The organism is Acinetobacter bouvetii, assembly GCF_902753875.1.
GTDB classification, from domain to species: Bacteria; Pseudomonadota; Gammaproteobacteria; order Pseudomonadales; family Moraxellaceae; genus Acinetobacter; species Acinetobacter bouvetii_A.
Genome location: NZ_CADDTS010000031.1, coordinates 1 through 111,753 on the forward strand (window position 1 = coordinate 1; position 111,753 = coordinate 111,753).

The following is a 111,753-nucleotide window of genomic DNA, read 5'->3' on the forward strand; positions in this document are numbered from 1 at the left end:
GAAGAATTGGAATTGAGCATGTATTTGGCAGTTTGAAAACCTTCAAAATTCTTGCTGAGCGATATCGCAATCGAGGCAAAAGACTAGCATTAAGATTCAATCTAATTGCTGGAATTTATAACTTGGAACTGAGTGAAAAATGACTTATGAAAGAAATCTAATAAAGCCAACCTACGTTAGCTCCACTTGAAAAGCTTTTTCATTAAAATGCACCTCTGGTATTGCTAGTAATATTTCTATTTTCAAATAAATTTTCATCAAACTTAAATCTAAAACGCACATATGCACCTTGAAGCGTAGTATCGCTATCTACAAGATCATCATCTTTATAGCCAGAGAAATTATATCCCCCTTAAACCCATAAATTCACAGCAACTAAATAACCTACTTCAGCACCCAATAGAATACGTTTCCCCGAACTCATATTAGACCACAATCCACCTGTATGAACACCCGCATCCCAACGTTCATTGATGTCATACATTGCCCGACCACTGAGCATATGTGTCATACCACTTGACTCCAAACCAGAGTGGACTGCCACCACTCTCCTAGACAAATTTCGTCTATTCTTTTTGCATAGGAGAGAACCTTATGAGTGGACAAAGATATACCCCAGAATTTAAAGATGAAGCTGTTAAATTGATTACTGAACGTGGATATTCTGTCACTGATGTAGCAGAGCGTTTAGGCGTATCACAACACAGCATTTATAAATGGCTAAAGGCGCTACAGCCTTTACGTAACAACTCTGATGAACATGAACTACTCGAAGCAAAGAAAGAAATCCTACGTCTTAAAAGTCAGCTTAAACAAACTGAAGAGGAACGGGATATTCTAAAAAAGGCCGCAAGGTACTTTGCAAGCCTGCCCGAGTGAAGTATCAGTTTATCCTGGAATACAGCCATCAATTTAAGATTAAAACGATGTGTCGGGTCCTTAAGATCGCTCGTGCTGGTTACTATGCCTGGTTGCATGAACCCGAATCAGGCAGGACTATTGAAGATAAGCGGTTATTACAGCTCATCCGTTCTTCTTATGAGGCCAGTTATGGCATCTATGGTTATCGTCGCATTATGCTGGATCTAAAAGAATTGGGTGAAAGCTGCGGGCCTAATCGTGTGCTGAAGATCATGAAGAACAATGGTATTGCCGCTGTTCGAGGATATAAGAAGCATAAAAGCTATGGTCGTGGTCGTCCTCAGATTGTGCCACCCAATCACTTAAATCGAGAGTTTGTTGTAAACACACCTGATACCTCGTGGGTGACTGATATTACCTACATCCGTACTTGGCAAGGCTGGTTATATCTGGCTGTAGTTTTTGATTTATATTCAAGGAAAGTCATCGGTTGGTCAATGAAACCTATGCTTGCCAAGGATATTGTTTTGGATGCACTTCTTATGGCGGTATGGCGACGCAGACCCAATGAGCCAGTGATCATACACTCACTTGCGCAGCAGTGCTGCTCAGGTTCACAATACAGCAGTGGAGACTGGCAGAAATTCTGTCAGAAGCATAACTTGGTTCCAAGTATGAGCCGGAGGGGCCTTGCGCAGTATACTGCTCATGGGATAATGCTGTTGCTGAATCCTTTTTTAGCAGCTTGAAGAAGGAAAGAATTAAAAAGCGAATCTATAAAACACGAGAAATGGCCCGTGCAGATGTGTTTGATTATATCGAGATGTTTTACAATCGAATCAGGCGTCATTCGCATCTCGACGGGATGAGTCCAGAAGCCTTTGAGGCAGCTTCAAAATGAGGCTGTCTCATGTCTAGGATACTGGGAGCAGTCCACCTCAGTGTTCACTGAACAATCAAATACTCCAACTGTAAGCAATCTATTTTCAATTAATGCACCGATCGCATTGCTACAATTTTTTAACTGCCAGTTAAATTCAGCTTCAGCTCGCGCTCCTTTAAGGCTATAACTATGCAATCTCCTACTTTCACTTTGAAAACCATTTTCATCAATATAAACCAGTGGTAATTGTTGTTCTAAACATTCAATCAAGTTCTGAAATTGCCGACGTTGATTTTGATCTGCTTTAGGATGCTTTAACGTCTTTTTTTACGCGATATTCCTGCGGCATGTAGCGCATTAAATACTGCATGTGTACTGACACCAAAACGCTCAGCCTGTTCACTAATATAATCATCAGGTATTGTTCAACATCCTTCAATATTTGCTCTTTGCTGATTTTAGCTGGACAACCGGGAATAGGCCTATTCTCGGTCGATTTTTTCCATAGCTGTATCGTACGTGTGCATACTCCAAAATGCTGAGCAGCTTTACGTACTGACAATTGATCTCTGGTCATAATTTCTATGACTTTGTCTTTAAAATCTTTTGAGTACCCCATGTCTTATAATGTATTAAATATTTAAGAATTTAGCTATATTTATCCTCTGCTTCTTTTAGATTTGGTGTAATGAGTACAGGTGCTGATTGATTAACAGGATTATTTGGATCTATGACTTACCACTTTTTAATGTAATCAATATATAAATCATTACTAACTTCTTTACCATTAATTTTTATTTTTTCTGAAGGGATTTCCGCAAAATAACTGCTATGTGAATAGCACCAGAAACAGTTCCCAGGCAATCTTTGATTACCACCTAATATACCAACAACTGATCCTACAGGATCTGATTCATGAACTGCTGAATATGCACTACTATAATATCCATCTGTTGAAATATAGCCGTTTGTTAATAATTGATTTGCATAATCCTGAACATTTGTAGCTGTCCCGTAAAATCTGGACTGACGAATAGGAATACCTAATATATTTTGATTGTTGTTCAAATCCTGTAATACAACACTTGAAGTTAAGCCACCTCGACTATGACTGTTTAATATAATTCCAATGGAGGATTAGATATTAGAGCTGTCCTCATTTCATTTAACGAAGCAAATTGCTCTGTATCTTGTTTAATAAATCAGCAACTCCTTCATTAAACATTCAATTTTAAGCATCTAAATAGTCATTTTTGAGCTATTTATCAAATGAGGACAGCCCCTAGGGTCTATGGACATTTTCCGCGCAAAAAAAAATACAGTAAGTGATTATTCCCAGTATCCTACACAGGAGAAGTCTTATTTGGGAGACTGCCTCAAATATTTCTGAGCTCATACTAGAAATCAAGTTACGCTTTTAACAAAATTTCTGCCAATCTCCACTGTCATATTACAGACCCTTATCCAATTGTAGGATCGCAGGCTTATTTGACCTCTGCCGCCACACTGCCATAAGTAGTGGTGACAAGCCAATTTACAATTTTACAAATTACTCTTGAGTCCTATCTATAGCGTCATTATTTAGTTCTGATGGTTAAATTCAATCCTGGTCACCAGACCACCAATGGCATCCGCTCGGCGTAACTCAATTTTTCCGCGGTATAAATCGACAATTTGCTTAACAATCGATAAGCCTAGACCACTGCCAATAACTGTACTGTTCTGATTCACTCGATAAAATCTTTGAAAAATCAGAGGTATTTGTGCTTCATCCAAACCGATTCCATTGTCCTCAATCTGCACAAAACTATAATTTTCAACACAGCCACAACTGATTTTAATGAAACACGGACGTTCCTGGCTACGATAGATAATGGCATTTTCTAAAAGATTACGGAGCATAATTTCCAATTGATCCATTTGTGCCATGACCAGGGCTGACTCCAGTTGTAGCTGTAAGTCAATCTTTGCCTGACGAAGCTGAAAATCCATCATCGCAAGGGTACTTTGAATCATATTAACCAGATCAACCGGGCCTTGAATTTGTTGACCATTGGGTTCTATCCGGGCCAAGGTCAGTAACTGCGTGATCATTCGTGAGGCCTTATCAATGCCAATGATAATGTCCTCTGCTGCTTCTCGTGCCTCCTCAGTAGAACGTGCACTCTGCAAAACTTGTGCATGCAGGCGGATCGCCGCCAAAGGTGTACGTAACTCATGGGCTGCATTTGAGGTAAAACGTTTTTCACGTTGCATGCTTTCTGCAACTTCACTCAATAATGTATTTAATGACTTCACCAAAGGTTCGATTTCTTTGGGCACGACAGGGTTGATGGGTTTTAAATGTTCAATCGACTGCTTTTCCAGATTTTGACTGATACTGAATACAGTGGACAAATTGCTACGTACGGTCTGCAAAATCAACCAGGACAATAATGGTAAAAAAAATGCTGAAACTACTATTAAAAATAGTAGCATATCTCTCTGGATATCCTGACGGATAGTCCAGACCTGTGCAATTTGTACTTGTATAGTGTGGGTGCTGTCCCAAACCGAATAACTGCGATAGGTTTGATTGTGAATCTTAATCCAGCCAAAGTTGGCTTGCTGAACAAACGGGTGTGTATCCACGCCAACCGAACGATAAATCAACTTGCCATTACGATGCCAAATCTGAAATATAATCTGATTATAATGCTCACCTTGAGCTTTCTCGATGACAGTATGGTCAGGGATTCGCCCTTCCAGTGAACTTGAAGTGGTCGAGAGTAAAGCATGGGCGGTTTCGACCAGTGATTTATCAAATATATTGTTCGCCGTGCGCTGCATTCCCCAGTAGATACAGCCTAGACTACCCACCCAGACAGTGGCGGTGATAACCAGTAAAATCAATGATAGACGCCGGGTCAGTGAATAACTGCGAATGAAATTGGCCATCAATAATTTTCATCCATAATATAGCCAAAACCCTGCACTGTACGGACAATGTTTTTCCCAAGTTTGCGCCGTAAATTATGAATATAGACCTGGATCACATTACTGCTTACATCCGCATCATAGGCATAAAATGAGTTTTCTATGCTCTCCCGTGAAATAATCCGGCCACGGTTAAGGATAAAGAGTTCCAGCAAGTGAAATTCTTTCTGAGTTAATTCAACTTCAGTTTGATCTCTCAGTACCTGTTTGGTCGCTTTATTAACTGCAATATTGCCAATCTGAATCAAATCACTCACTTCACCTGAAATACGGCGCAATACCGCTTGAATCCGTGCAATGACTTCATACAAATCATATGGCTTAACTACAAAATCATCTGCTCCTGCATCCAAACCTGAAATACGCTCCTGAATTTTATCCTGAGCAGTCAGAATAATAACGCCTACTTTATTCTTTTTACGGCGCAGTGACTTTAAAACTTCCAATCCATTCCGGTCTGGCAAACCTAAATCAAGCAAAATAAACTGATAATCATAACTCGCCAAAAAATGATAGGCTTGCTCTGCTGTGGTGGCTATATCGACCACAAAATTTGCATGGTCTAAGCCTCGTGCTGTCGCCTTAGCCAGTAAGGCATCGTCTTCAACTAACAATATTCTCACGTCTGAGCTACCTTCTCATTCTGCTACTTATAAGCCTATATTTATTTCTGTGAAAGCGGCAGGTACTCTGGCCCAAGAAAGACAGAACACCAACCGAATAATGATCATACAAGGCATTGATATATCAGCACTCTACTATTTCACTCTGCCTGATGATCCTCATGTAAAGGCCATAACTGATGCGAATTCAGCAATAGTAAACTCAAGCTTTCTGCATAATCAATTTTGGCTTGATCAATTCGACCGCGCGCATCAACCAGTTGCTGTGAATGAAGTAACAGTTCATTTAAACTCAATTCACCAAGCTTATATGCTTTTTGCATCAATCCATGTTGTTGCTGTAACTGTGCCAAATTCTGTTGAGCCTGCTCACTCCGTACAGTTGCCGACTCCATCTGCGTGAACCAGTATTGCGTTTCCTGACGCAAACGGTTTTCTACTCGTCCGATCTCAAAATTGGCCTTTTGAGCTTCAGCCATGGCCATGCCAGAAGCTATACGCACTTGCCGACTGGCGAGTGGAATTGAAACGCTCACACTCATCAAGTTTTCAACACCAGACTGTTCACGACTATAGCCCACTCCGACCGTAGGATTAGGTATCCGATTGAGTTGCTCTCTTTTGACTAATGCATCTTGCTGTGCTGCCTGCGTTTTGGCCAGCTCAAGCTCATGGTTGGCAGACAAAACCTGCTGTATCCATTCAGTCTGTGTATATTCGAGTGGGCGAACTTTGATGACATCACTGCTCCAGTGTTCTGGAATTTTTCCCTGATAATCACGTGACAATAACTGCTGTGCTTGATAGTAAGCTGTTTTAGCCTGCATATATTGCTCTTCGATTTGCCGCGATTCATTGCTGAGCAGCATCAGCTCCAGCCGTGGGGCATCTCCAGCACGGATACGCTGCTGGGTCATTTGCATATAGTGCTGTATTCCTGCCTGCTGTTCCTCTATGCGCGTCAATTGCAAAGCACTGCGTATATAGGCAAACCACTGATTCAGCAAAGTTTTGGCAACTTCATGTTTGGCATCTTCATATTTTAATTCTGCAATACTCATCCCTCGTTGCGCCAAATCCTGATCCAGCCGGTATTTGCCAGGCAAACGAATCTGCTTTTCAACACCAAAGCTCGGCTCATAACTATTGGACTTTGTTTGAGCATCCTGGGCGTCGGTGTTACGAAGCTGCATCCCCGCACGCACGGTCCAGGGATGGCCCAGTTTTAGCCCCTGTCCTGCAAAATTGGCATAGTCCTGATCCGAAACTGCCGATCGAACAGTTGGATGCTGTGACAAGCTCTGTTTGACCGCATCGAGTGGCGGCAAGACCTGATCCAAAGCGGGTTCCGCGGATACGACAGAAGTCATCATCACACAACAGCCCAAGCCCAGTAAACGTAAGGCTTTACCCAGCAAATGGGGTTGAGTCGCTATTTCTGGTTTCATTCGTTCACTTCTCCTTGACCAGCATAACCCGATGTTATGGTTGGTAATACCCAATAGAAACAGTCACTTGATTTAAATTTCTTTTGGATATGGGCCAAAACTAAAGGCACAGTTGCGAGGGGTAAAATCAACAGAATCAAATTACGCTCAGTTGCACCCCGAATTTTTTCTTGAATGTTTCGATAATGTTGGCGGCTGCCGAAACCTTGTGCCGGAATACAAGTACATCCTGTCACAATCTCGGGAATAAGCCATAAATGGCTCATTAATTCTTCCGCAATATCACTGGAGATGTTGATAGAGAGTTGGCACATTTCAGACATGAGTATCTCGCACTAAACCAAATTGTTTGAACAAGTTAGGAAGTAAAATCAGCGTCAGTAAGGTACAGGAAATTAACCCGCCAATCACCACGATCGCCAATGGACGCTGAATTTCAGCACCTGGCCCAGTGGTAAAGAGCAAGGGAATTAAACCCAAAGCCGCGATACTTGCAGTCATCATTACTGGACGTAAACGTCGCATCGCCCCCTCACGAACCACCTCTTCAATTGCAACGCCGCGTGAAATGAGCTGGTTAAAATAACCGATCATCACCAAACCATTCAGTACGGCAATCCCCATTAATGCAATAAACCCGACCGAAGCAGGCACCGATAAATATTCACCAGTGATGGCTAAGGCTACGACTCCCCCAATTAAAGCAAAGGGAATATTCACAAAAACCAGTACTGCCTGACGAACAGACCCTAAAGTTGTAAAGAGCAGGAAGAAAATCATGGTCAACGCTGCAGGGACAACCAGCATCAGACGCGCTGCTGCACGTTGTTGATTTTCAAACTGTCCACCCCATTTCAATGAATAGCCGGCCGGTAATTTAACTTTCTGGGCAACCTGCTGTTTTGCTTCCTCGACAAAACCAACCAGATCCCGGTCACGCACATTGGCACGGACAACGGACATTCTTGAAGCATTTTCCCGGTCAATTTTGACGACGCCTTCAGTCTTGACCATTTCTGCTAAAGAGGACAACGGTACAGCCGCTGAGTTTGCAACAGGTAAATTCATGTTCGCGAGGGCAAAACTGGATTGTCCCAGACGCGGATCACCTTTCATCATCAATGGAACCGGTCGCCCCTGTTCAATAATCGAACTAATCTGCTGCCCTTCAATGAGCATTTTGAGTTGTGCCTGTATGCTTTGGCTATCTAGCTGATTGCGGACAGCCATATCACGACGAATACGTAATTCCTGATATTGCACCCCGGAATTTTCCAAAGTCATGACGTCTTCGCTGCCTTTGATCCCTTGTAGAACGGTAGAGATTTGCTTAGACAGCTGATTCAGCTGGTCTAAATCGGTACCAAAAATTTTGACGGCCAAATCTCCACGTACACCCGATAACATTTCTGAAGTCCGCATTTCGATCGGCTGACTAAAGGTGAGATTGACCCCAGGAACATCGGCCAATACATGGCGAATTTTGGCTAAAATCTGCTCCTTACTTTGTCCCTGCCACTGATCTTGCGGTTTCAAAATGACAAAGCTATCGGTTTCATTTAAGCCCATAGGGTCAAGGCCCAGTTCATCCGAGCCGGTTCTTGCCACAATGCGAGCCACTTCTGGAACTTGTTTTAGAATTCTTCTTTGAATGTCTAGATCAAGTGCAATCGAATTTTGCAGGCTGATCGATGGCATTTTTTCCAGCTGCAATATGGTGTCACCTTCATCCATTGTTGGCATAAAAGACTTACCAATGAGTGGGAAAATGAGCGCAGCAACCACCAAAGCGCCTCCGGCCAAAGCATAAACACGTTTCGGATGGGCTAAACTTGCATTTAACACCTTGCTATATGCCTGTTCCAGCTTAGCAACAATATACGGCGTGTGATGTGCTTGAGATTTTAAAAAATAGGAACACAGCACCGGAATAATCGTTAATGAAAAAATCAGTGAGCTCGACAATGCAAAGACAATGGTCAGTGCCACTGGAGAGAAAAGCTTCCCTTCCAGACCTTGCAACGTCATTAACGGAATGAAGACCAGCATAATAATGATCATTCCTGCAGTCACAGGTACCGCCACCTCACAAACTGCACGATAAATGACGTTCAGCGGGGGTAAAAACGAACGGTGTTTGGACTCGTGTGCATCTGCCAGTTGCATTTCGATATTTTCAACCACCACAACCGCCGCATCGACCAGCAAACCAATGGCAATGGTTAAACCACCCAATGACATCAGGTTGGCACTTAATCCAAACTGATGCATCATTAAGAAAGTACTCAATGCAGATAAAGGTAAAATGGCGGCAACCACCAAAGCAGCTCTTAAATTGCCTAAAAACAGCAGCAATAAAATCAGGACCAGTACAATCGCCTCGACCAAGGTTTTACTCACTGTATGAATGGCACGATTCACCAGTTCACCACGGTCATAAAAAGGCTTGATCGTAACGCCCGGGGGTAAGTTTTTCTCAATGTCATGTAAATGTTCACGCACACTTTGCACAACCTGACGTGCATTGGCGCCTTTTAAGGTGAGGACAATCCCTTCAACAGCTTCACCCTGACCATTTTCGGTTACCGCTCCGTAACGGGTAAGTGCACCGGTATGGACATCGGCGACATCCTTCACTTGCACCAGCGTCCCTTGATGATTGGAAACAATAATCTCACCCAGCTCTTGTAAATTGGTGACACGACTATCGCTACGAATCAGTAATGATTCTCCATTTTCATTCAGACGACCCGCACCGTCACTTGCATTGTTTAATTCAATTGCTTGTTTTAACTGATCAAGAGATAGACCTCTCGATGCCAGAGCATCCAGGTTGGGTGTCACTTCAAAGGTACGTGCCAAACCACCCAGGACATTGACATCCGCTACCCCTTCAATTTTTCTGAGCTGTGGACGGACGACCCGATCGAGCAAGGTTCGTTTTTCCATATCACTCATAGGACCATGTAAAGTGAACATAAAAGATTCACCTAATGGCGTCGTCATAGGCGCAATCCCGCCTGATGCATTGCCAGGCAAAGCTGGCATGACTCCAGTCAAACGCTCATTGACCTGTTGTCGGGCCCAATAAGGATCTGTCCCTTCTGCAAAATCCAGGGTAATGATTGCAATGGCATATTTAGATTGTGAACGTAGTACAGTTTGATGAGGGATTCCCAACATTTCCTGTTCTATCGGTACCACAATACGGCTTTCCACCTCTTCTGGCGTCATGCCAGGAGATTTCATCACAATTTGAACCTGTGTGCTTGATACATCGGGAAAGGCATCAATCGGTAATTTGGTAAATGCCAAATAACCCGCAACACTGATTGCCATACCCAATAACAGCATTAGGATTCGTTGACTCAGTGAAAATGCAATAATACGTTTTAACATGTGCCTAACCTCAATTCACCGCAGTGCTACTGCTGGCAGGTGGTGCCTGCTCTGCACCGAAACCTGACCAAACGGCTTTTAGACGTTCGACACCCCTCACAGCAACTTGAATTCCAGGTTTTAATGCATTTCCAATCACATGACTTTGCTGCTGGTTCGCCCCCACCAATTCCACTGGCATTGCCACGAAACCATTTTGATTTTTGATAAAAATGAAGTGCTTGTTATCTTTTAAAGTTAAGGCAGCACTCGGTATTACCCATGCGGTTTTTGTTGTCGGGTTATGGCTTTGAATATTCGCTTTAACAAACTGTTGTACTTTTAAACAGTTATCCTTGGCCTGCATTTGGACTAGAACATTTTGAGATTGCGTATTGCCTGAAAGTGCTGGTGCAATTTGTTGTACCTGCCCGGTAATTTCACACCCCTCAACTTTGACCAAATCGCCAATCTGGATATATTTGCTATCCGCTAAAGGGGCTTGCAGCATTAATTGCAAAGGTAGATCACTATTCACCAACTGGCCCAGTACTGCACCGGTTTCTACATACTGACCTGCAGATACCTGTAAACTTTCTACACTGCCTCTGGCTGGACTTTTGACATACACTACGGGATTCAATCCCTGACTGCTACTTCCGCCCATAAACTGCAACATGCGTTGCTTGGCATTCAGATCAATATTCAGTCGTTGCACTACATTCTGGGCTTCCTGTACACGTTTTTCAGCAATAATCCCTTCTGCATATAAACTGCGTTCACGTGCCAAATTTTGGCTGGCCAATTGCAATTGCGCACGAATTTGGAAAATGTCATTTTGAATCTGAATTAAATTGGGACTGTGAATGGCCAGTACAGGACTGTGGAGACTAACTTCTGCTAAAGGTTGCACCATTACCTGTTGCACTATCCCCGCTACAGGACTGGTTAAAACCACTTTACTTTCAGGTGACCACTGCGCTTGCCCCTGCAAAGTCAGTGCAAGTTGTACATCACTTGTCGCTTGCCCTAAAGTTTGTAATTGAATACCTGCTTGTTGAATCTGTTTGGGCGAAATTAAAATCTGATTACCAGAGACATCAATTGTTTCTGTTTCATTGGCGAGTACATTTTGTGTCTTTGATTTTTCCACTTTATTTTTATTTAGTAGTAAACTACTGCCCCACCAAATTCCTAAAATCACCAAGACCAATGTGCAAATACTGATAAATAGTTTTTTATTTTGTAATACACTCACCTGCTGACTCACTGATCTACCCTCAAAAATATTTTCTCCCAGAGTAAAATCAAGTTCTTAAGATCTAATTAAATTTGGAAATTCAATTTTTTCGGGGCTTGGTAATCCTCCCATAAATAACCGAAGTTAAAAGTAGAGGTTAAGCAGCCATTAGAGGTGGCCCTCCTTTGTTTGCTTGGTGTGGTCTTTCATGGTTGTAATGCCACAGCCAACTTGTTGCATAATCTTGTACTTCTTCCAGTGTGTCAAATAGATGCTTGCTTAGCCAGCTATAACGTATAGTCCGATTATAACGTTCAATATACGCATTCTGCTGTGGCTTACCTGGTTGAATATATTCAATACGAATACCTTGTTCAGTTGCCCAGCGTACAAATTCATGACTGATAAACTCCGGGCCATTGTCACACCGAATAACTAACGGCTTTTCTCGCCACTCCAGCAACTGATTCAACGTACGAATAACCCTGATTGTCGGTAATGAGAATCCTGCTTCAATGGCTAAACCTTCTCGACGGTAATCATCAATTACATTCAATAATCGAAACTTGCGACCATCGGAAAGTTGATCATGCATAAAATTTAATGACCAAACCTGATTTTCTCGGATTGGATCTTTCAATGGTTCAGGCGCGTGCCGTTTTAGTCTTTTTCTCGGTTTAATACGCAGATTTAGTGCCAACTCACAGTAAATGCGGTAAACCCGCTTGTCATTCCAGCAGTGATTCTCAACATGTCGTAAATATGAGAAGCACAGACCAAATCCCCAATCGGAATTTTCCTCAGTGAGTTCAATGAGCTGTTCAGCAATTAATGCATTGTCATCGCTAAGTTTAACCTGATAACGGTAGCAGGTTTCACTAATGCCAAATGCAGAGCAAGCTAAACGGATACTAACCGCATGCAGGGCAACGGCTTGTTGAGCCATCTGACGTCTATCTTTGGCTGAACTGAGTTCCGCTCCACGACCCTGTCCATTAAACATGGTCATGAATTTAGACATGGCACGGCCATTCGGTTCCATCTTGTTGTCTGCTTTAGTGGCTGGGTTGGCTTGGGTTGCCACATTACGATAGAACTGAATAATACTCTCGTCCTGTTCTATTAGACTCAGGTTGGTGTTGTTAAATACCGCATCAAAATAAACCACAGCTTCGGTCTAGGTCACTTTATGTTGACTGAGCTGTTTCATTTCATACATGTGTTCATCCCATGCACGCAGAGATACGCCCAGCTGCTGTTTAATCTTTTGGGCATCAAAGTGGGTGTTGCGGGACTTTAACTACACCGGCACTACTGTCCTGTCCTTTTAGGGCAATCGCCAAGGTGTTATTACACACCACACGGATGGAGATGAATTGCGTAGTCGCAAGGGTTCCATCACAGCCCGCTGCCAGCAAGTTATAGCCATTGCTGACTTTTTTCTTTTAAAGCAGAAGCCTGTTCAATACGTGCTAAAGCCCAGAATTTCATGTATCCTTTAAGCACACTGGCTATCTCCAGTTGAAAGCAAGACTGCTTTGTTAAATCAGAATAAGAAGTTAAGTATTCCCATCGGTAGACTTCCTGATAGCTCCGGCTGAACATAAATAAAGGCGCATGGGTATCGGAGCGATATAAAACATATATTTTTCATAAGGCATAATAATGCTTTGCCAGCATTCATTCTGGGCATCATATAGCTGCATTGGAGGATTTGTTACACAATTCAATATTTTAAGAACCTCAATTTTTATTTATAGCACAAATAACGTCTATCAATCTGCATAGGTTTGACCCGCCAGCTTATTGCTATTCAACAAAAATTACTCACCTAATTCATTGAAGCCCTCTCTATAAAGTACTGATGCATGTTATTTTATCCAAACGCATCCAATGTCTTCCTAAAAAATTAAATTCAATATTTTTAGACAAGTAAAGATATATTTATTTCAAAGACTTAGTGTCGCTTAATTTCAACTACTGAAGCAATCAAATTTAATACCTTTTACATGAATTCATTATTTCCTGAATCATCTTGTAAGATGCTGATAAGAAATGTATTAATTATTAAGTCTGTACATAAAAATGGCTAAGTCTGTACAGAAGTTAAGGGGTTACTTAAGGAGTATTTATGCCAAGTTCTCAGCTACAAGAACAAATTCAGACGATCAATGTGCTAGAGCAATTTATTTTTGACAAAATCTGCTCGTCTCCATTTTTGGGTTTCCATAAATCTATCCTCATGGCATCTAATGAAGAAGATTTAAGGCAGGCAATATATACCTTGATTGACGAAGGTTATTTCCAAGAGTTGGAAGAAGATAAAATAAAAAGACTTTGTAACAAACCTGTTAAGGCATTTTTTCCAGATCAGGATGGGAATGATCAAGTTGCAAAGCTTGATTTCGAATATCGCCCCAAACATTATCACGAAGTACTTCAAGCTATTCGTCAATTTAGATTTTCAATAAAATCTAATGCTTTAGAAAATATTCAAAGTGAATTCAATAAAATTCGAACTACTTATTCATCACATGTAGATTGCATGAATCAGAAAATGCTACCATCTATTCTAAGAAATTTTTTAGAACAAGGGGTCTCTAAGTCCTTCAAAAAATATAATTTTCAGCGCATACGCAAACAACCCTTTTACAACTTTGTGGAAAGTTATATTCAGAATTATAGAGGCCGAAAATTTAGTAGTTTAAAGGAAGTATACAAAGACTTAGATTTGAAAGTGACTGCAATAATTTCTCAATCTATCCAAGATGAGATCAATCATTTAGAAGATTTATTAAAAATTATGGTAAACAAACATAAAGAATGCTCAATATTCAACCATCGCAAAGCCATTATACCTTTATCTGTTGCTGAACAAATATCGTTACTTAAGCAAGGCAAACCTATTTCATCTACGTCATTCTATTCATTGCAGGACCTTACTGATTTTCAAGAACAGTTCGAATCGTTCAATGACTGGAAAGAGAATATTGAAAATAAAATTAACACTTTAAAAAGTGAACTAGTAACTTTTAATAATCCAGATGCCCCTTTTGAAAGAAGCAAGGCTTACCTAAATGAAAGGCCCGACCTAAAAGAAAAACTCAAGGAAAAATGCATAGTTAATAAAAAATCCTAGCATATCTTTATCATTTCCCCCGTTGACGAACTTTTGATGATCTCTAATGTTTTATTTTTTTCCTTGATTAGTCCAAAGCTAATCTATAAGGAGTAAAAATGAACACATCAATCAATCCAATCCAAATGCTTAGACTTCGTGAGCTTATCAAACTGATTGGTTTATCTCGGTCATCCATTTATGACCGACTAAACCCACGCTCGAAACGTTACGACCCTGACTTCCCCAAGCCAGTGAAGTTAAACCGGGCTTCACGCTGGTTAGTCAGCGAGGTTGAAGAGTGGATTAGAAATAAAATGTCCTGCCGAGATCGAGCCGATTCGGTGAGCTAATTCTGTACAAACAGTTTCTCAAAAACATGCACGATTCACGCAACTTTTGAGTTTAGCTCTTCGGATTAGCTTAGGGTTTGAATTACGGTATTTATATCATTTATATAATACTATCCAATGACTTATCTATATCTTTATAGAGTATGTAATTGGCTTAATATTCATATAAATAAAAACTTGAATTTAACTACATAAATACAAGTACTAAATACCCTATTCCATAACCTCTTCTATCTAACCAAATTATATTCCCGCATGGAGACTGCCTTAGCACAGTGTCCAAGGGAGAGCTTTACTTAATCGTTGTGTTTTTAAGTCAATTCCATTTAATTCAAGGCTTAGACATGACTAAACCCAAATTATCCAATACAGCTGGACTGTTTACGATGCTCGATCATGAGCTCCTAGAGCAAGCGAAATTTGATCATCAACACACAGTACTGAATCATGGTGAAGAGCAGAGAGTTGCCATCCATCATCAAGACAATATTGTCACACCACTATTGCAGCAAATTGAGTTGGTGCAAGCTGTCATGGCATGTGAGTCCCCTATTGTTAAGATTGTACCTATAAAGCAGCACGGTTTAACTGATCGTTTTTTTCGTAAATTTGCAAAACCCATTGAACCTTTAATGAAAAGTTTCTTTGAACTGCTTCATGCATACACACCTCCAGAGATAGAGCCTGGTGTGGCCTGTCTTGCTTTTGATCATGCTCGATCTCAACTCACTCAAGATGAATTCGATGAACTGGCAACTCAGGGCGTTGGATCATCACATCATCTTGAAGTTATTCAGCCATTTGTTGATGCCTTACTACACCTTGTAGAATTGATTAAGTCGTATATGAATGATCCTAAAGTCAAAAAAAAAGTCCGTGACCAAAATAACCATTGTAAAAATATGAAAATGGTTTGCGTTGGATACATTCAACAATTGCTGGAAGTCTACTCTAGGTTATTGGTCGTTCGAATGGATTTATCCCTTATGCGAGATCAACAGACTTTACTGAAAAATGCTTATAGCCTGAAAGAAATTCGCTCCAAGCATGATTTGGCTTATATCAAAGCATGTACTCAAAAGCTGCTGAATAACAAACGGAATAATCCAGTCATGAAAATGCTTGTGGGTTATATCTTTCGCTTCGAATACACCGTCCGCTCTGGATTTCATGTGCACTGTTACTTTCTCTTCAATGGGGATAAGCAACTACAAGATATTACCCTCGCCCAAGGCATTGGCAAATTGTGGAACAAAGTTACACAGGGCCAAGGCACTAGCTATATCTGCAATATGAGAAAGGAATCTTATCGTCACTGTGCAATTGGCATGGTTCATTATGCAGATACTGAAAAACTGGGGTATCTGTATAAAACCTTTGATTACATCTGCAAAACTGAACAGCTGTTTGATTTTACCAATATGAAAGGCGCACGAGGCTTCCAACTCGGCGAAGTTCCAGAAAACACATCAAATGCTGGTCGTCCACGTAAATATGCTCAGCAACTCAATTTAAATTTTTAAATCATGCTTATGATATGGGAGACACTCATGCCAATCCATGCCCGTGATATTTTAACTGCCCAAGAACAATTTGATTCTCTGGAAATGCTGAATCATGTGACCAAAGCTGGAAATCGAGGCTTTACCAATTATCCACCGCATATACAGCCAGTTGCACTTTCAATGTATAACACCATGGCAAAAAAAATACGTTCAGCAAAGAACCTAAAAATTTTTACGCATCAACCCACTGGGATGCCAACTGGGTTTCCTGATTTATACCTAACCAAGTTAGGGCAATTGGTGATACCAGTTATACACGATTACACCTTTAATCCCTTTGTGAATGGACGCTTTAGGAATATGACGGTCAATCCATTGATTAAACTCATGGCTGAAACCTTGACTGCACACCAACTTTCCAGTGGTCAGTTTTTAAATCGTGAATACTATGAAAAAGCTGTAGATACCTGTTTTTCAGACTTTAAGGTTCGATGTGGTACGCGTAACAGCACCACCATATTTAACTCTTGGCGAGCCATGTATGTAAAATCTCAAGGTGATATCAATCGCTTTATCGATATAATGATTGATGAATCTCCAAGGTTCGAAGTTCACTCTATTGTTGTCCAATTGAAAACAGCTTCAGGGAAAATGCCTCAATTCGGCGATGAACAATTCAAAGGTCAAACGGAGAATGAAATGTTGGCTGATCTTGTAGAGCCAATCATAAAAGCGGTCTGGCTGAACAAAGATTCAAACGATGTGATTGGCATCCTGTCTAAAAATGAGATCGATATTATCGGTGATATAAGTAAAAGGCTGATTTTCTTTGTGAAAAAAGAATACACAGATATGGATAATTGGACTGATACAGAATTATTCCAAACTGTTCATCCATTTTTTGAAAATACGATTACTCACAGTATTTCTTATGGTGACGTGCCATCAATGAATGCTGGTGTAGCTCCAATGTTCCAAGGGCAGCATTTAAACTTTTACGATTTAAATCAGTCAGGCATTGCTCCAAGGTTAAATCGTTTAAAGGCACATCTTTACGGTACTGACTATTGGATGCGTGTAGATGGGGATAGGGCTACTGTGCGAATTGAACATCAATACGGTTGATATAAGCTAAATAAACCCAACGAGCTATATAGCTCGTTGGGTTTATGTTCACTAGCTATCCCATTAATATTATTTAATATAATTTATTACTAAGTTGTTTTAATGATGGATTGGACATAAAAATAAAAAAACATATTAAATATCAATCTAATAAATAAATCAGAAATTATTATGGTGCAAAATTGGTGTAATTGTAGAAAATTTAAATAGTGTTTTTATTTGTTGTTGATATGTCTTAAGTTATCCACATTCCAACAAGCTACTTAAGCTATATCAAATTACCCCTATATTGCCTGATTGTGGAAGAATAGCCAACCTAAAGCAACGCTCTCATCAAATGATATATCCCCTTAGCTAATGACCGCCTTTGAACTCAACATTGTTCATCTATGCTTTGCTTTTGAACGACAAACTATATTGCACAAAACCAAATAAATTTTTAGACTCAAGTACCCTCCCTATTTCAACAAAGAAAAAATGAAAGAAAAAATTTTAGCCTTTGTAAAAAAAATGAACGGTCATGTTTCATTTGTAGAGTTACAAAATCAGTTTCCTGAAATAAAGGGAAATGAACATTTCGGACAAGAAAGTTTTAACTTATTGTTCTGGCCGAATGTAACGATGGAATTTATTGAGTCAATCAATACCCTAATAAAAGAAAATAAACTGAAGTTTGCGCCTTGCGAACCATTACTCTATACAGGAGATGGCGTAATTTTTGACTTTCCTGTCGCAAAAGAGTTCAAGAAATATGCCACTCTACGTTGGTATCCAATGGTTTTTAGTGCTTTTTGAACCTATCTTAGGTCAGTTTAGGTACTGACCTTTGTACTTCATATAGAATAATTTTAAATAATAAAACATAAAATACATACATCATACGAAAAAAACATGATACATTTTGACAAAATCATTCGAGTCTTAAACTTATGGATATTAATGAGCTCCGTCCACACATTCAAAGCCGAATCGCTCATGAATTTGGTAATATTTTTTTAGACAACCTAGAGTTTTCTATAAAAAATAAACTATTAGAAAAAGATATTTTTATTCAAGAAATTTTTGACTCTCCAGAACTTGCGAAACAAGAAAGTCCAAAATATGAACCAGGTTTGATAATGGATGCTCTTAACTGTACAGCAATAGATGCTGGTCACAGAGCTTCGGTTGAAGATACAAAACCCAAAGGTCATCAATTTGTGCAGATGACAACCAACTCTTGTCATGTCGTTATATCTAGAAGAGATTCAAAAAATACTAGAAATGCTCATTTTTATATAGAACAAGCTCGGTCAAATATTGGTCTTGTAAAAGATCATCAAAGTGATCTTTTAATTAAAGCTCTTCTTAGTGAAGAAGCAGAGCTTGATGACTTACTATTTGTTTGTGTAACCACTTATTGGAATTCAGATTTTGAATTACTCGATCTAGATTTCATAATTCCACATCCAATTGAAAACAGACCTATTCTACATTTTAGTTTAGCAGAACTTAAAAAATCTGCCTTAGAACCAATGACTGAAGTCGCAGAAGAACCTATACTCGCGATCAAGAAGCGCCTTGAACAAGCTGATGATGATTCTCGCGCTTCAACTGAGTAAATATTGGAGGTACAGAGGATGTTGGGTATAGATAAGTTCGAGCCAGAAAGGTTGAAACTTGCCCGTCAAATGTACGATGACTTAAGTAAGACTGCTTTGGCTACAATGATTGATGTAGCACCATCTACTGTTACAAAGTGGGAAGATGGTACTCATAGCCCTCAGCCAGAGGTACTGAATAATCTAGCTGAGGCTTTAGGCATTCCTTTACATTGGTTTATTCGTAAAATTCCAAATTACGGTAACCCTTTATTTCTAAATCGTGCAAAAAAACGTGTGCTTAAAGCACCTTGTTTTAGATCTAATGCAATGCTAATGAATTTAGCAGAAGTACATGCTATCGCAGATGAATGGATCTCTTTTCCTAAAGTTGATTTGATTACAGCTCTATCTAGAGAAGAGGCTCTATCATTGGATGATGGAAAAATTCAGTTACTGGCGGAGCAATTACGTACTCATTGGGGATTAGGCTCTTCCCCTATCCCAAATTTAATGAAACGTATGGAACGTGCTGGTCTTGTAGTTGCTAGATTTGAGATTGGTTATGAAGAGATGGATGGTACATCCGCTTGGATTAATGATAAGCCTTATATTTTTATTGCTGCCGATAAACATAACTACTTTAGGAGTAGGTTTGATTTAGCACATGAGTTAGGCCATATCGTAATGCATAGATATCTCACTGAGGAAGATAAGAAAAATTGGTTCGATAAGCTTGAAAAACAAGCTCACTATTTCGCCAATTGTTTTTTATTTCCAACGAAAGCCTTCATTGCGGAAACGAGAAGTCGTATTTCATTAGAATCCCTGATGTTACTTAAAAAGCGTTGGGGGATTTCTTTAGCTGCAATGATATATAAAGCTAAGGATTTAAATATTATTTCTGAAGATCAGTATTCTAAGCTTTGGAGAAGTTACCGTTATCGTGGTTATACAAAGTCAGAACCTTACGATACTGAAACTACTCCTGAAGAGCCTAATCTACTTAAAAATACGATCAAGATGTTGCTTGAACAAGGAGGATTCGATAAAGCTAATATTATTGATAAATTCGGCCTAAAAAAACATTTAGAACTGTTAGCGGGATTACCCAAAGGCTTTCTAGATGATGATTTTGGTCAAATAATTAATATGAAGCCCACAACCATCAAATCGAATCAACTTGAAAGTTTAACGCAATCAAGCAAATCTGCGGAGATCATTAAATTCTCACGAAACTAAAAATACCCCCCTGTTAAATCAGGGGGGTATTTTATCCATAAAAGGTAGCGAGAATTTTTATATATTTCCCATATAAACAACTGATAAATTAGAAATTTGAAGTTCTTGATATATCATGGTAAATACTCCCTCCAACCCCTTTAAACTTTTCAACCAGCGCTGCTATTTTTTGAAAAATGCTCTGCTTTTTGGTTAAGTATTGTGGGTTTAATGGACTCATTTTAGGCAGAATAGCATTGAGCTCAGTGCCATTATCACTGGCAAATTCCCGTTTCAGCGAGGTCGCAATATAACGTCTCGCTGCATCTTCATTCAACTTCTCATCATCGATCAACTCTTTTACTTCACGCTGTTGCTCTACTTGAGCAAAAGTAAAAAAAGCATCTATCACACTGGCCTTATCACCAATCTGATCTAAATCAGTTTGATTAATAAAATCGACCAACAAACTTTCTTTGGCACGATTGCCAATGCTGGCACGAATCACGCGACGTACATCTTCAACTAGTGAGGCTTTATCCTTCACTTTTTTATTGTTCTCAAAAATTAGCTCTAGAATGTAATCTAAATTGATTTCTTGTGATTTGAGCAAGTCCACTTCAAAAACCACATCATTCCAATCAATGCTTGATTTTTCTTTATGTTCTGCCGACTTCTCCCGACGTATCCAGTCACGGATATCGTTATAAGTAGATCGGTAATCTTGAATTTTCCGCTCAGCAGGCATTTGAATGCTTTGTAGCGCAGTCAGGCTCTCATCACTTAAGTAATACTTATTCTTGAATGCTTCCACTGCCTCAGAGTCATTCATATCCACGGTTTGTAGTTCTTTTAAACTGGCATATTCATCATAGTTTTGCAGCACATTTTCGACACGCAAATATTCACCAAAGAGTTTCGCAAAAGCTTTCTTGTCTGATTCTTTGAAAATTGCATCGGGATTTGGAAAGCGCTGCTCTAATTCTGTTACCACATCTACAAAGCCCCGACGTGCTTCACCTGTAACAACATCTGTAAAGCCTTGCATGTATTCCGTGTAACTTTTTTCGAGCACCACGTTTTTAGTATTTGTATCACCAAACAAGGTAATCGCATCAATGGTTGCTTGCTCTAAATCACGGAAGGTAACGATATTGCCAAAGGTTTTAGTCGCATTATAAATACGGTTGGTACGTGAATAAGCCTGCATCAAACCGTGATAACGTAAGTTTTTATCAACAAACAATGTATTCAATGTTGGCGCATCAAAACCAGTTAAAAACATACCGACCACAATGAGCAAGTCTATTTCTTTAGCTTTGACTTGTTTGGCTAGGTCACGATAATAATTTTGAAAGCCCTTACTATCCACACTAAAGTTAGTTTTAAACAAACTGTTATAGTCAACAATTGCCGCATTTAAAAACTCTTTTGCGCTGCTGTTCATGGCTGAGACATCAAAACTTTCATCTTGAATATCACCTACAGCATCTTGTTCTTCATTGGCTGCAAAGGAAAATATCGTGGCAATTTTTAACGGTTTATCATTATTTTTCTGTAAGTCATTCAACGATTCATAATACAGCTTTGCTGCCTCTACACTGCTAACGGCAAACATCGCATTAAAACCTTTACTGCTTGCTTGCAGGCGGTGAGTTTTCTGGCGGAAATTATTCAGGATGTACTGGCTAATCTGACGAATACGATCAGGATGCAATAAGGCTTGTTTGTTTTCCGCTGCTGTGAGCTTTTTCTCATCCTGTTCAGTTTCAATCGTTTTAAATTGTGGACGTACATCGTTGTAATCCACTTTAAACTTCAGCACTTTTTCATCACGGATTGCATCAGTGATAACATAAGCATGTAGTTCACGACCAAACACGCTCGCCGTGGTTTCAGCACTCAGCGCATTTTGCGGAAAAATGGGCGTGCCTGTAAAACCAAACTGATAGTACTTTTTAAACTTCTTTTTCAGATTCTTCTGCGCTTCACCAAACTGGCTACGGTGACATTCATCAAAAATAAATACCACTTGCTTATTATAAATTGGCAAGTCAGCTTCACTTTTCATCAGATTGTTTAGCTTTTGGATAGTAGTGACAATAATTTTATTATCATCTTTATCCAGATTTGCTTTTAAACCTGCGGTACTGTCCGAACCATTGACGCTATCAGGCGAAAAACGTTGGTATTCTTTCATGGTCTGATAATCGAGATCTTTACGATCCACCACAAAAAAAACCTTCTCAATAAAATCTAGCTCAGTTGCCAAACGTGCGGCTTTGAAGCTTGTTAAAGTTTTACCTGAGCCTGTGGTATGCCAAATAAAACCGCCACTTTCCGTTTTGCTCCAGCTTTTCGCCTGATACGAACTTTTGAGTTTCCACAAAATGCGTTCAGTCGCAGCAATTTGGTAAGGGCGCATCACCAATAAAGTATCACTGACATCAAACACTGAGTAATGCAACAGCACATTCAGTAAAGTATTTTTTTGAAAGAAAGTCGCAGTAAAATCTTTTAAATCTTTAATCAAACTGTTATCTGCTTTCGCCCAGTTCATGGTGAAATCAAATGTGTTTTTATTACGTGCTGTAGTATTGGCAAAATAACGGCTATCCGTGCCATTGGAAATCACAAACAACTGTAGGTACTTATACAAGGAGTTTTCACTATTAAAGCTTTCCTTACTATAACGGTGTACCTGATTAAAGGCTTCACGAATGGCAATGCCCCGTTTTTTGAGTTCGATCTGTACCAATGGTAAGCCATTGACCAAAATGGTGACATCGTAACGGTTTGCATGACTGCCTTTTTGTTCAAACTGTTTAATCACCTGCACTTTATTACGAGCTATGTTCTTTTTATCTAGCAGATAGATGTTTTGAATACGTCCATCGTCAAAGACAAAATCATGAATATAATCATCATGAATTTTGCGGGTTTTATCTATAATACTGTCGCTTGGTCTATCCAAATAAGTTTCAACAAAACGCAACCATTCGCCATCTAAAAACTGTACGCCATTCAATACTTGCAGTTGCTCACGTACATTGACTAGCATTGCTTGAGCATTGTTTAAAGCAGGTAGATATTCATAACCTTGATTAACCAAGTCTTGAATCAGCTCTCGCTCTAAATCCCCTTCGCTTTGGTAGCTGTCCACCGCTTGCCATTCTTTGCAATATTTGTCTAAGACAATAAAATTATTGGTTTCAGCAATCGGTTTATAGTTGGTCATGGTTTTGATTCCACAAATTTTTTATCAAGTAAAATAGTTCAAAGTAATTGTTAGTTTTTAGATAAAGTTGCGTTTAAATTTTTCATGATTTTCAATATTGCTTTGAATATCATCGTGATTCCAGATTTGCAATTCCCAAGGAAAATAAAAATTACTTCTGTTTTTAAAGTAAATATGTAAACCTCGATAGCCTTCTTTGTCCTGCAAATACCAGTTTTTAAGGTTTAGTTCATCTTGCCAGTCATCTAGCAAATCCATCACGCTGTTGATTTCTTCAGTCGTCAAAATAATACGTGCACCAAAAATATCATTCAGCCAATTGTTTACAGGGTATTGGTCTTCACGAGCAGAATAGCGCTGGATTTTGTCATCAATACTTTCACGGGTTTTGACACGATAAAAATATTTGATGTCTATATCCGCGGTCATCAGATAATCATTGATGCTCTCATGCAAAGTTAAGCGATATTTATAAATATGCGAAACAGGCACATGTCGAATGGTTTTAGACAAGTTAATTTTCTCAATTTTTCCTTGTTCAAAATAATCCTTGGAAAAATGATGATGCAAGCGATTAATTTCACCGATGAGTTGTTTAACTTGACTAATTTTATCCATGTTTTACTCCGCAGATGTCAATGCACTTAGGCTGATGATTGAGGAAACTTAACAGTAAATCACGATAATACTCGTACTGCTTTTGACGCAGTTCAATTTCACGCGGTAAACCTTCGGTAAGAGAGTTAGCCAAAGCATCAAAATTATCAAGAATAGATACTATACGCTGTTGCTCGGCTAAAGATTTATTAGCATCGTCAGGATGTGGAATGGGTAATTTAACTTGTTTAAGGGCATTGGCATTAAATTGTGGCTGCCCTCCGCCTGAAACTAATTTATTAGCTTGATCCCAAAATAAGTCACTTTGTGCAAAATGCCAATAATATTTTGGATTAACGATTTTCTCATCAAAGCTTAATTTAATTAAAAATCCTGCATAAATTGCAGGATACTCCTCCTCAAAAATCATTGTTTTGCCGAAAGTTGCACCTGTTCTAGCCATGAGTAAATCATTTTTCTTTAGAAAATATTTTTCATTTTCGTCAGAAATATTCACATACTTTGGTTCTTCTTGTATCAGTTTACCATTTGCATTTATGTCTGTAATTCTCACGAAGCGGGCATCTCCAGAATCTTGAGCTTTCGCTGCATAGCCGTAGGTAAATTCACCAATATTTCCCAAAGTCTTCCATTCAACCTCTATCCGCCGTCCGATCTCGTCCGATCTCGTCCGATCTCGTCCGATCTCGTCCGATCTCGTCCGATCTCGTCCGATCTCGTCCGAAGACGATTGTGCTTCGCCCATATCAAATGTCAACAACTTATCTCTAAAATATTGATATTGTTGATTTCTTAGTTTAAGCTCCGCAGTCAGCTCCGCAGTCAGCTCCGCAGTCATAGCGGTAAATGCATCTAAAATTCGGACGATTTCGGTTTGAACTGATAAAGCAGGAATCGGAATTCGAAATTCTTTCACCTTGGTATCTGAAATTGCTGGATACGCTGAACCACTTTGGTTTTCTTCAACATAATTTTTAAAATTTTTAGAGGCAATATTATAGTAAATCCACTTTGGTAAAACTTCATCAATTTTTGCCCTCAAAACACAATAGCCAGTACTAGCTATTTGTCCAGAAAACTCAGCACCAATCAAGGTTAGGCGCTGTTGAGCTGGACGAGTCGTTGCAAAAATAACATCATTTTCTTCTACAAGTTTTTGTGCTCGGCTTGGTGCATTTTTTGCGGATATCTCGATAGTTTCAGTGATAGTAAGGGTTTCTCGATCCACTGATGTCAAATCAATATAGCGATAGGTATCATCTGTATCACGCCATCTAATATTATTTGTAGGTAAAGTGACTTTTCTCAAGGCTTTCCATTCAACTGTCTTTCCATCCAGCAACTTTTCTAAAAATTTTACGTTGCTCATGCCATGTCCTCACCTTCAATCTCCGCCACTATCGCATCAATCTCTTTACGAAGTTGGTCAATTTTAGCCACCGTCGTTTTTAGCTCAGCATTCAGTTGGACAATATCCACCTTTTCACGGGTGTCTTTAGCTTCAACATAACTACTGACAGACAAATTGTATTCATTTGCTTGAATCGCCTCAAAAGCCACAGACTTAGCAAAATGATCTACATTAGTTTTGCTGTCAAACACCTGCATGATTTTTTCAATATGCACTTCAGTCAGAACATTGGTATTCGTTTCTTTTTTAAAATAATCTTCACCACTAGCATCAATAAATTGAATGGCTGTATCAGTTTTATGTTTAGAAAGCACCAGAATATTTACAGCAATTGTCGTCCCATAAAACAAGTTTGGTGCAAGTGAAATCACTGTCTCAACATAGTTATTATCAACTAGATATTGGCGAATTTTCTGCTCAGCTCCACCACGATAAAAAATCCCTGGGAAGCAGACAATCGCAGCCCGTCCTTTACTTGAAAGATAACTCAGAGCATGTAACACAAATGCAAAGTCAGCTTTAGATTTCGGTGCAAGCACACCTGCGGGAGCAAAGCGTTCGTCATTAATTAAAGTGGGGTCATCCGAACCAATCCATTTCACCGAATACGGTGGATTAGACACAATCGCATCAAATGGCTTGTCATCGCCAAAGTGTGGTTCTCTTAAGGTGTCACCTAACTGGATATTAAACTTGTCGTAGTTAATGTTATGCAAAAACATATTCATACGTGCAAGGTTGTAGGTAGTATGATTCAGCTCTTGTCCAAAAAAACCGTCTTCGATAATGTGAGCGTCAAAGTGTTTTTTGGCTTGTAAAAGCAAAGAACCTGAACCGCAAGCAGGGTCATAAATTTTATTGACCGTTGTTTGTTTATGCATGGCTAACTGAGCAATTAATTTAGATACATGCTGTGGCGTAAAGAACTCACCACCTGATTTACCTGCATTGGCAGCATAGTTAGAAATTAGAAACTCATACGCATCACCAAACAGGTCAATATGACTGGTATTAAAGTCACCAAAATCCAGCCCAGCTACGCCCTTGAGCACAGCAGCCAAACAGATATTTTTATCTTTAACGGTATTGCCCAAACGGTTGCTGGTGGTGTCAAAGTCAGCAAATAACCCTTTTATATCCTGCTCCGACGGATAGCCATTGGCTGAACTTTCAATACTAGCGAAAATAGCAGCTAAATCGGTATTCAGACTTTCGTTCGTATTAGCACCTTTGGCAATATTGCTAAATAATTGGCTTGGGTAGATGAAATACCCCTTAGTTTTAATCGCATCATCTTTGATCTCTGCCGTAATGACTTGATCAGAAAGTTCAGCATATTGAATGCTGTCGTCACCGCCTTCTATATAACTGGAAAAGTTTTCACTAATAAAGCGATAAAACAGCGTACCCAATACATATTGTTTAAAGTCCCAACCGTCCACTGCGCCACGGACATCGTTGGCAATCTGCCAAATTTGGCGTTGCAGTGCTGCGCGCTGTTGGGTACTGGTCATGGAAACATCCTAAAAAATCGTTGTTAAGAAAGTCTAGCTCGTGGGTTTTAAAACTTTACAGCTCAGCTTAATCCCCTAATGCACCTTCCTAAATAAAACAACTTAAAAGAGTATGAGAGATTGTTCATATGTTAAAAAGCTGTAGATTCGAGCTGCATATGCGCTATTCAATCTCTTTCGTGTTGCGCATAAACAATGCAATAAAGTCTAAAATCGATAAGCAGAAGGAGTTTAGCAAAAAATCAAGTTTTTTAGCGAACTTCGGTGTTAAAAAGACATGATTTGTCGCACTGATGTATGGCTGGATTCTCTGCTATACTTATTTTAATTGTTAAATTGATGGAGTCTCAAAATGCTTAAGACCACCGAACAGAAAAAAAAATATATTCAAGAGACGCGTTTGCAAAACTACCAAGCCAGCCTCAAGCTTGAAGGGATTACCACATCAGGTAATCTAACCCAACTAAGCAAAGCGCAAATTTTGCAAAAATATAAAAAGTATTCACAACCAGAAAGCTAACTGAGTACGGCTATGGATAAGTATGGGGAACTAGAGGATAGCCTATATTGCTATTCAGGGACAAATATTCTAAAAAACAAGCTGAATATCCGTGATGAGCAGGTTTTAGAACAAGCGGAACTTGAACTATCAGGCTTATCGAGTAGCTTAATTGAATATGCGGAACCGCCTTACGATTTGCAATACTTACAATCTATCCATGCACAGCTTTTTGGTGACTTGTATGAATGGGCTGGACAACTTCGGAAAATTGATATCTCTAAAGGTGATACTCGCTTTTGTACATTTTCCCGTATTGAAATTGAAATAAATAAATTACTTAATCCACTTCAGCAACAGAATTATTTTCAAAGCCTAGAACTAGAAGAATTTATACCTAAACTTGCTGATTTGTATTGCGAACTCAATGTCATCCATCCGTTTCGTGAGGGTAATGGACGTACCCAACGTATCTTCTTTGAACACCTAATTGCCTACTGTGGCTATGGCATTGATTGGTCGAAAATCAACTCTAAAGAACAATGGGTACAAGCAAATATTGAAGGCTTTTATGGTAATTTGCAGCTATTAATTCAAATATTTGAATCATGTCTTACCCTACCAGACTAAAAAATAAGGGAGCCAAAGCTCCCTTCAATTAGTGACTAGCCAACTTGTTCAGAATCCATTAATTGACTTACCAAGCTGACTAGATAATTCAACTGTGCTCAATTCACAGCTCTAACACTCTTCTGCAACCCCTGCTGAATCTCCTGCACATAGCCCAATTGCGCTGAATGCTCTGTATCTACAGCACTGTCATTGTTTGGATAAAACTCCTCTAGCAATTCCATCCCCTCCTCTGCATGCACCTCAAATATGGCATTGGCAAAACCCTGCCGCGCAATCTGATCTAATGCAGCCTGATCAAACCCTGCCTGCTTACCTTGTTGGTCAATCTCCTTGGCTGTCTGTATCGCGGATTGCAAATCCACACCTTCCCGTAACGTTAAATCCACGTAATACACAGGCTGACGATAGCTTTGGGTGGTGCTTTTCCCACGCAAGGTGAGCTGCAATGGTAAACACGACAACAAACCACCTGAAGCTGCATGGTAGTAATTCAAACGTGCAGCCAAAGTGCGAATACTGTTAAAGCCTGTGGTTCTAAAAATAAAAGTCCCAAACTCATCGGCTTCGCCTAAATTGACATGTAGGCGTCCATAAGGCTTACAGTGCCCGCCTTGTCCAAGTGGGCATAAGTCTGGGGATGGACAAGGATGTTGCTCTACACCTTGTGATGTAATGCGTTGGCAGGTCTGACCATTCCCCACACAAATCGGGCGACCTGTCTGTCGGTCAAATAAACTATATTCAGCTCGAAGATTGAGTTCAGGATCATTGAAGATCATACGCACAGGAATGCTACGCAGTTTTTGATTCGGTGCCTGACTACGCAATTGCTCATCCAAGGGGTGTTTAATCCAACTGTCCTTACCCTGTATTTGACTGGTAATGGTGAACTGATCGTCTTTCTCTGGCAGACGCTTGCCATTCTTTTCTATTACACGGCCAATACTGATCCGTCCCAAGATGGGTGGTGTGATTGCTAAGCCTTTAATCATGTTGAAATTCCTCTGTCGTTGAGATGTTTAGGTGTGTTGCCCTGTGTCCTTAAAATAAAATCGGCATAAAAAATCCCATGCAGGGCTGCACGGGATTTAAGGTTTCTTCTTGCTGAGTGTTTGGCTCTAGGCTTTAAGCTAATCTTGATAAATGTTGAAACGACGACTGCCTGCTTTCTGCAATGGGTATTGTTGGATGATTTCAGGTTGGTGCTGAAGTAAGGACTTGGTATCTAGGCTAATACTGTCCTTGCTCTTCTTCCATGTCACTGAACCTTGCTGAAATACGGCACGTTCATGTTCCTGCATCAGTGCCTGAACACGGTGTTTGAGTAGATCAAACTGGCTTTGGTGTTGTTCAATCTGCTGTTTTTCCTCTATCAACTGATCAAACAGTTCATTGGCAAGTTCGACCTCCGTTAGATCAACACAGCTCAGTGGGGTATGTTCAGGATAGAGCTGTTGTAAAGCTTTGGCTGCCGATTCACTGGCATCCACTGCTGGTGGAACGTCATTTTCAACACATTCCCAAAATAATCGTTCTGCCTGAATGATCTGTTCAATCAAAGCTTCATTACGACTGACTTTGTAGATTTTGGTTTCCTGTCCACACAGCAACACACAAATATGTGCCGCTTGCTTGCCTGTCACCGCCAGTTGATGTTGTACCTGACACAACACGTATAACGGCACACCATCTCGCCACAGTTTGGCACCATATTCCCCCGCGGTTTTGCATTCTAGGATTTGCACGTCTTCATTGCCCACCACGGCATAATCCAAGTTTGCCAACATAAAGGCTTTATCAGGATCAGGATGCTGTAACACCGCATTGACTCGTCTCACTTTATTATTGGTGTGCATGCTGTAGTATTCTGCCACCAAGGGTTCTAACTGCTTGCCCCAATATAAAGGTGCATGTCCTGAGCTTTCATCATCAATGTTTTGCTGTACCCGTCCTGTTTTGATCATCCACAGTTCCAGCATCGACATATAAGGATTCAAGCCACAGGCGGCTGCGGCATCACTGCTACCAATCCCCTGTTTACGCACTTCAAGCCATGCCTGATAGTCCAATTGTTTGGTGTTGATCAGACGTTTGGCATTTAAGCTGCGTTTTGAACCTGATTGACTTTGTTTAAGCTTGTCATTGGCTACAGTTGGTAAATACTGAGATTGAGACGTTACTGTTGGGTTTATAATCTGATTCATGGGTTTATCCTTCTATCATTGATTTTAAAACAGCATAAAAAAAAGCCACATCCGAAGATGTGGCAAAGAGGGATCGTTGATTAGGAGGACACTTGATCGTACGGATCACATGCCCTGATGGTAAAGTTTCAAGATTAAATTCAGCTTAAGCCGCTAAGCGTAAAGCTTGTTCTAATCCACGTTGTTTCAATGCTGCCCCTGCACCAAACCAAGCAGAGTCAAGGCGGTGATCGGTACTCATCGCGCGACGTTCATGATCCACAAATTCTGTGATCGCACAAAGTAATCCATAGGCGGTGTCTTTGGCTGAAGATAAATCTGCCCCACGTCCCTGCCCATTAAACATATTCATGACTTTGGTCATGGCACGTCCATTCGGTTCAGTTTTATTGGGTTGTGGATTGGCTTGAGACGCGACATTACGGTAGTACTGAATAATGTTATCCTCCTGTTCCATCGCACTTAGGCTATTATTATTAAATACCGCATCAAAATAAGCTGCTGCTTCTTTCTGGGTGACTTTACGTTGGGTGAGTTGTTTCATTTCATAAATGTGGTCGTACCATGTTTTCACTGAAATACCAAGTTGATCTTTGACTTTGTCGGCATCGAATTTGGTACTGTGCGGTACTTTGACCACGCCTGTACTTGAGCTCTGTCCTTTTAAAGCAATCGCTAAAGTGTTGTTACACACCACACGGATGTTGGTGAATTGTGCGGTGGTGGCTAAAGTGCCATCACATGCGGTTGCTAGCAGAATATAGCCATTGCTGACATCTCCACCTTTCAATTCTGCAGTTTGTCCTGTACGTGCCAAAGCCCAGAACTTTTTCCCACCTTTTAGGACACCTGCGGTTTCCAGTTCAAAGCCTGATTGCTCAGTCAGATCACGGTAGAACTCCAGAATTTCCATCGGTTGGACTTCTTGATAACGCTGACTCACCACCGATAAAGGAGCATGGGTATCTGAACGGTACAGTACCCGTTGTTCTTCATACGGCATAATGATGCTTTGTCCACGATCATTTTTAGCCATGTAGCTGACATTGGATGATTCAATACGCCAATCCATACCTGCTTGCTTGGCCCAGACTTCAATCGGTTGGTTTGGGCTAAGTTGATTGCCTAGACCATGCCACGGGGTTTGTCCGACATACGCCATTTGTTCAATTTGATGTGCCATTTTGATTATTCCTTAAATAAAAGTGAAAGATGTAAAGATGCAGAAATGTGCTGTAAGGGTTTAAACAATCCATCTATTCAAAGATGTAACCGTGTAAAGTCAGAGATGCGATTACGGCACCCATGCAAACGTTTGTTGGCAATCCAAACAGAGATACTGCTCGGCATTGCTGTAATATTTTTCATAGCAGTACTGACTGACAATAACCAATACACCACCCACCACAACACCGATGGCTGCGCCTGTAAAAGGCGGGAATCCTGCCTTTTTGGCAAGCTGCATGCCGAACAGCGCCATCTGTGTCGGTGAAATACAGCGTTGCAGTTGTTCGAAATAGTTGGCGTTTGCATGACTTGAATCAGTCTGTCTGACATGGGTGGACTGACAATAGGGGCATTGAATTAAGGACATTGAATATTCCTTGTTAAATGAATTGGGTACGAAAAGCTGAATTGAGGGCATAAAAAAACCGTGCCCATTGAGGACACGGTTTGATTTAAATTTTACTTTGGCGAGGAGAGTCGCTATTGAAAGCTATAGCTTGCAGTGCCTTTATCTGTTTCGACATCAACCTGCACCACATTACTGTAGCTACAGTCTGTTAATTTCAGTCTTAAACGTTGCCCCATCTTAAAATGCTGCGGATATTCCAATGATCGACGATAGCCTTCATAACGGCATTGTCCATGATTGACAGAAACATGGCTGACATCGATAGGCTCTGCAATATTGGAACGGATGGTCAATACCGTAGCGGACTGATTTTGGGCATACCAGTTACTGGTATCAATTACATCGAGTTCGACCGTAAACGTGTTTGGATCAAGACCTGCATTACAGCCACTCAACATGATGCCTGTCGTTGTAGTCACTGCGAAGAGTAAGGGTTTTAAAAGTTGCTTCATCAAGTTCATCCTTAGCAGTAGTTATAGCTCACGCCATAATCGCCTGTATTTAAATCAATGCTGGCCAAATAGATTTCACAGTCTGTGCCGTTATCAAATTTATAAACGTAGTAGCGATTACCCGCTTGCTCCGACTCCAGTGCGCCATGTTCTTGCAAGCTAAAGTCTTGCACTGATTTGCCTGTATCTTTTGCGGCTTTGGCAAAGATATAGCGCTGATACTTGTCTATATTGTCCTGCTCAAATTCAGGCAGTTCATCATAAGGCAGCATCGACAGTAAGGTATCCACCGCCTTAAGGTTTTGATCAAACTCAAAACTCAGCAATTCAGGTTCATGATCTGATGGACTCAGACGCTTGCTTCCCGTGGTCAATTCTTTGACATCGATCCCATCCACTTCTGCCGCTGCAATCACAGTGGATACTGCTTCTGAACTGGCGCATTCTAAAGGTTGTGCAGAGCTGACCTCAGAAGTACTGGCTGGAACCGTTTTTTCAGTTGTGTGTTTAGGGCTAAAGAAGTAGAAGCCTGCGATGCTGATCAAGGTCAGGGCTAAGATTGCCGCCAAGCCCAATATGGTTTTTTGGGTCATTTGAATGTTCCCATCATTTAGTTGGGCACAGTGACTTGACCATTCTGCGCATTAAAGTGAACAAAACGTGGACAACCACCTTGAAAGTTCACCGTGAAATTACGCCAACCACGGTTGCCAGGATTGGTTTTATAAAGACATTGATAAACCCCACCGCCTGTATGACGTGCTTGAACAAGGTAGGATTCACTGGCTTGTGCAAACCAGCCTGCCTGCGCCAATGATGCGCCTGCAAGTAGTGATGAAATAAGGGCAGTTTTTAGGAAAGTTTTAAACATCATCATTTTCTCTTTTTTATAGGCATCACTGGTCTTGGGCTTAATCAGACGCAGTGTTCCCCATGTCATAAATGTTGGAATGAATATCTATGTTTTTTTGAAGTGTTATAGACGATAAAGCACACAAATCTACGCCCCTCAAAACAGCATGAGAGATTCATCTTCATATCGGTAATATGTACTTGAAAAAGTTTTATTCTTAGAAAGTGATCGACACAGCAATGCATGAAATACACAGCATCAGGTCACATTACCCCTGTGGTGTAGATCGAGCACACACATTAAAAAAGAGAAATATAAAAGACGGTCTTGATGTAAGCGCATGGCGTACTCCTTGTGTGAAAGAGTTCTACCAGAATCACTGTCAATTGATGGTGGCAGAACGAGAAAGGGTTGACAGACTGACACACAAGAATCAGCACGCACAAGGCGTCCCTCCCTCGCCCTACCGCAACGAAGGGGGACGAACGAGTTCGCCACCAAAAAATTACTTTTTTGATGTGCTTGTGTGTAAACGGTCTGTCAAAACCGACTGACGATGTAGGTCAGCAGGCTAAGGATAATCTGCACGTTATATAGCGTCAAGCAAGCTAAGCGAATGAATAGTGAAAATATTTAGAATTATGAAATGTTTGAATAAGAATATAGTTAGATTTAAATACAGCTTATTAAACTATATTCCTTAATCTTCCAAATACTACCAAAAGAAATCAATCCAATCCAAAATTTGATGAGGGGTAGGTTGAGGGGTAAAACTACAGACAAAAAATAAGCCCTTGTAAAAACAAGGGCTTATTTAGGTATTTGGCGGAAGCGGTGAGATTCGAACTCACGGAGGACTCGCACCCTCGTCGGTTTTCAAGACCGGTGCATTAAACCGCTCTGCCACGCTTCCAATGGCGGCTATGATATAAATAAAATCCTATCTTGGCAAATACTTTTCCATGTTTTTCACACCAATCGCTTAAAATAAAAACAAAACTTGTTAATTCGCTGAATTTTCAGGCTTTTCATAACGAATTTCATTCACATACCACAGTTTTTCACCCAATGGCGTCAAGACTTTTACTTCATCATCTACCTGCTTGCCCAGTAAAGCGCGGGCCATCGGCGAATCAATGGAAATATGCTGTGGATGATGATCATAAATTTCATCCACCCCCACGATACGCAAGGTTTTTTGTTCCCCGTCCTCGTTTTCAATATCTACCCATGCGCCAAAATACACTTTACCTTCCTGCTCTGGGGCAAAATCAATAATACGCAGCTCTTCTAAACGTTTACCCAGGTAACGGACACGGCGGTCAATCTTGCGTAACAATTGCTTGTTGTATTGGTAATCCGCGTTTTCCGATCGATCGCCGAGACTGGCTGCCCAATTCACTTTCTTGGTAATTTCTGGTCGTTCTTCGTGCCACAAATGTTGTAATTCCGCGACCAATTTATCGTGTCCGGCACGTGTAATTAAGTTAGATTTCATGATGTTTTTTGAAGTTATGCTTACATTTTGCTTACAAGAATGGGCTATTTTATCCGCTATTTACACACAACTAAAGTTTATAAAATTAATTCTTCAATAAAATTAGTCTTTTATGTTACATATCTTTAAAAGTTTTCGTACAAAATTTGACAAGCCTATTTTTCAGCCTTATTATGCGCGCATGTTTTTTAAATCGCTTATTTTTTAATCTATGTAGAAATTCTACATTATTCTCCTTTTAATCCTATGTCATTTTGAATGACGTCATGACTGCCCAACCCTTATTGAATTTATCAAACTTGTAAAAGTCTGAGGCTGTGCGCCTTTGCTTTTTAGGGCATAAATTACTTGTAGCGGAGACAACATGCACAGTAGTTCAACTTCTGGGGCGAGGCTTTGCCTTAAACCATTAACTTCTTCCTTCTCCTTAAAAATTCTTGCATTTACGACACTGTTATTTCCGTTTCACAGTCTCAATGCAAGTAAATCGTACCAATATGATTCTGTCGTCAATGGTAAACAACTGACCGTGGTTTCAGTTGAAAACCCGACTACAGTTTTTCAAGATGGTGAACATCTACATGGTTTTGGTTATGACCTGGCGCGTAACTATGCCAACAGCTTAAACGTCAAGCTGGTGTTTAAAACGGTACCGGATAATGCCACTGCATTAAAATGGGTTTCGCAAGGTAAAGCCAACTTTGCCATGACCACTGCCGATGTCCGTTCTATTGAACAAAAGCGTTTGACCTCTTTTTCAGCAACCTGTGGTGACATGGGCAGTCTGCAAAAGAATGGTTTAAATACCAACCTGAACTGGGTCTTTAAGCATGCAGATGATCCATTGACTCAAACGGCAAGCGGTTTCGTCTGTCAGGGCAAACAATCAGGTGCCATTCGTCAATTGGCATCGTTCTATAACCAGAATGTCGTGGAAGAACAATCTTGGGATAGCATACAGCGTGATTTGAATCAGCGTATGCCAATTTATAAAGCCAGTTTTCAAAATACTGCACAAAAGTATGATTTAGACTGGCATTTATTGGCAGCCATCGGTTATCAGGAATCTTATCTCAAACCGAATTCAGTTTCGCCAACAGGTGTACGTGGTTTGATGATGCTGACCAACAGTACTGCCAAAGCCATGGGTGTAAGTAACCGAACTGACCCAACGCAAAGTATTGAAGGTGGAGCGAAATATTACGACCAGATGCTAGACCGCTATCAGGACGTGCCATTCCCAGATCGTAACTGGTATGCGCTAGTGGCTTACAATATGGGACCTGGTGCAGTTGATCAGATTCAAAATCGTATTCGTGCTCAAGGTAAAAATCCGAATAACTGGGTAAACCTGTATAGCTATTTAGACCAAAACAAGGCGAGCAATGGTCGTTACCGTCAAGCGGTACAATATGTGACCCGTATTCGGGCTTATTTAGAACATATTAAGACTTCACAGTTAGTGAACATTTAATCTCTTCTAAATAAAAAAAAGCTTACCCTAGGGTAAGCTTTTTTTCATTTGAAAATATCTTAAGCTGTTTGCTCAAGCACTTTCTTAAATAAATCTTTTTGTTCCTGGCTTGGACGAGCTGTTTGTAAAGCCATCAACTGCGACATATCGCCTTGAACTTTAATTTTTCCTGTCATGAAAGCTTGCATAGCTGCAGCCATGTCAAACTCCAGGAATACTTTGCGCAGGGTTTCACCATCCATATTCAAGGTGGTTTTCGCATTTGAAGATAGACCTTTTTTGATTGCACCGCCATCTAAAGACAATTCTGTATTGCCTTGTGCATCTGACACCACCAGGTTGATGGCTAAATTTGCAAGTGCAGGTGGCAAGTTTAAATCACCCGCTTGTGCAGTTAATGTTTCTACAGTTGAAAACCAATCATCAGTTAAAAAGGCAGGCATGATCTTTCCTCAATTTATTTGTGCATTTGTGTCGCCTATCCAGACAACATCTTTGTGAAGCTATGATGCTTGAAGCCTGTTATAGCATGTAAATTTATTTTCTGCTTAACGTTTTTTGCACGATACGTTCAATTTTTATATTTTTAATACATTCATCAAATAAATCATATATATAAAATAGACACCAATCCTAAAATTGGTGCCTTTAGCTCACATTATTCAGCAGCAAAACCTAAGTTGACCATATTGATGCGTTTGTTTTGCCCCTCTTCTTCAGTTGAACAACTACCAGTAAAATCAATTTCACGTTGTTCATCCAAAGCTTCAAAGTCAAACAGTTCACGATCCGCCAGTTGTGAAGGCGAAACATTTTGCATGGCACCAAAAATACTGTGTAAACGCTTCGGATATTGAGCATCCCATTCACGCAACATGTTGTTAATCATCGCGCGCTGCAGGTTTTCTTGTGAACCACATAAATTACACGGAATAATTGGGAACTGACGCATTTCTGCATATTTGATGATGTCTTTTTCTTCCACATAGGCCAGTGGACGAATCAGGATGTTCTTTTTGTCAGATGACAACAATTTTGGCGGCATGGCTTTCAAGCTGCCCCCATGGAACAGGTTCAAGAAAAACGTTGCCATAATGTCATCACGATGATGACCTAAAGCCACTTTAGTCGCGCCAATTTCCTGAGCAAAACCGTAGAGTGAGCCACGACGTAAACGTGAACACACGGCGCAGTAGGTCTTGCCTTCAGGAGTTAATTTTTTGGTAATGCTGTAGGTGTCTTTTTCCAGAATATAATACGGAATGTTATTTTCTTCTAAATAACGCGGTAATACATCTTCCGGGAAACCGGGCTGTTTTTGGTCTAGATTTACCGCAACTACATCAAAATTAATCGGTGCAATTCGTTTAAACTGCAACAAAATATCTAGCAAGGTATAACTGTCTTTACCACCAGAAATACACACCATGACCTTGTCACCATCTTCGATCATTTTAAAATCACGAATGGCATGACCGACTTGACGGCGAAGCTTTTTCAACAAACGGTAATATGCCGAACTAGTTGGCAGTTCAGGTTTAAAATTAAATCCTTGTTCGGACTCAACTGGCGAGTACATAGACGAGATTTACCCATAAATAAAAATACCGGGCAATTTTATCCGATTCAGACTCAACAAGCATCAAAAGAATGTAATTTCTAAAAACCGCAGATTAATTGACTTTTCATACAAACAGTTGATTGAAATTTTGAACGTTAGAGTTCATTTTTTAGCCACAATGCTTACCATTTGTACTTTTCCACAGTTGTCCACAAAACCTGTGGATAACTTTGTGGATTTTAAAACACTTGACAAGGTGTCTGTCCTATTATTTAAGGCTTTTATTTAAATTGATCATTTTTTGATCAATTTTATTTTTATTTAAAATCAATGCCTTAATAGTGTCAAGTTATCCTGATTAAAAAAAAATTAAAATTTTTTTTGATTACTATCTCTACAATTGGCACTTGATTTTTACAAACTCTTAGAGAAATTATTGTAGCAATGCTTTCCATCTTGTTTTTTTTTGTTAAACTCCACTTGTACTGTATGGAGCAGATGTTTTCTATTTATAAAAATGAAAAATAACTTTGTAAAAATTGGATTTTATTTTCTGGGGTGTGTGGCAGTAAGTTCTGTTGCATCGACCAGTTATGCCGGCCAAACCATATACCAGCTAAAAGAATCCAATGGCACCACCTTATTAACCAATAAAAAGGGGCGCTATAACCATTTGAAAGTCGAAAAAAAGACTTACTATCCTGACAGCAATATCCATAGTTATAGTAACTGGGGCTCTTCCGAAGCCTCGGTACTTCCTAGTTATAGTCGCAATAAAAACGCTTTTGACCAGATTATTAAGCAGGCTGCCTCGCAGCATGGCATCTCAGAAGGTTTAATCAAGGCAGTCATGCACACTGAGTCTGGCTTTAATGTCAACGCCCGCTCGCCTGTCGGTGCTCAAGGCTTGATGCAGCTCATGCCTGCGACCGCACGACGTTTTAACGTGTCCAATGCTTTTGACCCTTATCAAAATATTATGGGTGGTGCAAAATATTTGTCCTGGCTCATGAAACGATTTAATGGCAATACTTCACTGGTTCTTGCCAGCTATAATGCTGGTGAAGGTAATGTGGCCAAATACGGCGGTGTTCCACCATTCAGGGAAACGCAGGATTATGTACGTCGAGTCAGCAGCCGTTTTAGTAACTTATACTCCAATGGCTTAGGCAGTATTTCCAGTTCAAGCAACCATAGTGTTGATGCTGGTAAAGTTGTTGCCCGGTCTGAACATTATGAATCAGCATCCACGCCTTCAACACCACGTTATAGTTCACAGCGTCAAATCATTATGGCTTCTGATGGCAGCTTCACGGATGCACCAGGCTCATATGCCACAGCACATGCCACTGCTTCTGCTAAAATTTCGATCGCGGATTAAAAGCTTTCTTTTTTAAGGAAAATTCCTGAAACAGAATTAGTCAATTTTTTCCTTGAATTTTTAAGACTTACGCCTCATATTTACAAAGATGATTTTTGATTTATAAATCAGATTATTTTTCTATTATAAGAGGATTTTCTCAATGATGCGGATTGGTTTGTTCTTGCTAACCAACCTCGCGGTACTGGTTGTAGCTGGCATTATCTTGTCGCTCTTCGGTGTCGGTAGTTACCATGGTGCGGGTGGCTTAAATCTAGGCAACCTACTGGTCATCTGTTTTGTTTTTGGTATGGTTGGCTCGCTCATTTCGCTATTTATGTCGAAATGGATGGCAAAAAAATCGACTGGGACAGAGTTAATTGACCCGAATGCTCCTCGCAATCAAGCAGAAGCATGGTTATTACAAGAAATTGCTCAATTATCACAACGCGCTGGTATTAATATGCCAGAAGTGGGCATCTTCCCTTCTTATCAATCTAACGCTTTTGCCACCGGCTGGAACAAAAACGACGCTTTAGTTGCTGTTTCAACAGGTTTGCTTGAACGTATGAATAAAGACGAACTTCGTGCGGTACTCGCGCATGAAATTGGTCACGTTGCCAATGGTGACATGGTTACTCTTGCTCTCGTTCAAGGTGTAGTCAATGCTTTCGTCATGTTCTTTGCCCGTGTCGTTGGTGACTTTATTGACCGTAATGTCTTTGGTCGTGAAGACGGCGAAGCACCGGGACTGGCTTATTTTGCCATTACCATCGTTCTGGATATCGTGTTTGGTATTCTGGCTTCTGCAATCGTGATGTGGTTCTCGCGTCACCGTGAATACCGTGCCGATGAAGCCGGTGCACGCCTCGCTGGTAAACAAGCCATGATTTCAGCATTACTGCGTTTACAGGCAGAATCAGAACTGCCAGATCAAATGCCTAAAGAGATGAAAGCGTTTGCAATTGCGGAAGGTAAAGAACAAGGTTTTAGCTTGGCTGCTTTGTTCCAGACCCACCCTACAATTGAACAACGTGTGGCTGCATTACAACAGTTAAATTGCCCATAATCTGTTTAGATAAACGGGATATAAAAAGCTTCCATCATGGAGGCTTTTTTTATGGGATGGAGATCCCATATAGGACTGTCATTATAATTAATATGATTTACGCCACTTATGAGCGCTATATACACAGCAATAGCGTTGATTTATCTTTTGTCCAGCTTTAAATACTCAATGTTTGCCACCATTGCCATAACCAACTGAATCCCAGCCACATCGCCATCAGCAACAATACTAAAAAGACTGCGCCCAACAGATCAGGTAAATGCAACCAGATCCAGGCCACAACCGGATTCCGCCAGAATGCTGAAGTCTGCTGTTTGCTTTCAAGACTCTCATGCAAAAATGGATGGATCACATGCGATTCACTACGAATCTGATATTCCTCGCGAATATGCTCATGCACAATGCTTAAGGCTTTACGACTTGGACGGATAAAAACATCAAACACGGTTCCCAGTACTGGAATAAAACCCACTACAGCATCCATCATGGCTAACTTCAAAACGGGTTTGAGTTTGCTTTGTGGTACGCCAATCTGCTTGGCTTTATATATCGCATAACAAGTCAGAACAAAACCTGCTACATCTCCGGCAACAGGAATAGTGCTTAAGGCGGCATCCGCCCCTACCCCTTGCTTGGTAAACGGAATACGCACCACCGAATCCATCATATTGGCGAATTTTGCTAAATCTCGCTCCAGACGAATGACTTCTTGTTGGCTGAGTTTTTTTTGTTGCTGTTCTGACATCGCCATATTCCAAGACAATAATCTGCTAAATATTTGAGATTACATCATATCTTTCCAGCAGGCTGTGTATAGATATGATTAATGAAATGACGTATGCGATGCCAGACGACTGTCTAAAGCTTCATTAAAACACATCTCCTCAGATCAGGATTGTGGCTTAGTTTTAAATATAGTCCGAATCAGCACATACATAAATGGAATAAAGATCAACACTAGGATGGTCGCAAAAATCACTCCGCCTAAAACACTAACTCCAATTTCCTGACGACTAGCTGCTCCCGCACCTGTAGCAAAAACCAGTGGAATGACTCCTGCACCAAAAGCCAAAGAGGTCATGAGAATAGGACGTAAGCGCAGACTTGCACCTTCCAGAGCTGCTTCAATCACACTACGTCCTTGTGTTTGCGCCAGTGAGGCAAACTCAACAATTAAAATGGCATTTTTACAGGATAAGCCAATGGTGGTTAGCAAGGCGATCTGGAAATAAATATCATTAGGAAAGCCAGCAAAATAACTGAACAAGATATTGCCACCGATGCCTAAAGGAATCGCGCCCATCACTGCAGTTGGGATTGACCAGCTTTCGTAAAGTGCCGCTAAGCACAGGAAAATAAAGCCAATCGAAACCAGATAGAGTAATAATGCTTGATGACTTGATTTTTGTTCCTCAAAAGACAAACCACTCCATGCCAGATCAATGCCAGATACTTGACCAATTAATTGATCCAGATCCTGCATCGCTTGACCAGAACTGGCATTCGCTGCTTTATCGGCTTCAAGTTCTATGGCGGTATAGCCATTAAAACGGTTTACAATTTCGGGTCCTCCCGACCAACGAACTTGAGAAAAATTGGTAAAGGGCACCATTTCATTATTGCTATTACGTACTGACCAGTATTGCAGATCTTCTGGTTTAGCCCGGAAAGCCGCATCACTTTGCATAATGACTTTCTTAATCCGTCCGCGATCAATAAAATCATTAATATATTTGCCACCCAAAGCAGCAGAAAGCGTATTATTAATGTCGGCAGGTGCCAAGCCTGATGCCATAGCCGCGCGTTGATCAACCTTCACCTCAAGATTAGCCTTATCCGGTGCGGCTTTTTTATCTAAATTTTCAAAAGATGAATACTGTTTAGCATCCTGTTTTAGCTGATTAAATTGTTGCGTTAAAGCTTTCCGTCCTTGACCATCAATGTCGCGCAGCCAAAGATTTAAACCGTTGGTATCGCCTAAACCATTCACCACTGGCGGCATAGAAATTGTAATCCGCGCATTTGTATTTTTACTGAAAAACTTGCTGGCACGTGTTTTAATCGCATCCGCAGAATTTTCTTTTCCAACACGTTCATCCCATGGTTTTAATTTGATAAATCCTTGCGCTAAATGTTGCCCTGTTCCGCTACGGTTTCGACCATAACGCAGCATCACCAAATCGACATTGGCTTTTTCATGCTCCAGAAAATAAGCACGCACTGCCTCGCCCATTGCAATGGTTTTGGACATTGGTGCATTATCCTGCAAGGTCACTTGCAAACTAAGCGAACCCTGATCTTCACTAGGTAAATAACTGGTTGGCAGGGTTCGGTAAAATAAGGCAAAAACGCACACCAACGCCAAGGCAACCACTAAACTGATCAGGCGGTTTTGAATACTCAAATGAGACAGTTTCAGATATTTGCTTTTCAGCTGATTGAGCAAACTGTTAAATCGGTTGGCCCAGCCATAAGCTTTTTCGGTAGGCTTTAAAATCAGGGCACACAGTGCCGGTGTCAGTACCAGAGCAACAGCTAGTGAAATGGTCATGGCGGTGACCAAAGTAATTGAAAACTGACGATAAATCACCCCTGCTGAACCGCCAAAAAATGACATTGGAATAAACACTGCTGTGAGCACCAAGGTAATCCCCACCAAGGCGCCACTAATTTCCTGCATCGACTCGATCGATGACTGTTTGGCAGACAGGCCTTTTTCATGCATCAGTCGCTCTACATTTTCGACCACCACAATGGCATCATCAACCAGCAGACCAATCGCTAGCACCAAGGCAAACAAGGTCAGAGTATTAATGCTCATACCCAGCAGATACAACACAGCCATAGTGCCTAAAATCACAATGGGTACTGTAATGGCTGGAATGAGGGTTGAACGCCAATTTTGCAGAAAGATAAACATCACCACGATGACCAGTAAAATGGCTTCAAATAATGTTTTGACGACTTCATGAATCGACTCTTGCACAAAGGGCGTGTTGTCATTCGGATAAACCAGCTTATAGCCTTTAGGCAAAGTCTTGGAAATATGCGCAACTCTTTCATTAATCAGTTTTGAGGTCTGAATTGCATTGGCACCCGAAGCCAAGGAAATCGCCATACCTGCAGATGGATAACCATTGATGGTATTGTAGGACTGGTAATTTTCAGCCCCGACTTCTACCCGAGCCACATCTTTGAGATAAACATATTCTCCGGCTGGGCTAGACTTGATAATAATGTTGTTAAATTCATCCACTGTTTTTAAACGCGTACCCGAAGTCACTTTTGCATTTAAATACTGTTCCTGTTGTACTGGCAATTCACCTACGCCACCGGCTGCGACCTGAGCATTTTGAGCTTCTACAGCTTTTTGAATTTCACTCGGCATCAGTTTATATTGTTTCAGTTTTGTCGGATCCAGCCAGATTCGCATTGCAAATTGTGAACCAAATACATCCACTTCCCCAACACCATCGACACGGGCAATTTCTGATTCCAGATGCGTTAACAGATAATCCGACAATTCAATATTGCTGCTGTTTCGGGTTTCATCATACAGTCCAATCACCATATGAGTATCCCCCAAAGATTTAAGTACATTTACTCCTTGGCGCTGTACATCTTCAGGTAATCGACTGAGCACGCTATTAATGGCATTTTGTACTTGAACTTGTGCTGTATCAGGATCAGTGCCATTTTCAAAGCTAATGTTGATACGGCTACGGCCAGTTGAGTCACTGTTAGAACTGAAATACAGCAGATGATCCAGCCCTTTAATTTGTTGTTCTAAAATTTGAGTGACACTTTCTTCTACTGTTTCAGCATCTGCACCAGAATAACTGGCACTTATGGCGATTCTAGGCGGGGCGATGTCAGGATAACGTTCCACCGGCAAACTCATCACTGCAAAAATGCCCAAAGCCATCACAATAATGGCCAATACACCGGCAAAAATAGGTCGTTGAATAAAAAATTTCGACAGCATATAAGGTGATCGCAGTATAAGTGGGTGGTAGAAACTAGCCAATAAAACTGGTTTTAAGATAACAAATTTATATAAATATTCAGTGACTAAAAGCTAAAAAATCACAAGATTTAATATGAACTTATTTTTCCGCATAAATAAGGAGAAACTATGAAGATAAGTGCTTTATTCAACTATGCTCATGTACTGTATCTCTCTTCTTGAGCATTCTACAATTCATTGATAATTAAACGCTGTATTTTCCATGCTTAAATAAATTCTACTTTTAATCATTTAATGGCATTGGTTCAGACCTTCCTTTAAAGCACATCATTCTTAATCTAAAATCACATTAAAACAATCATCAATAAAAGATAATTCCTCTACTTCACCATACCGCTTTGCAATTCTGCATCGTCGAAGTCCAATCAGTTTTAGGATAAAAATTTAATCGTCGCTTTTTTTTAAATTAAGACATATTTAAGCGTTATCCTGTATTTTGTCTAAAATCTAGCAAATAATCTAAACCATGAATTCCTATTCCCCATTCAAAGGCAAAACAGGTGTTAAGCGTGTATTAAATGCCACACAATATTCAATAGATGGATTTAAAGCCGCTTTTCAAAATGAAGCTGCTTTTCGGCAAATTGTTTTGATTAATATAGTACTCATACCAATCAGCTGTTTCTTAAATGTCAGTCGCGCCGAACATGCCATTATGGTTGCAGTCTGTTTATTTGCCTTAATTGTGGAATTATTTAATTCTGCTATTGAAGCCGTGGTAGACAGAGTATCCTTAGACAAGCATCCATTATCAAAAAATGCCAAAGATATGGGCAGTGCAGCACAGTTTGTTGCACTCTCCATTATTTTCTTTACCTGGCTGATTATCTTATGGCCTTAAATTTAAAAATACCGTTACAAATAAAAAGCAGGCCAAATGCCTGCTTTTTTATTGTCAATAAATCATGACATGACTATTTCAGACATAAAAAAAACCCAGCTTTCGCCGGGTTTTTCGAATCAATTCAGAGCTTAGTGAGCAGCGAATTGGTTCATTGTGTTTTTAGCATCGTCATGCGCTTTAAGAGCATTGTCACCAGAGAAGATTTCTTTGTGATCATCACCGATGTCTGAACCAGCCATTGCTTGGTGTTTAACACAAGAAATCGTACCGCGGATTTCTTTACGTTGAACGCCAGCTACATAAGCAAGCATACCTTGGTCGCCGAAGTAACCTTGAGCAAGCTCATGAGTAGAAAGAGCAGCTGTGTGGTAAGTCGGAAGTGTGATCAAGTGGTGGAACACACCTGCTTCACGAGAAGCGTCTGCTTGGAATGTACGAACTTTTTCATCAGCATCAGCAGCTAATTCAGTGTTGTCGTACTCAGCGCTCATTAACTTAGCGCGGTCGTATGCAGAAACGTCTTTACCTTCAGCAACCCAACGGTCGTAAGCTTGTTGACGGAAGTTTAAAGTCCAGTTGAACGAAGGAGAGTTGTTATAAACAAGCTTCGCATTTGGAACAGTTTCACGTACACGGTTAACCATGTGAGCGATTTCTTCTACGTTTGGAGTAGCAGTTTCGATCCAAAGAAGGTCAGCACCGTTTTGTAAGCTAGTTACACAGTCAAGTACAACGCGGTCAATTTGAGTGCCTTCACGGAACTGGTATAAGCCAGAAGCTAAACGCTTAGGACGGTGTAATTTACCATCACGCTTGATTAGGATTTCGTCTTCTTGCGCTTCTGAAATGTCGATTTCAGTAGTGTCTAAGTAGCTGATGTATTGAGAAGCGATGTCGCCTGGCTCTTTAACCACTGGGATTTTTTGAGTCAAGTCAGCGCCTTCAGAGTCAGTACGTGCAACGATGATACCGTCATCAAGACCCATTTCTAAGAATGCATAACGAAGTGCGTGGATCTTAGCGATGAAGTCTTCGTGTGGAACTGTAACTTTACCAGCTTGGTGACCACATTGTTTAGCATCAGATACTTGGTTTTCGATTTGAAGTGCACAAGCACCCGCTTCGATCATTTTCTTAGCTAGTAAGTAAGTCGCTTCTTCGTTACCGAAACCAGCATCGATGTCCGCAATAATTGGAACAACGTGAGTTTGGAAACCATCGATTTGAGCAGTGATTTCAGCAGCTTTAGCAGTATCACCAGCTTCGTTTGCTTTTTTAAGCGCACGGAACAAGTCGTTTAATTCTTTAGCATCTGCTTGGCGTAAGAAAGTATAGATTTCTTCAATTAGCGCTGGAACAGAAGTTTTTTCGTGCATAGATTGGTCAGGAAGTGGACCAAATTCAGAACGAAGTGCTGCAACCATCCAACCAGAAAGGTAGATGTAGCGACGTTCAGTCGTACCGAAGTATTTTTTGTTCGCAATCATTTTTTGTTGTGCGATGAAACCGTGCCAGCAACCTAAAGATTGAGTGTATTTGCTAGAATCGGCATCATAAGCAGCCATATCACGACGCATAATCGCAGCTGTATATTTAGCAATGTCTAAACCGGTTTTGAAACGGTTTTGGATTTGCATACGTGCAGCATCTTCAGGAGAGATGTCCGCCCAAGTGTTGCCGAATTTCGCTTTTAATTCGCGGATTGCATCAATCGCTGTTTGGTATGTAGTCATGATATTTTCCTGTAATAATATTAGGATTTCATCAAGCGAAGGCTAAAATCTTACTCATATTATTTGTTTAGATTTAGAGCGCTTCGTTAAGATGAACACAGATTAGATTGAGTTAAAAAATTAATCCAATATCCTCTGTTAATTCTCAGTATTTATTTAAAAAATATGTAGATCAAAGTCTTATTATATTTATGTTTCAAAATTTTAAATCATTGTTTTAAAAATATTTTTAATTAAAACACAAAAACAGTTTTTGCTTACAAATTATTCATTATGCTGTTTTTTTCTTCATTAGACTTAAGTCTTGCTTTCAGAGAAAAATGCTTGACCTGCCATTTTCCGGATGATTTTTGTGATTTTTTATTCAAAATATTCAGCATACAACTGTATTTTATTTATTCAATTTGCTTTTTTTTTGATAAAGAAAAAGATGGCTATAATCCATCATGAGGGATGACTTGAATTCAAACCAAAAAATTCTATATGCATGTATACAGATTACTTGACGCTTGACCTGCACTATCTATACAAAACAGCATACTGGTCTCGTCTTTTTTTTCATCAATATTCCTACACAAGCCTTGTCGCTTATGGCATAATCCAAATAATTTCATGATTTTATTTTCGGTATTTTTTTTATGAATCTGGAGCGAGTCGATCTCAATCTATTAATTTATCTTGATGTACTCCTTCGCGAAAAAAATGTAACGCGTGCTGCAGAACAATTGGGTGTGACCCAACCTGCCATGAGTAATATTCTGCGTCGTCTACGCAATTTATTTAATGATCCTCTCCTGATTCGTTCATCTGAAGGCATGACACCAACAGAACGCGCTTTAGAACTTCAACCTCGAATCCGTGATGCGCTTTCTGATTTGTCGATGATTCTGGAACCCCGTACCGAGTTCCGTCCTTATACATCAAATCGTGTCTTCCGAATTATGACATCAGACTATGCTGAAGCAACGCTAGTGCCGCGCCTAGTTAAAGCTTTACGTTCTGAAGCCCCAAATGTTGTTCTCGATTTCTTAACACCAAGTGACGTGTCTTATCGCGATATGGAACAAGGTAAAGTTGATCTAGCAATTAACCGATTCAATGAAATTCCGCAAAGTTTCCATCAAGTGCTGGTTTGGCGCGACAGCTTCTCTTGTCTACTGAACAATAAACACCCTGCTGCAAATAACTTAAACCTAAAAAGCTATCTAGATGCACAACATATCTGGGTGTCTAAAACAGGTATGGGTGTAGGTTTTGGCGTGAATCCTGAAAAACAGGCAGGTTTAGGCTGGATTGATCAAGCCCTAGAACGTATTGGTCAGAAACGTAAAATTTCCGTCTTTACCCGTCACTATCAAATGCCGGGGTTATTGGCCGCCAATGTTGATCTTGTAGCAACACTACCAACACGTATCGCACGTTTACAAGCCAAGAATCAAAATTTATTGATTAAAGATCCTCCCTTCTATATTCCTGAGTTTGAGTTGAAGATGGCTTGGTGTCCTTTGCTTCATCATCATCCGGCACATCGCTGGTTACGTCAGCTAATCCTGTATGTAGCTCGCCAAATGATTGAAGAAGAAAATCGTGAATTTTTAATGAATAACTCGCAATTTTCACATTATTAATTCAATTTATTCTTAAATTCTTCTTTTTTAAGCTTATACTGTGGCATGAGGAAGTGATTGATTTACTCCCTCATGTTTTTTTGTGTTAAAAATATTCATAATAATGATGATCCACAGGTGGATTTGTGAGCCTCTTCCAGAATATCGTAATCATCGTCATCCTTATTGTCGGCGCGGGTTTTTTATCTTTAACTGAAATCGCGCTTGCGGGTGCACGCAAAGTTAAACTGAAAATACTTGCTGAGTCAGGCGATGAGCGTGCTCAAAAAGTCTTAGACTTGCAGGAAAATTCAGCCGACTTTTTTGCAGCCTCACAAATCGGTTTAAATGCAGTCGCCATTCTAGGCGGTATTTTAGGTGAAGGGGCTTTTAGACCCTATTTTCTAGAACTTGTGTCAAGCTTTTATTCTGGCCCTTGGGCTGAAACCATCAGCTTCGCGCTTTCTTTTACCCTAGTCACATCCCTGTTCATTTTATTTGCCGATTTAATGCCAAAACGTTTGGCCATGATCGCACCGGAAAAAATTGCAGTGTCGGTGATCGACCCGATCCAAATCTTTATTACCGTTTGCAAACCTTTGGCCTGGTTTATCAATGCGATTGCCAATCTGCTGTTTCGCCTGTTTAAAGTCAACACCACACGCGAAGACAATATTACTTTTGATGATATTTCGGCGGTCATGGATGCCGGTGCACAGGCGGGTGTATTACAGAAACAGGAACATCATTTCATTGAAAACGTATTTGAACTGGAAGAACGTAATGTACCGTCCAGTATGACCACCCGTGAAAATGTGGTGTTCTTTACCCTGAAAGAATCCGAAGCCAGTATTCGGCAAAAACTGGCTGAATATCCCTATTCCAAGTTTCTGGTCTGTAGTGAAAATATTGATGATGTGATTGGTTATGTCGACGCCAAAGACATTTTGGTCCGTATCCTCAACAATCAGTCTTTGCTGCAACTCAATGAAAGCACCATTCGTAATGTGCTGACCATTCCAGATACCTTAACCCTGTCTGAATTATTGGATCGCTTCCGCTCTACCAAAGAAAAGTTTGCGGTGGTGATTAATGAATATGCCTTAGTGGTAGGTGTTATCACTCTCTCCGATATTATGATTACCGTAATGGGCGACTGGGTTACCCCGATTGAAGCCGATCAGCAAATCATTAAACGAGACAATAATTCCTGGTTGATTGATGGCAGCACACCCATTGAGGATCTGAAACATGCCCTCGAAATGGATGAAATGCCGGATGAAGAAAACTATGAAACCCTTGCTGGTTTTATGATGTATAAACTGCGCAAGATTCCACGTCCTGCGGATACTGTAATCTTTGGCAACTATAAATTTGAAGTGGTCGATGTTGATCATTTTAAAATTGATCAGCTTTTAGTCACCCGGCTGCTAAAAGAAGTGGAAAATAACGACACAGAAGAATCAGAATAATCTGATTCTTCTTAAGCTTTAAACATAAATAAAAATAATGAAATGGACTCAAGCCATAAATCTGTCACTTTCAGCCTTGTTTGCATGCCTGAGTTTCTATTCAGGTCTTTATTTAATTGATTATTTTTTCTATAAACACTCTCAAGCGCTAATTCTGCTGCTGGGAATTATGCTGCTGGTCTTTACCTGCTTGATTACGCCATATAGTTATGAACGTAAACAAAAAGGCTATGATGAGACCATGCGTTTTGACAAACTGTTGTATTATCCCCCTTATCATCTAGTGGTAGTGGCGAATTTTTATTTAGCCAATCAAAACATTTAGCTTGGTTCTATCCCTAAAACATCACCAAAAAGCTCAATAAAAAAGCACCCTAAGGTGCTTTTAACTTATATCGGAGATTCTATTTTTAGTACTGTTTAGTACTGAGCAATCAAAGCATCTAAAACCGCCTGATAGTGAATATTAATATCTTCTTCTAAAATTTTGTAAGCATTATCGAATTGCACCATCGGCCAGCCTTCTTTCCAGAAAGGGAAAATATTATGCAAATCATGAGTCACCACCGCATCTTCACGTACAATTGCTTGCGCCACTTGCGCTAAAACCTGTGCAGTTTCAGCACCATCAATCAGCAAATAATCAATACCACGTGCTTTTAAGATACGAATACGGTCTTTTTTATAACGAATCTTTTTACTTTGTGCTTCATTTAAGTTCAGTGCCAAAGTCACCGCTTCGACAAACTTGTTTTCAAAGCTGGTGTTTAAAGCCACCAAAGCCTGTTTATGGGATTCCTGACGACCAGCCTTGCCACCATTACGGATCATCTCTTTCGCTTCAGTATTCAGCTCATCGTCTTTCATGGACTGTAAAATGTCTAAAATTTCGATATCGCTTAAAGATTCGGGAGATTGATCAGTCATGAACTGTCCTTGGACAAAAAATATGAAAGCACTATTTTCGCATAATTCCTCATTGAATACAGGAATAAAATCTGCTGTCTGGCGATTATTTTCAGCCTGATTTTCACCTCTTTGTTAAAATCAGAATATGCTGAAAAAAACCGGGAATGGCAGAAGAGAAGTCATTCAGATTGTCGACAAAAAATTAAAGATCGTGACTTTTTTCTGCCAAATAGACTGAAATCATTTATAGTTAGCAACACTTACTATTTATCTTCCACGCTCTATGATCACCAATAAACAGACTGCGCTCTTTTTAAAACAAATGCGGGAACAGTACCCAAATGCGTTTAAAAGAAATTATTTGTTTTATAGCATGATCAAAACCAAGGGAATTTTAGATGAATTGAAGGAACTAATTCCATGGATACTGGCAGCAATGATTTTCATCTCCCTGTCTATGAGTCTGGGGCATTATATTGCAGGACATTTTGCGCAATTCAATGAGTTTCGTGCCCAAGGCATTGCTGTTCTGGCGATTATGTTATTGTTTATGCTGTACACGCCGCTGGTCATCAAACAAATTAAACACAGCTCCACTTCACTGTACCAACAATTGCAGCACACCCCAGTTAAACTGGCAGTACTGATTCTGTTGCAGACCCTCAATATTGCTTATATAGAAAGTACTTTTTTACAGTTCATTTTATTTTTCTTTGCTCTAAGTTTTGGATTTGTGCGCTTTTATAAAGAAAATATGTTTCTAGAAGGCACCCAAAATGAACATTATTTTTATTTACAGGAAACTCGGCGCATCTGCTTTTGGGCGTATAAGCAAATTTATAAAATCAGATTCAAGCGTCTATTTCACGCCAAAAATTCACCAACCTATATAAAATTTCAACAGCAAGAAAACCAGTTTATCGAACTGCATCTACAGCTGATCCGTTATGAAAATGATCTGTGCAAAACACATAAATATGTAGATGTGGAAACCTATCTGGATAGCTTGATGTAATATCAAACGCTCTCTAATTTTCTTAAATCAAGAGAAGAATATTGAATCACCTTTCATCTAACCCCTTTCTAAAATCCATTATTTTATCGCCATAAGCACATGAATTGATTGAAAAGAAAGCAAATGCACTGAAAGATACTTGCCAAGCTTTATTTCGTCCTCTATCATTGCGCACATGCCCGAGTGGTGAAATCGGTAGACACAGGGGATTTAAAATCCCCCGCCCACAAAGCGTGCCAGTTCGAGTCTGGCCTCGGGCACCATTTTAATATCTTTAAGATGGTGCAATAAAGACCCAGCGTTATGCTGGTTTTTTTATGTCTGACTTATTACAATAAAATCAAATTTATAAAAAGAAATAATAAAAATGAAGAACCATGCATTGCTAAATTTACTATATGCCAGCTTGCTTATATTAACCTCCTCATCACCCACTTATGCAAAAGAACCCGTTGCTGTTGCTAACAGACAGAGTGAGATTATTTATTCTTTATTTTCAGGCACGATTAGCGAAGATAAAAATCAGCTGCTCTTCACACATTGTAGTTTATCTCAGGACCAATACGTTCTGACATTTAATCATCCAGAAGATGAAAAACGTATTAGAAGCTTGATCCAACAAGATCCTGATTTTTGGTTAAATTTGAGAGCCAGTGCGTCTTTAGTACAGGACAAAAGGTATTTATTGGTAGACGGGATCGCAGAAGTGTATCCGCAAAAAAGTTGTCACCTGTCCAAATTATTATCGGATTTAAATAAATTTTAACAGACCAGAAACTCAGTGAAGTTATAGAGAGTGGCTTACCACTCTCTATTGGATACCAATTCTTCCATTTCAACATCCATATATCCTTGATCTTGTACCACCATCATCATGGCTTCAGCAATATAATCAGCTGCAGTATCATCCAGTGAGGAATCCAGATCATCAAACTGTGGTTTCATCTTATTAATGAAAACAACGGTTTCTGCAGCGTAGTGATAAATTTCTGTTATCGACAAATCAGCCTTTGCAACTTTTTTCGCAAACTGCTGAATAAACTGCTTAACTTCAGCAACAAGAATATCGGGATAATATTCATCATCAAACATGGGGAGAAGTAAATCTTCAAACATACACAACTCAAAAAATGCAGGCATTTCAGCGTGCCTGTATAACACAAAGTAACAAAATTACCAAACACCTCTACAAAAAGGAGACCCTTCAATCCACTTTTTTTGATTTGAAGACGCTGATGATTAGGCCTGATTCATGGCTTTCCACACTTTAATGGCATCACTCATTTCTTTAACATCATGCGCTCGAACCATGCATGCACCTTGCTGAATACTAATAAGATGCGCTGCTACAGAACCGACCGCACGGTGCTGTGCATCTGCCCCACTCAATGCTTCACCAATAAAACGCTTACGTGATAGTGCTGAAAGAATCGGATAGCCCATCGCATTGAGTTGATAAAGTTCGTTCAACAGTTTTAAGTTTTGCTGGGCATTTTTGGCAAAACCAAAGCCTGGATCAATCATGATATTTTCAGCTTTTACACCGGCTTTTAAGGCATCGTCAACACGTTGCTGCAATTCTGATACTACATCTGTAGTGACATTTTCATATTGATCCAGATTGTTCATGGTGGTCGGCTCACCACGCATATGCATGATAATGACTGGAATATTCAGTTCAGCTGCAGTTTCCAAAGCATGCGGACGGGTTAATGCACGGACATCATTCCAAATATGTGCGCCAGCTTCAACTGCAGCTTTAATGACTGCAGGCTCTGAAGTATCAATTGAAATAACAACATCATGCTTTGCCAACTCTTCAACCACAGGGATGACACGACGGATTTCTTCTTCTACTGCTACCATCGCAGCACCGGGACGTGTTGACTCACCACCAACATCAATCACTGTCGCCCCATCAGCCATCATTTGCAAAGCATGGGCGACGGCTTGCTCCTTGGCATTATGCTTTCCACCATCACTAAAAGAGTCTGGAGTTACATTCAGAATGCCCATGACATGTGGTTGCGACAAATCCAAACGCTTTGAACCACATCGCATCACTCGATTAGGTAATGGCATTAATTGCATCATGTTTCTCCTTTTGACAATCCCGCTATTCTAGCAATTCTGTGGTTTTGCAGTCTGAAATCTTTTCAGATTCATCCATAAAAAAAGAGCCTCCTTTGAGACTCTTTTTTCTAACCATCCAGCTTAGCTTGCTGGTAATGGCGGCGGTGTTGCCGGACCATCTGTTGGTGTTACATCAATCACCGGATTTTCTGCAACATAAACTTTAGGTGGCTGTGGTTCACGACCTTCCATGATGTCACGGATCTGGTCACGATCAATGGTTTCCCATTCCATCAAGGCTTTCACCATCGCATGCGCGATATCTTTGTTATTTTCCAAGATATGACGAGCAACTTTATATTGTTCATCCAGAATGCGGCGAACTTCAGCATCTACCTGTTGTTGAGTCGCTTCTGAAATGGTACGGCTACCGACATTACCAAAGAAACCGTTTTGGTTTTCATCTTCGTAAACCATGACGCCCATTTTGTCAGACATACCGTACTTGGTCACCATGGCACGTGCCATTTTGGTTGCACGTTCAAAGTCATTTGAAGCGCCGGTCGACATTTGGTTAATGAAGACTTCTTCTGCAATACGACCACCAAACAAAATTGAAATTTCGTTCAGCATCTTGTCTTTGTAATGGCTGGTTTGGTCATGTTCAGGCAACTGCCAGGTCACACCTAAAGCCCAGCCACGTGGCATGATAGTGACTTTATGCACAGGATCGGTACCAGGCAAGATTTCCGCCACAATCGCATGACCCGCTTCATGATAAGCCGTCGCACGACGCTCTTCTTCACGAATCACCATCGATTTGCGTTCAGGCCCCATGTAGATCTTGTCTTTGGCATCTTCAAAGTCATGCATATCGACAGTGTTCTTGTTACGACGGGCAGCAAATAGCGCGGCTTCGTTGACAAGATTCGCCAATTGCGCACCAGAGAAACCTGGTGTACCACGCGCTAGGATTTTCACATCCACACCAGTGTGCGAAGGCAATTTTTTCAAATGCACGTTCAGAATCTGTTCACGACCTTTGATATCTGGCAGACCGACCATCACTTGACGGTCAAAACGACCTGGACGAAGCAAGGCTTTATCCAGTACATCGGCACGGTTAGTTGCAGCAATGACAATAATGCCTTCATTGCCTTCAAAACCATCCATTTCTACCAGCATCTGGTTTAATGTTTGTTCACGTTCATCATGACCACCACCTGTACCCGAACCACGATGGCGACCCACGGCATCAATCTCATCAATAAAGATGATACATGGCGCATGACGTTTTGCCTGTTCAAACATGTCACGGACACGGGATGCACCAACACCGACAAACATTTCTACAAAGTCAGAACCAGAGATACTAAAGAATGGAACTTTGGCTTCGCCCGCAATCGCTTTAGCCAGCAAAGTTTTACCGGTACCTGGAGGACCTACCATCAACACGCCTTTAGGAATACTTGCACCCAGACGTTTAAATTTTGATGGATCTTTTAAGAAATCAACAATTTCAACAACTTCTTGTTTAGCTTCGTCACAACCCGCGACATCGGTAAATGTCACTTTAATCTGGTCTTCAGAGAGCATTTTCGCTTTGGATTTACCAAAACTCATTGGACCGCTTTTGCCACCTGCACCACCACCCATGTTGCGCATAAAGAACATGAATAACAAAATGATTAAAAGTACCGGGAAGCTAGCGATAAGAAGTTGCATCAACAAACCTTGACGTTGAGGTGCAGTACCTTCTACCACAACATTATGTTTGATAAGGCTTGGCATAAGTTCCGGGTCTTGAACCGCAGGACGAATACTTTCAAACTCTGAACCGTTGGTTTTTTCACCACGAATTCTTTCGCCATCAATAGTGACTTGCTTAATTTGACCAGCATTCACCGCTGAAACAAACTCTGAATAATTCATTGCAGTCGGTTGATTGCGGTCACTGATGTTGCTGAAAATCAGAATCAGCACACCCAGTATAACCAGCCACAATACGGCATTCTTGAAGAGATCGCTCAAAGCTTTATTCCCATATCAATCTAATTTGATCATGCCCAAAATGGGTGACCTTAATTTAAGCTGAAGATCAGCTTTGCAATATTTTAAAAATGTACAAAATGCACAATTTTTAACATCTTGGCAAGTAAACTTTACTTAGAAGCCTTCTTACGCCCTTGTCCGATCAAAAATACTTCTTTAGAACGGGCACGTGAAGCAGCAGGTTTTGCTGTCTTCAATACATCAAAGCTATCTACGACCTGTTTACGGAATTCGTCAAATCCGGTGCCCTGGAAAACCTTGACTACAAACTGACCTTTAGGTCCTAAAACCTTATTGGCAAAATCCAAAGCCAGTTCACACAGGTAAATTTGACGAGGTTGATCTACAGCCCTATTACCTGATGTATTGGGGGCCATATCCGAAATTACAACGTCTACAGTGCGCCCGTTTAAAATATTTAACAATTTTTCAAAAACTTCTTCCTCACGGAAGTCGCCTTGCAGGAATGTGACATCTGGCAAGGCATCCATGGACAAAATATCCGATGCAATCACCAAACCCTTACTACCGACCAGTTTCCCGGCAATTTGTGACCAGCTTCCAGGTGCAGCACCCAGGTCAACTACCGTCATGCCCGGTTTAATAATTTTATATTTCTCTTGAATTTCAAGAAGCTTATAAGCAGCACGGGCACGGTAACCTTCCTTTTGGGCTTTTTTGACAAAAGGATCGTCCAAGTGTTCTCGCATCCACTCTCGACTACTTTTCGATAATTTTTGGTTAGTAATGCGGGTCGCCATAACTCTCTAAATAATAAAAAACTTCTAATTCATGATTGTACGTTAAAAATATATCGCTTGCAGTATACATCTGTATCTAAATCCGATCTTTGGTGATGTTTTTTCCAATTATCTGAATTGATTATTTCGACTGATCTAAATTGATTATTTCAACAGAATATACAGCGTTTAAAGTTGGCATTTGTTATACTAAGCCGTTTTTAAAATTAGGTTATCTTTTATGGCAGCTTTATCAATTCAGGAACGCAAACGTTTACGTCAAATTGGTCATGCATTAAACCCGGTGGTTATGCTTGGCGATAAAGGTTTGACTGAAGCTGTAGTCGAAGAATTAAACCGCGCTTTAAACGATCACGAATTGATTAAAGTGAAAATTGTGGCTGAAGATCGTGAAGAACGCGCATCTTTAATTGAAGACCTTTCAGCTCAAACTGGCGCTGAAGTTGTGCAAAAAATTGGTAAAATTGCGCTGATTTATAAAAAAGCAGCAAAACAGAATCCAAAACTGTCTAACCTTGTACGTCACGCACACTTGTCTAACTAAGCTGTATGGCCAGTTACGAACTTAGCGCTTTTGACCGCCGCTTTCAATCAATCTCTTTGGTTGCTGCGATTGAACAACAAAGTCCATATACCTTAAATGTGGGCTATTGGCTGCGCGATCCCAATCAGCTGTTGCAATGGCCTGAGATGCTACCGGATCACCCGCGTCAAGATTTCTTATGGGAACAGACCTGTTTTGAAATTTTTCTGGGGGTGAAAGGTGAAGATTTCTATCGTGAAATCAATCTCTCCCCTTCTCAGGCATGGCAAATCTATCAGTTTGAGGAATATCGCTATCCGGAAGATATGCCGCCGCAAGCTGCGCATGACATTGAACTGAATCAGCTCAAACGCACCCATTACGGCATCAATGTCAGTCTGGATTTAACCGAGTTTATGCTTAAGCATAAATTGCAATGGTCAGATCTGTTCCTGGGCCTTAGCGCTGTCTTAAAGACCTCGCAGGGTGAACATTTCTATGCGATGCAACACAGCAGCCCACATGCAGATTTTCATAACAAGCGTGATTGGCTGCATCAGTTCTAGTGCATTGCTAAACTATTTCAGCAATCAGGCAGCAATAAAAAAGTGAGGACAGTCCCTCACTTTTTTATGCTTTTAATCTTGATCTAAGCAAACTCAGGATCAGCTTTTTAGGGTTGGTTTATCTTCCGGCTTAACCGATACTTTTTTCCACACATCCAAAGTATGCTCTTTCGAGCGTTTCAGGGTTTCTGCCAAATGGTCTTTATGTTTGACTGAAATCTGGCTCACGTCTTCTTTCAGTTCTTTGCCCAGTTTGGATAAATCTTCCAGAACAGCGTTAAATTCAGTTTTCACAAACTCCTTTAACTCGCTTAAATCTTTCGAAGATAAATTTAACTGTTTTTTAATCTGATCAATACGTTGCAACAGATCCTGTTTCAGGGTCTGAACCTGTTCCTGTACATTAGCTTGAAGCTCTTTCGCTTCAACCTTCACATGTTCAGTAGACTCAGTTACAGCCTCTGTTACTTTTTGCTGTGCTTCTTTAGAAGCCTGTTCCAGCTTGTCCGCACCTTCTGCAACTACCTCTTTTAAGGTCGTTTTAGCCTTCACTGTTTTTTGTTCTGTAGTCATGGTCTTGTTCCTATAGTTATTTCATGAGAACCATTAGACTATGCCGATTTGATAAAATTTAACTTTTGATTTGTTAGACAATTCTTATTTGCTTACATTTTACATACATAGACACAAAACAGACTTCCGAACAAAACACAAGGGATTTATCTTATTTATTCACAGTAAATAGAATGGACTTTGAAGGGCTTTCTGCGTATAATGCCGTGTTAAGTTCAAGCGAGCAGATGTAAGGGAGGGTAGGTTTTAAAGCAGCCTTCCTTTTTTTTCGTCTTCTCGCTTTTTTACAGCCTAAATTTCAGGAGCTTTGGTTTGAGCACCCCAGCAATTTTAGCCCTAGCCGACGGAACTATCTTTAAAGGTACTTCTATTGGCGCATCGGGTAGCACGACTGGTGAAGTCGTTTTTAATACAGCAATGACTGGCTATCAAGAAATTTTGACTGACCCTAGTTATGCACAACAACTTGTGACACTAACTTACCCACATATCGGTAACACAGGTTGTAATGATGAAGACGCTGAGTCAGGTCGAATTCATAAAGTATGGGCTAACGGATTGATCATTCGTGACCTACCTTTATTGCATAGCAACTTCCGTGCTGAGCAATCACTTGGTGATTACCTTGAACAACACAATGTTGTTGCTATTGCAGACATCGATACACGTAAATTAACGCGTATTCTGCGAGCAAAAGGTGCACAAAATGGTTGTATCCTTGCTGGCGAAAACATTACAGAAGAAGAAGCTTTAGCTAAAGCACGCGCTTTTGGTGGTTTAAATGGTTTAGACCTTGCAAAAGAATGCTGTGATCCTGAAGGTTTTGAATGGACTGAAGGTTCTTGGAAACTTGGTGAAGGTTTCTCACAACCTGAAGCTAAATTCCATGTTGTTGCATACGATTACGGTGTCAAAACCAACATCTTACGTATGCTCGCAGACCGCGGTTGTAAATTGACTGTTGTGCCTGCGCAAACTCCTGCTGCTGACGTACTTGCGTTGAATCCAGATGGCGTGTTCTTATCGAACGGCCCCGGCGATCCAGCTGCATGTGACTACGCAATTGAAGCTGTAAAAACAATTGTAGAAGATGCTCGCAACGTACCAGTATTTGGTATTTGCTTGGGTCACCAAATTCTTGCACTTGCTTCAGGTGCAAAAACTGTGAAAATGCCTCACGGCCACCACGGTGCCAACCACCCTGTTCAAAACATGGAAACTGGTATTGTGATGATTACTTCGCAAAACCATGGCTTCGCAGTAGATGCAGAAACATTACCTGCAAACTTGAAAGCTACGCACAAATCACTGTTCGACCAAACCCTACAAGGGATTCACCGTACAGACAAACCTGCGTTCAGTTTCCAAGGTCATCCAGAAGCAAGCCCTGGTCCACATGACTGCGCACCATTGTTCGATCATTTCATCGAACTTATCGAAGCATCTAAGAAGTAATTAAGGAAGCATCATGGCTAAACGTACAGACATTAAAAGCATCTTAATTATTGGTGCTGGTCCGATTGTGATCGGTCAAGCATGTGAGTTTGACTACTCAGGTGCTCAAGCTTGTAAAGCCCTTCGTGAAGAAGGCTACCGTGTTATTTTGGTGAACTCTAACCCAGCAACCATTATGACTGACCCTGCTATGGCAGATGCAACTTACATCGAGCCGATTACTTGGCAAACTGTAGCTGCAATCATTGAGAAAGAACGCCCAGACGCAGTTCTTCCGACAATGGGTGGTCAAACAGCATTGAACTGTGCACTTGCACTTGATGCCAACGGTATTTTAGAAAAATACAATGTTGAATTGATTGGCGCGACTAAAGAAGCAATCGAAAAAGCGGAAGACCGTAAACTTTTCGATATCGCAATGCGCAAAATCGGTTTGGAATGCCCTCGCGCTGACGTTGCAGAAAGCATGGAACACGCACTTGAAATTCAAGCACGTTTCGGCTTCCCTGTCATTATCCGTCCATCATTTACAATGGGTGGTTCAGGTGGTGGTATCGCTTACAACCGTGAAGAATTCATTGAAATTTGTGAACGTGGTTTCGATCTTTCTCCAACTAAACAATTATTGATCGATGAATCTCTAATTGGTTGGAAAGAATACGAAATGGAAGTTGTTCGTGACAAAAACGACAACTGTATCATTGTATGTACAATCGAAAACTTTGACCCAATGGGCGTGCACACTGGTGACTCAATCACTGTTGCCCCTGCGCAAACGCTTACAGACAAAGAATTCCAACTTCTACGTAATGCATCTTTAGCTGTACTTCGTGAAATTGGTGTTGAAACTGGCGGTTCTAACGTTCAGTTCGGTATCAACCCGAAAGACGGCCGTATGGTTGTGATCGAGATGAACCCACGTGTTTCTCGCTCATCTGCACTTGCATCTAAAGCAACTGGTTTCCCAATTGCGAAAATCGCTGCGAAATTGGCTGTAGGTTATACCCTTGATGAATTGAAAAACGACATCACTGGCGGTACAACTCCTGCATCGTTCGAACCTGCGATTGACTATGTTGTAACGAAGATTCCTCGTTTCAACTTCGAGAAATTCCCACAAGCTGACGCAACGCTTACAACTCAGATGAAATCTGTGGGTGAAGTAATGGCAATTGGCCGTAACTTCCAAGAGTCTGTATCTAAAGCGCTTCGTGGTCTTGAAGTGGGCGCATGCGGTTTTGATGAAAAAATCGCTGTAGGCACTGAAGGCGCGCGTGAAAAAATTCTTGTTGAACTTAAAGTTCCAGGTCCAGAGCGTATCTGGTACGTGGGTGATGCATTCCGTCACGGTTTCACACTTGATGAAGTATTTGAAGCAACCAAAATTGACCGTTGGTTCTTGATTCAAATCGAAGACATGATCAAAACTGAAAACCAAATCAAAACTTTAGGTTTTGGTGATTTGAACGCGGACAATATCCGTTCATTCAAACGCAAAGGTTTATCTGATCTTCGCATTGCGGACTTGATGGGTATTTCACAAAAACAATTCCGTAAACACCGTTGGAACTTGGGCGTAACCCCAGTTTACAAACGTGTGGATACATGTGCTGCAGAATTCGAATCTGATACAGCTTACATGTACTCAACTTACGATGAAGAATGTGAAGCGAATCCGTCTGATAAAGATAAGATTATGGTGATCGGTGGCGGTCCTAACCGTATTGGTCAAGGTATCGAATTCGATTACTGCTGTGTACACGCTGCCCTTGCAATGCGTGATGACGGTTATGAAACCATCATGGTGAACTGTAACCCTGAAACTGTTTCAACGGATTACGACACATCAGATCGCTTGTACTTCGAACCAATCACTTTGGAAGATGTGCTTGAAATCGTACGTATTGAGAAACCAAAAGGTATTATCGTTCAGTACGGCGGTCAAACTCCGCTTAAATTGGCTCGTGCTTTAGAAGAAGCGGGTGCGCCAATTATCGGTACATCTCCTGACGCGATTGACCGTGCAGAAGACCGTGAACGTTTCCAACAAATGATTCAACGTCTACAACTTCGTCAACCAAACAACAGCATTGTAAAATCTGCTGAAGAAGGTATGGCTGAAGCAGCGAAAGTTGGCTACCCACTTGTGGTACGTCCTTCTTACGTACTTGGTGGCCGTGCAATGGAAATCGTGTACAACGATGACGAATTGAAACGCTATCTACGTGATGCGGTTCAAGCATCTAACGAAGCGCCAGTATTACTTGACCACTTCCTTGATGATGCCATCGAAGTTGACGTGGACTGCGTATCTGACGGTAAAGACGTTGTGATTGGCGGTATCATGCAGCATATCGAACAAGCAGGTATTCACTCAGGTGACTCAGCATGTTCTATTCCGCCTTACTCTTTATCTCAAGAAGTACAGGACGAAATGCGCCGTCAAACGATTGCGATGGCGAAAGAGCTTGGTGTAATTGGTTTGATGAACGTTCAGTTTGCAGTGAAAGGTACTGACGTATACATTCTAGAAGTGAACCCACGTGCATCACGTACTGTTCCATTCGTATCTAAATGTATCGGTGAATCTCTAGCGAAAGTGGCTGCACGTTGTATGGCAGGTCAATCTCTTGAGTCGCAAGGCTTTACCAAAGAGATTATTCCTGAACACTTCTCTGTAAAAGAAGCAGTGTTCCCATTCAACAAGTTCCCTGGTGTTGACCCGATCCTTGGCCCTGAAATGAAATCTACAGGCGAAGTAATGGGTGTTGGTAAAACATTTGGTGAAGCGTTCTATAAAGCTGTGTTAGGCTCTAACGATCGTTTACCAGGTCTACCAACTGAAGGCGAAGTAAAACATGCATTCTTATCTGTTCGTCATTCTGACAAGCCACGTGCTGTTGGTATTGCGAAACAGTTAACAGATCTTGGCTTCAAAGTACTTGCGACTGGCGGTACTTATGATGTAATTAAAGAAGCGGGTATTGAATGTGAACGTGTGAATAAAGTCACTGAAGGCCGTCCTAATATCGTGGACCGCTTGAAAAATGGCGAAGTTCACCTCATTATCAATACAACCGAAGGCAAACAGGCTCAAGAAGATTCATTCTCGATCCGTCGCTCTGCGCTTCAAGGCAAAGTGTATTACACCACTACCTTGAACGGTGCTGATGCTGTATGCCAAGCTTTAGCAATCAAATTGCCAATGGATGTATACCGCCTGCAAGACCTTACCAAAGGTTAATTAAGTTACCGATAAGTCCCGTCACCTTATCGGTGGCGGGCTTTTTTTCTTTTTTAAACCAGTATTTTTTTAAATACCAAATTATGAGGGACAACAATGCAACGTTATCCTATGACTCCTGAAGGCAAAGAAGCCTTAGAGAAAGAATTACATCAATTAAAAAGTATTGATCGTCCGCGCATCACTGCTGCAATTGCAGAAGCGCGCGAACATGGGGATTTGAAAGAAAACGCGGAATACCACGCTGCCCGTGAACAGCAAGGTTTCTGCGAAGGCCGTATTCAGGACATCGAAGGTAAACTTGGTGCAATGCAAGTGATTGATGTTAAAACACTTGAACAAAACGGTCGTGTGGTTTTTGGTGTAACAGTAACTATTGAAAACTTAGATACTGAAGAGCAAAAGACTTATAAAATTGTTGGCGATGACGAAGCAGACTTTAAGATCAACAAGATCTCTGTGAACTCTCCGATTGCTCGCGGCCTTTTAGGTAAAAATGAAGGTGACGAAGCGAAAATCGTGACTCCACAAGGCGAAGTGGAATACGAAATTGTGAAAGTTGAATACATCTAAGCGTTAGAGATATTCGCTATACAAACCCCTCAAATGAGGGGTTTTTTATGCCCGCAATGTTATACTTTATAAAAAATTGGATAAAAATAAGATGGAAAATCGACTTATTCATGCATTTGTGTATGCCATTTCGGGCTTTTGTTTAGGCTTTGTTCTGATGACATTTTGGGATGTCTCAAGCCATACTCAAATCAATCCTTTTAGAATTGTGCTGTACTGTACTTTATTTTTTGCAGTTTGGGGATTTGTCTTTCCCAATAGTGTCAAAGGCATTTTCATGGCGCTTTGGAACTTATTTAAGTAGATCAATCATAAACATCCCCGTCTAAATACCTTTTTTCACAGTCATCTATTTGTAGTTTACATCTCCCCAACCCCCTCTTTTCCAAAGAGGAGCTGAACTGCGATATAATCCCCCATCCCTTTCCTACACGCTGCAACCATGTCTGAAAAGTTAATCAATTCCCCTGTGAATCACTGGTGCGAGTTCGAGTTCATTTCGAAAACAGTGAAGAATCCGAATATTCATATTAAGGGGAATTATTCTTACTACTCAGCCTATTGGGATCAAGGCTTCGAGCGTTGTGTTGTGCGTTATCTGCATGACAAGCCTGCGACTCCAGAGAAACCCATTGATCAACTGTATATCGGCAATTTCGTCTGTTTTGGCGCGGAATGCGTGATTATGATGGGTGGCAATCAATTGCATCGTACCGACTGGATTTCAGCCTTTCCGTTCGATACACGCAGTTTTGTGCCTGCTGGCGATACAGTCATTGGTGATGGCTGCTGGATTGGCTCACGCGCCATGATTATGCAGGGTGTGAAGTTAGGTGAAGGTGCTGTAGTCGCAACAGGTTCTGTAGTGACTAAAGATGTGCCACCTTATGCCATTGTAGGCGGTGTGCCTGCAAAAATTATTAAATACCGTTTTCCTGCGGATGATATAGAAAAACTGCTTTCTCTTAAAATTTATGACTTAGATGAAAAGGAATTTTTAAAAATGCGTGAACAGTTTCAGACGGGTGACATAAAATCTCTATTTAAATAAGATTAAAAAATAGGGAATTAAATGACAGATAAACAGCATTTTTTATATAAATATATAGTAATATTTAATTCTTAAAACTGGCATTATGCCTAATACAACACGATACCACTCCCCAAAGCCACCAAAAATAAACAGTTAATTTCTAATAAAAATCAATTATTTCACACAATCAATATACCTATTTTTAGTGATAGACTTTTTTTATTGGATCAATAAAATTCAGCGCAGATAAAATTATTTATCTACTTAAAAGAAACAAAACGAAAAAGGTTAAAAATGAAAATTAATAAATTAGCATTAGTATTACTGGCAATTGGGGTATGTGGATCTGCTCAAGCGGATACAGCAACTGCAAGCATTGAGCTCAGCTTAACCATTCCAAAAAAATGCACGATTGCGACTCCAACAACCAAGCTTCTCATTCCAACAACAGGGGCAACAGCGTCTACAAACTATAGCGTGACTTGCAATACTGGCTACAGCATTGGCACAAAAGCGGACAACTACAGCACAGCAGACTGGAGTACACATGTGAAAAATGGCAACTTATCTTTGCCGACTTTGATTGGTACTAAAGGGCCAAACAACTCTAATATCGGCATCATGAATCCAGCTACAAGCTTTGCAGGCAGTAGTGTTGATACATTTACCCTTTCTGCTGGGCTGAAAAATGCAATTACAGCAATAACAACAGCTGGTACATATACGGATCAATACCGCATTACAGTGACTTATTAAAATAATGTAAAAGTTAAAAGGCTTTATATAAAGCCTTTTAACTCATTCTGATCATAAATTAAAAATGTGAATATAAAAAATCAATAAAATTACAGGCTATAAAATGAAGTTAAAAATGAAAAATATATCTATATTTTTATTCTCAATATTTTATATAAATTCAAGTTTTGCCAATATTACCATCAGCCCTGTAATTTTAGAAATAAATGCTAAAAATGAAACTCGCAGTACATCTATTTTACTGGAAAATGCTGAAGATGGCGTCAGCCATATTTATGAAGTCACTCCCTATAAATGGACGCAGAATCAATTAGGAGAAGACCAGCTAGAGCCAGCCAGCGATATTGTTATCAATCCAAGAACAATTCAATTGAACAAAGGTGATCAACGCAGTGTACGCATCGGTTTCAGACAAAAATTAAGTGAAATGGACTTAAAACAAGAACAAAGTTGGCGTCTGCTTTTTCAAGAAATTGAATCGCCTCTGGAAAACACAGGAATTGGCATTAACGTTAACTTCAGCATACCGCTATTTGCGGCAGAAAAGCCAAATACGACTTCACCAAACCTCGAAGCCATTTTAGATGAAAAAACTGCCACATTAAAAATTAGAAACTTAAATGCATATCACATCAAAATTATGGGTATTGATCTAATCAATAAGGAAGGAGCTACCTCTGAATCCTTTCCTCAACTGAAATATATTCTGGCAAATCAAGAAATGATCTTAAATCTTCGAAAGAGCGATGCTGACCAAAACATTAAAGCACAGATCAAAATTGATCAAATTGATAAGCCTTTACTGTTGCCAATACACAAGTAAAGCACCCCCATGAAGAAACAACTTGTCATTTGCCTATCAATGGCTGTCATGCCTTGCTATACGCAGGCTGAAACAGCACATGAAGAATTTATGGCCACGCTGTACATTAATCAAATCGATCAAAAAACGGATCTTCTGATCATAAAAAAAGATCAGCAATGGTTAACCGCATGCCAAGACTTGGCTAACACCTTTCTTGATCTACAAGCATTAACTAAAGTCACCGTTGCCGGCCAATCCTATTGTATGTTGAATACCGCCCCAATTACGGCCGAATTTAATGATGCTCAGCAAAGCTTGCAGATGCACGTTCCACCATCATTCATGCAAAATTCTGAACAAAAAAATAATCACCCAAATCTAGCTGCTGCCAGTGCGCCATTTGGTGGATATCTCAATTATGATGCGCTATACAAAAAAATATCCCAGCAGCAGAGCTACAATGAATTCGGTTTAAAAAACGATCTAAGCCTGTTCAAAGATAATCTTTTATTTAAAAACTCTACCCTATTGCATCACAGCAATAAGGCAAACGAAACACAAGATCAATTCACACGTTTATTCACTCAATTTAGTTTGGAGCAGCCCAACCACCTCACCACACTGCAGATTGGTGACAGCATTTCACCTTCAAGCCCTGTCAGTAGAGGGGTTTATTTTGCAGGACTGCAGTATGGCACTTCATTTATGCAACGCCCCGGCTTCGTTTATTGGAATATTCCTTCTATTGTCGGCAGCGCCCTGACCCCGTCTACGGTAGATTTATATATTAATGGCATAAAAAACTACAGCACCAAAGTCAATCCTGGTGAATTCAACATTCAAAGTGGTGCATTATTCAATGGCGATGGCAAAGGGCAAATGATCATTGAAGATGTGCTTGGCAATAAAACCGTACAGGATTTTGATTTAAGCGTAACGGATCAACTGTTACGCAAAGGTCTGCAAGACTACAATATTTCGGCAGGACGGCTACGTTATAATTTTGATGAAGACAGCAATGACTATCGTGATTATTTTACCAGTGTTTACTTTCGCACGGGGTTAACCGATACGCTTAACCTAGGCTTTAGCGCCAACTATCTTAAGGATCTGCAAAATTTCGGTGCATTCTCCAGCCAATATGTCCCTCATTTAGGAATGATTACGCTTGGCGCAGCATACAGCCATGCCAATTCTGCGAATGGACAAAAGTTCAATCTGGGCATTTCAAAAAATGCGTCCTATTTTAATTTGGGTTTCAACACAGAATATAACTCTGAACACTTTAAAACGATGGGCATGGACGATTCACAAAATTTGCCTAAATTTGATCACTTGCTTTATGCCGGCCTGAATCAGATTCCTTTCATTGGGCATTTAACTTTTAACTATGTTGAACAGTCACAATATAAAAAAAGTAACTTGAGTGATAAAAGAATATTTTCCCTCAGAGGTGGTAAAGCACTTTTTTCTTCATTATATTTTAACTATGGCTTGAGCTATGAAAATCAAAGTAAAGATAAACTGCTCTTTGATCTGGCCTTTTCATATCAGTTCGACAATAAGCATTCAGCTTATCTCAGCAAAAATAACAGTGCTCTATATGCAGCCATTAATAAAACAGATCTAGCCCTGACGGGTTTCGATTACAGCGCTAGTGTTGGAAAAAATCATGAAAGCACTATTTTCAATACAGATACGACATTAAAAAAATCTTTTGGCGACTTAAACTTGCGTTATTCCAACAACCAAGATGCCTACCAAGCGCAAGCAGATTTCCAGGGTGCATTCGTTTTCCTCGATCACAGTATAGGCTTGACCAAATCTATTGAGTATCCATTTGCATTGGTTAGACTTTCAAATCAGGAAAATATTGATATTTATAAAAATAATGAATTCGTAGGTAAAACCAACAAAAAAGGTGAATTATTTGTACACCGCTTAATTGCCTATGCAAATCATGATATTTCTTATGATCAGAATCAGCTTCCGATTGAATATGAAACACCAATTTTAAATAGAAATCTTGTACCTTACGATTTGCGAGGCTATGTAGTAGACCTTCCAATCATTCGCTCATTTGATCTCAGCTTTAAATTAACAGACTTTCAAGGTGCTGCAATCCCCGCAGGTAGTATGATCAGCTATGCTCAAAATCCTGATCATTCAGTGCCAGTCGGTTCGCAAGGTATAGTCACAATATACGGATTAAAAGAGTCTACGCAATACACGTTTACGGTCAAAACTGGCCCAGAACAGCACTGCACGTTTAGCTATTTGACTGCTGCTTTTAACAATAACAATACGCTGATTCCAGCCACCTGCAGATAAAGGGAAAACATGAAAAAAATAATTCAATATCTTACGATATCTATACTGCTTGGTTTCAGCAGTATGGCACTGTACGCACAGGGATGTAGCCTTTCATCGTTTACCTCCCAGAATTTAGTGTTCTCTGCACAGCAGTTTAGTACTGCTAATTTTGCTTTTAACATTAATTGCCAATCCCCATACAATGTGAGATTCAGCAATGCAAATCCTGCTTCTAATGAGGGTATAGGCTATTTAAGCGATCAACAGCATAAAATTAAAACTAAAATGTCAGCGCGTAGTGATTGGAACATTCCTTGGAATACCTCGGTTATGCAAGTAAATAACAGCAACAACCATTATGTAGTAACGGTCGCTATTGTAGATGCTATTAAAGCAACCACTCCTGCTGGAATTTATAAAGACAGAATTCAAGTCAATATTGAATACTAAATTCACCTTTGAATTACTGCATTAGACTTGATCAAATACTCCTCTCAAAATATGAGATGAAAAGTAGTTTAACAATGCGTGAGCAGTTGCAGACGGAGGATATTTCATCGCTACTGCATTCCTTTAATGCTCTTGAATAAAAGGGATTAGCGTCAAGCTCCACTGTTTATATTCATCGATTTTATTATTTTTAAGCCAGTTTATATTTAAATAACTTAAACGCCATTCATAATAAGCCAATCCTATATCCCTATAGCTGATCTTAAGTATGGTTGCCGTCTGATCTTCACAATAATTATTCTTTTCGTCTTTCATATCTCGGTAGCAGGAGAGTCGATTCTGGTACTCGTAGAAAGGTAGATGTTCAAAGACTAGCTTTGTTTTTCCTTTTGGAAGTAATTGAATAAAATCCACATTCTGCTCACCACTATCATCACCCAGAGAGTTTGAAATCCCACCATAAACCAAGGCAACGGCATAATTATGCTTATTTAAAGGGTAAAGTGCAGGATGAAGATAAGTTATCGGCTTATGATCCTCCTGAATTGCAAATACCGGCTGATACTCGGCTAAATCCCAATGCTCCATAATTCTATATAGCCCACTCTGTTTTAAAAGCTGGGTGATTCGCAATTTGTCATCAATCAAATAATAATATGTCTGATTTGCAATTTTGACTGACCAGAGTCTGGCATTCGCCTCATGACATTCAGATTTTAATTGTTGGCAAATTTTCCTGAGTTCAGTTGCAGAAATATCTTCTTTTTGAAAAGTCAATGATTGTATTGAATCGGCAGCGCAGACAGGAAAAGTAATAAATATAATAAATAGTTGTAGAATTAATTTTTGCATCATTATTCATATTCTTATCATGATTTTATTTGAGCGATTGTAAAGTGTTTCAGTTCTTCCTCCAAGTGCACCTCAAAATTGAGGCATAAAAAACTACTCAATCAGAGTGGGTTTTCAGAATATGGTGGCTATGACAAGACTTAAACTTGTAACCCCTATATTATGAGTGAAGCATCCTAACCAACTGGGCTATCCTATAAATAACTCACCAATCCATTAAGTTTCTCCCCCTAGACGTTTCCAATCCCAAAGATCACGCTGCCAATTCAATTGATTTTTTTCAGTCATTTCTATTTCATTATTAATAAGTTACCACTTATATGATATGACAATTTTAAAGAGCCGTTCACATCTATTTTTAAACATGGTTGCAAATAAAAAATCCGCTTACAATTTCATCAGACTTTAGTTTTAAACCTGCCAATTCTTAAACAAATTCATGTTAGATTAAATTATAAATAATTTCTTATGGTGCCAATTATCCATATGAAATTACTAGGTTTTATTTTATTAAAAATACAGTTAGTATCAAATTTCAAACGGTTTTATTGAACAAAAAATCATAGTCTTAATGTATACGTTTTAGCAATGATTATAAGGAGAAATACACATGGCTTATCAGAATATTTTAGTCCCTGTTGACGGTTCAGAAACAGCTTATGCAGCGGTCGCAAAAGCAACTGAGTTTGCTAAAGCATTTGGCAGTAAAGTGACAGTGGTTCAGGTCTTGGCGCTTGATCCATATATTGCAGCAGAATACATTTCTGCGAATCAAACCAATGACTTGATTGAACGCGCACGTACTGCAATTATTGAATCGCTTGATGCAGCAAAAGCAAAATTCAATGAACAAGGCCTTGCAGTTGAAACTAAACTTCTTGAAGGACAAGTGATTCATCGTGAAATTGTAAAAGCTGCTGAAGACATGCACGCCGATCTGATCATTATTGGTTCACATGGCCGTACAGGTTTGAAAAAATTATTCTTGGGTAGCGTGGCGCAAAGTGTACTGGGAGAATCTCATATTCCAGTACTGATTGTCCGCGAATAATATTCCTTCTGAATTTCCCATCTTGTTTCAAGGTGGGAAATATCTTATTGATTAAATTTTCTATTTTTATCCGCCATTCATCCATTGATACTGTTTTAAATTGATTTTATCTCCAATCACCATCACCCCTTCTGCTAGCAATTTTGTGCGCTGAATATTTTCACCCTGTCCATCTAATTTACTTAGGCTAATTTTTCCTTGTGAATTAATCACCCGATGCCAGGGAATTTCACTTGCCTGATCCAGATGCTTTAGTACATAACCCACTAAACGTGCATGTTTGGGCAAACCTGCCATCTTGGCAATCTGACCATAGCTAGCGACTTTTCCATAAGGAATTAGAGCCACGACTTGCAGAATTTGACGCGCCAATTCATCGCTAGAAGCATTCTGAGGCATACATCATCCTTTCAGTAGTAGATTGAAATGTACTGCTTCCCTTGGAAAATACGATTTCAACCAATCATCCTGTTCATTTAACAAATCTATCGATATTGCTATTCCATCAACTCGACTGGATTGTAACCACTTTAAAATCCTATCTTAAAACAACTAAAATTCTAAACTGAGAGGTTGAGTATGAACACCTCTTGATCTTCTTACATTAAAAAAGCCCGTTGAGGGCTTTTTATAAGGGTTTGAGAATTAATTGAAAATTAAAAGTTATCCGGACTTTCCAGACGTTTCACCACCTGAACTTTTTCTGGATTATGCATCACAGCCACACCATCTTCAGCTTTTTCATCAATCAAGGCATCCGGGTTATATACCGTAATGGTTTCATTCCCGTTGGCATCTTCACCGACAATATACTGAAAGCCTTTCTTATTCATTTTGTGGCACATACGTTGATACCAGCCCTTAAAACCTTCCGTTTCTTCATTCGGATTGTAATAAAAGGCATTCATCACGGCGGGTAAACCCAAGCCACAAACCAAGCCGGACATTAATACCGCAATAAAAGTATATCCAATCAAAATACTGCTGTATTCACTCAGTTCAGGAATATTCGCTACCGCAAGAATCAAAGCGAGCGAGATACCACCACGCACGCCACCCCAGGAAAGAATAGCCAAACTGCCGTTATAGCTTTTGTGTCGAAAGCTGGGGAAAAAAGCAAATGACAAATAGTTTGCTGCAAAGCGTGAAGCGTGCAGAATAAAGAACGCGACAATACCGCCCAGAATCAGGCTAATGCTCAAATCTAGAATAAACAGTTCCAGTCCAATCAAGGTAAACAAGAAGGAATTGATGATGCCTTCAACGGTATGCCAAAAGTGGTTTACTTCACGAATTTCACGTTCCTGTAAGATTTCTTTCCATTTGTTACCCACGACCAAGCCGCCAATCACGCAGGCAATAGGTGCTGAAGCATGTGCAAATAATGCCACCAGATAAGAACCACAAGCCAGCAGTGCCGTGGTGAGAATTAAAGATTCCATTTCATGTTTGCCACGAAGTAATCTTAAAATTCCCAGACCAAAACCCCATCCAATAATAATGGCTACAACAATCTCGTAAAGTAAGGTTTCCAGCGTTCCAATAATGGTAAAGTGCTCACCCTGCAATACATACAATAAGGTCATGAACACAGCGATACACATGGCATCATTAAACAATGATTCGCCTTCAAGTTTGACGATCAGATGATGCGGCGCACGTACCGAACTGAGCACACCTTTAATCCCAATCGGGTCAGTTGCACCCAGCGCAGCACCTAACAGTAACAGCACCAGTAAATCGACATGCTTGCCAGTCAGGAACTGATAACCATACAGTGTCACCCCAAAAAACACCGCACAGAGCACTAGCGCAATACTGGCCAAGATACTAATGGGCTTCCAGTGACTTTTTAAATCTGAGACTTTAAATTTTAAAGCGGAAGAGGTCAGGATAAAACAAATCACGCCATTAATTAAAAAGTCATAAAAATCAATATGACGAACTGCTTCTTCAATATTGTGAATATTGATGGTGATAAACTGGTTACCACTAAGTAAGCTCGCGCCCCACTGTAAAATAAAGACAAAAATGGCCGAAACAATAGGCACACCAATCGCTTGAGGGAAACCCAAGATCCGTTTATTAAAAATCGTCGTTGCTATCGAAAGTGCAAAAATGACAGTAAAGACTTGAAGAAAAAAGAAATTTCCCATTAAAGTTCCAACTTGAGCAATTCATTGGAATAAAGCGAACGTAGCCAACCATTTCCAAGTAAATATTTAATTAAATAACATTTATTAATCGAATTAGTTTAACGATTTTTTTATCATCAAACAAAATAGTTAAGTTTTTTTACATATTTTTAGCAATGATTTAACATAGCCCTGCATTTCTATCTTAGTGTACCTACGCTTTCTTTTATTTCTACATAAAGTTGAATTAAATCATGCATCAAACAGTTAAAACCCTATTTCGACTTTTTTTTGCACTGGTTATTTTTCTGATTACTCTGGCTTTATGGTTGAGTGTCTTTTCAAAAAGTAAGGAAATTTTCCAGGCTGATCAACTGTTCCAACAAGCCAAGCAAATCTCACTTAAATCTACGTCCCAAGAGCAACTGGTTTTAGTGTCAAATAATCAATCACCAGATCAGACCATTTACATTGTGATTGCCCAAAACGGATATATTGCTGAGCTGCCTTGTGAACACTACCTAAAAGATATCTGCACAGATGAATACAATCAGCAGCATACCCGCCAAATCAAGCAACTAGACTTGTTGAAAGTTGGCCAGAACCAATATATACAGCAGATCAGTTACCAAGATAGCCGCACTCAAAAACAGCAACAATGGTTCTATTCCAAACAGCAAATTCAGCAATTTTATCAGGCTGACATCGACAGCTTAAAATATCACATTTTCAGCATCCTGCTTTTTGCTCTGGCAGCGCTATATGTCTCGATTCGAATACTGCGTAACTTTAAAAAGTTTATTCATCGTTAAACAAGCAAATAAAAAAAGAGGATTGAACATCCTCTTTTTCATATTTCATTGATTTTAAATCGCTTGATTAAAAGTATCACAGTCATTGATATTTCCAGATTTCAAACCAATTTGAAACCATTTCATCCTTTGCTGACTACTACCGTGGGTAAAACTATCCGGGACTACCTGCCCAGTTGAGCGCTTCTGTAAATAGTCATCGCCAATTTTATGCGCTGCATCCATGGCTTCCTCAATATCCCCCTGTTCCAGGAACTGAGTACGTTGCTGATTATGATGCGCCCAGATACCGGCAAAACAGTCAGCCTGTAATTCCTGACGTACTGATAACTGATTACCTTGTACTTCACTGCTTTGAGCACGGGCTTTTTGTACTTGTTCAGAAATACCTAATAGTGTTTGTACATGATGACCGACTTCATGTGCCACCACATAAGCTTGAGCAAAATCACCTGCCTGATCCTGACGCGACAATTCAGTCGAGTTTTGCTCACCTGAAATACCCATCTGCTCTTTCATATCCTTAAAGAAAGCCGTATCGATATAGACTTTTTGATCAGTCGGGCAGTAAAAAGGTCCCATGGCTGATTGAGCTGTACCACAACCTGAATTCACCATTCCACTAAACATAACCAACTTGGGTGCTACATATTGTGCATTTAATTGCTGCTGAAATACTTGTGACCAGGTGTCTTCTGTGTCGGCTAAAACCGTACCTACAAAATCCATGGCTTCCTGCTGTTCCGGAGTAGGATTATCTAATCCCTTGGTTTCAGCCGATTGGGATTGAGAAGTCACCTGTTTGGTTGCCTGATAAGCCTGCTGCGGGTCTACGCCAAAAAACTTCCAAGCTACAAAAGCCACTACAAGCCCTAGAATACTGATGCCACCAGCCTTAGCTCCACCGCCGCCGCGGCGATCCTCTACATTTGTACTTACACGACGTCCTTTCCAACGCATAGTGATATTCCTTATAGTTTTCGCTATTAGCTTATTTTGAGGGCTTTCCTGATTATGCCTGCTTCGACTTAGACCTAAACTTTTGAATCATCGAGATCACCAGCAAAACCAGTAAACCGGCAACAAAACCAATGCCCAGATTAATTAAAGTGGGAGTCAGCGCACCAATAATATTCCCCACTGTTGGAATATGCTGGACGTGATCCACAGAATCTTCAGTAATATGATGGAATAATGGAACCGCATGAGTAATGATTCCGCCACCGACCAAAAACATGGCAATTGTTCCAACAATAGTCAGGGTTTTCATCAGCTTTGGTGCAAAAGCCAGCAAACCACGTCCAATACTTTGTTTCAGATTTGAAGCTTGCTCGGTAAGGTATAAACCCAGATCGTCAATTTTGACAATCATGGCCACAAAGCCATACACCCCTACCGTCATGACTATGGCAATAATTGAAAGCACCATGACTTTGCTAGCAAAAGTAGCGGTTGCCACTGTACCCAATGAAATCACCACAATTTCAGCGGACAGGATAAAGTCGGTACGAATTGCACCCTTAATTTTTTCTTTCTCGAACTTTGCCAAATCAGTTTCAATCGCATTGAATTCTGCTTCAGCTGCTTCTTCAGTCTTGGCTTTTTTATGCTGCAAACTGTGCAGAACTTTTTCCACACCTTCATAACATAAAAATAAACCGCCTATCATCAGTAAGGGATTGATTAACCACGGTGCTACCACGCTAATCAGCAAAGCCAAAGGCACCAAAATCAGCTTATTAACGAATGAACCTTTTGCCACCCCCCAAACCACAGGAATTTCACGCTCCGAACGCACACCGCTCACTTGTTGGGCGTTTAATGCTAAGTCATCCCCCAACACTCCAGCAGTTTTTTTTGCTGCCATTTTACTCATGACAGCAACGTCATCTAAAACTGTGGCAATATCATCCAATAATATTAATAAGCTACTCGCCATTGTTTTTATCCTGAGTATTTGTATTTCCTATATTAAATACAAATACTGAAAAAAACTGTATCAAGATCATTAAATTCTTCGTATTTTTTCAATTTTCTGTTTTTATAGTGCCTGCCATTCAAAAACATTATGCCGTACAATATGGCAAATCATCAGTATATAAATGTAGTGCAAGCTACTTTGGAATAGAGAGATAATGAGTAATCAAGACAATCGTCCTGTTATTTTGACTGGCGACCGCCCAACCGGACAACTTCATTTAGGTCATTTTGTGGGTTCTTTACGTTCACGCGTAGGTTTACAGGATTCTCACCATCAACATCTACTCCTTGCCGATGCTCAAGCTTTAACCGATAACGCAGATAACTTTGAAAAAGTACGTCGCAATATTATTGAAGTGGCAACAGACTATTTGGCAGTGGGCATTGATCCAACTAAAACCACTATCTGTGTTCAATCATGCCTGCCGGCATTGAATGAACTCACCATGTTGTATTTAAACTTTGTCACCGTGTCTCGTCTGGAACGCAACCCAACCATTAAATCTGAAATCCAGATGCGTGGCTTTGAGCGTGACATTCCGGCTGGTTTCCTATGCTACCCTGTGGCACAAGCCGCTGACATTACTGCATTCAAAGCGACTGTCGTGCCAGTAGGCGAAGACCAGATTCCAATGATTGAACAGACCAACGAAATCGTGCGTCGTCTGAACCGTCAAATTGGTCATGAGATTTTACCTGAATGTAAAGCTTTACTTTCAAATGTCGGCCGCCTACCTGGTTTCGATGGTAAAGCAAAAATGTCAAAATCTTTGGGCAATACCATTGTGCTAGATGCCTCTGATAAAGACATCAAAAAAGCTGTAAATGCGATGTATACCGATCCAAATCACCTGCGCATTGAAGATCCGGGCCAGGTTGAAGGCAACGTGGTCTTTACTTATCTAGATGCATTCGACACCAACAAAGAAGAGCTGGAAGAGTTAAAAGCCCATTATCGTCGTGGTGGTTTGGGCGATGGTACGGTGAAAAAACGCCTGGAAGGCATTCTAAAAGAATTGATTGGTCCTATCCGTGAACGTCGTATGGAATTACAAAAAGATCCAGATTACATCATGGATATCTTAAAAACCGGTACAGACAAATGCCGTGTGATTACCCAACAAACACTGGATGAAATTAAATCAGGTTTGGGTGTTTTCCATTTCTAAATTCTACTTAATTTGAACCAGCCCTGCTTTCGAAGCGGGGCTTTTTTATGCTGTATATTTTACACTCAAATAGTGAGTACTCAATCACACTAACCATTAGTTATTAACTTTAATTAACACAACGTAACTGAAAGCATCATGAAATGACTCACCATTCATTTTAAGATTTACTAAATGCTTAGAGCTACCCCTAGTTCTAACATTCTCCTTAACCGAAACTGTGCAAACAGATTCGTTGTTCTACGCAATGATCACCCCAATCATTGCGTATTTTTTTGCCTGAATTTATATATATCCAAAATAAATCCGAAATAAAAAATCTCACCGCAGTGAGATTTTTTACAATGAAACTTAATTTCTGAACAACGTTTTGTCGAGAGGGAATTCAACCCCAATAGATGCCCCGCCATTTTGACCATTTACATCTGAATCACTGATCCAGCCATTTAATTTCAAGGGAATATCGGGACGTAAATAATGTGACCAGGTCAGGTCTAAAGCTCTGATTTCATCTTTTCCCGGGAAAGTCTGGTTTGTTGCTCGGTTGGAATCATTGACCTTTGCAAACAATACACGCGTACTCAAACGATTCAAAGGATCAAATCGAATATTGCCACCTACCGAGATCATTTGACCATCTCCTCCCATCGCATGCCCTAAGGGAAAACCATGCTGGTAATGACCATCAGTATAAATATGATGATTATATGAAATGCCTCGGCTATCACCATTGGTACGGGTATCTGCCCACTCGGTATAGAGTTGAAATGGCATATTTCTGAAACTTGAAGAATAGTCGGTCCCTGCAAGATACATTTTTCTGGAAGGTAACAAACCAGCTTCGTCCTCCCCTACATATTGTCCATACACGCTTACAGGTATATTAAATAGAGATTGTAAATTGAAGCGTACATCAATCCCAGCAAGCTGATTGGATTTGTCATCCTCACTGTTATAAAAATTATCATTCCCCTTAATTGCATTCCACAAAGAATCCCAACTTTCTGAACGCCCTTCACCACCCCATTGCAAAATCCGGGATACACCCAATTCCAAATAAGGCAATGGTTGTGCTGTTAAACGCAAACCCAATAAGCGGGTATCTGGTACAGCAGCATATTCATCTAACTGGCCTGCAAAAGCTTGATATTGCCAAGGCCCAATCCAGGAAAGCCATTTGCTTGCAAATGCTTTTTGCTCTGCACGTTGCGCAGTAAATCCATAAACTGGACGACTAGCATCACCACGAATCAAACTGCCATCATGTCCAGGCCCCCAATAAGTTGGAATCTGTCCCGCAATCAACCATTGGTTCCATAACTTTCCTGCAAGATATGAGCCTTCAACATTGACATTTTGACCATTGTCAATTTTTGGATCTTTTTCTGCATTGACCCGGATTTTGGCATCCCAGTTTTCGCCACCTGCATTAAATTCCAAAGCAGCTTGATATTGTGATTTTTGTTTATCAGCAAATTCCTGTGGAATATTTTTTGAATCTGATTCTGCATAAAAACTTGCTTTCAGCATATCATTATCTGCATTGAGAGCCGCCAGCACCGAATCAATCACTTGCTGTTGACTCTCCTGAGTAACCTTAGCTTGCGAAATCGCGCGCTGAATTTCAACGCCACTCATAGGCCAGGTTGATGTGCTAATTTGAATAACACCTTGCTGATTGAGCCAGTTTAAATCAGTTCGCAAACTTTGATTATTTAATACAATCCCTTGTGCCCAAGTTACTGGAACTACCATGGCAGACATACAAAAAGGAAATAATATTTTTAAATGATTCTTAAGTCTTAAATTGTTCAACATATGCTTGATCTTTCTTATATTTACTCAAGCAAATTATTTTTGTGATTTATAACGTTAATATTACACTTTAAAATCATAACTCATACAGATAAAACCAATAAAAACCACAACAAATAAACAGTTTTAATAATAAGCTACATTGTAAACAATTAGAAATATCAACCAATTTATTATTTTACTTTTCACATATATAAAAGTATAAATAATAAAAAACCCGCTCTAAAGCGGGTTTTCAATGTTCATAAAGCTTAGTGTTTATGACGCATATGCGGGAATAAAATTACATCGCGGATACTTGGCGCATTAGCAAATAACATTACCAGACGGTCAATACCAATACCTTGACCGGCTGTTGGAGGTAAGCCGTATTCAAGTGCTTCAATGAAGTCCGCATCATAATGCATCGCTTCATCATCACCAGCATCTTTTTCTGCGACTTGTGCCTGGAAACGTTCTGCTTGGTCAATCGGATCATTCAATTCCGAGAACCCATTGGCTAATTCACGACCACCAATGAAGAATTCAAAACGGTCTGTGATATGCGGGTTATCATCATTACGGCGAGCCAATGGAGAAGTTTCCGCTGGATATTCGGTAATGAAAGTTGGTTGACGGAGTTGAGTTTCAACAGTTTCTTCAAATACGATGGTTTGAAGCTTACCTAAACCAAAACCTGGTTTCACTTGTTCTTTCAATTCTTCCTGAACAAATTTAGCCAGGAATTCACGGTCTGCTACATTTTCAGCCGTGAATTGCGGGTTATGTTCAAGAATCGCATCGAACATTGAAATTTTCTTGAATGGACCTTTGAAGCTATACACTTCTTCACCATAAGGCACATCGGTAGAACCCAAGATATCGATGGCCAATTTCTCAAGCATTTTTTCAGTGAGTTCCATCAAATCCTTATAATCTGCATAAGCTTGATAGAATTCGATCATGGTGAATTCGGGGTTATGACGAGTCGAAACACCTTCGTTACGGAAGTTACGGTTAATTTCGAATACGCGTTCAAAACCGCCGACCACCAAACGTTTCAAGTAAAGTTCAGGCGCAATACGCAAGAACAATGGCATATCCAAGGCATTGTGATGCGTTTCAAATGGACGCGCAGAAGCACCACCTGGAATCACATGCATCATCGGAGTTTCAACTTCCATGAAGCGTTCATTGGTTAAATATGCACGAATACCGGAAACCACTTTGGCACGAATTTCAAAGGTTTTACGTGTTTCTTCGTTGACGATTAAATCCAGGTAACGTTTACGGTATTTCACTTCCGTATCAGTTAGGCCATGGAATTTGTCTGGAAGCGGACGCAGTGATTTAGTCAACAGTTCAAACTGTTCAATGTGCACATACAAATCGCCTTTACCTGAACGGCCAATATAACCTTCTACGGCAATGATATCGCCAAGGTCTAGGCTCTTGATGCTTTCCAGTACTTCAGGCGCAAGCTCTTTACGTGCTACATAAAGCTGGATACGGCCAGTCATGTCTTGAATCACGATGAATGAACCACGGTTCAACATGACACGACCTGCTACTTTCACCTGAACGTGTTCATCAGCTTCAATTTCTTCTTTAGACTTGTCAGCAAATTGTACTTGTAAGTCTTGCGCATAGTCTTCGCGCTTAAATGTGTTTGGCCAAGGGCTTGTTCCCTTCGCCTTAGCATGTTCTTCAATATGCTTTAACTTGGCATGACGCTGTGCAATTAAATCGTTTTCAGAAATCTGCTGTTCAGAAGTCGATTGAGCGTTATGTTGCGTCATCTCTGCCTCGAATATGTATAAAAAACGGAAGGTGCATATCATAGCAGATTTAGTACAAATTTCGAATGACTTATTGCCATACAAATGCACTGATTTGCTAAAAACCAGTTCCATTTCTTCACATAACTAAACATGACTAGGCTTCAGCGAGTTGTTTGACGATCTGAAAACCTTTTTCAAAACCATTTTTCATCATTTCTAGGTATTCTTTAGAAGTATCGACTTCCACCCTGAGTCTGGTTTTTCCGTTCACCTCTTCAAGAAAATATTTCTCTAAAGCCCCTGACCATTTTTTCATTTCTTCACTATCGAAATCTTCCACACCATCTTGAACCATGCCCAAATGCTTAAAGATCACCACTTTAAATTCTTCAATTTGCTCAATCGTCGAGATCATGCCATTGCCTTTGGCATCTGCAAAAAGTGTTTTTCCACCTACCTTCCAATCTGAATGAATGTGGGAATCTGGTGAAAAATAGTAAGTCCACTGACTATAAGTGTCGGGATCCCACAAAATTCGCCAGACTTTCTGCGGGGGTGCTGCAATTAAAATTTCATTATTCAAAACTTCCATAGCCTGACCAATCTGAAGATATGATCTCTCAAGGTAGCGCAATCATTTTTTACAACATAGCCCGGTTTTGTTATTGGGTTTTGAACTGCAAACAACCAGATAATAATGCTTTATTTTTAATCAATTTTTTATTTTGTAAAGTTATTTGGTTTAGTGTTCAAAAATGCATCTTAGACCAAAAGCTAACTTCTTTATTTAAGCAAGTGACTTACAATCAATTTAATAAAAATAGTTGAAAAGGAAACTTTTTCTCTATTTCTATCTTTGTGAATAAAGACAGTGTGAACTAAAAAACAATGACGACATGCACTTCAAAAATCCTGTTTTTGCATGGACTGGATTCTTCCAGAGAATCGACCAAATTCCATGCGATTGATGCGAATCAGAAATATTGCATCAATGTAGATTACCGCAATTTGAATTTTCAAACTGTGTATGAGTTTTATTGTGAAATTATCTCCAAAATTAAACCTGAAATATTAGTCGGACACAGTCTGGGTGCCTATTGGGCTCTTAAAATGTCTGCCTTATGTAAAATTCCAGCCATTATTGCCAACCCTAGCTTAAGTCCAAATTTTCGTGATGACTATCCAGCGATTAATGAAGATGATCTGGAACATGAAATTGCCCAAATTGCTTATCTGGAATTGGGAGATGAAGAGCTGGATATGCATGCCGTACAACAACAACTCGAACCCTATATGCAGGTACAGGCCGTTGAAGGGGGTTATCACCGTTTAGCCCGTCCGGAAAATCTGAATGATCTGATTCAGCACATGCAAACTCATTTTCTGATGAAATAAAAAAGCCTTGGATCAAACCAAGGCTTTTTTAAATGCAGCGAATTAGGCAACTTCTTGTGCAGGTTGAGATTTATCGTCCAATACAGACCATACATCCAAGCCTAAATCGCAATGTAAATCCGGTAAATCAAGGAAAATACTGGCACCCAATACTTGATGATTACATTTACCAACCAATTGTTTCACAGCTTTTAAGGTACCGCCAGTCGCTAATACATCATCAACAATAATCACTTTTTGCGCTTGGATGTTGGCAGACATTTCCAAACGATCCATGCCGTATTCCAGACTATAACCCACACCCACCACTGGTGGCGGTAATTTACCTGCTTTACGAACCAACAATAAACCTTTACCCAAACGCTGCGCCAACAAGCTTGCCAAAACAAAGCCGCGTGCTTCAACCGCAACAAAACTATCCACCTCTTGCAATTTTTCAGCTGGAATGCTGGCAATTAGAGCATCGGTTAATAATTCAATATTTCCCATAAATAATGGGGTCAGGTCAAAAAAACAAATCCCTGGTTTAGGGAAATCTTGGACAGTACGAATGTTAGACCACAAAGTTGTAGACAGATTGCTCATGGGGAGAAAAGTATTTAAAAGAGAATGAGTGAATTTTAACGCTTTACGAAGCCCATGACCAGCAAGTGATCATTTAAAAAACAGCACAAAACAAAACCATAAACACTAAGTGTTTGATTTTTATATATTAATTTTTTAAATAAATAATAGGTATATATTTATCTAATCATAATTTAACAAATCGGTCTGCTTTTTTCTGCACGACCTTAGTCTAAAACGAGAACATTCAAGTTTAATCCGAACAATTTTATAGCCTTTTACATCCCTCCTTCATTCAGGATCGGAGAGTGCATCATCAATAATATGGCGAGAGCAAAATGCGATTTCGGGATTTTTCTGACAAGTTTTGTCCTACTCTGCAATTCTCGTTTCAAATTCTGTTTTTAAACGCGCATATTTGCTTTACATTAGCCACAGAACTGCGTAAAAATTTGCTTGAATATGTGCCTTGAAAGACATATTAAAAGAGTCACGCGATATATGGAATTTTTACTGACTACACCTTTTAATCAGTCAGTGTTTTGGAGAGTTAAATGAAAAAATATCAATGCATCGTTTGTGGATGGATTTATGACGAAGCTGAAGGTTGGCCACAAGACGGTATTGTTGCTGGTACCAAGTGGGAAGATATCCCTGACGACTGGACCTGCCCGGACTGCGGTGTATCAAAAGTTGATTTTGAAATGGTTGAAATCTAATTATTGATCGCAAAGACCATAGTGAATGGTCTTTTTTTACGTCTTATAGAAAGAAAATAGCAAACAGTTTTGGAGAATAACATGCATCCTATCGTCATCATTGGTTCAGGTATGGCAGGCTATACCGCAGCGCGTGAGTTCCGTAAGCTCAATCCCGAGCATGAGCTGGTCATGATCTGTGCAGATGATGCGGTGAACTATGCAAAACCGACGCTTTCAAATGCCTTGGTCGGCAATAAAGCCCCTGAGCAGATTGCCCTAGGTGATGCCAGCAAAATGGCCACCCAGCTAAATATGCGCATTGAGCCCCTGACCTGGGTCAAAGAAATCCTGCCTGAACAGCACCAACTGATTTTAGAAAAAGACGGTCAGCAAACTACGCAGCCTTATTCAAAACTGGTATTGGCTGTAGGTGCAAACCCGGTACGTCTGGCCATTGCTGGTGATGGCAGTGATGATATTCATGTAGTGAATAACCTGGATGATTACAAGCTCTTCCGTAAAAATCTGGAACAGCATCATGACAAGCGTGTGGTGATTTTGGGTGCCGGTTTAATTGGCTGTGAATTTGCCAATGACCTGCAAAATACCCAGCACAAAGTCATTGTGATTGATTTGGCAGCCCAACCACTAGGCCGTTTGCTGCCTGAATATGTCGCTTCTTCTTTTCAGGAAAAACTGGAAGATATTGGCATCCATTTTGAATTGGGCACGACGGTTGAAAAAGTCATTAAGGTTGAAAACGGCGACTATCAAATTAGCTTAGCCAATGGTCAATCCGTAGTTGCAGATCTTGTGTTATCGGCGATTGGCTTACAACCGAATCTGGAATTGGCAAAAGCTGCGGATATTCATTGCAGTCGCGGCATTTTGACCAATGGACATCTTGAAACCAATCAAGCGGACATTTATGCCATTGGTGACTGTGCTGAAGTAAATGGATTACTGTTGCCTTATGTGATGCCCATCATGCAACAAGCCCGTGCCTTGGCTAAAACCTTGAATGGCGAAAAAACTCATGTTCATTATCCAGCCATGCCAGTTGCAGTGAAAACACCTGCTGCACCCCTCACCGTGCTTCCGGCACCTGTAGGCGTAGATGTCACCTGGCATAGCGAAGAATTAGAGGATGGTATGATTGCCAAAGCCACCGATAGTCAGGATACTTTACGTGGTTTTGTATTATTAGGTGCAACTGCCGCAAAACAACGTTTAAGTCTTACAAAACTGGTTCCGGACTTGATTCCTGCCGCAGTTTAAGGGTTTAATAGTCAGGACATTTTTTCATCAAAATGTCCTTTTTAGGAAAATAACAATGAATAGCGCACTTAATTTTAAGGGTTCTCCCTATACTTCGTTTATGCATGAAACCAAAGTCGATCTTGGTAATGGTATTGAACTGCATGTCGAAATGGGTGGAAAACCTGAAAACCCCGCAATCATGCTGATTATGGGCTTAGGTGCGCAAATGTTATTTTGGCCTGACTTCTTTTGTAAATCACTGATTGATCAAGGCTATCGCGTTATTCGTTTTGATAACCGTGATATTGGTCTGTCTTCCAAAATTCGTCATTCTGGCCCCCGACTTAATACCTTAAAGCTGATGGGACGTTTTGCACTCGGTTTGCAAAATAAAGGGGCTCCATACAATCTCTATGATATGGCTGATGATGCAGCAAGACTGATTGATCATTTGGGACTAGAAAAGGTTTCTGTGATTGGCGCTTCCATGGGCGGCATGATTGCCCAAATTCTTGCGGCCAAGCATCCGGAAAAAGTCACTAATCTGGGATTAATGTTTACCAGCAATAATCAGCCCTTGCTCCCACCACCTTTTCCAAAACAACTTTTTAGCCTGATTGGCAAGCCCGAATCGACCGATGAAGAGGGCATTGTCAATCATAGTGTTAAAGTTTTTAACATCATTGGTTCCCCTGGATATATCAACCAACTTGAAATTATCCAGACCGCTCGTAAGTTATATCAACGAAGTTATTACCCGGCGGGTGTACTTCAACAATTTTTCGCAATATTATGTACCGGTTCTTTGCTACAATTGGGTAAGCAAATCCAGCAACCGACCCTAGTGGTTCATGGCTCACGTGATCGCTTATTACCACCGAGTCATGGCAAAGCAGTTGCAAAGGCAATTTCTGATGCTAAGTTTGAATTAATTGAAGGAATGGGGCATGATATCCCACCGCATTTTATTCCATATCTTAGCGGATTATTTGCTGATCACTTTAAATCAAAACATTAGGACACTATGGCTGCATTACCATCTTTAAGACAGCTGTCATACCTCGTTACACTGTCTGAAACGCTGCATTTCACTGAAGCTGCGCGCCGTTCATTTGTAACCCAATCGACTTTGTCAGGCGGGATCATGGAGTTAGAGCGTTTGTTAGGTGGAGTACTTGTTGAACGCGACCGCCAAAATGTACGTTTAACCCCGCTTGGTGAACAGGTTGTTGCCCGAGCACGTGTTCTATTGGCAGATGCACAAGACTTGATGCGTTTAAGTCGCGAGATGAGCGAGCCTTTAACTGGTGATTTACATTTAGGGATCATCCCGACCATTGCGCCTTTTATTCTGTCTCAACTTTTAGACGAAGTGCATAAGCAGCTTCCTAAAATTCAGTTGCATTTGCATGAAGCGCAAAGTGAAAAAATTGTTGAAAAACTGGAACATGGCAATCTCGACATGATTGTTCTGGCCCTCCCTTTCGACACACGCGGTTTAAAAGTTGCTGAAATATCAAAAGAAAATCTTTATCTAATCTGTCATAAGGCAGATCAGAATGCCAATCATGCTACCACTTTAGATGATCTGGATCTGTCACGTTTGGTACTGCTTGAAGAAGGTCATTGTTTACGTAATCATGTATTAAGTGCATGTCCGATTGGTGAGCGTAAAAATGACCATCGCTTAAAAGCGAGTTCATTGCCAACCCTGGTGGAAATGGTGTCCTCTAATCTAGGTTTTACCCTTCTTCCCGAAATCGCGACGCATGCCAACATGATTAAAGCGAATCCTGATTTAGTGGTCAAATCTATAGATGAAGCTCCAAGTCGTACTCTAGCCTTGGTGACACGTAAAAGTACCCCACTCCAAAGTGAGTTTGATGTACTGTTGCAAATCTTGCAAAGAATCACACAAAACCTGCATTAAAATGTCATATAAAAGAAGGAGCTTGATGCTCCTTTTTTTGTAGGCTTTCTCACATGATTACAGTTAGCAATAGCTAAATTTAGTTAAAATCTCAATTATTACTATTTTCTTTATGCATAAAAAAAGGTTTACCAATAAATGGTAAACCTGTGAAGTTAAAGATGCCTTTTCATCATACATGGATGTACTGAAAATTAACCTCAAAAAAGCAAGTATTTCTTTACTACATAAAGTAATAAAAAGTGAGATAACTTTAAGTCATTATTCATGTGCTTTATATCCCTAAAAATAGGTATTTTTATACTTAAAAATAAAAAAATGGGTAAAATTTCATCACATACCTTAGCTAAGGTATAAAAAAATTAAACATTCAATTCTTACAGTCAATAATTTTTTTTAAAAACCAATATTGCAATTTGTCTTATATGTTTTGTACCTAATTGAAGCAATCTAAATAAAGTTCAGACTCAAAAAATATGACCATCCGACTATAGTCGTGTTTTTATGTAAATATTTATTATTCAACATATACTTAAATTTACTTTAAAACCATAAATTACCTATTTTCAGGGATAGCAGTTTTATTCATTTTAGATCAAAGTAACTCTATATATGAAAAACCAGCGTGAGAATAACCTAGTGGGTGAACTAACATTACCTGTTCCTGTCCTGATGATAGAAGGTCTACCAGCTTTTAATATCCAATTAGAAAGTATTCTAATTGGATTAGGTTATCCTGCAGCGTTAATTACGAGCACAGCAAATCTTGTTGAAGCTACACAATTTTCTCAGCAACATTTACCCAATTTGCTTGTTATTGATTTAAATACAGATACAGTGTCAAGTTTTGAGTTTATCAGCCAATTTAAACGACATTATCCTGATGCACATGTAATTGCAGTCTGCTCTCAAAAACAACTTCCTATACTCTTTCAAGCTATTCAGGCAGGGGCTCAGGGTTATATTTTTTATGAAAATACAGAAACCGAAATTGTAAACAACATTAAAAGTATTTTGCGAGGAGGTGCACCTATTCATCATGATATAGCGCAATATATTTTATCCCATACACCTGAATTAAATAAAAGCCTATCCCCTCAATCTCATTTATCCCGTCCCTTTACTCAAATCGAGAATGAAATTTTAAATCTGGTGTGCGATGGCTTAAATGCACAGCAAGTGGCTGAACATACCGCCATACCGCTGTATAAAATTGAAATGAATATTAAAAATACCTATAAAAAAATTGCCTGCTTATCACATTAATTTTCAGATCACATTTTCCAAAAATAAAGGAGCCTGAAGACTCCTTTATTTTTTATAGCTTGGCGATTAAACCTGATTATTTAATTGCATCTAATAATATTCTTTGCACATTATGTGGCTCCTTCCCTTCAGCTACTTGCGCACGTAGCCACGTACCATCACTTTGTAATAACCAAGACTGTTGATTATCTTGTAAATAATTAAGCAGACCTTGTTGGTAAATACGTTTTTTCAATGCTGCATCTTCAATCGGGAAACAAGCCTCAACCCGGTTAAACAGGTTGCGATCCATCCAGTCGGCACTTGAACAATAGATTCGGGCATCACCATTATTACTAAAGTAATAAACCCGGGTGTGTTCAAGAAAACGGCCTACAATTGAACGTACCCGAATATTTTCTGACAGTCCTGGCAAGCCTGGGCGTAAACAGCAAATGGAACGGATAATTAAATCGATTTGCACCCCGGCTTGTGAGGCTTCATATAATTTATTAATTAGCTGCATTTCCGTTAAGGCATTCACCTTGACGATAATTTGCGCCGGTTTGCCTGCTTTGGCATTGGCAATTTCATCATCAATGAAGTTAATCAGCTGCGCATGTAGAGTAAAAGGTGCATGCAATAACTTTTTCAGTTTTGCCATTTTGCCCATACCGGTCAGCTCTTGGAAAATACGATGTACATCTTCACACAGCTCTTTGTCTGTGGTTAGCAAACCGTAGTCGGTATAAATACGTGCATTACCAGCATGATAGTTTCCTGTACCTAAATGCACATAGCGAACTAGCTTGTTATTTTCGCGACGTACCACCAAAATCATCTTGGCATGGGTTTTATAGCCCACAATCCCATAGACCACAACTGCGCCTGCTTCTTGCAAGACATTGGCTACAGCAATGTTGGATTCTTCATCAAAACGGGCACGTAATTCAATCACCGCCGTGACTTCTTTACCATTACGCGCTGCTTCAGCTAACACCTGTACAATTTCCGAGTCTGGACCGCTTCGATACAAAGTCTGCTTAATCGCCAGAACTTGCGGATCGCGTGCTGCTTCACGCAGCAGATTAATTACCGGTGCAAAGGATTCAAAGGGATGATGCAGTAAAATATCCTGCTTCTGCATGGCAGAAAAAATATTTTCCGATTTCTTCAAGACCTTTGGAATCACTGGGGTATGTGAATCATAACGTAAGTGCGGACGTTTAAAATTTGACAGTAAACGTGCCAGATTCACCGGACCATCAACCTTATAAAGTTGTTCTTCCTCCAGATCAAATTCATCCAGTAAATATTCATAAATATGCTTTGGACAATTATGCGTCACTTCCAAACGTACTGCCCGACCAAAACGGCGCGAGTTGAGCTCCCCTTTCAAGGCTTTGGCTAAATCTTCAACGTCTTCGTTTAAGGCCAAATCAGCATTTCGGGTGACACGGAACTGGTAACAGCCTGTCGCAGTCATACCTGGGAACAAATCTGAAACATGCTCATGAATGATGGCTGACAGCATCACATGATGCTCTTTGCCCCCTGTCAGTTCATCCGGTAAACGTACCACACGGGGTAATGAACGTGGTGCAGGAACTACAGCCAGATCAATCTGACGACCAAAGGCATCTTTACCTTCCAGGGTCACAATAAAATTCAGGCTCTTATTGACCAGACGCGGGAACGGATGTGCCGGATCCAGACTAATTGGAGTCAGGACAGGCGCCACCTGTTCCTGAAAATATTTTTTAACCCAGGCCGACTGTGCCGGGGTCAACTCGCCGCGGCGCAAGAAACAGATATCTTCTTCACGCAGCTTATTTAAAATTTCTTCATTTAAAATACGGTATTGGCGTTCAATGGCTTCATGTGCCGTTTTGGAAATACTGTCCAGCACCTGTTTAGGGGTTAAACCATCCGGACTGCGACTTTCATTGCCCAAATCCAGCTGTTCCATGACCCCAGCAACACGAATTTCAAAAAATTCATCCAGATTTCGGGAGAAAATGAGCAAAAAGTTCATTCGCTCCAGTAAGGGATGTAGAGGATCTACGGCCTGCTCTAACACGCGCAAATGGAAGTCGAGAATAGACAGTTCCCGATTAATGTAGCGATCATTATATGTATATTCTATTTGCGTAATAGGAGCGTCAGCAGCCGTATTCATATCTAACCTATGATTATTTGAAGGTGTTGCGTATCTACATAAGTATGCTTCAAAATTGTGACAATTTCATAAAAAAAGCCCAAATATCTGGGCTTTTTGAAAATTAATTACAAATTAAGGAATATGGCTATAGCGCATATATTTTTGAATCATGCGTTTGCGATATTGCAGTTTTTTATCCTGCTGATGATCTTGATAATATTTAGGATTCGGTAAAATGGCAGCCAGGAATGCAGCCTGTTCACGGCTAAGACTGCGGGCACTTTTACCAAAATAATGTTGGGTTGCGGCTTCCACGCCGTAAATATTGTCCCCAAACTCTACCGAGTTTAAATACACTTCCAGAATCCGCTCTTTTGACCACATGCGTTCCATCATCCAGGTCGCAACCGCTTCCTGGCCTTTACGCAGGAACGAACGTTTATTGTATAAAAACAGGTTTTTGGCCAATTGTTGTGAAATGGTGGAACCGCCTGCAACCACTTTACCTTTGTCTTTGTTACGCTCTAAGGCAAATTGCATGCCTTCCCAGTCAAACCCCTTATGTTGCAGGAATTTACCGTCTTCCGCTGCGACCACGGCATGTTTGAAATAATCACTGATTTGATCGTAATCACGCCATTGATGCTTGATTGGCTTGGAAGGTTCAGACCAGTAATCTAGACGCATCATCATGGTGGTATCTACAGGATGAGTTCTCCACCACACCAGGCTTGAGAAAATCCAAAGTTGCACCAAGAGCACCAAACTGACAAGTATTAACAAACTACGAACAATAAAAGCTTTCATGTCAGTGAGTTACTCCATAAATCTGTTTTTTTTCGTGCTAAGCTTGAAGCTGAATATAGCAAAGATTATAAAAGAATAGCATGGCTGAACTTTCCCCTCCTCCCATTCAAAGTAAACTCGAGGTTCACCTTTGGTGGCTCACAGCGGTTTTTATTGCCATCAATACCGGTTTGTTTGTTTGGCAAGTGCTGACCGGGGTCAATATTAGCAGTCCCAGTCTGGTCGACGCTATTCACTGGGGAGCTGATTATGCACCTTTAACCTTTTTAGAGGAACCCACCCGACTGTTTAGCAGCATGTTTTTTCATTTTGGACTGATCCATTTAATGATGAACATGTGGGCACTGTATATTTTTGGCAGTGTGGCCGAACAGCTGTTGGGTCGTTTCTATTATTTGGCGCTTTATATCCTTGCCGGTCTGATGGGCAGTTTACTCAGCGGCTTGATTGATATTCAAAACACGTTTGAACTCTTGCAAAACAATGACTCCACGCTTCTTCCTCACGTGAGTGCAGGTGCTTCTGGTGCGGTGATGGGTATTGGCGGTGCATTGACCGTATTGTCTTTATTTCCCATGTTGCCGAAGCAACGTTTTATTTTAGATAAAAAAACCTTGCTGATGATTATGGGGATCAACCTTCTGGTGGGCTTTACCCTACCCGGCATCAATAATGCTGCACATATTGGCGGTATGCTGATGGGCGCTGTATTGGCGGCAATCTGGTATCTGGGGCAACGAATACAAAAACCTCGATTTACTATGCTTTTCGGTTTGGCTGTCGGCGTGATCAGCTGTTATCTGCTCTATGCATACTGCATGCAACAGGTTCAGGTGCTTGAACCGGTCTGGCGGCAGATTCTTGCCGCCATGCGCGCGCAACTGCATTTTTAGGATTTTTTAATAAACTTCTTTTATAAGTCATTTTTCAATGACTACAAGTTATTCATAAAGCCCAAATTAAAAAATTGATTTTTATCAAACATTGGATGCACGGGTGTTGGAAACAAAAGGCTTTTCTTGCGGACTCAAAATATATTTTGAGATCCTCATTTTGACCTTTCAAAAGTAAAGAGATTGCCTACACGAAAATATAAAAATTTAAACAATCAAATGAGGCCGTACTGATTTAAAAAAATCTAATATTGAACATTTTTTGATTTGTAAAAAAGTTCTAATCTCCGTTTAATATACTTACTTATTTCTTTTGAAGATCAATCTGTTATTGATTGATCTCACGCAGACTTTGTAACGGTGGAATATCACACAGATAACTTAAGCGATAACGTCCGATCAGTGCACAGACAATAGTCATGAAAACCGGCAGGATCAACCAGATTTCGCCATGCGCCTGAATCATTAAATTCATTTTATAGCTGGCAATGGCACTGATCACTTCGGCAAACAGGCACGAGACTATTCCTGCCATCAAACCCATAAAACCAATTTCCAGCGTCATCATCTGTTTCAGCTTCTGCTTGGAACTGCCAAATGAGCGCAGTAACGCCACTTCCCGTTTACGTTCATCCATCAACAGATTTAAACAGGCGATTAAAACCAGCAGGCCGGAAACACTGACCAGCAGCGCAAGTATGGTGATAATTTGCACCAGGACATTTACCAGACGTTTGACCTCATCCAGAATCAGGCTGACATCAATAAATACCGTATTGAAAAATTGCTGAATGATGGGAACCAGCTGCTTTTTCTCCTGTTCTGGCACATAGAAACTGCCCAGATAGCTACCGGCATTTTCATCCATAGTCTGGGGGGCAAAAATAAAGAAGAAATTCGGGCTGAAACTTTCCCATTCTACACTGCGCAAGTTGACGACTTTGGCCTGAATCAGTCCTTCAGGCAGGCTAAAGGTCAGCCGGTCACCAATGTTAATCCCCAACTCCTCTGCAGTTTTCACTTCCACAGAGACCTCGCCGGGCCGTTTGAGCATTGTACTGCCCTGCACGATAATATTGTCTGCGGGATATGCTAAAGTCTGGGTTAAATTGAGTTCCCGACGTAAAGAATTATTGCTTTTAATCTGTTCTGCCGAAAAGGGCTGATCATTTTTGGCCACCAATCGCCCACGGATATTGGGATATAGCGGTGTCGACTGCCAGCCGTGCTGTGCGAGCTGGGCTTTAAACTGAGGCATATCAAAAGGTGGCAGGCCATAGACAAACTGATTCGGTGTGCCTTCAGGCAACTGCTGTTGCCAGCGTTCCAGTAAATCTGTTCTTAACACCGCCAGCACCGTCATCAGGCTTAAGCCCAGTGCTAATGCCGTGATTTGAAAGGCTGTTTGATAAGGCACCCGCACATAGGCTGAAATTGCCCCTTTTAAGTTTTTGATGAACTTTAAACAACCCCATATAAACAGATACAGCACCGTACATAGCAGAATAATCGCGCCCATCACCCAGGCAGTGAGTACGAGATTTTCAGTCAATACAATACTAAATAATGCCAGACTGGCCGTGCCCATCAGCAGCATCCAAAGCATGGATTGCACGGATTTTTCCTGCTGCCGAATCACGCGAATCGGCGGTGTATTTAACAATTGCCATAAGCTCGGCACAATAAATCCCAATAACACCACGGCACTGGTCAGCATGGCGACCGGTAAGGGCCCCAGCAGCATCTCCCATGCAGAAAATGCAATCTGCAAATTTGGAATCAGTTGCAGCATGAGTTGCAATAAACCATAGCCCAAAGCAACCCCAGCCAGACTGCCAATTGCCATGGCCACCAGAAGCACCACCGCAAGCAAAGCCAGATAGGCATTCAGAATCTGCCGCCGCGTCGCGCCGATACAACGCATTAATGCGATATTGTCCTGATTTTGTTGTACATAGCGCTGACTGGTCAAGGCAATGGCAACGCCGCAGAGCAGGATGGTCAGGATATTGCTCAGCTGCAGGAAAGTATCCAGATTGGCAATTGGTTTCATTAAACGGGTATTGCTTTCACTGGCATTACGTAACCTGAGGCTATTTTGCTCATCCAGTATTTGCTCATCTTTGGCTCTTGCAGACTTTAAGGCTTGCTGTTGTTTGAAATCCTGTTCAAACTGTTTAATTTGCTGCGCATCTCCTGCCATCAAGATACGATATTCGGCCCGGCTGCCCACCTGAATCGCATTGGTTCGAGCGACATCCGATTGGGAAATGATTACGGTGGGTGAAAACCCGGAAAAACCCAACTCCTGATTGGAATCATGGGTAATAGTAGCAGTGATCTTAAACTGCCCATCGGCAATATTGATCCGATCACCCAATTTAACATGCAATAAATCCATGGCCCGTGGACTCATCCAGACCTCACCGGGCCGAATGGTTTGCGCCTGAGGGACAACCTGCAGCTTGCCACGTAAGGGAAAGGATGCATCAATGGCTTTGACATTGACCATGACAAACTGATCCTGCGTATGCGCCATGGAACCAAATACAGTCACCTGAGATTGTTTCAAGTTGAGCTGTTGCGCCTGATCTTGCCACTTTTTTTCAATCGGCTGGTTATCCGTCAGGACCAGATCACCAGCCAGCATTTCAGCTGCCTGTAAAGCCACTGCATTTTGAATCTGTTCATTGCTAAATTTCAGCGCTGTCGTGGCACTGATGGCCAGCGTCAAGGCAATCATCAACAGATAAACACCGCTGCTTTTAAAGCTTTGGGTCAGTAAAGGCCGAAACAGCGGATTCATATTCAACCCTCCCCCTGACCGTGTTCAATGCAATGACCATTCACTAATTCAAAATGGCGCTGACATTGCTGCGCCAGATTTGCATCATGGGTCACCAAGACCAGCGTTGTACCAAATTCACGGTTCAGCTGAAACAACAGTTGTTCAATTTCCTGTGCGGTTTGCGCATCCAGATTGCCAGTCGGTTCATCGGCAAAAATAATTTGTGGATTGCTGATTAAGGCACGAGCAATGGCGACCCTTTGCTGTTCTCCTCCGGATAAGACTTTCGGTGTTTGCTGGGCCTGTTGTTCCAAGCCTACTTTTTTCAATAAAGCCAGAGCCTTTTGTTCAGCCGCTGCAAAATTAAAATTCGGCTGTAAACGCAGTGGCAACATCACATTTTCCACAGTGCTTAAATGTGGCAGCAGCTGAAAAGACTGAAATACGAAGCCAATATGTTGCAAGCGAACCAAGGCTCGTTGTTCTTCATTCAGTTCAGCAATCGATTGTCCACATACGGTGAGTTTTCCGGAACTGGCCTGATCCAGTGTGGCCAGAATGCCCAGCAATGTAGATTTTCCCGAACCTGACCGTCCTGTAATCGCCACCTGTTCGCCGCGATAAATCTCGAAACTGAGATTTTCAAAAATGCTCAGCTGTTTTTGTGCCAGAGGGATCTTTTGTGTCAGCTGCTGTGCAGAAATTATCACTTGTGGCATGATGGAATGGTCGCTATTAACGTGGGTCATAAAATCCCTATATGCAAAATCGCAAGCTCAAAACTGGTGTATTTCCTTGCTTGGCCATGCTTGGTCTGGGCCTTGTTCCAGCCATGGTTTCTGCTAAAACCATTATGATTGTAGGTGACAGTATTAGCGCAGCTTATGGCATGCCCGCACAGCAAGGTTGGGTTTCTTTATTACAAAAACGTTTAGACCAACAGTATCCGAAACAGCATAAAGTGGTCAATGCCAGTGTCAGTGGTGAAACTACTAGCGGTGCAGTGGCGCGTTTGCCCAAATTACTGCAAACCTATAAGCCGCATATTGTGGTGATTGAACTGGGAGGCAATGATGGCTTACGCGGTCAGCCCGCGCTGTTGATTCAGAAAAATCTGGCGACGTTAATTCAGAACAGTCAAAAGGCCAAAGCCAAAGTGATTGTTTTGGGCATGAAAATTCCGCCCAATTACGGCACCGCCTATAGCAAGGCTTTTGAAAAAAATTACAAAATAGTCAGTCAGCAGCATAATGTGAAATTAATGCCTTTCTTTTTGGAAGGTATTGCCGGCAAAAAAAGCCTAATGCAATCAGATCTGGTTCATCCCAATGCTTATGCTCAGAGCATCTTATTAAATAATGCTTATCCCTATATAAAAGGCGCTTTATAAAGCGCCTTTTATTCATTCTAAATTTTTGATTTTTATGTCAAAAGTCAAAGAATGAAACTTCTCCAGTTTCAAGCGAGTACTCTGCACCCACGACTTTTAATTTGCCTTGAGCAATTAAGTTTTCCAGCACGGCAGAACCGTGGCGCAACTGATTTACAGAAGCAAAAACATTTGAACGTACAGCATGTTTAGACAGTTTATCCAAATCATCTTTCAGTTCAGTTTGCATTAAAATTTCAACTGAAGGACGCACGCGGTTCACAATCGACATCAAGTTAGCTGATGGCGGAGTGGCTGGATTGGTCAAGGCTTCAATCGTAGAATGAATCGCGCCGCAATGGGTATGCCCTAGTACAATCACCACTGGACAGCCAAAACTGTCTGCCGCAAATTCCACGCTTCCGACTTGTGATGGCGCCACAATATTACCGGCAACACGAATCACAAATAAATCACCTAGCCCTTGGTCAAAAACCATTTCAGCCGGCACACGTGAATCTGAACAGCCTAATACAATTGCAAATGGCTCCTGACTTTCTGCCATTTCTGCACGTTGCTGGTGAGACAAAAGTTTAGAATGTGTCGTTTCACCATTTACAAAACGCTGGTTCCCTTTTTTTAAACGATCTAAAGCTTCTTCTGCTGTTAGCATGCTGGTCTTCCAATGTTTTAAGTTACGGTATTTTAATCCTGCAAATTTTGAAAGTCACTTGCAAAAACAATAGCTGTTGCATTTAAATCCAAACTAAATAAAGATTTTATTTAGCACAAAAACGAGAACTGCAACACATTATCCACCCATCACGCCGGTGAGTTCAAAAAACAATTCAGTGACATTTTTTAAAGAATACTTACAATAAAACACAGACATTTAAGAAAATTTAATACTGTCCAAAAATCGATAATTTTTATAACTCACCTCATAATTATTATCGTCATTAGTCTGCAAGGAAGATCGTCAATGACACAGCCAGATTCACGTTTTTCTCGATTTCTACGCAATATTTGTTTAGTTACAATCTGTTGTTTCGGCAGTACAAGTTGGGCGCAGTCCAACAAATCCAATATAGAAAAAATAAATTTGCAGAATTATTTGGTTCAGGAACGCACGGATGCTGGCTTAAAATCAAAAACCATCAAAGTCGGTGATATTAGCTGGGCTTATAATGAAGGTGGTTCAAAACAAAAACCGACAATTCTGCTGATTCATGGTCTAGCCGGTAATCGTGACAACTGGAATCGTGTGGCACATTTTTTAACACCCTATTATCACGTGATCATTCCAGATTTGCCTACCAATGGTGATACTCGAACGCCAGAAGATTTTGATATTTCTGTGCCTAATGTGACTGAAAGCTTACGCCGCTTTGTCGAGGCTATAAATGTAGAAGATAAATTAAATGTGGCTGGACATTCTTTGGGCGGTTCGATTGCCACCGTATATGCGGCGCAATATCCTTTCGATACACAAAGTTTGTTTTTGCTGAATAGCGCCGGTATTTATAAAAAAGCCACGACATCTTACTCCAAAGACCCGCTTAGACTGAAACAGCTGATTGTATCCAAGCCAGGCGATCTGGATAATGTCATGCAGCGAGTCATGCAGAATCCCCCTACTTTGCCCAATGCTTTAAAAAATGCCCAAGAAAGGTATCTGATTAGCCAAGCTGCAAAAAACAGTAAAGTGATTGATCAGCTAGTAACACTGAACCGCATCTATACCCCTGATTCCTTTGCACGTTTGACCCGAACAGTAGAAGCACCAACCCTGATTTTATGGGGCAAGCAGGATAAAATTATTAATGTTGAAGTAGCAAATGAATTAAAATCATTATTGAAACGCGCTGAAGCTCCTGTCATTCTGAATAATGTAGGACATATGCCAATTTTGGAGGCAGAGCAAGAAGTGGCAGCCTATTATTTACCCTTTCTTGCAAAAACCCAAAAATTAAAAAACCCACTTGCTGATAAACTCATTCCATTAAATTAATTTTTTCGAGACAGTATGCAAAAACATCCCATGATTGAGCAGTTAATAGAAGCTCATCTTGACTTTTTAGACCAAGAGTTTTCCCATACTGCCACCATTGAAACTGAATTTTTGAATTTTTATCAGTGGTTTCGAAAACAGAGCCTGCAAGAGATCTGGTCTTTTGAGCAAATCAATGCACTATTGCAAAAGCAGATTTTAGCCACGCCAGCGAGTAGCTTTTTGCTTGAACAGATTACAGAGCATCTGCGTTTTGCTCTGGTTCATTCCATCAATGAAACGACCAAAATTGCAGATGTGATTCCTGTTTTAACCATCGACAAGATTGCACAATACGTCGCCAGTAAAAGTAGCCACCGCCAGCGCCTGATTAAAACCGTGGTTAATAATCCTGCCTTTTCTGCCATGATTAGCCAACTGATTCAGCATTCTATTCAGGATTATTTGGATAATTCAGTCATGGCCAAACGCGTTCCCGGCGTGTCGCGTTTTATGAAAATGGGCAAATCGGTTTTAGAAACCGTCACAGATTCTAATCTGGATGAAACGATTGCTCACTATCTGCAAAAAAATATTCTAAAACTCAGTCAGATGAGTGAGCATGTGTTAAATCAGCATTTTGATGATGACAAGCTCTATCACTTTCAGGCCAACCTTTGGCATAAAATTAAAGATATGCCTTTAACAGTCCTGAAAAATTATATTGAAGTTCAAGACTTGCCCAATACTGTGAGTTTGGGGCATGAAATCTGGGATCATATCCGTCAGACTGACTACTTGAAACAGCAGGTTCATGATGGTGTCTACGCCTGGTATATCCGTAACCAGCAACGCCCTTTTGACCTGTTACTACGTGATTTGAATATTGATGAGGCCTTAATCCAAAATGAATTGCAGGATTTATTGGCTCCCATCATTCAAAAAATGGCAGGTTCTGATTATCTACGTGAACGTGCCAGAAGCTATTTAGAAAAATTTTATTATGCGGAAACAGCGCAGAAAATTTTAAATCTGGATGCTTAATTTGTATGCTTAATCGGGATATTAAAAAAGCCGCATGAAGCGGCTTTTTTTATGACTTTAGATTAAATTTTTCAAACTAGAACTGATATTTTAAGCTGGCATAATAAGCACGACCAGGCTCGTTATAAGTTTGGCTGTTGGAATTGCTGTCACGCAGTTTTTGCTCATCAAATAAATTGCTGATGCCGACACGCGCACTGATTTGGCTATTGAATTTATAGCCGGTATTAATGCCCGCAATACCATAACTTTTCACCGAAGTCGCTTGAATTGCATCCGCTGCGCCGCCTGAACCAACACCGGCTTCAATACGATTCTCTGCATAGCTGCGTGATTTTTGGCGTCCATATTGGGTATAGACAAAATTCACATCCCACTGATCCGTCAGGTCATAATCAAAGATGGAATTAATGGTGTAATTCGGCACCAATGACAATGGATTGCCTGTAGATTTATCCTTAGAGTCCATCATATAGGTAAAGTTATTGGTCCAGCGAATATTCCCCAAGTCTAAACCAATGCTACCTTCCAAACCTTGTATCAATGCTTCCGGAATATTTTCCCAACGTAGCACATTCCAAATCTGTCCCGCATTTGTAGTCGCCGAAGCAGTGATTTCATTACCCGCAGCAATTTTATCTTTATAGTCATTGCGGAACCAGGTCAGGCTTGCATTCACATTATCTTTTGCAAACTGGATTCCCAATTCTTTATTGATTGAAGTTTCCGGATTCAAGTCTGCATTGCCCTGTAGCAAGCAGCGACTCGCAATCGTTGCAGGACAGCCGTTACCATTTGTAGTTAACAGATAACCTTCCGCATTTTGATACAGGTTTGGTGCTTTATAGGCTTTGGCAACACCACCTTTCACTGTGAAATAATCACCCAGTTTTTGCGTGATATTTAAACTTGGACTCCAATTTGAGCCTGATTTGTCATGATCATCAAAACGTACACCCAAGACTAAATCGGTGGTATCGGTCAGTTTAAAATTGTCTTCTGCATAAATTGAAGCAATACGTGAACTCATACTGCTGCGGTCAGTCGGGGCTATTGCATCCAGACCCGCTGTAGAGCCTGATGAACCTACCGTGGTATTCGCATCATCTTTAAATTCATCTTCTACCCATTCCGCACCTAGCGTTAAATTTTGCGGTACATAGAAATCAAATGGAATATTGACTTCACCGTTTACACGGAAGGTGTCTAATGTTGAAGTTGATTTATCTGTTTCTGTATTAATCCGTCCTTCAGTACTTCCGCCCAAACCTTCCAACAAGCGTTTATTCTTGGTTTTATCATATTGCACAATCAGCTTGTTTTTCCCCCAGTCCCATTCACCTTCATGGGTAAGGGCATAACTATCACGATACATCGTATTGGTTTCTGAACCATATAGTGCAGATAAAATCGCATTTGCCTGAGCATCTGCATTGAGTTGTGAATCCCCTGAATACAGATTGCCTTGACGACTAGATGCTGCATCTAAAGTTAATGTTTGTGCATCACTCAGCTGCCAAGCTAAACGTGCTGCAACATCTTCATCCTTAACCCCTTCACGTCCTGCTGCAGTACTGTTAATCGACTTGTTAATATCAATGGCATCGGGCTGTGTTTTATTAAAATTGCCATATAAACGATAGGATAGTTTATCTTTAATGATAGGGCCGCTCAGATTTACACTAACGCGGTTAGATTCACCTTCTTTAGAATCTTCAGGTTGGTTGGTATATAACTCTACAGAACCATGCGTTTCATTGGTCACTTTCTTGGTAATAATATTGACCACTCCGCCTGCTGCACCTGAACCATAACGCACAGCAGCTGGCCCACGTAAAACCTCAATAGATTCAATAGCATCTGCTGGTACCCAGTTGGAGTCACCACGGGTATCACGTTCCCCGCGCCAGCCATAACGCACCGAGTTTCGCGAAGTAATCGGTTTACCATCGACTAAAATCAGTGTGTTCTCTGGCCCCATACCGCGAATATCAATTTGACGGTTATTACCGCGCTGCCCCGTTGCACTGTTACCTGTCAGGTTCACACCCGGCATACGACGTACAATTTCAGAAATATCATTTTTTACCGGAGTCTTGGCCAAATCCTCTTTTGTAATGACCGAACTACCCAGAGATTGTTTAATCTGCTCTTCTGCAGTCATCACAATGGTTTCTAATTTCACCGGGTCAGCCATGCCGGCTGTTGCTTCTTCAGCTGCATAAGAAACTGAAGTAATAACAGATAAAATGGAAAGAGAGAGTACAGATCGAATAATACGCTTGGTCATTCAAGTTCCCCAAGTGGCAAAATAATGGATAAATAGTGAAATTTTCGTTGCACAGTGTAACAAAAAATAAACTTAACGCAATTAATTATGATAATTATTCTCATTTTTATTTATTTAACAGGTAAAAAATAACCTCCTGAATGGAGGTTATTTTTTGAAATTATTCAGGCTTATTTAAAATAAGCACCTTCAGTATTGCTGTGGTCAGTTTGGTCCACTACACGTGCCAATTCAGGTACATGCTGTTTCAAAGTGGTTTCAACGCCCTGTTTCAAGGTCAAGTCAATAGATGAACAACCCTGACAACCGCCACCAAATTTAAGGACTGCAGTTAAACCGTGTTCTTCATCTTTAACCACTTCCACCAGTGCACAGTTACCGCCATGACCTGCAAGTCCCGGATTAATTTCAGACTGAAGTACATAAGTAATTCGTTCTTCAACCGATGCATCTGGACCGACACGTGGCACTTTTGAGTTCGGTGCACGGAAAGTCAGCTGACCACCAAAACGGTCTTTATTGTAGTCAATCACAGCATCCAGCAGATACGGAATAGACGGCGTATCGATAAATGCAGGGAAATCCGGATAGTCCTGTTTATAGTCAGTTGGAACAACTTCGTCAGGCGCACTATATGCCATGCAACATTCAGCACGTGGTGTACCAGGATTTTCAACAAAAACACGTACCCCAATACCCGGTGTATTTTGTTTTTCTAACAAATCCTTTAAATACTCTTGAGCAGTCGGAGTAATCAATAAGTTTGGAATCTCTTCTGCAACTACAGTGCTGGTGTTCTCAGTCGACATAACAATTTTTCCTCAAGCTGAAGTTTCCATTTTAACTGAAGATGCGGGGTAATTTTAAAAAATCAACTAAAATTGTCGGATTAATTATGAAAGTTCAACTTAAGCCGGCATTTAATGGCATTATGAGGGCTAAATTTTGAAATGTAGAACTTGCTTTTATGTTGGATTTACCTTTTAGCCATACCGTTACCCTGATTATTATTACAGTCATCGTCTCGCTGATTGCGTTTTCTAATCAAAATGTAATGAACCGACTCATTTTCTGGCCACCTGCCATGCAACGTGGGCAATATGATCGCTTTATTACCCATGGTTTTGTACATGCTGATGGGACACATTTGTTATTCAACATGATTACCCTGTTCTTTTTTGGCAGCGTGATTGAAAGTTTTTACCGCCAGTATTTTTTTGATCTGGGCTTTGTACTGTTTTATTTGGGTGGTTTGATTGTTGCGATCTTGCCGAGTTATTTACAGCATCGCAATGATCATCGCTGGGCCAGTTTAGGTGCTTCCGGTGCGGTTGCTGCCGTCCTGTTTGCCTATATTTTATTTGAACCGTGGAAACTGATTTTCGTATTCTTTATTCCGGTTCCGGCCATTATTTTTGCCGTGCTTTATATTGCTTACAGTATCTGGTCAGGTAAACGTGGCAACTCCAACATCAACCACAGCGCGCATTTATGGGGAGCGGCTTACGGCGTAATTATGACGATTATTATTGAGCCCCGAGTCGTGCCACATTTTTTAAACAAGCTGATGCAACTGCCCTTTTAAAGCTCAATATTCACGAAAAATTTTAAAGATGCTGATCTTTCGGCATCTTTTTTATGGGACAATAAAACAATTGCTATTTGTTAATGATTATCATTTTACTTTGTTTAATTATTTGTTAGTCTGCTACATACAGTGATATATGGTAAATGTTGCATGAAAACAAAAGCATTAATTTTAAGTTTTATCTTTGCTTCGGTGGGCATGACTGGTGTGGCACATAGTGCAAATTTTGATTTAAAGCATGAAAATCAGAACATTCAGCTGAAACAGGTACCTAAAAAAATTGCCGTATATGACCTATCCACTTTAGATACTTTAAATGCCTTAAACATTCAGGCAGAGATTGTGCCTGTAACCAACTATACAGGTCATTTAGCCCATTATAATCAAGCCCGATTTATTAAAGCAGGCAGCCTGTTTGAGCCTGATCTGACGCAGTTAAAACAATTAAAACCGGATCTGATTTTTGTCGGCGGTCGTTCAGCCAAAACACTGACAAGTTTGCAACCGATTGCAGCAACAATCAATTTTTCTCCCAATACCCAGCAGTACATGCAGGATTTAAAAATACGCAGCCTGAATCTAGCTCAAGCCTTCAACCGTGTGGATTTGGCAAAAAGTAAATTAAAAGCCTTAGATCAACTACAACAACAGGTTAAGCAACAAACCCAAAACCAATCCGCAGTTATGCTATTTGCAGTTGGCGATGAATATATGCCGCATGCAGCCAATGACCGTTTTGGATTTGTCTATGAATTGACCGGGTTCAAATCAGTATTAGCACTCACAGATACAAGTACTTCTAAGACCCGACCAGAAGCGGGTTCTAAAGAGGCATTGGCATTAAAACAGCAAAATGAAGTGCGTCTAAAAGATGCATTACAACAGAATCCGGACTATTTAATTGTGCTGGATCGTGGCGCAGTGAATAAGCAAAACTATGCGACCAAACAAGGCATCAAAGAGCATCCACTCTTGGGTCAGTCCGAAGCTGTTAAACAGAATAGAGTAATTTTTGTCGATGCAGATGTCTGGTATCTGACCGGTGCTGGTCTGGACAATACGACATTTATGCTCAAAGAAATTTCGGCGGCCCTGCCAAAATAAACAAAAATAAATTTAATATCTATAGAACAATCAAGGAGTTTAGGCTCCTTTTTTGCTGTTTATTTTCAATAAAGATTTACATAATTTTGTCATTAAATGCTAGCCGACAAATCAATTTGGCATAGATAATGTAGACATCTGTATATTAACGCGCAAAAAAAGAGATCTTTTGCATGTCTACTTCATTAGATGGCCTTCAATTTCCCATCAACCCCAATAGCAATAAAGCCAGCACCTCTCAAACAGGCAAAGAAATTATTGCTGAAGCTCTGTCTATTGTTGACAATAAATCATCAATGGATGCACTCGCTGAAAAAAACTGGCGTAAGCATTACCCAGTCTATTTTAAAGCCTTGGTCGAGCAAGGTATTCGCACCATCAACAACTCGATTACCATTGCCAAACAGGGCTTACACAAAGCTCATCATAGCTTTGACTTTTATCGTAATGGTCAACGCTATTTGCTCAAAGACATCATGAAAGATGTCGATACAGCCACTTTATATACCATTCAACTCAAAGGTGAAAGTAATGCTGCACCGGAATGGTATGTGCCCTATAAAGGGCAAAAATTACAGGGTCCGGCTTTATTAGAGCAAATCCAGATCTGGCAAGATGCCGGTATTATTGAACCGAGTCATGCCGAGGCTTTGCGCATCGCTCAGGCACATCCTGAATGGTTTGATCTTTCTGACCGTACCATGGTGTTATTTGGTGCAGGTTCTGAAGCCGGTCCACTGACCTGGTTATCCAAATGGAAAGCCAATATTGTCGCAGTTGACCTACCCAATGCCCGGGTATGGGATAAAATTTTAAATACCATTCAGCAAGGTAATGCGACCCTGTACGCTCCTTGTGCAGAAAAACTGGCTGAAGATATGGCAACCAGTACCCTGAAAGAAAAACTTGGCGCTGATTTACTCACTCAAACCCCTGAAATTGCCCATTGGCTGAGCCAAAGTGAACATTAGCTTGACCTAGCCGCAATTGCCTATCTGGATGGTGAAAAGCATGTCCGTGTGGCAATGGCCATGGACAGCATTATGGAATATGTCAGTGAACAAAAGGCGGATACCAGCTTGATGTTCATGTGTACCCCCACCGATGTCTATGCCGTTCCTAAAGAAGTGGTCGCCGCCTCATATGAGAAGTTCCTGAGCCGCTCCAAGGCCCAGCAATTACTGAGCAAAGGCATTTCAACTGTAACTGCTGAACGCTTTTTCAAGAAAAACATTCACAGCTTAATTGCTTCTGACAATGGTCAGGAATATGGCATTGCCGACTGTCTGGTGGTTGAACAAGGCCCCAACTATGCTTTAGCCAAACGGATTCAGCAATGGCGTGCCACACTGGCGCGTCATCATGGACAACGGGTGAGTATTAATATCGCCCCGTCTACCACCACCCATTCTGTGACCAAAAATCCTTTACTGAAAGCGGCCTTTAATGGCGCCAGCCTGTTTGATGTGGAATCCTTTAGCCCGGAAACCACCAATGCCTTGATGGCAGCTTTATGGATTTATGACCTGCGTCATCCTGAATCGGTTGCAAATCCTGAAACTCATCTGGATCATCCTTTGGAACTGATGATGAAAGGTGCGAACCATGGCGGCTTATGGCGTGTGGCTTATCTGGCCCGTACAGCTTTACCTTTTGCCGCGCTATATGGTTTTGCCAATGAAAAACTGCCGATCAAACAAATGTTAGGCAAGTTTAAGAAATAAGCACATTGCTTCCCTCTTCTTTCTGGAGGTGGGAAGCATTGCTTCCACTTGTTCAGCGTACTGACTGTATCTATAGAACAAAAAAAAAACGCTGCGATTGCAGCGTTTTTTAACATCTGGATGTCTTAAACAAATTGCAAGAATAACCAGTACAAACCACCCGATAAACAGATGGTGGCTGGTAATGTGAAAATCCATGCAGAAATAATGGTTTTCACGGTTGCAAAGTTCAGACCAGATTTGTTGGCGACCATGGTACCAGCAACGGCACTGTTCAGAACGTGAGTTGTTGATACGGGCATACCCAAACCATCTGCCGCAGCAATGGTGGACATCGCCACAAGTTCAGCTGACATACCCTGACCAAAGGTCATATGGTTTTTACCAATACGCTCACCCACAGTCACTACAATACGTTTCCAGCCCACCATGGTACCTAGACCAAGAGCTAGTGCGACTGCAACTTTTACCCAAGTCGGAATGTACTGCAGGAAGGAATCCAGATTACTGCGATATTCTTTAACAGTTTTAGCCTGTGCTTCAGACATTGCAGGAAGCTGCTCGGTTTTATCCAAACGCTTGAATGCAGTGGTACTCAAGTACATGTCATTACGAATAACAGAAATGTCACTTTCTGGAATATTTTTTACATCACCATACTTCGCAACATGATCACCCAGATTTTCAGTCAAACTTGCCAAAGCAGGCAAAACTTCAGGTGACATTTCTTTGGTTTGAATATATTGAGTCAAAACCTGACGAGCTTCACTGGCAGACAGCGCTTCATGCTTGGCATAAATCGCTGTCGCAGTTTGCCCAGATAACTGGTCAAAGGATTGAATATGATCATGATCAAGACTTTTATTCAAAGAATACGCTAAAGGAACTACCCCTATCAGAATGAGCATAATCAAGCCCATACCTTTTTGACCATCATTAGAACCATGGGCAAAACTGACCCCGGTACAGGTAAAAATCAGGATGGCACGAATTAAAGGTGGTGGTGGCTTGTTGCCTTCAGGTGGTTGAAACAGTTCAACTTGTTTCTTAAAGATTTTTTTAACCAGTAAAAACAACACTGCTGCAAAAGCAAAACCAATTAAAGGAGAAAATAATAAGGCCTTACCAACTTTAATGACCTGATCCATGTCTACGCCACTGGCACCATTACCGGCATGCATCAGGTAGTTCATAATGCCTACACCTAAAATCGAACCGATTAAAGTGTGAGAACTAGAAGCTGGAATGCCTAAGAACCAGGTACCCAAGTTCCATAGAATCGCGGCAATCAGCATGGCAAAGACCATGGCAAAACCTGCTCCAGAACTGACGTTCATAATCAGTTCAACAGGCAATAAAGCAATGATGCCGTAGGCTACAGCCCCACTAGCCACCATTACCCCAAGGAAATTACAAAAACCTGCCCACATCACTGCAACAGGTGCAGACAAGGCATTGGTATAAATGACCGTAGCTACCGCATTGGCAGTATCATGAAAACCATTTACAAACTCAAAGCCTAAGGCAATAAGTAAAGCAGTCGCTAAAAGAATAACGGAATATAAACTTAAAGTAGGCACATGGGCTAAATCAGAAGATAGCTGAAAGCCGATGTATACCAAAGTAGAAATAATAACCGTGAGAAACACCGGCATAAAAAATTTCGGTGTAGGAACATGCACATTCGTCGATTTCTTTGGTGCTACTTGCACCTGATCTTGGACGGGTGGAATATTAGAATTCATGCAGACGGTTCAAGGGGGATAATAAAATCCCCACTATTGTTCAATTTAATTGTGACAATTATATGACAAAGCGCTGTCATATAAAGCAATATTTCGTACTTTATTTGCTAATGATCCCGCTCAAATTCCGAGAAAACAAATCAAATTAAACAATAATTTTCATATACTTAAAATACAATCCTCATGAACAACCCAGTATGCTTTGCGTATTTCCCGATAATGTTACAAAGCATAAAATTATGACAGCCCAAAATATACTGGCTGCTATTCTGCATAGCATGAAGTGCAAAGATGACAGCTTAATGAAGAATTTATGACAGTTAATTCAAGGTTCTGTCTATATGGCAGGCGACTATTTATTCAGCAAGGCTGACAGTGCGCTAAGGAAATGTACTGAATATCAGTCATTATGAACTGAATTCTGTTAATATATTTGCCGATTTTATATTCCATCGGATTGGGTTATTTATGTCCACGCTTGCCACCCTAAAAGAGCTGCTCGCTCAACGGATTCTGATTATCGACGGTGCTATGGGCACCATGATTCAACGCCATAAGCTTGAAGAAGCCGATTACCGTGGTGAGCGTTTTGCTGACTGGGCATCTGACCTGAAAGGTAACAACGACCTGTTGGTATTGACCCAGCCGCAGATTATCCAGGGCATTCATGAAGCCTATCTGGATGCGGGTGCTGACATTATTGAAACCAATAGCTTTAACGGCACGCGTGTTTCAATGTCTGACTACCACATGGAAGATCTTGTTCCTGAGATTAACCGTGAAGCTGCGCGCATTGCCAAAGAAGCCTGCAAAAAATATTCAACACCAGAAAAGCCTCGCTTTGTTGCAGGTGTGCTTGGGCCTACATCACGTACCTGTTCAATTTCACCGAATGTAAATGACCCTGCGTTTCGTAACATTACTTTTGATGCACTCAAAGAAAACTATATTGAGGCTGCACATGCACTGATTGAAGGCGGTGCGGACATTCTGCTGATTGAAACTGTATTCGATACGCTGAATTGTAAAGCTGCAATTTTTGCAGTGAAAGAAGTGTTTAATCAGCTTGGTTATGAATTGCCATTGATGATTTCAGGTACCATTACCGATGCTTCTGGCCGTACATTGACTGGTCAAACTGCCGAAGCATTCTGGAACTCAGTACGTCACGGCGATTTACTATCTATTGGTTTTAACTGTGCCTTGGGCGCAGATGCGATGCGTCCGCATGTAAAAACTATTTCCGATGTGGCAGACACTTTTGTATCAGCGCATCCAAACGCTGGTTTGCCAAATGCTTTTGGTGGCTACGATGAAACACCCGAAGAAACGGCTGCCTTTATTAAAGAATTTGCTGAAAGTGGCCTGATTAACATTACGGGCGGTTGCTGTGGTACGACACCTGATCATATTCGTGCCATTTACAATGCAGTCAAAGACATTGCGCCACGCCAAGTACCAGAAACCAAACCTGCCTGTCGCTTAAGCGGTTTAGAGCCATTTAACATTACTGAAGAATCATTATTCGTCAACGTTGGTGAACGTACCAACGTGACAGGGTCTAAGAAATTCCTTCGTTTAATTCGTGAAGAAAACTTTGCAGAAGCACTCGATGTTGCACAGCAGCAAGTTGAAGCTGGCGCGCAAATCATCGACATCAACATGGATGAAGGTATGCTCGATTCAGAAGGCGCGATGGTGCACTTCCTGAATCTTGTGGCTTCTGAGCCTGAAATCTCACGTGTGCCAATCATGATTGACTCATCAAAATGGGACATCATTGAAGCAGGCCTAAAGTGCGTACAAGGTAAACCTGTTGTTAACTCAATTTCTTTGAAAGAAGGTTATGACGAGTTTGTACACAAAGCACGTCTATGTCGCCAGTACGGTGCAGCTGTTATTGTCATGGCATTCGATGAAAAAGGTCAGGCCGATACCGCTGAACGTAAACGTGAAATCTGTAAGCGTTCTTACGATGTGTTGGTGAATGAAGTTGGTTTCCCTGCTGAAGACATTATTTTTGACCCGAACGTGTTTGCAGTTGCAACGGGTATTGAAGAACACAACAACTATGCTGTGGACTTTATTGAAGCGACAGGTTGGATTAAACAAAATTTACCACACGCGATGATTTCAGGCGGTGTGTCGAACGTATCGTTCTCATTCCGTGGTAACGAACCTGTCCGTGAAGCGATTCACTCTGTGTTCCTTTATCATGCCATCAAGCAAGGCATGACTATGGGTATCGTCAACGCAGGTCAAATGGCGATTTATGATGATATTGACCCTGAGTTAAAAGCTGCTGTTGAAGATGTAATTCTGAATCAGAATCAGGGTGAGAGCCAACACGATGCAACTGAAAAATTGCTTGAAGTTGCTGAAAAATTCCGTGGTCAAGGCGCGGCGCAAAAACAAGTGGAAAACTTGGAATGGCGTGAGCTTCCTGTAGAAAAACGTCTTGAACATGCGCTGGTAAAAGGTATCACCACATTTATTGATGAAGATACTGAAGAAGCACGTTTAAAAGCCAAACGTCCACTGGATGTGATTGAAGGTCCTTTGATGGACGGCATGAACGTGGTCGGCGACTTATTTGGTTCAGGTAAAATGTTCCTACCGCAAGTAGTGAAATCTGCACGTGTAATGAAGCAAGCCGTGGCTTGGCTGAATCCATTCATTGAAGCGGAAAAATCAGGCGGTCAGTCTAAAGGTAAAGTGTTGATGGCGACCGTTAAAGGTGACGTACACGATATTGGCAAGAATATTGTTGGCGTGGTACTAGGCTGTAACGGTTATGACATTATTGACCTTGGCGTAATGGTGCCTTGCGAGAAGATTTTACAAACAGCCATTGATGAGAAAGTCGATATTATTGGCCTTTCAGGTCTGATCACTCCATCTCTAGATGAAATGGTATTTGTTGCTAAAGAAATGCAACGTAAAGGCTTTAATGTACCGTTGATGATTGGTGGTGCAACCACGTCTAAAGCGCATACAGCCGTGAAAATTGATCCGCAGTATTCCAATGATGCGGTGATTTATGTTGCCGATGCATCGCGTGCGGTGGGTGTTGCAACGACTTTATTATCTAAAGAAATGAAGCCGAAGTTTGTTGAAGAAACTCGCGCTGAATATGAAAAAGTGCGTGAACGTATTGCCAATAAACAGCCTAAAGCAGCCAAACTGACTTATGCAGAATCTGTTGAAAATGGCTTAAAAATTGACTTTGCGGCCAATGCGCCTGTGAAGCCAAACTTTATTGGTACACAAACGCTGACCAATTATCCATTGGAAACTTTGGTTGAGTACTTTGACTGGACGCCTTTCTTCATTTCTTGGAGTTTGGCGGGTAAATTCCCTGCTATTTTAACGGATGAAGTTGTGGGTGAAGCAGCAACTGACTTATATGAACAAGCTCAGACTATGCTCAAAGACATCATCGACAACAAACGCTTTGATGCGCGCGCTGTGTTTGGTATTTACCCTGCCAACCGTTCTGCCGCGGATTCGGTTGAAGTGTACAGTGAAGATGGTCAATCGGTGACGCATACTTTCCATCACATTCGTCAGCAGTCTGACAAAGTGACTGGCAAACCAAACTTGTCATTGGCAGACTTTGTTGCGCCTAAAGGCGTTGCGGAAGATTACTTGGGCGGTTTCACAGTATCGATCTTCGGTGCGGAAGAAATGGCAAATGAATACAAAGCCAAAGGCGATGACTACTCTGCAATTTTAGCGCAATCTTTGGGTGACCGTTTTGCCGAAGCGTTTGCGGAGCATTTGCATGAGCGTATCCGTAAAGAGTTCTGGGGCAACCAGGCATCTGAAACTTTAAGCAATGAAGAGTTGATTAAAGAGAAGTATGTGGGTATTCGTCCTGCACCGGGCTACCCTGCTTGTCCTGAACACTCTGAAAAAGCACCATTGTTTGACTGGCTAGGTTCTACCGATAAGATTGGTACACAATTGACCACTAGCTTTGCAATGTGGCCACCTTCATCTGTCAGCGGTTTTTACTATGCAAACCCTGAAAGCCAATACTTTAACGTGGGTAAAATCGCAGGCGATCAGCTTGAGGATTATGCGAAGCGTAAAGGTTGGACGTTGGATGAGGCGAAGCGTTGGTTAGCACCTAATTTGGATGATTCTGTTTCTTAATTGATACCAAGACTCGAATTATGTCTATAATTCGAGTCTTTTTAATACGTTAACTTTTAAAGTAATCTATAAATTTCAAACTTTTTCATTTCATCCAACGTATCCACAAATATGAGAAATTCTTCGTTACCCTTTAGCTTTCCATTAATAATAGTTATATTTTTTAATTGTTTTTTTTCTTCTTAGATTAGCATTTGAAGTGCAACACCATGTTCTTGGAATAATACCTGACTCGGGCTTCTAAATCCGAGTCTTTTTCTTGGGCGATGATTCAAACGTTGAGTGATTTCTGAAATATAAGCATCCGA

94 protein-coding genes, 2 tRNA genes and 5 pseudogenes are annotated in these 111,753 nt (G+C 40.6%); 48 read left to right on the forward strand and 53 right to left on the reverse strand.

The genetic code is table 11. The annotated features are described in order from the left end of the window. Positions 1–143: pseudogene (locus FB6_RS08785) on the forward strand (IS5/IS1182 family transposase); the annotation flags it as partial. A gap of 59 nt (positions 144–202) precedes the next feature. Here the strand turns inward: FB6_RS08785 and FB6_RS08790 are convergent. Further along, positions 203–553 (reverse strand): annotated as a pseudogene (locus FB6_RS08790) (hypothetical protein); the annotation flags it as partial. A gap of 41 nt (positions 554–594) precedes the next feature. On the opposite strand from FB6_RS08790, the pseudogene FB6_RS08795 reads away from it, so the two are divergent. Continuing rightward, a pseudogene (locus FB6_RS08795) lies at positions 595–1,762 on the forward strand (IS3 family transposase). A gap of 286 nt (positions 1,763–2,048) precedes the next feature. Here the strand turns inward: FB6_RS08795 and FB6_RS08800 are convergent. From FB6_RS08800 to FB6_RS16730, 11 genes and pseudogenes are all read right to left on the reverse strand, one after another. Next, positions 2,049–2,321 carry a helix-turn-helix domain-containing protein gene (locus FB6_RS08800; RefSeq protein ID WP_254592218.1) on the reverse strand — a complete coding sequence of 91 codons (273 nt, stop codon included), beginning with the start codon at positions 2,319–2,321 and terminating at the stop codon, positions 2,049–2,051. Positions 2,322–2,479: 158 nt separating this feature from the next. Further along, positions 2,480–2,812: a hypothetical protein gene (locus FB6_RS08805; protein ID WP_174559651.1), complete on the reverse strand. Its 333-nt coding sequence runs from the start codon at positions 2,810–2,812 to the stop codon at positions 2,480–2,482. A gap of 513 nt (positions 2,813–3,325) precedes the next feature. Next, a complete protein-coding gene (locus tag FB6_RS08810) occupies positions 3,326–4,681 on the reverse strand; it encodes an ATP-binding protein (RefSeq protein WP_174559652.1) in 1,356 nt (451 codons plus the stop codon). Then, positions 4,681–5,343 carry a response regulator gene (locus tag FB6_RS08815; protein WP_086194903.1) on the reverse strand — a complete coding sequence of 221 codons (663 nt, stop codon included), beginning with the start codon at positions 5,341–5,343 and terminating at the stop codon, positions 4,681–4,683. Before FB6_RS08815 ends, FB6_RS08810 begins: the two co-directional genes overlap by 1 nt. Positions 5,344–5,483: 140 nt before the next feature. Further along, positions 5,484–6,791, reverse strand: a complete 1,308-nt coding sequence (locus FB6_RS08820) for a TolC family protein (RefSeq protein WP_174559653.1) — start codon at positions 6,789–6,791, stop codon at positions 5,484–5,486. Continuing rightward, the gene (locus tag FB6_RS08825; protein WP_016165445.1) at positions 6,788–7,114 is read right to left on the reverse strand and encodes a DUF3240 family protein; all 327 of its coding nucleotides are present in this window, start codon (positions 7,112–7,114) and stop codon (positions 6,788–6,790) included. The genes FB6_RS08820 and FB6_RS08825 overlap by 4 nt, the downstream gene beginning before the upstream one ends. After that, the gene (locus FB6_RS08830) at positions 7,107–10,190 is read right to left on the reverse strand and encodes an efflux RND transporter permease subunit (RefSeq protein WP_174559654.1); all 3,084 of its coding nucleotides are present in this window, start codon (positions 10,188–10,190) and stop codon (positions 7,107–7,109) included. The genes FB6_RS08825 and FB6_RS08830 overlap by 8 nt, the downstream gene beginning before the upstream one ends. A 10-nt stretch (positions 10,191–10,200) precedes the next feature. Beyond that, the gene (locus tag FB6_RS08835; RefSeq protein ID WP_174559655.1) at positions 10,201–11,439 is read right to left on the reverse strand and encodes an efflux RND transporter periplasmic adaptor subunit; all 1,239 of its coding nucleotides are present in this window, start codon (positions 11,437–11,439) and stop codon (positions 10,201–10,203) included. A gap of 127 nt (positions 11,440–11,566) precedes the next feature. After that, positions 11,567–12,364 (reverse strand): annotated as a pseudogene (locus FB6_RS08840) (IS3 family transposase); the annotation flags it as partial. A 319-nt stretch (positions 12,365–12,683) separates the two neighbouring features. Further along, positions 12,684–12,827 carry a DUF932 domain-containing protein gene (locus FB6_RS16725; protein WP_409976752.1) on the reverse strand — a complete coding sequence of 48 codons (144 nt, stop codon included), beginning with the start codon at positions 12,825–12,827 and terminating at the stop codon, positions 12,684–12,686. Between the two features lies 1 nt (position 12,828). Then, positions 12,829–13,014 carry a hypothetical protein gene (locus FB6_RS16730; RefSeq protein WP_438819965.1) on the reverse strand — a complete coding sequence of 62 codons (186 nt, stop codon included), beginning with the start codon at positions 13,012–13,014 and terminating at the stop codon, positions 12,829–12,831. Positions 13,015–13,540: 526 nt separating this feature from the next. Here FB6_RS16730 and FB6_RS08850 point away from each other — a divergent pair. The 7 genes from FB6_RS08850 to FB6_RS08880 all read left to right on the forward strand — a co-directional run bounded on the left by FB6_RS08850 (position 13,541) and on the right by FB6_RS08880 (position 20,332). Next, entirely contained in the window at positions 13,541–14,548 is a 1,008-nt protein-coding gene (locus tag FB6_RS08850) for a hypothetical protein (protein WP_174559656.1), read from the forward strand. Between the two features lie 98 nt (positions 14,549–14,646). Beyond that, positions 14,647–14,880: a helix-turn-helix transcriptional regulator gene (locus FB6_RS08855; RefSeq protein WP_174559657.1), complete on the forward strand. Its 234-nt coding sequence runs from the start codon at positions 14,647–14,649 to the stop codon at positions 14,878–14,880. Positions 14,881–15,224: 344 nt separating this feature from the next. Next, positions 15,225–16,403 (forward strand): YagK/YfjJ domain-containing protein, encoded by a 1,179-nt coding sequence (locus tag FB6_RS08860; protein WP_174559658.1) that lies wholly within the window; start codon positions 15,225–15,227, stop codon positions 16,401–16,403. 27 nt (positions 16,404–16,430) lie between these two features. Beyond that, positions 16,431–17,510 carry a hypothetical protein gene (locus tag FB6_RS08865; RefSeq protein ID WP_174559659.1) on the forward strand — a complete coding sequence of 360 codons (1,080 nt, stop codon included), beginning with the start codon at positions 16,431–16,433 and terminating at the stop codon, positions 17,508–17,510. A gap of 477 nt (positions 17,511–17,987) precedes the next feature. Next, positions 17,988–18,305, forward strand: a complete 318-nt coding sequence (locus FB6_RS08870; RefSeq protein WP_034679715.1) for a hypothetical protein — start codon at positions 17,988–17,990, stop codon at positions 18,303–18,305. A gap of 134 nt (positions 18,306–18,439) precedes the next feature. Further along, positions 18,440–19,111, forward strand: coding sequence for a hypothetical protein (locus FB6_RS08875; protein ID WP_174559660.1), 672 nt, complete (start codon positions 18,440–18,442; stop codon positions 19,109–19,111). A gap of 18 nt (positions 19,112–19,129) precedes the next feature. Next, a complete protein-coding gene (locus FB6_RS08880) occupies positions 19,130–20,332 on the forward strand; it encodes a helix-turn-helix domain-containing protein (RefSeq protein WP_161416856.1) in 1,203 nt (400 codons plus the stop codon). Between the two features lie 88 nt (positions 20,333–20,420). On the opposite strand, the gene FB6_RS08885 is transcribed toward FB6_RS08880, so the two are convergent. Genes FB6_RS08885 through FB6_RS08900 form a run of 4 tightly spaced genes read right to left on the reverse strand, consistent with a single transcriptional unit; the run spans position 20,421 to position 27,092 of the window. Then, complete coding sequence (locus FB6_RS08885; protein WP_174559661.1) at positions 20,421–23,549, reverse strand: HsdR family type I site-specific deoxyribonuclease; 3,129 nt, start codon at positions 23,547–23,549, stop codon at positions 20,421–20,423. 57 nt (positions 23,550–23,606) lie between these two features. Further along, positions 23,607–24,167: a GTP pyrophosphokinase gene (locus FB6_RS08890; RefSeq protein ID WP_174559662.1), complete on the reverse strand. Its 561-nt coding sequence runs from the start codon at positions 24,165–24,167 to the stop codon at positions 23,607–23,609. Continuing rightward, complete coding sequence (locus FB6_RS08895; RefSeq protein WP_174559663.1) at positions 24,160–25,536, reverse strand: restriction endonuclease subunit S; 1,377 nt, start codon at positions 25,534–25,536, stop codon at positions 24,160–24,162. Before FB6_RS08895 ends, FB6_RS08890 begins: the two co-directional genes overlap by 8 nt. Next, positions 25,533–27,092 carry a type I restriction-modification system subunit M gene (locus FB6_RS08900; protein ID WP_174559664.1) on the reverse strand — a complete coding sequence of 520 codons (1,560 nt, stop codon included), beginning with the start codon at positions 27,090–27,092 and terminating at the stop codon, positions 25,533–25,535. Before FB6_RS08900 ends, FB6_RS08895 begins: the two co-directional genes overlap by 4 nt. A gap of 352 nt (positions 27,093–27,444) precedes the next feature. On the opposite strand from FB6_RS08900, the gene FB6_RS08905 reads away from it, so the two are divergent. After that, positions 27,445–27,612, forward strand: coding sequence for a YhfG family protein (locus FB6_RS08905; protein WP_068791317.1), 168 nt, complete (start codon positions 27,445–27,447; stop codon positions 27,610–27,612). A 12-nt stretch (positions 27,613–27,624) separates the two neighbouring features. Continuing rightward, positions 27,625–28,221, forward strand: a complete 597-nt coding sequence (locus FB6_RS08910; RefSeq protein WP_174559665.1) for a putative adenosine monophosphate-protein transferase Fic — start codon at positions 27,625–27,627, stop codon at positions 28,219–28,221. Positions 28,222–28,319: 98 nt separating this feature from the next. Here FB6_RS08910 and FB6_RS08915 read toward each other — a convergent pair whose 3' ends face one another. The 9 genes from FB6_RS08915 to greB all read right to left on the reverse strand — a co-directional run bounded on the left by FB6_RS08915 (position 28,320) and on the right by greB (position 34,867). Beyond that, positions 28,320–29,216 carry a recombination directionality factor gene (locus FB6_RS08915; protein ID WP_174559666.1) on the reverse strand — a complete coding sequence of 299 codons (897 nt, stop codon included), beginning with the start codon at positions 29,214–29,216 and terminating at the stop codon, positions 28,320–28,322. Positions 29,217–29,354: 138 nt separating this feature from the next. Continuing rightward, the gene (locus FB6_RS08920; protein WP_174559667.1) at positions 29,355–30,428 is read right to left on the reverse strand and encodes a YqaJ viral recombinase family protein; all 1,074 of its coding nucleotides are present in this window, start codon (positions 30,426–30,428) and stop codon (positions 29,355–29,357) included. 145 nt (positions 30,429–30,573) lie between these two features. Beyond that, positions 30,574–31,611 (reverse strand): DUF932 domain-containing protein, encoded by a 1,038-nt coding sequence (locus FB6_RS08925; RefSeq protein ID WP_174559668.1) that lies wholly within the window; start codon positions 31,609–31,611, stop codon positions 30,574–30,576. A 111-nt stretch (positions 31,612–31,722) separates the two neighbouring features. Continuing rightward, the gene (locus tag FB6_RS08930; RefSeq protein ID WP_079548918.1) at positions 31,723–32,022 is read right to left on the reverse strand and encodes a hypothetical protein; all 300 of its coding nucleotides are present in this window, start codon (positions 32,020–32,022) and stop codon (positions 31,723–31,725) included. 113 nt (positions 32,023–32,135) lie between these two features. Further along, positions 32,136–32,516 (reverse strand): hypothetical protein, encoded by a 381-nt coding sequence (locus tag FB6_RS08935; protein WP_002058070.1) that lies wholly within the window; start codon positions 32,514–32,516, stop codon positions 32,136–32,138. Between the two features lie 11 nt (positions 32,517–32,527). Then, entirely contained in the window at positions 32,528–33,109 is a 582-nt protein-coding gene (locus tag FB6_RS08940) for a hypothetical protein (RefSeq protein ID WP_174559669.1), read from the reverse strand. Between the two features lie 17 nt (positions 33,110–33,126). After that, the gene (locus FB6_RS08945) at positions 33,127–33,387 is read right to left on the reverse strand and encodes a hypothetical protein (RefSeq protein WP_002126044.1); all 261 of its coding nucleotides are present in this window, start codon (positions 33,385–33,387) and stop codon (positions 33,127–33,129) included. 805 nt (positions 33,388–34,192) lie between these two features. Next, a tRNA-Ser gene (locus FB6_RS08950) sits at positions 34,193–34,282 on the reverse strand. A 90-nt stretch (positions 34,283–34,372) separates the two neighbouring features. Then, the gene (gene greB / locus FB6_RS08955) at positions 34,373–34,867 is read right to left on the reverse strand and encodes a transcription elongation factor GreB (RefSeq protein WP_174559670.1); all 495 of its coding nucleotides are present in this window, start codon (positions 34,865–34,867) and stop codon (positions 34,373–34,375) included. A gap of 364 nt (positions 34,868–35,231) precedes the next feature. On the opposite strand from greB, the gene FB6_RS08960 reads away from it, so the two are divergent. Beyond that, positions 35,232–36,341 (forward strand): transglycosylase SLT domain-containing protein, encoded by a 1,110-nt coding sequence (locus FB6_RS08960; protein ID WP_174559671.1) that lies wholly within the window; start codon positions 35,232–35,234, stop codon positions 36,339–36,341. A gap of 59 nt (positions 36,342–36,400) precedes the next feature. On the opposite strand, the gene FB6_RS08965 is transcribed toward FB6_RS08960, so the two are convergent. Both FB6_RS08965 and ttcA read right to left on the reverse strand, forming a co-directional pair. Beyond that, positions 36,401–36,784, reverse strand: a complete 384-nt coding sequence (locus tag FB6_RS08965; RefSeq protein ID WP_174559672.1) for an SCP2 sterol-binding domain-containing protein — start codon at positions 36,782–36,784, stop codon at positions 36,401–36,403. 215 nt (positions 36,785–36,999) lie between these two features. After that, on the reverse strand, positions 37,000–37,920 hold the full coding sequence (ttcA, locus tag FB6_RS08970) for a tRNA 2-thiocytidine(32) synthetase TtcA (protein ID WP_174559673.1): 921 nt from the start codon (positions 37,918–37,920) through the stop codon (positions 37,000–37,002). A gap of 499 nt (positions 37,921–38,419) precedes the next feature. Here ttcA and FB6_RS08975 point away from each other — a divergent pair, with 499 nt between their 5' ends. Then, positions 38,420–39,283 (forward strand): lytic transglycosylase domain-containing protein, encoded by an 864-nt coding sequence (locus FB6_RS08975; protein WP_174559674.1) that lies wholly within the window; start codon positions 38,420–38,422, stop codon positions 39,281–39,283. A 142-nt stretch (positions 39,284–39,425) separates the two neighbouring features. After that, entirely contained in the window at positions 39,426–40,331 is a 906-nt protein-coding gene (gene htpX / locus FB6_RS08980; RefSeq protein WP_174559675.1) for a protease HtpX, read from the forward strand. A 157-nt stretch (positions 40,332–40,488) separates the two neighbouring features. Here the strand turns inward: htpX and FB6_RS08985 are convergent, their stop codons facing one another. Then, complete coding sequence (locus FB6_RS08985) at positions 40,489–41,076, reverse strand: DUF4112 domain-containing protein (protein WP_174559676.1); 588 nt, start codon at positions 41,074–41,076, stop codon at positions 40,489–40,491. A gap of 144 nt (positions 41,077–41,220) precedes the next feature. Beyond that, on the reverse strand, positions 41,221–44,316 hold the full coding sequence (locus FB6_RS08990; RefSeq protein WP_174559677.1) for a multidrug efflux RND transporter permease subunit: 3,096 nt from the start codon (positions 44,314–44,316) through the stop codon (positions 41,221–41,223). 508 nt (positions 44,317–44,824) lie between these two features. Between FB6_RS08990 and FB6_RS08995 the strand changes: the two genes are divergently transcribed. Then, a complete protein-coding gene (locus FB6_RS08995) occupies positions 44,825–45,199 on the forward strand; it encodes a diacylglycerol kinase (protein WP_174559678.1) in 375 nt (124 codons plus the stop codon). A 131-nt stretch (positions 45,200–45,330) separates the two neighbouring features. On the opposite strand, the gene FB6_RS09000 is transcribed toward FB6_RS08995, so the two are convergent. After that, positions 45,331–46,935: an isocitrate lyase gene (locus FB6_RS09000; RefSeq protein ID WP_174559679.1), complete on the reverse strand. Its 1,605-nt coding sequence runs from the start codon at positions 46,933–46,935 to the stop codon at positions 45,331–45,333. Positions 46,936–47,573: 638 nt separating this feature from the next. On the opposite strand from FB6_RS09000, the gene FB6_RS09005 reads away from it, so the two are divergent. From FB6_RS09005 to FB6_RS09015, 3 genes are all read left to right on the forward strand, one after another. Then, the gene (locus FB6_RS09005; protein WP_174559680.1) at positions 47,574–48,563 is read left to right on the forward strand and encodes a LysR family transcriptional regulator; all 990 of its coding nucleotides are present in this window, start codon (positions 47,574–47,576) and stop codon (positions 48,561–48,563) included. A gap of 125 nt (positions 48,564–48,688) precedes the next feature. Next, a complete protein-coding gene (locus FB6_RS09010) occupies positions 48,689–50,014 on the forward strand; it encodes a hemolysin family protein (protein ID WP_174559681.1) in 1,326 nt (441 codons plus the stop codon). Between the two features lie 37 nt (positions 50,015–50,051). Beyond that, on the forward strand, positions 50,052–50,339 hold the full coding sequence (locus FB6_RS09015) for a hypothetical protein (protein WP_254592219.1): 288 nt from the start codon (positions 50,052–50,054) through the stop codon (positions 50,337–50,339). Between the two features lie 95 nt (positions 50,340–50,434). Here FB6_RS09015 and FB6_RS09020 read toward each other — a convergent pair whose 3' ends face one another. Then, positions 50,435–50,941: a hypothetical protein gene (locus tag FB6_RS09020; RefSeq protein ID WP_174559682.1), complete on the reverse strand. Its 507-nt coding sequence runs from the start codon at positions 50,939–50,941 to the stop codon at positions 50,435–50,437. A gap of 265 nt (positions 50,942–51,206) precedes the next feature. On the opposite strand from FB6_RS09020, the gene FB6_RS09025 reads away from it, so the two are divergent. The 3 genes from FB6_RS09025 to FB6_RS09035 all read left to right on the forward strand — a co-directional run bounded on the left by FB6_RS09025 (position 51,207) and on the right by FB6_RS09035 (position 52,704). Then, positions 51,207–51,938, forward strand: a complete 732-nt coding sequence (locus FB6_RS09025; RefSeq protein ID WP_174559683.1) for a hypothetical protein — start codon at positions 51,207–51,209, stop codon at positions 51,936–51,938. 177 nt (positions 51,939–52,115) lie between these two features. After that, positions 52,116–52,201: transfer RNA gene (locus FB6_RS09030), tRNA-Leu, on the forward strand. A 104-nt stretch (positions 52,202–52,305) separates the two neighbouring features. Further along, a complete protein-coding gene (locus FB6_RS09035; protein WP_174559684.1) occupies positions 52,306–52,704 on the forward strand; it encodes a hypothetical protein in 399 nt (132 codons plus the stop codon). A 35-nt stretch (positions 52,705–52,739) separates the two neighbouring features. On the opposite strand, the gene FB6_RS09040 is transcribed toward FB6_RS09035, so the two are convergent. From FB6_RS09040 to rlmE, 4 genes are all read right to left on the reverse strand, one after another. Further along, positions 52,740–53,054, reverse strand: a complete 315-nt coding sequence (locus FB6_RS09040; protein ID WP_174559727.1) for a DUF5713 family protein — start codon at positions 53,052–53,054, stop codon at positions 52,740–52,742. A gap of 123 nt (positions 53,055–53,177) precedes the next feature. Further along, positions 53,178–54,029 (reverse strand): dihydropteroate synthase, encoded by an 852-nt coding sequence (gene folP / locus FB6_RS09045; RefSeq protein ID WP_217427334.1) that lies wholly within the window; start codon positions 54,027–54,029, stop codon positions 53,178–53,180. 123 nt (positions 54,030–54,152) lie between these two features. Then, entirely contained in the window at positions 54,153–56,042 is a 1,890-nt protein-coding gene (gene ftsH / locus FB6_RS09050) for an ATP-dependent zinc metalloprotease FtsH (protein ID WP_174559685.1), read from the reverse strand. Between the two features lie 131 nt (positions 56,043–56,173). Further along, complete coding sequence (gene rlmE / locus FB6_RS09055) at positions 56,174–56,824, reverse strand: 23S rRNA (uridine(2552)-2'-O)-methyltransferase RlmE (protein WP_174559686.1); 651 nt, start codon at positions 56,822–56,824, stop codon at positions 56,174–56,176. A gap of 220 nt (positions 56,825–57,044) precedes the next feature. On the opposite strand from rlmE, the gene yhbY reads away from it, so the two are divergent. Continuing rightward, complete coding sequence (yhbY, locus tag FB6_RS09060) at positions 57,045–57,368, forward strand: ribosome assembly RNA-binding protein YhbY (RefSeq protein WP_174559687.1); 324 nt, start codon at positions 57,045–57,047, stop codon at positions 57,366–57,368. Between the two features lie 5 nt (positions 57,369–57,373). Beyond that, a complete protein-coding gene (locus FB6_RS09065; RefSeq protein WP_174559688.1) occupies positions 57,374–57,913 on the forward strand; it encodes a DOMON-like domain-containing protein in 540 nt (179 codons plus the stop codon). A gap of 99 nt (positions 57,914–58,012) precedes the next feature. Here FB6_RS09065 and FB6_RS09070 read toward each other — a convergent pair whose 3' ends face one another. Beyond that, complete coding sequence (locus tag FB6_RS09070) at positions 58,013–58,486, reverse strand: hypothetical protein (RefSeq protein ID WP_174559689.1); 474 nt, start codon at positions 58,484–58,486, stop codon at positions 58,013–58,015. A gap of 312 nt (positions 58,487–58,798) precedes the next feature. On the opposite strand from FB6_RS09070, the gene carA reads away from it, so the two are divergent. The 8 genes from carA (at position 58,799) to FB6_RS09110 (ending at position 69,115) form a co-directional block, all read left to right on the forward strand. Next, a complete protein-coding gene (gene carA / locus FB6_RS09075) occupies positions 58,799–59,941 on the forward strand; it encodes a glutamine-hydrolyzing carbamoyl-phosphate synthase small subunit (RefSeq protein WP_174559690.1) in 1,143 nt (380 codons plus the stop codon). Positions 59,942–59,954: 13 nt separating this feature from the next. After that, complete coding sequence (carB, locus tag FB6_RS09080; RefSeq protein ID WP_174559691.1) at positions 59,955–63,185, forward strand: carbamoyl-phosphate synthase large subunit; 3,231 nt, start codon at positions 59,955–59,957, stop codon at positions 63,183–63,185. A gap of 96 nt (positions 63,186–63,281) precedes the next feature. Then, positions 63,282–63,758, forward strand: coding sequence for a transcription elongation factor GreA (gene greA, locus FB6_RS09085; protein ID WP_174559692.1), 477 nt, complete (start codon positions 63,282–63,284; stop codon positions 63,756–63,758). A 442-nt stretch (positions 63,759–64,200) separates the two neighbouring features. Continuing rightward, positions 64,201–64,809 (forward strand): CatB-related O-acetyltransferase, encoded by a 609-nt coding sequence (locus FB6_RS09090; protein WP_174559693.1) that lies wholly within the window; start codon positions 64,201–64,203, stop codon positions 64,807–64,809. A gap of 276 nt (positions 64,810–65,085) precedes the next feature. Further along, positions 65,086–65,547: a hypothetical protein gene (locus FB6_RS09095; protein WP_174559694.1), complete on the forward strand. Its 462-nt coding sequence runs from the start codon at positions 65,086–65,088 to the stop codon at positions 65,545–65,547. Between the two features lie 115 nt (positions 65,548–65,662). Further along, complete coding sequence (locus FB6_RS09100) at positions 65,663–66,370, forward strand: fimbrial biogenesis chaperone (protein WP_174559695.1); 708 nt, start codon at positions 65,663–65,665, stop codon at positions 66,368–66,370. Positions 66,371–66,379: 9 nt separating this feature from the next. After that, positions 66,380–68,683: a fimbria/pilus outer membrane usher protein gene (locus tag FB6_RS09105; RefSeq protein ID WP_174559696.1), complete on the forward strand. Its 2,304-nt coding sequence runs from the start codon at positions 66,380–66,382 to the stop codon at positions 68,681–68,683. Between the two features lie 9 nt (positions 68,684–68,692). Continuing rightward, on the forward strand, positions 68,693–69,115 hold the full coding sequence (locus FB6_RS09110) for a hypothetical protein (RefSeq protein ID WP_174559697.1): 423 nt from the start codon (positions 68,693–68,695) through the stop codon (positions 69,113–69,115). A gap of 123 nt (positions 69,116–69,238) precedes the next feature. On the opposite strand, the gene FB6_RS09115 is transcribed toward FB6_RS09110, so the two are convergent. Continuing rightward, positions 69,239–69,970, reverse strand: coding sequence for a hypothetical protein (locus FB6_RS09115; RefSeq protein ID WP_254592220.1), 732 nt, complete (start codon positions 69,968–69,970; stop codon positions 69,239–69,241). Between the two features lie 607 nt (positions 69,971–70,577). Here FB6_RS09115 and FB6_RS09120 point away from each other — a divergent pair. Beyond that, on the forward strand, positions 70,578–71,018 hold the full coding sequence (locus FB6_RS09120; RefSeq protein WP_174559698.1) for a universal stress protein: 441 nt from the start codon (positions 70,578–70,580) through the stop codon (positions 71,016–71,018). Between the two features lie 66 nt (positions 71,019–71,084). Here FB6_RS09120 and FB6_RS09125 read toward each other — a convergent pair whose 3' ends face one another. Both FB6_RS09125 and FB6_RS09130 read right to left on the reverse strand, forming a co-directional pair. Next, on the reverse strand, positions 71,085–71,417 hold the full coding sequence (locus FB6_RS09125; RefSeq protein WP_174559699.1) for an MGMT family protein: 333 nt from the start codon (positions 71,415–71,417) through the stop codon (positions 71,085–71,087). A gap of 257 nt (positions 71,418–71,674) precedes the next feature. Next, complete coding sequence (locus FB6_RS09130; RefSeq protein WP_174559700.1) at positions 71,675–73,174, reverse strand: cation:proton antiporter; 1,500 nt, start codon at positions 73,172–73,174, stop codon at positions 71,675–71,677. Between the two features lie 233 nt (positions 73,175–73,407). On the opposite strand from FB6_RS09130, the gene FB6_RS09135 reads away from it, so the two are divergent. Further along, positions 73,408–73,965, forward strand: coding sequence for a hypothetical protein (locus FB6_RS09135; protein WP_174559701.1), 558 nt, complete (start codon positions 73,408–73,410; stop codon positions 73,963–73,965). 54 nt (positions 73,966–74,019) lie between these two features. Here FB6_RS09135 and ypfJ read toward each other — a convergent pair whose 3' ends face one another. Both ypfJ and FB6_RS09145 read right to left on the reverse strand, forming a co-directional pair. Beyond that, positions 74,020–74,925 (reverse strand): KPN_02809 family neutral zinc metallopeptidase, encoded by a 906-nt coding sequence (gene ypfJ / locus FB6_RS09140; protein WP_174559702.1) that lies wholly within the window; start codon positions 74,923–74,925, stop codon positions 74,020–74,022. Between the two features lie 52 nt (positions 74,926–74,977). Then, entirely contained in the window at positions 74,978–75,904 is a 927-nt protein-coding gene (locus FB6_RS09145; protein WP_174559703.1) for a DUF808 domain-containing protein, read from the reverse strand. Between the two features lie 196 nt (positions 75,905–76,100). Here FB6_RS09145 and trpS point away from each other — a divergent pair, with 196 nt between their 5' ends. Then, entirely contained in the window at positions 76,101–77,114 is a 1,014-nt protein-coding gene (gene trpS, locus FB6_RS09150) for a tryptophan--tRNA ligase (RefSeq protein WP_174559704.1), read from the forward strand. Positions 77,115–77,465: 351 nt separating this feature from the next. Here trpS and FB6_RS09155 read toward each other — a convergent pair whose 3' ends face one another. From FB6_RS09155 to FB6_RS09165, 3 genes are all read right to left on the reverse strand, one after another. After that, entirely contained in the window at positions 77,466–78,878 is a 1,413-nt protein-coding gene (locus FB6_RS09155; protein WP_174559705.1) for a capsule assembly Wzi family protein, read from the reverse strand. 302 nt (positions 78,879–79,180) lie between these two features. After that, positions 79,181–80,707, reverse strand: coding sequence for a lysine--tRNA ligase (gene lysS / locus FB6_RS09160; protein ID WP_174559706.1), 1,527 nt, complete (start codon positions 80,705–80,707; stop codon positions 79,181–79,183). A gap of 136 nt (positions 80,708–80,843) precedes the next feature. Beyond that, positions 80,844–81,281, reverse strand: coding sequence for an SRPBCC family protein (locus FB6_RS09165; RefSeq protein WP_174559707.1), 438 nt, complete (start codon positions 81,279–81,281; stop codon positions 80,844–80,846). Between the two features lie 296 nt (positions 81,282–81,577). On the opposite strand from FB6_RS09165, the gene FB6_RS09170 reads away from it, so the two are divergent. Further along, positions 81,578–82,084 (forward strand): YqiA/YcfP family alpha/beta fold hydrolase, encoded by a 507-nt coding sequence (locus FB6_RS09170; RefSeq protein ID WP_174559708.1) that lies wholly within the window; start codon positions 81,578–81,580, stop codon positions 82,082–82,084. Positions 82,085–82,126: 42 nt separating this feature from the next. Here the strand turns inward: FB6_RS09170 and FB6_RS09175 are convergent, their stop codons facing one another. Beyond that, positions 82,127–82,669 carry an adenine phosphoribosyltransferase gene (locus FB6_RS09175; RefSeq protein WP_174559709.1) on the reverse strand — a complete coding sequence of 181 codons (543 nt, stop codon included), beginning with the start codon at positions 82,667–82,669 and terminating at the stop codon, positions 82,127–82,129. A gap of 533 nt (positions 82,670–83,202) precedes the next feature. Between FB6_RS09175 and rubA the strand changes: the two genes are divergently transcribed. From rubA to FB6_RS09200, 5 genes are all read left to right on the forward strand, one after another. Then, a complete protein-coding gene (gene rubA / locus FB6_RS09180; RefSeq protein WP_005179369.1) occupies positions 83,203–83,367 on the forward strand; it encodes a rubredoxin RubA in 165 nt (54 codons plus the stop codon). An 81-nt stretch (positions 83,368–83,448) separates the two neighbouring features. Beyond that, positions 83,449–84,627: an NAD(P)/FAD-dependent oxidoreductase gene (locus FB6_RS09185; protein WP_174559710.1), complete on the forward strand. Its 1,179-nt coding sequence runs from the start codon at positions 83,449–83,451 to the stop codon at positions 84,625–84,627. Between the two features lie 55 nt (positions 84,628–84,682). Further along, positions 84,683–85,627, forward strand: coding sequence for an esterase EstB (estB, locus tag FB6_RS09190; RefSeq protein ID WP_217427333.1), 945 nt, complete (start codon positions 84,683–84,685; stop codon positions 85,625–85,627). Between the two features lie 6 nt (positions 85,628–85,633). Continuing rightward, positions 85,634–86,539 carry a LysR family transcriptional regulator OxyR gene (oxyR, locus tag FB6_RS09195; protein WP_174559711.1) on the forward strand — a complete coding sequence of 302 codons (906 nt, stop codon included), beginning with the start codon at positions 85,634–85,636 and terminating at the stop codon, positions 86,537–86,539. A gap of 612 nt (positions 86,540–87,151) precedes the next feature. After that, positions 87,152–87,805: a response regulator transcription factor gene (locus FB6_RS09200; RefSeq protein ID WP_174559712.1), complete on the forward strand. Its 654-nt coding sequence runs from the start codon at positions 87,152–87,154 to the stop codon at positions 87,803–87,805. 76 nt (positions 87,806–87,881) lie between these two features. Here FB6_RS09200 and ppk1 read toward each other — a convergent pair whose 3' ends face one another. Together ppk1 and mtgA are read right to left on the reverse strand one after the other, a co-directional pair. Next, entirely contained in the window at positions 87,882–89,963 is a 2,082-nt protein-coding gene (gene ppk1, locus FB6_RS09205; RefSeq protein WP_174559713.1) for a polyphosphate kinase 1, read from the reverse strand. Between the two features lie 114 nt (positions 89,964–90,077). After that, the gene (gene mtgA, locus FB6_RS09210) at positions 90,078–90,752 is read right to left on the reverse strand and encodes a monofunctional biosynthetic peptidoglycan transglycosylase (RefSeq protein ID WP_174559714.1); all 675 of its coding nucleotides are present in this window, start codon (positions 90,750–90,752) and stop codon (positions 90,078–90,080) included. 80 nt (positions 90,753–90,832) lie between these two features. On the opposite strand from mtgA, the gene FB6_RS09215 reads away from it, so the two are divergent. Further along, positions 90,833–91,645: a rhomboid family intramembrane serine protease gene (locus FB6_RS09215; RefSeq protein WP_174559715.1), complete on the forward strand. Its 813-nt coding sequence runs from the start codon at positions 90,833–90,835 to the stop codon at positions 91,643–91,645. A 328-nt stretch (positions 91,646–91,973) separates the two neighbouring features. On the opposite strand, the gene FB6_RS09220 is transcribed toward FB6_RS09215, so the two are convergent. Then, positions 91,974–94,451: an ABC transporter permease gene (locus FB6_RS09220; RefSeq protein WP_174559716.1), complete on the reverse strand. Its 2,478-nt coding sequence runs from the start codon at positions 94,449–94,451 to the stop codon at positions 91,974–91,976. A 2-nt stretch (positions 94,452–94,453) separates the two neighbouring features. Further along, positions 94,454–95,182, reverse strand: coding sequence for an ABC transporter ATP-binding protein (locus FB6_RS09225; RefSeq protein ID WP_174559717.1), 729 nt, complete (start codon positions 95,180–95,182; stop codon positions 94,454–94,456). A gap of 56 nt (positions 95,183–95,238) precedes the next feature. Here FB6_RS09225 and FB6_RS09230 point away from each other — a divergent pair, with 56 nt between their 5' ends. Then, a complete protein-coding gene (locus FB6_RS09230; protein ID WP_438819966.1) occupies positions 95,239–95,823 on the forward strand; it encodes an arylesterase in 585 nt (194 codons plus the stop codon). Positions 95,824–95,860: 37 nt separating this feature from the next. Here FB6_RS09230 and FB6_RS09235 read toward each other — a convergent pair whose 3' ends face one another. After that, positions 95,861–96,475: a carbonic anhydrase gene (locus FB6_RS09235; RefSeq protein ID WP_174559719.1), complete on the reverse strand. Its 615-nt coding sequence runs from the start codon at positions 96,473–96,475 to the stop codon at positions 95,861–95,863. A 309-nt stretch (positions 96,476–96,784) separates the two neighbouring features. On the opposite strand from FB6_RS09235, the gene FB6_RS09240 reads away from it, so the two are divergent. Both FB6_RS09240 and FB6_RS09245 read left to right on the forward strand, forming a co-directional pair. Continuing rightward, a complete protein-coding gene (locus FB6_RS09240; RefSeq protein WP_174559720.1) occupies positions 96,785–97,813 on the forward strand; it encodes an alpha/beta fold hydrolase in 1,029 nt (342 codons plus the stop codon). Positions 97,814–97,828: 15 nt separating this feature from the next. Continuing rightward, positions 97,829–98,836, forward strand: coding sequence for a hypothetical protein (locus tag FB6_RS09245; protein WP_174559721.1), 1,008 nt, complete (start codon positions 97,829–97,831; stop codon positions 98,834–98,836). A gap of 76 nt (positions 98,837–98,912) precedes the next feature. Here the strand turns inward: FB6_RS09245 and FB6_RS09250 are convergent, their stop codons facing one another. Both FB6_RS09250 and nfuA read right to left on the reverse strand, forming a co-directional pair. Beyond that, positions 98,913–101,126: a TonB-dependent siderophore receptor gene (locus FB6_RS09250; RefSeq protein ID WP_174559722.1), complete on the reverse strand. Its 2,214-nt coding sequence runs from the start codon at positions 101,124–101,126 to the stop codon at positions 98,913–98,915. A gap of 170 nt (positions 101,127–101,296) precedes the next feature. Continuing rightward, positions 101,297–101,935: a Fe-S biogenesis protein NfuA gene (nfuA, locus tag FB6_RS09255; protein WP_174559723.1), complete on the reverse strand. Its 639-nt coding sequence runs from the start codon at positions 101,933–101,935 to the stop codon at positions 101,297–101,299. Between the two features lie 158 nt (positions 101,936–102,093). Between nfuA and FB6_RS09260 the strand changes: the two genes are divergently transcribed. The 3 genes and pseudogenes from FB6_RS09260 (at position 102,094) to FB6_RS09270 (ending at position 105,542) form a co-directional block, all read left to right on the forward strand. Then, positions 102,094–102,711, forward strand: coding sequence for a rhomboid family intramembrane serine protease (locus tag FB6_RS09260; RefSeq protein WP_174559724.1), 618 nt, complete (start codon positions 102,094–102,096; stop codon positions 102,709–102,711). 153 nt (positions 102,712–102,864) lie between these two features. Next, positions 102,865–103,818, forward strand: coding sequence for an ABC transporter substrate-binding protein (locus FB6_RS09265; RefSeq protein ID WP_254592221.1), 954 nt, complete (start codon positions 102,865–102,867; stop codon positions 103,816–103,818). A 173-nt stretch (positions 103,819–103,991) separates the two neighbouring features. Beyond that, positions 103,992–105,542 (forward strand): annotated as a pseudogene (locus tag FB6_RS09270) (hypothetical protein). 125 nt (positions 105,543–105,667) lie between these two features. Here the strand turns inward: FB6_RS09270 and FB6_RS09275 are convergent. After that, positions 105,668–107,287 (reverse strand): inorganic phosphate transporter, encoded by a 1,620-nt coding sequence (locus tag FB6_RS09275; RefSeq protein ID WP_174559725.1) that lies wholly within the window; start codon positions 107,285–107,287, stop codon positions 105,668–105,670. Between the two features lie 468 nt (positions 107,288–107,755). On the opposite strand from FB6_RS09275, the gene metH reads away from it, so the two are divergent. After that, a complete protein-coding gene (gene metH, locus FB6_RS09280; protein WP_174559726.1) occupies positions 107,756–111,445 on the forward strand; it encodes a methionine synthase in 3,690 nt (1,229 codons plus the stop codon). Positions 111,446–111,753 lie beyond the last annotated feature (308 nt).

Coding starts and splice junctions, on each gene's coding strand:
- FB6_RS08800 (WP_254592218.1), bottom strand. CDS start 2,321: ATGACCAGAGATCAATTGTCAGTACGTAAAGCTGCTCAGCATTTTGGA.
- FB6_RS08810 (WP_174559652.1), bottom strand. CDS start 4,681: ATGGCCAATTTCATTCGCAGTTATTCACTGACCCGGCGTCTATCATTG.
- FB6_RS08820 (WP_174559653.1), bottom strand. CDS start 6,791: ATGAAACCAGAAATAGCGACTCAACCCCATTTGCTGGGTAAAGCCTTA.
- FB6_RS08825 (WP_016165445.1), bottom strand. CDS start 7,114: ATGTCTGAAATGTGCCAACTCTCTATCAACATCTCCAGTGATATTGCG.
- FB6_RS08830 (WP_174559654.1), bottom strand. CDS start 10,190: ATGTTAAAACGTATTATTGCATTTTCACTGAGTCAACGAATCCTAATG.
- FB6_RS16730 (WP_438819965.1), bottom strand. CDS start 13,014: ATGTTCAGCCGGAGCTATCAGGAAGTCTACCGATGGGAATACTTAACT.
- FB6_RS08850 (WP_174559656.1), top strand. CDS start 13,541: ATGCCAAGTTCTCAGCTACAAGAACAAATTCAGACGATCAATGTGCTA.
- FB6_RS08855 (WP_174559657.1), top strand. CDS start 14,647: ATGAACACATCAATCAATCCAATCCAAATGCTTAGACTTCGTGAGCTT.
- FB6_RS08860 (WP_174559658.1), top strand. CDS start 15,225: ATGACTAAACCCAAATTATCCAATACAGCTGGACTGTTTACGATGCTC.
- FB6_RS08865 (WP_174559659.1), top strand. CDS start 16,431: ATGCCAATCCATGCCCGTGATATTTTAACTGCCCAAGAACAATTTGAT.
- FB6_RS08870 (WP_034679715.1), top strand. CDS start 17,988: ATGAAAGAAAAAATTTTAGCCTTTGTAAAAAAAATGAACGGTCATGTT.
- FB6_RS08875 (WP_174559660.1), top strand. CDS start 18,440: ATGGATATTAATGAGCTCCGTCCACACATTCAAAGCCGAATCGCTCAT.
- FB6_RS08880 (WP_161416856.1), top strand. CDS start 19,130: ATGTTGGGTATAGATAAGTTCGAGCCAGAAAGGTTGAAACTTGCCCGT.
- FB6_RS08885 (WP_174559661.1), bottom strand. CDS start 23,549: ATGACCAACTATAAACCGATTGCTGAAACCAATAATTTTATTGTCTTA.
- FB6_RS08890 (WP_174559662.1), bottom strand. CDS start 24,167: ATGGATAAAATTAGTCAAGTTAAACAACTCATCGGTGAAATTAATCGC.
- FB6_RS08895 (WP_174559663.1), bottom strand. CDS start 25,536: ATGAGCAACGTAAAATTTTTAGAAAAGTTGCTGGATGGAAAGACAGTT.
- FB6_RS08900 (WP_174559664.1), bottom strand. CDS start 27,092: ATGACCAGTACCCAACAGCGCGCAGCACTGCAACGCCAAATTTGGCAG.
- FB6_RS08905 (WP_068791317.1), top strand. CDS start 27,445: ATGCTTAAGACCACCGAACAGAAAAAAAAATATATTCAAGAGACGCGT.
- FB6_RS08910 (WP_174559665.1), top strand. CDS start 27,625: ATGGATAAGTATGGGGAACTAGAGGATAGCCTATATTGCTATTCAGGG.
- FB6_RS08915 (WP_174559666.1), bottom strand. CDS start 29,216: ATGATTAAAGGCTTAGCAATCACACCACCCATCTTGGGACGGATCAGT.
- FB6_RS08920 (WP_174559667.1), bottom strand. CDS start 30,428: ATGAATCAGATTATAAACCCAACAGTAACGTCTCAATCTCAGTATTTA.
- FB6_RS08925 (WP_174559668.1), bottom strand. CDS start 31,611: ATGGCACATCAAATTGAACAAATGGCGTATGTCGGACAAACCCCGTGG.
- FB6_RS08930 (WP_079548918.1), bottom strand. CDS start 32,022: ATGTCCTTAATTCAATGCCCCTATTGTCAGTCCACCCATGTCAGACAG.
- FB6_RS08935 (WP_002058070.1), bottom strand. CDS start 32,516: ATGAAGCAACTTTTAAAACCCTTACTCTTCGCAGTGACTACAACGACA.
- FB6_RS08940 (WP_174559669.1), bottom strand. CDS start 33,109: ATGACCCAAAAAACCATATTGGGCTTGGCGGCAATCTTAGCCCTGACC.
- FB6_RS08945 (WP_002126044.1), bottom strand. CDS start 33,387: ATGTTTAAAACTTTCCTAAAAACTGCCCTTATTTCATCACTACTTGCA.
- greB (WP_174559670.1), bottom strand. CDS start 34,867: ATGAAATCTAACTTAATTACACGTGCCGGACACGATAAATTGGTCGCG.
- FB6_RS08960 (WP_174559671.1), top strand. CDS start 35,232: ATGCACAGTAGTTCAACTTCTGGGGCGAGGCTTTGCCTTAAACCATTA.
- FB6_RS08965 (WP_174559672.1), bottom strand. CDS start 36,784: ATGCCTGCCTTTTTAACTGATGATTGGTTTTCAACTGTAGAAACATTA.
- ttcA (WP_174559673.1), bottom strand. CDS start 37,920: ATGTACTCGCCAGTTGAGTCCGAACAAGGATTTAATTTTAAACCTGAA.
- FB6_RS08975 (WP_174559674.1), top strand. CDS start 38,420: ATGAAAAATAACTTTGTAAAAATTGGATTTTATTTTCTGGGGTGTGTG.
- htpX (WP_174559675.1), top strand. CDS start 39,426: ATGATGCGGATTGGTTTGTTCTTGCTAACCAACCTCGCGGTACTGGTT.
- FB6_RS08985 (WP_174559676.1), bottom strand. CDS start 41,076: ATGTCAGAACAGCAACAAAAAAAACTCAGCCAACAAGAAGTCATTCGT.
- FB6_RS08990 (WP_174559677.1), bottom strand. CDS start 44,316: ATGCTGTCGAAATTTTTTATTCAACGACCTATTTTTGCCGGTGTATTG.
- FB6_RS08995 (WP_174559678.1), top strand. CDS start 44,825: ATGAATTCCTATTCCCCATTCAAAGGCAAAACAGGTGTTAAGCGTGTA.
- FB6_RS09000 (WP_174559679.1), bottom strand. CDS start 46,935: ATGACTACATACCAAACAGCGATTGATGCAATCCGCGAATTAAAAGCG.
- FB6_RS09005 (WP_174559680.1), top strand. CDS start 47,574: ATGAATCTGGAGCGAGTCGATCTCAATCTATTAATTTATCTTGATGTA.
- FB6_RS09015 (WP_254592219.1), top strand. CDS start 50,052: ATGAAATGGACTCAAGCCATAAATCTGTCACTTTCAGCCTTGTTTGCA.
- FB6_RS09020 (WP_174559682.1), bottom strand. CDS start 50,941: ATGACTGATCAATCTCCCGAATCTTTAAGCGATATCGAAATTTTAGAC.
- FB6_RS09025 (WP_174559683.1), top strand. CDS start 51,207: ATGATCACCAATAAACAGACTGCGCTCTTTTTAAAACAAATGCGGGAA.
- FB6_RS09035 (WP_174559684.1), top strand. CDS start 52,306: ATGAAGAACCATGCATTGCTAAATTTACTATATGCCAGCTTGCTTATA.
- FB6_RS09040 (WP_174559727.1), bottom strand. CDS start 53,054: ATGTTTGAAGATTTACTTCTCCCCATGTTTGATGATGAATATTATCCC.
- folP (WP_217427334.1), bottom strand. CDS start 54,029: ATGCAATTAATGCCATTACCTAATCGAGTGATGCGATGTGGTTCAAAG.
- rlmE (WP_174559686.1), bottom strand. CDS start 56,824: ATGGCGACCCGCATTACTAACCAAAAATTATCGAAAAGTAGTCGAGAG.
- yhbY (WP_174559687.1), top strand. CDS start 57,045: ATGGCAGCTTTATCAATTCAGGAACGCAAACGTTTACGTCAAATTGGT.
- FB6_RS09065 (WP_174559688.1), top strand. CDS start 57,374: ATGGCCAGTTACGAACTTAGCGCTTTTGACCGCCGCTTTCAATCAATC.
- FB6_RS09070 (WP_174559689.1), bottom strand. CDS start 58,486: ATGACTACAGAACAAAAAACAGTGAAGGCTAAAACGACCTTAAAAGAG.
- carB (WP_174559691.1), top strand. CDS start 59,955: ATGGCTAAACGTACAGACATTAAAAGCATCTTAATTATTGGTGCTGGT.
- greA (WP_174559692.1), top strand. CDS start 63,282: ATGCAACGTTATCCTATGACTCCTGAAGGCAAAGAAGCCTTAGAGAAA.
- FB6_RS09090 (WP_174559693.1), top strand. CDS start 64,201: ATGTCTGAAAAGTTAATCAATTCCCCTGTGAATCACTGGTGCGAGTTC.
- FB6_RS09095 (WP_174559694.1), top strand. CDS start 65,086: ATGAAAATTAATAAATTAGCATTAGTATTACTGGCAATTGGGGTATGT.
- FB6_RS09100 (WP_174559695.1), top strand. CDS start 65,663: ATGAAAAATATATCTATATTTTTATTCTCAATATTTTATATAAATTCA.
- FB6_RS09105 (WP_174559696.1), top strand. CDS start 66,380: ATGAAGAAACAACTTGTCATTTGCCTATCAATGGCTGTCATGCCTTGC.
- FB6_RS09110 (WP_174559697.1), top strand. CDS start 68,693: ATGAAAAAAATAATTCAATATCTTACGATATCTATACTGCTTGGTTTC.
- FB6_RS09115 (WP_254592220.1), bottom strand. CDS start 69,970: ATGATGCAAAAATTAATTCTACAACTATTTATTATATTTATTACTTTT.
- FB6_RS09120 (WP_174559698.1), top strand. CDS start 70,578: ATGGCTTATCAGAATATTTTAGTCCCTGTTGACGGTTCAGAAACAGCT.
- FB6_RS09125 (WP_174559699.1), bottom strand. CDS start 71,417: ATGCCTCAGAATGCTTCTAGCGATGAATTGGCGCGTCAAATTCTGCAA.
- FB6_RS09130 (WP_174559700.1), bottom strand. CDS start 73,174: ATGGGAAATTTCTTTTTTCTTCAAGTCTTTACTGTCATTTTTGCACTT.
- FB6_RS09135 (WP_174559701.1), top strand. CDS start 73,408: ATGCATCAAACAGTTAAAACCCTATTTCGACTTTTTTTTGCACTGGTT.
- ypfJ (WP_174559702.1), bottom strand. CDS start 74,925: ATGCGTTGGAAAGGACGTCGTGTAAGTACAAATGTAGAGGATCGCCGC.
- FB6_RS09145 (WP_174559703.1), bottom strand. CDS start 75,904: ATGGCGAGTAGCTTATTAATATTATTGGATGATATTGCCACAGTTTTA.
- trpS (WP_174559704.1), top strand. CDS start 76,101: ATGAGTAATCAAGACAATCGTCCTGTTATTTTGACTGGCGACCGCCCA.
- FB6_RS09155 (WP_174559705.1), bottom strand. CDS start 78,878: ATGTCTGCCATGGTAGTTCCAGTAACTTGGGCACAAGGGATTGTATTA.
- lysS (WP_174559706.1), bottom strand. CDS start 80,707: ATGACGCAACATAACGCTCAATCGACTTCTGAACAGCAGATTTCTGAA.
- FB6_RS09165 (WP_174559707.1), bottom strand. CDS start 81,281: ATGGAAGTTTTGAATAATGAAATTTTAATTGCAGCACCCCCGCAGAAA.
- FB6_RS09170 (WP_174559708.1), top strand. CDS start 81,578: ATGACGACATGCACTTCAAAAATCCTGTTTTTGCATGGACTGGATTCT.
- FB6_RS09175 (WP_174559709.1), bottom strand. CDS start 82,669: ATGAGCAATCTGTCTACAACTTTGTGGTCTAACATTCGTACTGTCCAA.
- rubA (WP_005179369.1), top strand. CDS start 83,203: ATGAAAAAATATCAATGCATCGTTTGTGGATGGATTTATGACGAAGCT.
- FB6_RS09185 (WP_174559710.1), top strand. CDS start 83,449: ATGCATCCTATCGTCATCATTGGTTCAGGTATGGCAGGCTATACCGCA.
- estB (WP_217427333.1), top strand. CDS start 84,683: ATGAATAGCGCACTTAATTTTAAGGGTTCTCCCTATACTTCGTTTATG.
- oxyR (WP_174559711.1), top strand. CDS start 85,634: ATGGCTGCATTACCATCTTTAAGACAGCTGTCATACCTCGTTACACTG.
- FB6_RS09200 (WP_174559712.1), top strand. CDS start 87,152: ATGAAAAACCAGCGTGAGAATAACCTAGTGGGTGAACTAACATTACCT.
- ppk1 (WP_174559713.1), bottom strand. CDS start 89,963: ATGAATACGGCTGCTGACGCTCCTATTACGCAAATAGAATATACATAT.
- mtgA (WP_174559714.1), bottom strand. CDS start 90,752: ATGAAAGCTTTTATTGTTCGTAGTTTGTTAATACTTGTCAGTTTGGTG.
- FB6_RS09215 (WP_174559715.1), top strand. CDS start 90,833: ATGGCTGAACTTTCCCCTCCTCCCATTCAAAGTAAACTCGAGGTTCAC.
- FB6_RS09220 (WP_174559716.1), bottom strand. CDS start 94,451: ATGAATCCGCTGTTTCGGCCTTTACTGACCCAAAGCTTTAAAAGCAGC.
- FB6_RS09225 (WP_174559717.1), bottom strand. CDS start 95,182: ATGACCCACGTTAATAGCGACCATTCCATCATGCCACAAGTGATAATT.
- FB6_RS09230 (WP_438819966.1), top strand. CDS start 95,239: ATGCTTGGTCTGGGCCTTGTTCCAGCCATGGTTTCTGCTAAAACCATT.
- FB6_RS09235 (WP_174559719.1), bottom strand. CDS start 96,475: ATGCTAACAGCAGAAGAAGCTTTAGATCGTTTAAAAAAAGGGAACCAG.
- FB6_RS09240 (WP_174559720.1), top strand. CDS start 96,785: ATGACACAGCCAGATTCACGTTTTTCTCGATTTCTACGCAATATTTGT.
- FB6_RS09245 (WP_174559721.1), top strand. CDS start 97,829: ATGCAAAAACATCCCATGATTGAGCAGTTAATAGAAGCTCATCTTGAC.
- FB6_RS09250 (WP_174559722.1), bottom strand. CDS start 101,126: ATGACCAAGCGTATTATTCGATCTGTACTCTCTCTTTCCATTTTATCT.
- nfuA (WP_174559723.1), bottom strand. CDS start 101,935: ATGTCGACTGAGAACACCAGCACTGTAGTTGCAGAAGAGATTCCAAAC.
- FB6_RS09260 (WP_174559724.1), top strand. CDS start 102,094: ATGTTGGATTTACCTTTTAGCCATACCGTTACCCTGATTATTATTACA.
- FB6_RS09265 (WP_254592221.1), top strand. CDS start 102,865: ATGAAAACAAAAGCATTAATTTTAAGTTTTATCTTTGCTTCGGTGGGC.
- FB6_RS09275 (WP_174559725.1), bottom strand. CDS start 107,287: ATGAATTCTAATATTCCACCCGTCCAAGATCAGGTGCAAGTAGCACCA.
- metH (WP_174559726.1), top strand. CDS start 107,756: ATGTCCACGCTTGCCACCCTAAAAGAGCTGCTCGCTCAACGGATTCTG.